Genomic DNA, 115343 nt, shown 5'->3' on the forward strand with positions numbered 1-115343 from the left:
GCCGCATCCACACCTCGGCCGCCGGTGTGCTCGTCACGCCCGAGGCCGAGGAGGTCGACGTGGAGATCCACGCGAACGACCTGCGCATCGACGTCTACCGCTCCTCGGGCCCCGGCGGCCAGTCCGTCAACACCACGGACTCCGCCGTGCGCATCACACACCTGCCGACCGGCGTCGTGGCCTCCTGCCAGAACGAGAAGAGCCAGCTCCAGAACAAGGAGCAGGCCATGCGCATCCTGCGGTCCCGGCTGCTGGCCGCCGCCCAGGAAGCGGCCGAGCAGGAAGCATCCGACGTACGCCGCAGCCAGGTGCGCACCGTGGACCGTTCCGAGAAGATCCGGACGTACAACTTCCCGGAAAACCGGATCTCGGACCACCGCGTCGGCTTCAAGGCGTACAACTTGGACCAGGTCCTCGACGGTGACCTCGACGCCGTCATCCAGGCGTGCGTCGACGCCGACTCCGCCGCCAAGCTCGCCGCCGCGTAAGGCGCTCAGGACCCGACCCGCCCCGCTCGTGAACCCGTACGGAGAACCGCGATGAACCTGCTGCTCGCCGAGGTGGCCCAGGCCACCCAGCGGCTGGCCGACGCCGGTGTCCCCTCGCCGCGATTCGACGCCGAGGAACTCGCCGCGTTCGTGCACGGCGTCAAGCGGGGCGAACTGCACAACGTGCCGGACGCCGACTTCGACGCACGCTACTGGGAGACGATCGCCCGCCGGGAGGCCCGCGAGCCGCTCCAGCACATCACCGGCCGCGCCTTCTTCCGCTATCTGGAGCTCCAGGTGGGCCCCGGTGTCTTCGTGCCACGGCCGGAGACCGAGTCGGTCGTCGGATGGGCGATAGACGCGGTCCGCGCGATGGACGTCGTGGAGCCGCTGATCGTCGACCTCTGCACCGGGTCGGGCGCGATCGCGCTCGCCATGGCGCAGGAGGTGCCGCGCTCGCGTGTGCACGCCGTCGAGCTGTCCGAGGACGCCCTGAGGTGGACACGGAAGAACGCCGAGGGGTCCAGGGTCACCGTCCACCGCGGCGACGCCCTGAGAGCCCTTCCCGAGCTCGACGGCCAGGTCGACCTGGTCATCTCCAACCCGCCCTACATCCCGCTCACCGAGTGGGAGTACGTGGCCCCGGAGGCCCGCGACCACGACCCGCAGATGGCGCTCTTCTCCGGCGAGGACGGCCTCGACACCATCCGCGGCATCGAGCGCACCGCGCACCGTCTGCTCCGCCCCGGCGGGCTCGTCGTCATCGAGCACGCCGACACGCAGGGTGGCCAGGTGCCGTGGATCTTCACCGAGGAGCGGGGCTGGGCCGACGCGGCCGACCACCCCGACCTGAACAACCGGCCCCGGTTCGCGACGGCCCGCAAGGCCATGCCGTGACCACCGGGACACCGGCACCGCACGATCCCTACCCGCCATACCCGTACATGTCCGAGGAGGCCGGCTGATGGCACGGCGATACGACTGCAACGACGCGACCGACCGTACGACCGGCCTGCGTGAAGCCGCGTCCGCCGTCCGCCGCGGCGAACTGGTCGTGCTGCCCACGGACACGGTGTACGGGATCGGTGCGGACGCCTTCAGCTCCGAGGGCGTCGCCGACCTGCTCGACGCCAAGGGCCGCGGCCGCAACATGCCGACCCCTGTCCTGATCGGCTCCCCGAACACCCTGCACGGCCTGGTCACCGACTTCTCCGAGCAGGCCTGGGAGCTCGTCGACGCGTTCTGGCCCGGTGCCCTCACCCTCGTCGCCCGGCACCAGCCTTCGCTGCAGTGGGACCTGGGTGACACCCGCGGCACCGTCGCCGTCCGCATGCCCCTCCACCCGGTCGCCATCGAGCTCCTCACGGAGGTCGGCCCGATGGCCGTCTCCAGCGCCAACCTCACCGGACACCCCTCGCCCGAGGACTGCGACGCCGCCCAGGAGATGCTCGGCGACAGCGTCTCCGTGTACCTCGACGGCGGCCCGACCCCCGGGATCGTCCCCTCCTCGATCGTCGACGTCACCGGCAAGATCCCGGTGCTGCTGCGGGCAGGCGCGCTCTCCGTCGAGGAACTCCGCAAGGTGGTACCCGACCTCGAGGTGGCCAATTGACCGCCCCTGAGGGGCGTGGCATAGCGGGGCGGCACGACACTTTCCGCATCCTCCACGTCAGCACCGGCAACGTCTGCCGCTCGCCCATCACCGAGCGGCTGACCCGCCATGCCCTCGTGGACCGCCTCGGAGACCCGCTCAGCGGTGGCCTCATCGTGGAGAGCGCGGGCACCTGGGGGCACGAGGGCGCGCCCATGGAGGCCAACGCCGAGGTCGTCCTCGCCGACTTCGGCGCCGACGCGACCGGCTTCGTGGGCCGCGAGCTCCTCGACGAGCACGTGATCCGCGCCGACCTGGTGCTCACCGCCACCCGCGACCACCGCGCCCAGGTCATCTCCATGGGCCACTCGGCGGGTCTGCGGACCTTCACGCTCAAGGAGTTCACCCGGCTGGTGCGCGCCATAGACCCCGCCACGCTGCCCGACGCCCGTGAGGAAGGGGTCGTCGAGCGTGCCCGCGCACTGGTGCGCGCGGCGGCGGCACTGCGCGGCTGGCTGCTGGCCCCCACCGCGGAGGCGGACGAGGTCTACGACCCGTACGGCGCACCGATCACGTTCTTCCGTTCGATCGGTGACGAGATCAGCCAGGCGCTCGATCCCGTCATGACGGCACTGACCGGAGTGCGCGCCCCCCACTGAGCCGCCGGCATCCCGTGCGTACGCACCGGGGTGCGCCGACCGGCGTAGAGGGGCGCCCGGCAGCGGGCAGGCGGCCCGGGGCGGGCCTACATTGGATCTGTCGCGTACCGCACCCCCTCCTCCAGGCCCGGAGCCGTCAGATGCCGGTCACCACTCCAGCCGCACGCGCGGCCGCGCCCCCGTCCCACACCGCCGTGCCGCAGGACTTCGGCGCCCTGGCGCGCCAGGACCCGGAGATCGGCGGCATCCTGCTGGCCGAGGCCGGGCGGCAGTCGAGCACCCTCCAGCTCATCGCCGCCGAGAACTTCACCTCGCCCGCGGTCCTCGCCGCACTGGGCTCCCCGCTCGCCAACAAGTACGCCGAGGGCTACCCCGGAGCCCGTCACCACGGTGGCTGTGAGCAGGCGGACGCCGCGGAGCGCGTCGCGGTCCGGCGCGCGATGTCGCTGTTCGGTGCCGAGCACGCCAACGTCCAGCCGCACTCCGGCTCCTCGGCCGTCCTCGCGGCCTACGCCGCACTGCTGCGCCCCGGCGACACGGTGCTGGCCATGGGGCTCCCGTACGGGGGGCACCTCACCCACGGCGCCCCGGGGAACTTCTCCGGGCGCTGGTTCGAGTTCGCCGGTTACGGCGTCGACCCCGACAGCGGGCTCATCGACTACACGCAGGTGCGCGCCCTGGCGAGGGCCCGGCGGCCCAAGGCGATCGTCTGCGGGTCGATCTCGTACCCCAGGCATCCCGACTACGAGCAGTTCCGGGACATCGCCGACGAGGTGGGCGCCTATCTGATCGCGGACGCCGCCCACCCGATGGGGCTGATCGCCGGGGGAGCGGCGCCCAGTCCGGTGCCCTACGCGGACGTGGTGTGCGCGACGACACACAAGGTGCTGCGCGGACCCCGCGGCGGGATGATCCTGTGCGGTGTCGAGCTCTCGGAGCGCATCGACCGCGCCGTGTTCCCCTTCACCCAGGGCGGCGCCCAGATGCACACGGTCGCCGCCAAGGCGGTCGCGTTCGGTGAGGCGGCGACCCCCGCGTACGCGGTCTACGCACACCGGGTCGTCGCCCATGCCCGCGTCCTCGCCGCCGCCCTGGAGGACGAGGGCTTCGAGGTCACCACCGGCGGTACGGACACCCACATCGTCGTCGCGGACCCCGGCCCGCTCGGCGTCGACGGCCGCACCGCCCGCGAGCGGCTCATGGCCGCGGGGATGGTCCTGGACACCTGCGCCCTGCCGTACGGGGACGCGCGGGGGATCAGGCTCGGCACCGCGGCGGTCACCACCCAGGGCATGGACGAGGACGACATGGCGCGGATCGCGGCGCTGTTCGGCGCGGCCGTGCGGGAGGAGGGCGACCCGGCCGTGCTGCGGGCCGAGGCGCGCGGACTGGCCGAGCGCAATCCGCCGTATCCGGGGTAGACGGTGCGGATCACGTATGTGCAACCAACACCCGTGGCTCGGTGTCCTTGCACATGAGACTAGGGTGTGGGGCTGAGATGGCCGGCGAATTCTGTGGGGCAGCCCGTGCGTGATTACCTGCTGACGCTCTGTGTCACGGCCGCAGTTACCTATCTGCTGACCGGACCGGTGCGGAAGTTCGCCATCGCGATCGGGGCGATGCCCGCGATCCGTGCGCGTGACGTACACCGGGAACCGACACCTCGGCTCGGTGGCATCGCCATGTTCGGCGGGCTGTGCGCGGGCCTGATCGTCGCCGACCACCTGCTCAACCTGAACGGCGTCTTCGAACTCTCCAACGAACCCAGAGCACTGCTCTCCGGAGCGGCTTTGATCTGGCTGATCGGTGTCCTGGACGACAAGTTCGAGATCGACGCGCTGATCAAGCTCGGCGGCCAGATGATCGCCGCCGCGGTCATGGTCATCCAGGGTCTGACCATCCTGTGGCTCCCCATCCCCGGCGTGGGCACCGTCGCGCTCACCCAGTGGCAGGGCACGCTGCTCACGGTCGCGCTGGTCGTGATCACCATCAACGCGGTCAACTTCGTCGACGGCCTGGACGGCCTGGCGGCCGGCATGGTCTGCATCGCGTCCGCGGCGTTCTTCCTCTACACCTACCGGCTCTGGTACGGGTACGGTATCGAGGCGGCCGCTCCCGCGACGCTCTTCGCCGCGATCCTGATGGGCATGTGCCTCGGCTTCCTGCCGCACAACATGCATCCCGCCCGGATCTTCATGGGCGACTCCGGGTCGATGCTGATCGGCCTGGTGCTGGCCGCGGGCGCGATCTCCGTCACGGGGCAGGTCGACCCGGACCTGATGAAGCTCTTCGAGGGCGGTGAGCGCGAGGCCACCCACGCGATGCTGCCGGTCTTCATCCCGCTGCTGCTGCCGCTCACGATCATCGCCATCCCGGCCGCCGACCTGGTGCTCGCGATCGTGCGGCGCACCTGGAACGGCCAGTCGCCGTTCGCGGCCGACCGCGGGCACCTGCACCACCGGCTGCTGGAGATCGGGCACTCGCACAGCAGGTCCGTGCTGATCATGTACTTCTGGTCCGCGCTGATCGCGTTCGGCGCCGTCGGCTACTCCGTGCACTCCGCGTCCCTCTGGATCGTGCTGGTCATCGTGGGGCTCAGCGCCGTGGGTCTCGTCCTGCTGCTCATGCCGCGCTTCACGCCCCGCGCCCCGCGCTGGGCCGAGTCCTTCGTGCCGCCGCGTTACCGGCGCCGTCGGCGCGTCGGCTCCGAGGGGGAGGCCGAGGACGGCCTGTACGGCCAACACGGGCCGGAGGGTTCGCAGATGGTCTCCCCTGAACCGGAACGGGCCCCGGTCTCCGTGGGCGTCTCCGGCGTCAACGGAGCGACAGCGATCGGCCCCCGTTCGCGGTTCACAGATCGGGACCGTGCGGACTCACCGCGTTAGCGGTGTCGATGCAGAAGCCCCGTTACCAGACAAAGTGTCGTGATGTTCTGCACACACGCGCGGGTTAACTCTCATGTGTGACAGCTGGCACACTTTCTGAGTAAAGACCTCATCAAATAGTTTGTGATACCGTTCACGAACCCGGTGACAGAGCCGAAGGACCTGAGTAGCACGGTCCCTCGGCCCGAAGCATCGACTCGGACCGGGCCTACGCTCGTCCCTGACGACCACTGACCACCCCCTGCAATGCGGAGTAACCGCCATGCCGTCCAACGACGTCCGGACTCTCCTCCACACCGCCGTGCCCACTGCTGCCGTCGGTGTCGTCACCGTCGCCGTCAGCGCTGCGCTCGCCGGCGGCAAGGGAGCGATCGGCGCAGCGGCAGGGACGCTGGTGGTGATCCTCTTCATGGGGATCGGACTCGGCGTTCTGCAGCGCACGGCCAAGTCTCTGCCGCACCTGTTCCAGTCCATGGGACTCCTGCTGTACACGACCGAACTGCTGCTGCTCTTCGTCTTCGTCGCCGCGTTCAAGGACACGACGCTGTTCAATCCCAGGGCCTTCGCGGCCGCGGTGATGGTCGCCACCCTCACCTGGGTCGCGGCGCAGATCCGTGTGCACATGAAGACCAAGATCCTCTACGTCGAGCCGGACTCGTCCGCGGGCAAGACGCCCCAGAACATGGGGTCTTCGACGTGAGGGGTAGGGCCGGGATAAGCGAGCGTTCGAGACCCTGCTATCGTCCGGTGCCAACTGCGGCACTGCGGGCGCGGGCATCAAAATCGGCGCCTGCTCCATCGCGAGGCGTAATGCCTGAGCCGCCCCCCATCCGTAACACCAGTCCAGTGCCGACCAGCGGCTGCTTGCCGCGCCGACACAACGAGGTTGCCGTACCTATGCGCCACGCTGAAGGAGCCCGCGGTGAGTGCTGACCCGACGACGGTGCTCGCCTTCGAGACCGACTGCCACATCTTCGACGGATGCGGCTTCCCGGCTCCTGGCCTGCACTCCTTTGTTTTCGAGCCGATGTTCACCCTCGGCGGCATCGAGATCAACAAGCCGATGCTGCTGGCGGTCCTGAGCACCGTTGTCGTTGTCGGCTTCTTCTGGGCGGCTTTCAACAAGCCGAAGCTGGTGCCCGGAAAGCTCCAGATGGTCGCCGAGGCCGGTTACGACTTCATCCGTACCGGTGTGGTGTACGAGACGCTCGGCAAGCGCGAGGGCAAGAAGTACGTACCCCTCATGGTCGCGCTGTTCTTCTTCATCTGGATCATGAACCTCTGGGCGATCATTCCCTTCGCCCAGTTCCCGGTGGTCTCGGTCATCGGATTCCCGGTGGCGCTGGCCGCGATCGTGTACGTCCTCTGGGTCAGCGTGACCTTCAAGCGGCACGGGTTCGTCGGCGGCTGGAAGAACATCTCCGGTTACGACCCCTCGATCGGCCCGGCCCTCCCGTTCGTCATGGTCATCGAGATCATGTCGAACCTGCTGATCCGGCCCTTCACCCACGCCGTGCGACTGTTCGCCAACATGTTCGCCGGTCACGTGCTGCTGCTGATCTTCACGATCGCCAGCTGGTACCTGCTGAACGGCATCGGCATCGCCTACGCCGGTGTCTCCTTCGTGATGGTCATCCTGATGACCGCCTTCGAACTGTTCATCCAGGCGCTGCAGGCCTACGTGTTCGTCCTTCTGGCCTGCAACTACCTCCAGGGCGCTCTCGCCGAGCACCACTGAGCACCCAGCCCCACCCCCGATAGTCGTCCGGTGGCCAACCCCCACCGGTTCTGAAAGAGAAGGAAGAAACGGCATGTCCGCTCTTGAGACCCTCGCCGCCGTCAACATCACGGGCAACCTCGGTTCCATCGGCTACGGCCTCGCCGCGATCGGCCCCGGCGTCGGCGTCGGCATCATCTTCGGTAACGGCACCCAGGCGCTGGCCCGTCAGCCCGAGGCCGCCGGCCTGATCCGCTCGAACCAGATCCTCGGCTTCGTGCTCTGTGAGGCGCTCGCCCTGATCGGTCTCGTCATGCCCTTCGTCTACCCGGTCGACTAAGTCGCGGCATTCCGACTGCCCGATGCGACGAAAGGCATTGATGTGAACGCCCTACAGCTGGCGGCCGAGGAGATCCAGAACCCGCTGCTCCCGGCGATCCCCGAGATCGTCATCGGCCTGATCGCCTTCGCCATCGTCTTCGGCTTCCTCGCCAAGAAGCTCCTCCCGAACATCGAAAAGGTTCTGGAAGAGCGCCGCGAGGCCATCGAAGGCGGAATCGAGAAGGCCGACGCGGCCCAGACCGAGGCCCAGAGCGTTCTTGAGCAGTACAAGGCTCAGCTCGCCGAGGCCCGCCACGAGGCCGCCCGTCTGCGCCAGGAGGCGCAGGAGCAGGGCGCCGTCATCATCCAGGAGATGAGGGCGGAAGGCCAGCGGCAGCGCGAGGAGATCATCGCGGCCGGCCACGCCCAGATCGAGGCCGACCGCAAGGCCGCGGCGTCCGCGCTGCGTCAGGACGTGGGCACTCTCGCCACCGCCCTGGCCGGCAAGCTCGTCGGCGAGTCCCTCGAGGACCACGCCCGGCAGAGCGGCACCGTCGACCGATTCCTCGACGAGCTCGAGGCGAAGGCCGAGGCCGTCCGATGAATGGAGCGAGCCGCGAGGCGCTGGCCGCCGCACGCGAGCGTCTCGACGCACTGACCGACTCCACGTCGGTCGACGCGGCGAAGCTCGCCGAGGAGCTGGCAGCCGTCACCGCGCTGCTCCACCGCGAGGTATCGCTGCGCCGGGTCCTCACCGACCCGTCGCAGGGCGGCGAGGCCAAGGCCGAGCTGGCCGGACGACTGCTGCGCGGTCAGGTGGGCGGCGAAGCCGTGGACCTGGTCTCCGGCATGGTCCGCTCCCGCTGGTCGCAGTCGCGTGACCTGGTGGACTCGGTCGAGGAACTGGCGAACACCGCAGACCTCACCGCGGCCCAGCGCGCCGGTGCGCTCGACGACGTCGAGGACGAGCTCTTCCGGTTCGGCCGGATCGTCGGCTCCGACGTCGCGCTGCGCTCGGCCCTGACCGACCGGAAGGCCACGGCCTCCGCCAAGAGCCAGCTGCTCCGCAGCCTGCTCGGCGGCAAGGCCCAGCCCGTCACCGAGCGCGTGGTCACGCGCCTCGTGACGCAGCCCCGAGGACGTAGCCTGGAAGCGGGACTCGACTCCCTGTCCAGGCTCGCCGCGGAGCGCCGGGACCGCATGGTCGCCGTCGTCACCTCGGCGGTGCCGCTGTCCGATCGCCAGAAGCAGCGCCTCGGCGCCGCCCTGGCGAAGATCTACGGCCGGCAGATGCACCTGAACCTGGACGTGGACCCCGAGGTCCTCGGCGGGATCTCGGTGCGCGTCGGTGACGAGGTCATCAACGGCACGATCGCGGAGCGCCTCGAAGAGGTCACCCGCAGGATGGCCGGCTGACAGCGCGCAGCGCCCACACCGCACCAACTGAACGAGCAAGAATTGCGGCCCGGTTGGGCCGTGCAGAAATTGCAGAAGATTCCTGGGGGTCGCCCCCAGACCCCATTGAGAAACTTCGGGCCCAACAAGGAGAGCAGGGAACCCCAGATGGCGGAGCTTACGATCCGGCCGGAGGAGATCCGGGACGCACTGGATAACTTTGTCCAGTCGTACCAGCCGGACGCGGCCTCGCGCGAGGAGGTCGGGACGGTCAGCGTTGCCGGCGACGGCATCGCGAAGGTGGAGGGTCTTCCCTCCGCCATGGCGAACGAGCTGCTGAAGTTCGAGGACGGCACCCTCGGTCTCGCCCTCAACCTCGAGGAGCGCGAGATCGGTGCGATCGTCCTCGGCGAGTTCAGCGGAATCGAGGAGGGCCAGCCGGTGCAGCGCACCGGTGAGGTGCTCTCCGTCGGCGTCGGCGAGGGCTACCTCGGCCGCGTCGTCGACCCGCTCGGCAACCCGATCGACGGTCTCGGCGAGATCGCGACCGAAGGACGTCGCGCCCTCGAGCTGCAGGCCCCTGGCGTCATGGTCCGTAAGTCGGTGCACGAGCCGATGCAGACCGGCTACAAGGCCGTCGACGCCATGGTGCCGATCGGCCGCGGCCAGCGTCAGCTGATCATCGGCGACCGTCAGACGGGTAAGACCGCTCTGGCCGTCGACACGATCATCAACCAGCGTGACAACTGGCGCTCGGGCGACGTGAACAAGCAGGTGCGCTGCATCTACGTCGCCATCGGTCAGAAGGGCTCCACCATCGCCTCCGTGCGCGGTGCCCTCGAAGAGGCCGGCGCGCTCGAGTACACGACCATCGTCGCCGCCCCGGCGTCCGACCCGGCCGGCTTCAAGTACCTGGCGCCGTACACCGGCTCGGCCATCGGCCAGCACTGGATGTACGACGGCAAGCACGTCCTCATCATCTTCGACGACCTCTCGAAGCAGGCCGACGCCTACCGCGCCGTGTCGCTTCTGCTGCGCCGTCCGCCGGGCCGTGAGGCCTACCCGGGCGACGTCTTCTACCTGCACTCGCGTCTGCTGGAGCGCTGCGCCAAGCTCTCCGACGACATGGGCGCCGGTTCGATGACGGGCCTCCCGATCGTCGAGACCAAGGCGAACGACGTGTCGGCGTTCATCCCGACCAACGTCATCTCCATCACCGACGGCCAGTGCTTCCTGGAGTCCGACCTGTTCAACGCGGGTCAGCGTCCGGCGCTCAACGTCGGTATCTCGGTCTCCCGAGTCGGTGGCTCCGCCCAGCACAAGGCCATGAAGCAGGTCTCCGGCCGTCTGCGTGTGGACCTCGCCCAGTTCCGTGAGCTGGAGGCGTTCGCCGCCTTCGGTTCCGACCTGGACGCGGCCTCCAAGGCGTCGCTGGAGCGCGGTAAGCGCATGGTCGAGCTGCTGAAGCAGCCGCAGTACGCCCCGTTCCCGATGGAGGAGCAGGTCGTCTCCGTCTGGGCCGGCACCACGGGCAAGATGGACGACGTCCCGGTCGAGGACATCCGCCGCTTCGAGAGCGAGCTGCTCGAGTTCCTGCGCCGCGAGCGCAAGGACCTCCTGACCAGCATCGCCGAGGGCGGCAAGATGTCCGACGACACGCTGCAGTCGATCGCCGACGCGATCGCCGCCTTCAAGCAGCAGTTCGAGACCTTGGACGGCAAGCTCCTGGGCGAGGGCTGATCGATGGGCGCTCAGCTTCGCGTTTACAAGCGCCGCATCCAAGCCGTCACCGCGACCAAGAAGATCACCAAGGCGATGGAGATGATCGCCGCCTCGCGCATCGTCAAGGCGCAGCGCAAGGTGGCGGCGTCGATGCCGTACGCGACCGAGCTCACCCGTGCGGTGACCGCGGTCGCGACCGGCTCGAACACCAACCATCCGCTCACCACCGAGGCCGAGGCCCCGGCCCGGGCCGCGGTCCTGCTCCTCACGAGCGACCGCGGTCTGGCCGGCGGCTACTCCTCCAACGCCATCAAGGCGGCGGAGCGGCTCCGGGAGCGGCTGGCGGCCGAGGGCAAGGAGGTCGACACCTACATCGTCGGCCGCAAGGGTGTCGCGTACTACGGCTTCCGTGAGCGCAAGGTCTCGGAGTCGTGGACCGGCTTCACCGACAGCCCCGAGTACTCGGATGCCAAGAAGATCGCCGAGCCCCTCATCGAGTCCATCCAGAAGGACACGGCCGAGGGCGGCGTCGACGAGCTGCACATCGTCTTCACGGAATTCGTGTCGATGATGACGCAGAACGCGGTCGACGGCCGGATGCTGCCGCTGTCGCTCGACCAGGTCGCGGAGGAGAACACCGGTAAGGGCGAGATCCTGCCGCTGTTCGACTTCGAGCCGTCGGCGGAGGACGTCCTCGACGCCCTGCTGCCGCGCTACGTCGAGAGCCGTATCTACAACGCACTGCTGCAGGCCGCCGCTTCCGAGCACGCCGCCCGCCGCCGTGCGATGAAGTCGGCGACCGACAACGCCGGGGATCTGATCAAGAGCCTCTCCCGGCTTGCCAACGCGGCCCGCCAGGCCGAAATCACCCAGGAAATCAGCGAGATCGTCGGCGGTGCAGGTGCGCTGGCCGACGCGTCCGCGGGGAGTGACAAGTAATGACGACGACAGTTGAGACGGCCGCTGCCACGGGCCGCGTCGCCCGGGTCATCGGCCCGGTCGTCGACGTGGAGTTCCCCGTCGACGCGATGCCGGAGATCTACAACGCCCTGCACATCGAGGTCGACGACCCGGCCGAGGCCGGCGCTCGTAAGACGCTGACCCTCGAGGTCGCCCAGCACCTGGGTGACGGCATGGTCCGCGCGATCTCGATGCAGCCCACCGACGGCGTGGTCCGTCAGGCCCCGGTGACCAACACGGGCGAGGGCATCACCGTCCCCGTCGGTGACATCACCAAGGGCAAGGTGTTCAACACCCTCGGTCAGATCCTGAACGAGCCGGAGGCCGAGGCGCAGATCACCGAGCGCTGGCCGATCCACCGCAAGGCCCCGGCCTTCGACCAGCTCGAGTCCAAGACCGAGATGTTCGAGACCGGCCTGAAGGTCGTCGACCTGCTGACCCCGTACGTCAAGGGCGGCAAGATCGGTCTGTTCGGTGGTGCGGGCGTCGGCAAGACGGTCCTCATCCAGGAAATGATCATGCGTGTGGCGAAGCTGCACGACGGTGTGTCGGTGTTCGCCGGTGTCGGCGAGCGCACCCGTGAGGGCAACGACCTCATCGACGAGATGACCGACTCGGGCGTCCTGGAGAAGACCGCGCTGGTCTTCGGCCAGATGGACGAGCCGCCGGGCACCCGTCTGCGGGTCGCGCTGTCCGCCCTGACCATGGCGGAGTACTTCCGCGATGTGCAGAAGCAGGACGTGCTGCTCTTCATCGACAACATCTTCCGCTTCACGCAGGCCGGCTCCGAGGTCTCCACGCTGCTCGGCCGCATGCCGTCCGCAGTGGGTTACCAGCCGACCCTGGCCGACGAGATGGGTGTGCTCCAGGAGCGCATCACCTCGACGCGTGGTCACTCGATCACCTCGATGCAGGCGATCTACGTCCCCGCGGACGACCTGACCGACCCGGCCCCGGCTACCACGTTCGCCCACCTCGACGCGACGACGGTTCTCTCCCGTCCGATCTCGGAGAAGGGCATCTACCCGGCCGTGGACCCGCTGGACTCCACGTCCCGCATCCTGGACCCGCGCTACATCGCGCAGGACCACTACGACACGGCCAGCCGCGTCAAGGGGATCCTGCAGAAGTACAAGGACCTCCAGGACATCATCGCGATCCTCGGTATCGACGAGCTGGGCGAGGAGGACAAGCTCGTTGTCCACCGTGCCCGTCGCGTCGAGCGCTTCCTGTCGCAGAACACCCACGCCGCCAAGCAGTTCACCGGCCTGGACGGTTCGGACGTTCCGCTCGACGAGTCGATCGCCGCGTTCAACGCGATCTGCGACGGTGAGTACGACCACTTCCCCGAGCAGGCGTTCTTCATGTGCGGTGGCATCGAGGACCTCAAGGCCAACGCCAAGGAGCTCGGCGTCTCCTGAGCCTCCGGCTCACCGAGGGGGGTGGGTGTGTCCCGCCCCCCTCACCACGCCCCGTAGAATTGACCCAACACCCGGCATGACCGCCGGGTGGTGACCCGAGGAGCCACCCTTGGCTGCTGAGCTGCATGTCGAGCTGGTCGCCGCGGACCGCAGTGTCTGGTCCGGCGAGGCCACCCTCGTTGTCGCGCGTACCACGTCCGGCGACATCGGCGTCATGCCCGGTCACCAGCCGCTTCTGGGTGTGCTGGAATCGGGCCCCGTGACGATCCGTACGAGCGACGGCGGGACCGTTGTCGCCGCTGTGCACGGCGGTTTCATCTCGTTCGCGGACAACAAGCTCTCGCTGCTGGCGGAGATCGCCGAGCTTGCGGACGAGATCGATGTCCAGCGCGCCGAGCGTGCGCTGGAGCGTGCGAAGTCGGACACGGACGCGGGCGCCGAGCGCCGCGCGGACGTGCGACTGCGTGCGGTGGCGGCGCACTGAGCGCCCCCACGAGGAGTTTTTGACTCAGCCGCGGCCCGAGCTGGAGAGATCCAGACCGTGTCGCGGCTGAGGCGATGCAGGTGCGGTCCGGTTCGGCCCGGTGTGGTATCCGTTACTCGATGATGCGAGGAGGTCGGTGGAGATGGTCCTCGCGTTGTGGGTGGGCGGCCTGGTCGTCGTACTGGTCGCGGTGGGTCTTTTCGTCTTCGGCCTCCGCAGGCGGCTGATCCAGCGTTCCGGCGGAACCTTCGACTGCAGTCTGCGCTGGGACGTGTCCGAGGAGCCGGATCCGTCCGGCAAGGGATGGGTGTACGGGGTCGCCCGCTACAGCGGTGACCGCGTGGACTGGTTCCGGGTCTTCTCCTACTCGCCCCGTCCGCGCCGCGGCCTGGAGCGCTCCGCCATCGAGGTGGTCGCGCGCCGGCTGCCCGAGGGCGAGGAGGAGCTGGCGCTCCTGTCCGACTCCGTCGTGCTCGGCTGTCTCCACCGGGGGACACGCCTGGAGCTGGCGATGAGCGAGGACGCCCTGACCGGCTTCCTCGCCTGGCTGGAGGCGGCACCGCCCGGCCAGCGAGTCAATGTGGCTTGAGTAAGGGTTCTCGCTGTTGGGGGTCCCCCCGGACGGAGTCTGGGGGAGAGTCAATGTGGCTTGAGTAAGGGTTCTCGCTGTTGGGGGTCCCCCCGGACGGAGTCTGGGGGAGAGCCAATGTGGCTTGAGCAAGGGTTCTCTCCCCCCGGACGACGTCCGGGGGAGGTTCGATGCGGCTCGGACAAGGGCCCTCTCCCTCGGACGGCAGCGTGGCCTGACGCAGCGCATGCGAAAGCCGGGGAGACAGGGGGCGGACCTGTCTCCCCGGCGCTTTCGGGGGGTGGCTGTCTCGTGGGGGTTAGTTGAGGCCGCTGTCCATCGCGCTCACGAGCTCACCGTTCGCGGTGTCGCCGCTGAACTCCCAGAAGAACGCCCCGCCCAGCCCCTGGCTGTTCGCCCAGGCCATCTTGGACGTGATCGTCGCCGGGGTGTCGTAGCTCCACCAGTTGGTGCCGCAGTGCGCGTAGGCCGTGCCGGCGATGGTGCCGGTGGCGGGGCAGGTGTTCTTGAGGACCTTGTAGTCCTCGTTGCCGGGCTCGTACGTTCCCGGGGCCGCGCCGGTCGCCGTGCCACCGGGAGCGGACTGGGTGACACCGGTCCAGCCGCGGCCGTAGAAGCCGATGCCGAGGAGCAGCTTCGAGGCGGGGACGCCCTGGGCCTTCAGCTTGGCGATGGCGGCGGCGGAGTTGAAGCCCTCCTGCGGGATCCCGGTGTACGAGGTCAGCGGCGAGTGCGGGGCCGTCGGTCCCTTCGGGGCGAAGGCGCCGAAGAAGTCGTACGTCATCACGTTGTACCAGTCCATGGACCGGGCGGCGCCGGCGTAGTCGGCCGCGTCGATCTTGCCGCCCGCCGATCCGTCCGCGGTGATCGCGGCGGTGACCAGGTTGCCGGTGCCGAACTTCGTCCTCAGGGCGGAGGCGACGTTCTTCAGCGCTGCCGGACCGCTGGTGTCGCAGGTGAGACCACAGGCGTTGGGGTACTCCCAGTCGATGTCGATGCCGTCGAAGACATCGGCCCAGCGGGGGTCCTCGACCAGGTCGTAGCAGGACTGGGCGAAGGCGGCCGGGTTCTGGGCGGCCTGCGGGAAGCCGCCGGACCAGGTCCAGCCACCGAACGACCAGAGGACCTTGATGTGGGGGTACTTGGCCTTCAGCTTGCGCAGCTGGTTGAAGTTGCCGCGCAACGGCTGGTCCCAGGTGTCGGCGACGCCGTCGACCGACTGGTCGGCGGTGTAGGCCTTGTCGTAGTCGGCGTAGGAGTCACCGATGGTGCACTTGCCGTTCTGGACGTTGCCGAACGCGTAGTTGATGTGCGTGATCTTCGAGGCGGAGCCGGAGGTCACGAGGTTCTTGACGTGGTAGTTGCGCCCGTAGACGCCCCACTCGGTGAAGTAGCCGAGGTTGATCTTGTCACCGGGGCCGGGGCCCGGGTCCGTGGTGCCCGTGGTGCGGACGGCGACCGAGGCGCTGACCGGACCGGTCTGGTCAGCGGTGTCCCGGGCCTGCACCGTGTAGGAGTAGTCGGTGCCCTTGGTGAGACCGCTGTCGGTGTACGTCGTCGTGGTGACCGTCGCGACCTTGGCGCCGTCGCGCAGGACGTCGTAGTTCTTGACGCCCTTGTCGTCGGTGGCGGCGCTCCAGCTGAGCTTCGCCGAGGTGTCCGTCACGGCACTGGCGACCGGGGTGCCGGGCTTGGACGGCGGGTTGTCGCCGGGGACGCTTCCGCCGTCGCAGGAGGCGCCGTTCAGCTTGCAGCCGGTGGGGGAGCCGGTGCCGGTGCCGTTGAAGCCGAAGCTGATGCTGGCGCCCGGGGCGACCGTGCCGTTCCAGCTGAGGTTCTTGGCGGTCCAGTGGGTTCCGGAGCTCGTGACGGAGGCGTCCCAGGCGGAGCCGACCGCGGTGCCGGAGGGGAAGTCCCACTCGATCGTCCAGGAGGAGAGGGCGGTCGTGCCGGTGTTCTTGACCGTCCACTGGCCCTCGAAGCCGCTGCCCCAGTCGGACTTCTTCACGTAGGTGGCGGTCGCCGAGGTGGCGGCCTCGGCGGGGGAGGCCAGGCCGACCATCGCGGCGAGGGGAAGCAGCAGTGCGGTGAGGCCCGCGACCGTCTTGGACCTGGTGGCTGTGGTGCCTCCGCGTCTCCATCTGAGTCGGGTGAGGCGTAGGGGGTTGTCAGTGCTCAACGGTGCTCCTCGGGTGAGGTCCGGCAAACGGGGATGGTCCGTAACCTGCAGACCCTGCGTCGCCCTGAGCCCGCTTTGTCATGGCGTACTCACCGCAGCGTGTTCGAGGAGATTAGGAAGGTCTGGACCAATCGTCAAGAGGTCCAGACCAAAGAATCAGTGCCGAGTCTCAGAGTCCCAACTCCTGAGCGAGCACCGCCGCTTGGACTCTGCTGCGCAGGTGGAGCTTTCCGAGCAGCCTGCTGACGTGCGTCTTCACCGTCGCCTCCGCCATCGAGAGCCGTCCCGCGATCTCCGCGTTGGACAGCCCCTCCCCGAGGCAGCTCAGCACCTCCCGCTCCCGGCGTGTCAGAGTGCCGAGCTCCTCCGGAGCGGGCCCGCCCGTCCTGCGCGCGGAGGAGGTCCCCGCGAACTCCTCGATCAGCCTCCGTGTCACGGCCGGGGCGATCAGGCCCTCACCGCGCGCCACCGTTCGTACGGCTTCGAGCAGATCCCGGGCGTCGGTGTTCTTCAGCAGGAAGCCGGACGCGCCCGCGCGCAGCGCGCCGAAGACGTATTCGTCCAGGTCGAAGGTGGTCAGGACCAGTACGTCCGCGAGGCCCTCCGAGACGACCTGCCGCGTCGCGGACACCCCGTCGAGCCGGGGCATCTGCACGTCCATCAGCACCAGGTCCGGGCGGAGGTCACGGGCCAGGCGCACCGCGGCCTCGCCGTCGGCCGCCTCGCCCACGACCTCGATGTCCGGCGCGCTGCCCAGGATGAGGACCAGTCCCGCCCGCACGGCCGACTGGTCCTCCGCGACCAGCACCCGGATGGTCATGCCCCGTACGTCCTTTCCTCGACGGGCAGTTGTGCCCGCACCAGCCAGATCCTCACGCCGTCGCCCCGGGGTTCAGGCCCCGCCCCGATCGTCCCGCCGAGCAGCGCCACCCGTTCCCGCATCCCCACCAGGCCCGCGCCCGAACCGGGTGCGCGCGGGCCCGGCCGGTCCCCGAACACGCTGCTCACCTCCACCCTGAGCAGAGTGCGGGAGCGGTCCAGACGGACCGTCACCGGTCCGGGAGCCGCATGCTTCAGCGCGTTCGTCAGCGACTCCTGGACGATGCGGTACGCCGCCAGCTCCACCGGAGCGGGGAGCGGGCCGGACCCCTCACGGCGGTCGTCCAGGGTGACGGTGAGCCCGCTCGACGCGGAGTTGGCGCGGGCCTGCTCCACAAGGGCGTCCAGCGAGGCGAGCGTCGGGGCCGCGCTCGGCGGCCCGTCCGCGCCGCTCTCCCGCAGCAGTCCGATGAGCCGCCGCATCTCGGCCAGCCCGTCGACACTGTTCTGCCGGATCACCCCCAGGGCGTCGCGGGAGGTGCCCGGATCGTCGATGGAGAGGGCGGCTGTGGAGTGGATGGCGATGGCGGAGAGATGGTTGGCGACCATGTCGTGCAGCTCGCGGGCCATCCGGGAGCGCTCGGCGGTCACCGCCTGGACCCGGTCCATCTCGGCCAGCAGCGCGGTCTGGTCGGCCCGCAGCCGGGCCGCCTCCGCGGCGTCCCGGTGGTTGCGCACACTGGCGCCGGTGAGCGCGGGGCCGAAGGAGACCATGCCGACGACGATCCCGATGAGCACGGCGTCCGCGGAGGGGGCCCAGGCGATGAAGCCGACCGTCGTGGCGACCGTGGCGAGCAACGTGATCACCGGGATGCGGCGGGAGGCCGAGGGGGAGCCGTACAGCACCGCCGCGTACACGAGGTCGGTGAACATGAGCAGGGTCGCCAGGCTGCCCACGGTGAACTGGTCGGCCACCAGCGCGAGCGTGCCGACCGCCAGCGCGGTCAGGGGTGCGCTGCGCCGGAGCAGCTCCAGGGCCGACATGACCGCGAGCGGAAGCAGGGACGCCCAGGGTGTGTCGAACAGCCGGCCGTTCTGGATGTGAATCCCGATCAGCCACAGGAGCACACCGCCGGACAGCCCGATGACCGCGAGGAGTACGTCGTCGCGGTGCGGACGTGCGAGGAAGGACACACTCCCATCCAACACGGCGGCGGGCCCGGGCACGTCCGCACGCGGGGTGAGGCGCGGATACATCGAAGGATGCAGTCACGTTTCGTCACTGCTGACGACGATCCGGCGTCCGGCGGGCGGGAGCCTGGAAGGGACCGGAAGGAGAAGTGCCGTGATCGTCACACTGATCGTGCTCTGCGAGGTCGGCTTCTGGGTCCTGCTGGCCGCCGGACTCGGACTCCGGTACATCGCGAAGAAGCCCCGGCTGGGGGCCGCCGTGCTGCTGTGCGAACCACTGCTGGAGGTCGTGCTGCTGGTGGTGACTGCCATGGACCTGAAGAACGGCGCCGAGCCGGGCCTGAGGCACGGCATCGCCGCCGTCTACATCGGCTTCACCGTGGGGCTCGGCCACTCCACCATCAAATGGGTCGACGCGAGGGTCGCCCACCGCTTCGCGGGCGGTCCGCCCCCGGTGAAGCCGCCGAAGTACGGGATGGCCCGGGCCGCCCACGAGTGGCGCACCGCCGCCCGCTGGATCGTGGCCGCACTGACCGCCATGGCCCTGCTCCAGGCGGCGGTCTGGTACGTCGGCGGGGACGGTGACACCGGCTCTCTGGAGATGTGGCAGCAGAAGATGCTCTGGGTGATCGGGATCAACCTGCTCATCGCCGGCGGCTACACGGTCTTCCCCAAGCAGGAGCCCAGGGACCGGGTCGGGGCGGGCCGCTGATCAGCGCTCGCCGCCCGGCACCCACAGCACGTCGCCGACCTCCTTGTTCGCCGTCCTGGCGAGGATGAACAGGAGGTCGGAGAGCCGGTTCAGATACGTCGCCGTCAACGCGTTCATCACGTCGCCGTGCACCTCCAGCGCCGCCCAGGTGGAACGCTCCGCCCGCCGGACGACCGTGCAGGCCTGGTGCAGCAGCGCCGCCCCCGGGGTGCCGCCGGGAAGGATGAAGCTGCGGAGCTTCTCCAGGTCCTCCAGGAAGGTGTCGCAGTCCGCCTCCAGCTTGTCGATGTAGGACTGCTCGACCCGCAGCGGCGGGTACTCCGGGTTCTCCACCACCGGTGTGGACAGGTCCGCACCCACGTCGAACAGATCGTTCTGCACACGGACGAGGACCTTCACGACGTCCTCGGAGAGGTTCCCGAGCGCGACGGCCGTACCGATGACGGCGTTGGCCTCGTTGGCGTCGGCGTAGGCCGAGATCCTCAGATCGGTCTTGGCGGTCCGGCTCATGTCGCCGAGGGCGGTGGTGCCCTTGTCGCCGGTGCGGGTGTAGATGCGCGTCAGATTGACCATGGGGCCAGCGTAGTTATGCCCCGGCCCTGCGGAAGACACGCGTGCCGGCCGTCACGGCCAGAAGTGCGAACGCGAGCGCCACCAGGACCCCGTACAGCATGTGCGCCGTGGCGTACCGCCCGGTGTACGCGTCCCGCACCGCGTCCACGAGGTAGCGGAACGGCGTGAAGTGCGACAGGACGTCCAGCCACACGGGGCCGAGTGTCATCGGGAGCATCAGGCCGGAGAGCAGCATGGACGGCATGGTGAGCGAGTTGACCACGGGCCCGAACTCCTGCGGCGTACGCACCTTCATCGCCAGCGCGTACGACAGCGAGGCGAGCGAGACCGTGAGCAGGCCCACGAACGCGAAGCCGATGAGCACCCCGGGCAGCGGTGCGCGCAGCCCCATGACCAGCGCGGCGAGCACCAGCAGGACGGCCTGGAACGTGAACAGCAGGGTGTCGCGCAGGACCCGCCCCAGCAGGAGTGCCAGACGGCTGACGGGGGTCACACGCATGCGCTCGACCACCCCCGTCGACTTCTCGATGATGATCGAGAAGCCGGCGAACGAGGCTCCGAAGAGGCTCAGTTGGAGGAGCAGTCCGGGCACCAGGACCTGCCAGGAGTCACCTGTGGAGCCGAGCGGGAGGCCTGTGAGGAGCGGGCCGAAGAAGAGCAGGTAGAGCAGCGGCATCAGGATCCCGAAGAGGATCTGGAACCGGGAGCGCAGGGTCTGCCGGACGTACCGGCCGAAGATGAGTGACGTGTCGTGGAGAAGCATCGGGGGTCCTAGACGGCGAGGGGGGCGGTATCGGCGGCAGCCGGGGCCCGCCCGGTGATCGCGAGGAAGGTGTCGTGCAGCGAGGCGTCGGGCGAGCCGGTGTGTTCCGTCTTGAGGGCGGCCGGGGCGCCCTCGGCGACGACCCTCCCGCCGTCGACGACGACGAGCCTGTCCGCGAGGGCGTCGGCCTCGTCGAGGTAGTGGGTGGTGAGCACGACCGTCGTGCCGAAGTCGTCCCGCAGCCCCCGGACGAGGGCCCACAGGTCCTCCCGGCTGCCCGGGTCGAGCCCGGTGGTCGGTTCGTCGAGGAAGAGCACGGCCGGGCGGTGGGTCAGACCCATCGCGATGTCGAGGCGGCGGCGCTGGCCGCCGGAGAGCGCGGCGGTCCTGCGGTCGAGCAGGCCGCCGAGGCCGAGCTGCCCCGCGAGCTCGGCCGTGCGCGCGATCGCGTCGGCCTTGCTCAGCCGGTACAGCCGCCCCTGGGTGACCAGCTCCTCCCGCACGGTGACCTGCGGGTCCACACCGCCGGACTGGGCGACGTAACCGCACTTCCCGCGGACCCCGGCCGGGTCCGCGGCCAGGTCACAGCCGGCGACGGTGGCCGCGCCGCCGGTGGGGGCGAGCAGCGTGGTGAGCATCCGCAGCGTGGTGGTCTTGCCCGCGCCGTTGGGGCCGAGGAGGCCGACGATCTCGCCCGGCATGACGGTCAGATCGACCGAACGCACGGCGTGCACCGGCCCGGTCCTGGCCGTGAAGGTCCGGGCGAGCCCGGACGCGCTGATGATTGGCATGGCGAACAGAAAAACAGAGTGACTTAAAAATTGCAATGCCTCCAAAGTTTCAGGGACACCATGGGATCCGTAGGATGGGTGCATGGCTGAGGGACTGAGGGAGCGGAAGAAGCGTCAGACGAGGCAGCACCTCTCGGACGTGGCCACCGGGCTCTTCGTGGAGCGGGGCTTCGACGCGGTCACGATCGCCGAGATCGCCCAGGCCGCCGACGTCTCGGTCAACACGGTGTACAACTACTTCCCGGCCAAGGAGGATCTCTTCCTCGACCGCAGCCGGGGCATCGTCGACAGGCTCTCGCGGTACGTCCGTGGCCGCGAGGAGCGGGAGTCCGCCGCCGACGCCGTCCTGCGAGAGCTGCGGATCCAGGTGGAGGGCGTCTCGCCGACCGTCGGCCTCATGGACGGCTACGCGCGCTTCATGCGGGTCATCGAGGGCGCCGACAGCCTCAAGGCCCGGCTCTGGCACATCGGCCAGGAGGCGCAGCTGCACCTGGAGGTGACCCTGCGGGAGGAGGCCGGAGCGGAACCCGGTGACCGCGCTCCGGTTCTGGTGGCCGGTCAGCTCTCGTGGGTGCACAGCACGCTCATGGCGTACATCGGTGGCGAGATGGTCGCCGGACGCGGGACGGACGAGGTCTCGCGTGACGCGCTCGTCCTGCTCGACGACATGGAGGACCTCCTCGGTGAGAAGGTGCTCAACTACGCGCGACGCGCCGCCACGTGACGCCGGCCGGTGTGATGTCCGTCATGTGAGACGTGACGCGCATCTCTTCGCGGCCTCATGACCCCTCACGGGTACTAATCTCCGCCGGAGAGCATGCGAACAACTGAGAAGCATTGGGGTGCGAACGTGGCCAGGAAGCTCGCCGTCATCGGCGCCGGACTCATGGGGTCCGGTATCGCGCAGGTCTCCGCCCAGGCGGGCTGGGACGTCGTGCTGCGTGACGTCACCGACGAGGCCCTGGCCCGCGGGCGAGGCGGCATCGAGGCCAGCTACGGCAAGTTCGTGGCCAAGGGCAAGCTGGAAGCGGCCGACGCCGAGGCCGCGCTGGCCCGGATCACCACGACCACCGACCTCGACGCCGTGGCCGACGCGGACGTCGTCGTCGAGGCCGTCTTCGAGAAGCTCGAGGTCAAGCACGAGATCTTCCGTACGCTCGACAAGGTCGTGCGGGAGGACGCCGTCCTCGCCTCCAACACCTCCGCCATCCCGATCACCAAGATCGCGGCCGTGACGGAGCGCCCCGAGCGGGTCGTCGGGGTGCACTTCTTCTCGCCGGTCCCGATGATGCAGCTCTGCGAGCTGGTGCGCGGTTACAAGACGAGCGACGAAACCCTCGCCACCGCACGGGAGTTCGCCGAGTCCGTGGGCAAGACCTGCATCGTCGTCAACCGCGACGTGGCGGGCTTCGTCACCACCCGGCTGATCTCGGCGCTGGTCGTCGAGGCGGCCAAGCTGTACGAGTCGGGCGTCGCCTCCGCCGAGGACATCGACACCGCCTGCAAGCTGGGCTTCGGTCATGCCATGGGCCCGCTCGCGACGGCCGACATGACCGGCGTCGACATCCTTCTGCACGCCACGGGCAACATCTACACCGAGTCCCAGGACGAGAAGTTCGCCGCTCCAGAACTGATGCGCCGGATGGTCGACGCAGGTGACATCGGGCGCAAGAGCGGGCAGGGCTTCTACACCTACTGATCACAACCGGGGCCCCGGCCGGTCTGATGCGCCGTCAGTCAGACCCGGGGTCCCGGTATCCGAGCGCCGTCCGGCGCACGGATCCAGCGGGCACCGCCGGAGCTGCTTCACCCCTCGGGGTGAATTCGGTATCGGTTCGCTCACAGACGGCAACTTCCCTGTCGCTGCGGCAGTCAGTTGTGGCAGAGGCAGAGAGAGATCGAGACAGACCGACCACGCGGAGTACTTCCGGGGAGCGCATATGCACATCAGGGGCGACCACGCCGAGATGGCCGTCGGGGGCCGCCTCGACGTCCGAAGCGCGGCGGACGCCCGTACGGTCCTGCACTCGGCCGTCGACGACGGAGCCGGTGACCTCGTGCTGAACCTGACCGAGCTGGACTCGTGGGACGCCACCGGACTCGGCGTCATCATGGGCGCGCACCGCAGAGCCGGCCGTGCCGGCCGGCGCCTGGTGCTGCGCGGGGTGCCGCCGCAGATGCAGCGCCTGCTGGTGGCGACGAGGCTGCACAGGATCCTGGCCATCGAGGGCGGGATCGCCGCGGACTCCCTGCCACGTGTCTGAGGGCGGCGGCGATACACGCACAATCCTCACAGGAACGTGATGTCAGGGGCGGCGCGGCCCCCCACCTGTTCGTGGATACTGTGCGAAGGTTTAGGGTTCGGCCGTCTGCCGATCGACTAGGACCCACTGGCGGACACCGGACCGGGAGCGACATCGGGCGTGCGAGGCCGGAGGGGGCAACCGCGCGCTGCGCGTCTGGGGGACTTTGACGATGGACCCGACCAATCGGGGACCGGAAGAGTACGGCGACGACCGTTCCGGTGACGACGGCGGGCGGCGACGGCAGTCCCGCGACCCTCTGACGCCCGACTTCGGGCACCAGACACCGCAGCAGTCGCGCACCGTGCAGCTGATATCGGGCGACCTCCTGCTCACCGTCAATCCGGTCGACGGCAGCGAGATCGAGCCCTGCCGGCCCGGGGAGCAGCCCGGCACGCCCGTACGGCACACCGCCGCCCAGCGCGTGGAGCGCGAGCGCGCCGCCGCGCCGCCCGTACCGCCGGGGCCGCCCGCGCCGCAGATGCCTCTCCTGGAACGCCAGGAGGAGCGCGAGCGGCTGGTGCGGCTGCTCGCGCGGGGGCGTTCGGTGTGCCTCACCGGGCCCGCCGGGTCCGGCCGCACGGCCCTCCTGGACGCCGTCGCCGCCGACTGCGCGGACCTGGCACCGGACGGGGTCGTACGGCTCTCCGGTTACAAGCGGACCGCCACCGAGCTGCTGTACGGCCTGTTCGAGGCCGTCTACCGTGCTCCGCTGCACCGGCCCGACCGCGAAGGGCTCCTCGCGCTCGTCCACGGCATCGGTGCCGTCGTCGTCGTCGACGACCTGGAGCTCGGCGGCGCCGCTCTCCAGGAACTGCTCGACGCCACCCCGGAGTGCGCGTTCCTCTTCGCCACGACCCCTGAGGTGTCCGCGCCCGCGGCCGAGGCGAACCTCGACGAGGTCCTGCTCACCGGTCTCGGCCGCAGCGCTTCCATCGAGCTCATGGAACACGTCGTGGAGCGCGCCCTCACCGACGAGGAGGCGAACTGGGCGGGAGACCTCTGGTTCGAGTCCGAGGGGCTGCCGCTGCGCTTCGTCCAGGCCGGTGCCCTGCTGCGCCAGCGCGACGACCTGCGGACCGGCCAGGACGCGTACGACGGCTACGACGACGACCCGGCCGACGCCCCCTTCGGCCGGGCCGAGCCGGCCGTGCTTCCGCTGCCCAGCCTCGGGGAGGGCGCGGCGCCCGCCGCCCTGCTCGCCTCGCGGCTGAGCGAGGCCGCGCGCGAGACGCTGCGCTTCGCCGTCGCGCTCGGCGGTGAGGTGCCGCACCAGGCGCACCTGCCGGCGCTCGTGGGGGACACCCACGCCGATGCCGCCCTGGGCGAGCTGGCTCTCGTCGGCATGCTCTCCCCGGCAGGTCCCCGCTACCGGCTGGCCGCCGGAGTCCTGGCCCAGCTGGAGGCGAGCGGATACGGCGAGAGCGCGGACGCGCACGCCCGCAGCGCCGCCCAGCACTACACCTGGTGGGCCGGACACCCGTCCGTCACCCCGGACCGCGCGGTCGCCGAGGCCGACGCCCTCCTCGCCTCGATGGCCCGGCTCGTCCCCGGGGAGGCGGCAGGGCAGGCCAGCGTGGCCGTCCTGCTGGCCCGCAGCGCTGCTCCCGCCTTCGCCGCGGGGATGCAGTGGGGAGCCTGGGAGAAGGTCCTCAGGGCCGGCCAGGAGGCCGCGCGGCTCGCCGGTGAGGTGGCCGAAGAGGCGTACTTCCACCACGAGTTGGGCGTCCTCGCGCTCTGTGCCGGTCATCTGGACCGGGCCCGGGCCGAACTGGAGACGTCCGTCGGCATGCGCGGGGCGCTCGCCGACAAGGCCGGTGCGGTGGCCGGGCGCAGGGCGCTCGCACTCGTCGCGGACCGCTCGGGCGAACCGCTGCACAGCACCCCGGCGGGCGAGGAGGCACCGGCCCCGCGTCACGACGGGCCGGCCTCACCCCCCGGAGGCATCCCGGCCACCAAGCCCCTCTTCCCCCTGCAGACCGAGACGTCCGCGACCCCGGCCGCCCGTCGGAGCCCACCGCCCGCCGTCGCTCCCGGCGGGCCGATGGGGGTGCTCCGGGGAGCCCGGCGCAACCTCGTCGCCGTGGGCGCGGGCGCCCTGCTGGCGGCCGTGCTCGGCACGGTGGTGACGCTGGGCGCCACATCGGGCAGCGAGGAGCCGGAGGGGCAGAACGTCACGACCGAACAGTCGGCGAACGAGGACGACAGCGAGAACGGCCTCTCCGCGGACGAGCCGACCGACGACCCGGGCACCGGCGACGGCACGGCCGGCGGCGGTTCCGAGTCCACCCGTCCGTCCGGTACCGCCACCCCGTCCCCGAGCGGCACCCCGTCCCCGGGCACCTCGGAGCCCGCGACGAGTCCGGGAGCGGACACCCCGTCGAGCGGCAGCCCCAGCGACTCGCCGACGCAGAACAGCCCGTCCCCGACGAAGACGCCGACGAAGACGCCGACCACGCCGCCGACCACGCCCACCGAACCGACGCCCACCGAGCCGACGCCCACCGAGCCGACGCCGACGGAGCCGACGCCGACGGAGACCGTGACGGAGCCGGAGACCTCCAACTCGGCGAGCGGCCCGGCCGAGACCGTCACCGCGTCGGCGACGGAGGACGGCCCCGGTTCGCCGACGACGGCCTGAGGACGCTAAACGCCGTACGGGCCCGGAGACCGGGCGCTAAACGCCGTACGGGCCCGGAGACCGGGCCCGTACGGCGTCACGGAGTCCCGGTCAGAACAGCCGCAGCTTGTCGTCCTCGATGCCGCGCATCGCGTCGTAGTCGAGGACCAGGCACCCGATCCCACGGTCCGTCGCCAGGACCCGGGCCTGCGGCTTGATCTCCTGCGCCGCGAACACCCCGCGGACCGGCGCCAGATGCGGGTCCCGGTTGAGCAGCTCCAGATAGCGGGTCAGCTGCTCCACGCCGTCGATGTCACCCCGCCGCTTGAGCTCCACGGCCACCGTCGCGCCGTCCGCGTCCCTGCACAGGATGTCGACCGGACCGATCGCGGTGGGGTACTCGCGGCGGATCAGGGTGTAGCCCTCGCCGATCGTCTCGATGCGGTCGGCGAGCAGCTCCTGGAGGTGCGCCTCCACGCCGTCCTTGATGAGGCCCGGGTCGACCCCCAGCTCGTGGGACGAGTCGTGGAGGACTTCCTCCATCGTGATGATCAGTTTCTCGCCCGCTTTGTTCACCACGGTCCAGACGCCCTCGTTGTCGTCGGCGCCCTCCTTGAGGGTGCACGGCGGGGACATCCAGTTGAGAGGTTTGTACGCCCGGTCGTCGGCGTGGATCGAGACGCTGCCGTCCGCCTTCACCAGGATCAGACGGGGGGCGGAGGGCAGGTGGGCAGTGAGCCGGCCCGCGTAGTCGACGGAGCAACGGGCGATGACGAGACGCATGGTCGGCAACGCTACTCGACGACCCGGGGTCCACGCGATTCCCGCACGCCTCCCGAGGACCCCTTGACGGGCACCGCGCTGGCTTGCCCCTCTTTGCGACCGTTCGTTATTGGCCGGTTGTGTTCCCAATCTCCTGGTGCGGCCCGGACTGCGCCCTTACCGTGGAAGCAGGAGGTCGCCGTCTGTTTACGCAGCGTCGCCACCCTGCCCTGCCCGTAAGGCCCCGGCCACCTGTCGGGGTCGCGAGAGGAGAACCCATGTCGCTCGACGTCTCACCGGCGCTGTTGGAACAGGCCGAGCGAGGCGAGGTCGACGAAGCCGACTTCGTCGACTGCGTCCGGACCTCCCTGCCCTACGCATGGGAGATGATCAGCTCCCTGGTGGCCCAGCTGAAGGTCGACGGCGGACAGTTCGCCGACAACCAGACGCCCCCGCCGGACGAGCAGGCACGTGGTCAGCTGCTGCGTGCGCTCGCGAGTGATGCGATACGCGGCGCGCTGCAGAGGCACTTCGGAGTGCGCCTGGCATTCCAGAACTGCCACCGCGTGGCGGTGTTCCCGCTGGACACCTCGGTCGACGAGCGGCTGGCCCGATTCACCTCGGTGAGGGGCCAGTTGCTCAACCAGTCGCCCGAACTTCGGGACTGCTGAAGTCTTCTGCTGCCGCTTCGGGCCGCGGGAGGTGCAACTGGCTCCGGGGCGGCAGCTCCCGTACCACCGCACCACCAGGACCACCGGCGTGAACGGGTCACTCCAGCAACGGCAGCACTTCTGTCCCCAGCCGCTGCACATTCGTCTCCGTCGCCGCGAGATCGCCCGACCCCTCGACCATGAGGGCGAAGCGGGTGATGCCCGTGCGCTCCGCCGTGGCCGCCAGCCGGTCCGCGGCGAGACGGGGCGTGCCCACCGGATGCAGACCGCAGAGGAACTCCGTGTACGCGACGGGGTCCCGCATCACCCGGTGGCGGCCGTCGACCGTCACATGGGCGTCGAGCCCCTGGCGCAGCCAGCCGGGCATGGCCTTCACGAGTGTCTCGACGGCGTCCGCCGGGCGGTCGGCGATCTGGGCCACCCCCGCGGACACATGTGCTACCCGCTCCACGACCTCCGCCGGCTGACCGGCCGCCCGGGCGGCCGATCGCCACAGAGCGACCATGCCGGCCTTCTCCTCGTCGCCGCAATGCATCCCGAGGAGCATCGGCAAACCCTTCTCAGCGGCGAGTTCCACGCTTTTCGGCGACGTACACGCGACGATCACCTCCGGCCCGGCCGGACCGTCACCGAGGAGCTCGTCGGCCCGGGGTACGACGGCCACCTCGCGGAAGCCGAAGCGCCCCCCGCTCCCCGCCACCCGGGGCTTGTCCAGCCAGTCGAGCAGCAGTGCCAACGCCTCGGGGAAGCCCTTCTCGTACGCCTCGAGGCCTCCTTGGAACACCTCCAGGTCGACCCAGGGGCCACCACGCCCCACCCCGAGGGAGAAGCGCCCGCCGCTCGTCAGATGCAGCAGCGCGGCCTGCTCGCCGAGCATGACCGGGTGCTGGTTCGGCAGCACGCTCACCGCCGTGCCCACGCGGATCCTGCGGGTGCGGCCGAGCAGCAGCGCGGCCAGTGTCGTGGCGGACGGGCACACCCCGTACGGCACGAAGTGGTGTTCCGCCAGCCAGACGCATTCGAGTCCCGACTCCTCCGCGACCTCCGCGGATCTGACGGCTCGGTGCAGGGCCTCGCCCTGCCCCTGTCCCGGGAACTGGGCTGCCAGTACGAACGTTCCTACGCGCATCGCCTTGTGCCTCCTTACGGCCGACGCGGCTGTCCCCCTCCACCGGCAACAACGTCTGACACGTGCCAAAGGCACGGTCCACGGCGAAGTTGTTGCGATTTTCCGGTAACCCACTCGCCCCGCCGCTGCTCACCGGCCTCAGGCGCCGCCGGCCCCCGGCCGATGCCTCTAGGCTGGACGGAACGATCTGCCCGAACCGCCGCCCCGTGAGGTGTCCCGTGTCCCCGCGCCGCAACCGCCCCCGAGGCGGCGAGAGCCCCATCGGCAACGCACGAGAGCAGGCCGGGCGGTACGGCGGGGGAGGGGCCACGGAGAGCTGGCAGGGCGAGGAGTGGTCGGTACGCCCGGTGAGCGGCGCGAGCGCGGCGGGCAAGCGCTACCGCTGCCCCGGCTGCGACCAGGAGATCCCGTCCGGGGTCCCGCACCTCGTCGCCTGGCCCGAGTTCGGGGGGATCGACGACCGCAGGCACTGGCACAAGGCCTGCTGGAACGCGAGGGACCGCCGCACCACACGGGTGCAGCGGTCCAGGAACGCCCCGCGTCACTGAGTCGTCAGACGTCCCGCCGATCCAGCGACGCGAAGGCGCCCGCCATGGCCACCGCGGTCACGCCGAGGATGATCCACAGCGGTTCCCAGCCGGTCGGCCCCGATACCGTCACCGACGTGTCGTACATCGCGCCGAGCTGGTTGGGGATCGAGTACTCGAAGAGCGCCTCCTGCACACCGGCCAGCGTCGGCGAGAACATGAACATCGCCAGCACGAGCGGGAGCAGCACCACCGCGATCATGATCGTGATGGCGCCAGCCGAGTGCCGGATGACGGTGCCGAGCGCGAGCGACAGCAGCCCGAGCGTGGCGACGTAGAGGCCGACCCCGACGGTGGAGCGCACCCAGAAGCCGGTGTCGGGGGTGGCGCCGTCGAGCATGGCCGTCTGCAGGACGCCGACGACTCCGGTGGTCACCGTGGTGATGGTGAAGGCGAGCAGGAAGAAGACGATCGACTTCGCGATCAGCATCCGCGCCCGGCTCGGGCACGCGGTCAGCGTCGTACGGATCATTCCGGTGCCGTACTCGGACGCGATGGTCAGCACTCCGAGAGTGATCACGCAGATCGAACCGAGCAGCACGCCGAAGAAGCCGAGACTCAGCACGGGGGTGTCGTCCATGGGGGCGTCCGACACGCTCACGGCGAATGCGGTGAGCAGTCCGATGCCGATCAGCAGCACGATCATCACGCCGAGCGTCCACATCGTGGAGCGCACGGACCGGATCTTCGTCCACTCGGAGGCGATCGCGTCACCCAGGCCGGGGGTGCGCACGGGGATCGGTGAGGCGTACTGCCCGACGGGGCCGTTCCAGCCCTGCTGCTGCGACTGCGGCTGCTGAGGCGCCTGGTGCGCCTGTGGGGGCGTCTGCGCCTGCGGCGGGGGCATCGTCATCGGGAGTCCTCGCTGGTCTTGCGCTCGGTCCGGTCGGGGGTGGCCGTGGGGGCGGGTGCCGGTGTGACGGCGTACGGGTTCTGTCCCGGGGGCGGCGGTGCGTACCAGCCCTGCTGCGGGACCTCCGGTGGAGGCTGGGGCGCGTGCCCGGGCTGCCCGTAGCCCTCGAAGCCGGGCTGCCCGTAGCCGGGTGGCGGCAGCTGGAGCCCTTCCTTGGCGTCCGTCGTCGAGCGGTAGTCCACGGCGCCCTGCGTCATCCGCATGTACGCCTCCTCGAGCGACGCCTGGTGCGGCGAGAGCTCCCACAGCCGGACGTCCGACGCGTGGGCCAGATCACTGATCCGGGAGAGCGGCAGCCCGGTGACGCGCAGGGCCCCGTCCGGCTCCGGCATGACCCCGCCACCCGCCTTCGTCAGCGAGGCGGTCAGCTTCTCCCGCTCCTCCGGACGGTCGGCGGGGGTCCGCACCCGCGCGAAGTCCGCGGAGTTGGCGGAGATGAAGTCCTTGATGCTCATGTCGGAGAGCAGCTGTCCGCGGCCGATCACGATCAGGTGATCGGCGGTGAGAGCCATCTCGCTCATCAGGTGGCTGGAGACGAAGACCGTGCGGCCCTCCGAGGCCAGCTGCTTCATCAGGTTGCGGACCCAGAGGATGCCCTCGGGGTCGAGCCCGTTGACCGGCTCGTCGAAGAGCAGCACCTGGGGGTCGCCGAGCAGCGCCGCCGCGATCCCGAGCCGCTGGCCCATGCCGAGGGAGAAGCCGTTGGACCGCTTCTTCGCGACGTCCTGGAGCCCGACGACGCCGAGGACCTCGTCCACCCGGGCCGCGGGGATGCCCGCCAGCTGGGCCAGGCACAGCAGGTGGTTACGGGCGCTGCGCCCGCCGTGCACGGCCTTGGCGTCGAGCAGCGCCCCTACCTGGCGCGGGGCGTTGGGAAGGCTGCGGAAGGCGTGGCCGCCGATCGTCACATGTCCGGACGTCGGCCGGTCCAGGCCGAGCATCATGCGCATGGTGGTGGACTTGCCCGACCCGTTGGGACCGAGGAACCCCGTCACGGCCCCGGGCCGCACCTGGAAGGAAAGGTTGTGCACGGCCGTCTTCGCGCCGTAGCGCTTGGTCAGGCCGACTGCCTCGATCATTCTCCAGCCCCATCGACTTATCTGTCGTCGGGGCCCAGGCCTCGGCCGCGCGCCCCCGTAAGAGTTAGGAGGATAACCAGCCGCAGGTGGTTCCGGCCAAGCCGTTCCGCGGAGCGTCGGTGTCCCGGGCGCCGCTCAGGCGTCCCGCTTCTTCAGTACGAGGTAGCCGCCGATCAGCGCCGCCACCACCCACAGCGCCATGATTCCGAGCCCGGCCCACGGCCCGTACGGCGCCGGGTCACTGTTCATGGCGTCCGGGACCACCTGCATGATCTTGGAGCCGGCCTGGTCGGGGAAGTAGCGGGCGACGCTCTTCGCGCCCGGGACCGCCGAGAGGATCTGCGAGACGAGGAAGAAGAACGGCATCAGGATGCCCAGCGACAGCATGGAGCTGCGCAGCATCGTGGCCACGCCCATCGAGAAGACCGCGATCAGGCCCATGTAGACGCCGCCGCCGAAGACCGCGCGCAGCACGTTCTCCGCGCCGAGGTCGGTGCCGCGGTCGCCGAGCAGGGCCTGGCTGAGGAAGAAGGTGACGAAGCTGGTGGCCAGCCCGACCACCAGGGCCAGGACGCCCGCAACCGCGATCTTGCTGAAGAGGAACGAACCGCGCTGCGGCACGGCCGCGAGCGAGGTGCGGATCATGCCCGAGCTGTACTCCGTACCCACCACCAGGACCCCGAAGACGACCATCGCCAGCTGACCCAGGACCATCCCGGAGAAGCTCACGAACGTCGGGTCGAAGGTGGCCCGCTCGGCGGCGGAGAGGTCGTCGAACTGGCTGTTCAGCAGGGCGCTCAGAGCCGCGCCCAGGGCGACGGTGACGACGAACGCGGAGATCAGCGTCCAGATGGTCGAGGAGACCGTACGGATCTTGGTCCACTCGGAATTCAGGACCGCGGGAGCCGATGCCATCGCTGTCACACCCCCTTCGTACGGACGTCGGCCGTGGCTTCGCCGGCCTGCTGCTGGTTCCACTGGTCGCCCCAGTGCGGGCCCACCGGCGGTGGGGGCTCGGCTCCCTCGCGTTCGGAGTGCGCGTGGTACTCGACGGAGCCCGCGGTCATCTGCATGAACGCCTCCTCCAGGGAGGCCCGCTGGGCACTGAGCTCGTGCAGCACGATCCCGTTCCGGCCGGCGAGTTCACCCAGCCGCTCAGGGCCCTCGCCGTCGATCTCCAGCGAGCCGTTGCCCGACTCGACCGCCACGACGCCCTCCGCGTGCAGCAGATCACGCAGGCGCTCCTGTTCCGGGGAGCGCATCCGCACGAAGCTGCGGGAGTTCTCACGGATGAAGTCGGCCATCGAGGTGTCCGCGAGCAGCTTGCCCTGCCCGATGACGATCAGATGATCCGCGGTGAGGGCCATTTCGCTCATCAGATGGGAGGAGACGAAGATCGTCCGGCCTTCCGCCGCGAGGGCCTTCATCAGATTTCTGATCCAGTGAATGCCCTCGGGGTCCAGACCGTTGACGGGCTCGTCGAACATCAGGATCTCGGGATCCCCGAGCAGCGCGGCCGCGATGCCCAGCCGCTGGCCCATGCCGAGGGAGAAGCCCTTGGACTTCTTCTTCGCCACCGCGCTCAGCCCGACCGTGTCCAGCACGTGGGAGACCCGGCTCGCCGGGATGCGGTTGCTCTGGGCGAGGCACAAAAGGTTGTTGTACGCGCTGCGCCCACCGTGCATCGACTTGGCGTCCAGGAGCGCCCCGATGTGCTTGAGCGGCTCCTGGAGGTCGCGGTAGTGGCGGCCGTCGATCCGCACCGTACCGCTGGTCGGGTTGTCGAGGTCGAGCATCATCCGCATGGTCGTGGACTTGCCCGCGCCGTTCGGGCCGAGGAATCCCGTCACCATGCCGGGGCTGACCCGGCATGACAGATGGTCGACGGCAACCTTGTTGCCGAAGCGTTTGGTGAGGCCGTCGAGCTCGATCATGCGCTCACGCTAGAACGGCCGCGCGCCCGGCGCCACACAGAGTGGAACCGGGCGCGCAAAGGGGGTACAGCTGATGTACGTGCCGTCGCTCAGCGGGTCTGCTGGGCGGGGACCCCGCGGGTGGACTCGTCCTCCGCGGGGGAGCCGGCGGCGGCGACCGCGGCACCCGTCAGCGTCGCCAGCATCTCGCGGACGTTGGTCAGCTGGGCGTTGATCGAGTCGCGGCGGTTGGTGAGCGCCGCGAGCTCGCGCTCCGATTCGCTGCGGATCCGGTCGGCCTTGGCGTTCGCGTCCGCCACGATGTCCTCGGCCTGACGCTGAGCCGTCTCCACCGTCTGGCGGGCCCGGCGCTCGGCGTCCGTGCGGAGCTTCTCGGCCTCCAGGCGGAGCTGCTCCGCGCGGTGCTCGATCTCCGCGAGACGCTTCTCGGCCTTCGCCTGACGGGACGCGAGATCGCGCTCCGACTGCTCGCGGCGCTTGGCGAGGTTCGTCTCGAAGTCCGCGGCGGCCTGGGCGGCCTTGGCGCGGGTCTCCTCGAAGAGGGCCTCCGCCTCCTCGCGCTTCTGCTGGGCGTCCTTCTGGGCGTCGGTGCGCAGCGTGCTCGCCTCGCCCTTGGCCTTCTCGACGATGCGAACGCCCTCGTCCTCGGCCTTCGACTTGCGCTCCGCGGCGAAGGTCTCCGCGTCGTTGCGCACCTGCTGGGCGGCCGACTCGGCCAGCTCGCGGTGCTGCTCGGCCGCGCGGCGGGCCTCCTCACGCAGGTCCTTCGCCTCCTCCTCGGCGAGGCGGAGGATCTTCTCGACGCGTGCGCCGAGCCCGGCGTACGACGGCTCGGCGTCGTTGACCTGGGCCTGGGCGTTCTGCGTCTCGAGGTGGAGCTCCTCGATGCGCTTTTCCAGAGAGGTGATACGGGCGAGAGCACTGTCACGGTCGGCGACGAGTTTGGTAATGCGGTCGTCCACCTGACCGCGGTCGTATCCACGTCGCACGAGCTCGAAGCCGAAGGGGGAGGAAGGGTCGCTCATGGGGTTCCTGTCGAATGAGACCGGTGAGGTGTTAGAGGGAATCCTAGGGGCCGAAGCGGCGTGTCAACGTGAAGATGCCGCTTTGATATGGAGAATGACACCCCTTTTGAGTGGCTGACCCCCGGAGTGCTTGCGACCCGAAGGGTTGAATGTTCATGGCGAAGTGCGTGAGCGGCTACCCGTCCGACGCCTTGCCGCCCGACCGGTTGCCCGCCGCCGCCCCCGCCTTGACGCCCCCCGCGCCGCCGCCCGAGGCCTTGCCCGTTCCGCCCGGAGCCTCGAAAGACTCCAACGCCTCCAGGACGTCCTGGACACGGGAGATCTCCGTGTTGATGTCCTCGCGTCTGCGGACCAGGAGGTCCAGCTCACGACGGCCTTCTTCGACGATCTGCGTCGCCTCGGCCTCGGCGTCCGCACGCAGCTTCTCGGCGACCCGGGTCAGCTCGGCCTTCTTGGTCTCGGCCTCCTTGAGGAGCGACTCGGCGCGCTTCACGGCGGCGATACGGACCTTGCTCGCCTCCGAATTCGCGTCCGACAACAGCTCCTTGGCCTTCGCCTCGGCCTCCGCCCGCTGTTCCGTCGCCGCCTTCATCAGCTTGTCGACGCGCTCGCCGGCGGTCTTCATCTGCTCGGAGGTCTCGCGCCGGGCGCGCTCGTGCAGCTCCTCGACCTCGCTCTCGACCCGGGCCCTGAGCTCCTCCGCCCGCTCCCGGGTGGCGGTGGCGTCCCGGCGGGCGCCGACGAGCAGTTCGTCCGCGTCCGTGCGGGCCCGCTCCACCAGGGTGTTGCCCTCGACCGTCGCCTCGGAGGTGATCCGGACGGCCTCGTTGCGGGCCGCTCCGACCATCCGGTCGGCCTGCTCCTCGGCCTCGGTGGCGGCGCGCAGCGCCTCCTCCTGGGCCTTGTTGACGAGCTGGTCGGCCTGTTCGGCGGCGTCGGCGCGGCGCTTCGCCGCGGCCTCGCGCGCCTCGTCCAGCAGCCGGTCCGCCTCCTGCCGGGCCTCAGCGCGAAGCTGCTCCGCCGCGGACTCGGCGTCGGCGCGCAGCCGCTCCGACTCCTCGCGGGTGCGGGCCGCGTGCTCCTGGGCCGAACCGACGGTCTGCGCCGCCTCCGCGCGCAACCGCTCCGCCTCGTCGGTCGCCTCGCCGACGAAGCGTTCCGACTGCTCGGTGGCCTCGGTGCGGATCCGCTCGCTCTCGCTCGTGGCCTCGGCCATGAGCCGGTCGGCCTGAGCCGCCGCTTCCGAACGGATCCGGTTGGCGTCCTCACGGGCCTCGGCGCGGGCGCGCGAGGCGTCATGCTCCGCCGACGCCAGGGCGTCGGACGCCTCCGTGCGGACCCGCTGGCTGTACTCCGATGTGTCCGAGCGCAGCTTCTCCGACTCGGCGATGGCCTCGGACACGGTCCGCTCGGCCAGGGTCTTGGCGGCCTCCGACTCCTCGTGCGCGACCCGACGGATGCGGTTGGCGTCCTCGGTGGCCCGCTCGCGCTCGGCGTAGGCGTCGGACCTGACCCGGTCCGCCTCCTCCTGCGCCTCGGTCCTCGTCCGCTCCGCCGAGTGCTCGGCCGCGGACCGCAGCCCGGTGATCTCCTCCTCGGCCTGCTCCTGCAGTCCGGCGACGGAGTCCCGCACCTGCTGGGCGGTCTGCTCGGCGGCCGTGACCAGCTCGGTGGCCCGGCTCTCCGCCTCCTCGACCAGCCGCTGGGCCTCGGCCTGGGCCTCCTCGACCCGCTTGCGGGCGGAGGCCAGGAGCTCTTCGCTCTGCTCGCGTGCGCGCTCCCGCTCCTGCTCCGCCTCGGCGCGGGCGGAGTCGAGTACCTCCTCGGCGGCACGGCGGCGTCGGTCGGCCTCCTCCTGGGCGGCGGCCAGGGCCTCGGCGGCCTCCGTGCCGACCCGCTCGGCGGCGGCCGCGGCCTCGGAGCGGATCCGGCCGGCGCTCTCCTGGGCCTCGTTCTTCAGCCGCTCCGCCTCGGCCGCTGCCTCGCTGCGCAGCCGCACCGCGACGGACTCACCCTCGGCGCGGGACCGCGCGGCGTCGCCGGCGGCCTCGGTACGCAGGCGCTCGGCCTCCGTCGTGGCCTGCTCCTGGAGCGTACGGACCCGTTCGGCCGCCTCCGCGCGCAGCCGCTCCGACTCCTCGCTCGTCTCGCGGCGGATCCGCTCCGCCTCCGTACGCGCCTCGCCGAGCGCCTCCTCCGCCGCGGCGACCCGGGACGCGGCCTCGGCGTGCAGCCGGGCCAGTTCCTCGGCCGCCTCGGCCTTGCGGGCCTCGATCCCGCGCTCGGTCTCCTCGCGCAGCGCCTCGGCCGCCGCCTCCGCGGCGGCGGTCAGGGCGGTGGCCTGCTCCTCGGCCTCCGCGCGGAGCTTCTCCGCCTCGGCGCGGCTGCGTTCCAGCGCTTCCTCGGCCTGCTTGCGCAGGGTGGCCGCGCGCTCGGCCGCCTCGGTCCTGACCCGCTCGCTCTCGGTGCCCGCGGAGGTCCGGAGCTCCTCGGCGTCGGCCTTGGCCTCGTTGAGCAGCTCCTCGGCGGTGCGGGCACCCTCCTCGAGCTGCTGGACGGCCTCGCGGCGGGCCTCACCACGGATCCGCTCGCCCTCGGCCACGGCCTCGGAGCGCAGCTGCTCGGCCTCGCCGCGGAGCCGGCGCGCCTCCTCCTGCAGCTCGACGGTCTTGGCCCGGTACTCCTTGGTGTCGTCCTTGGCGGCGCCCTTGAGCTGGTCGGCCTGCTCGGCGGCCTCACCGCGCAGGCGGTCCGCCTCGGCCTCGGCCTCGCGGCGGATCCGGTCGGCTTCCTCGCCGGCCGCCCTGGTGGTCGACCTGGCGTCCTCGGAGGCCTTGGTCAGGACCTCCTCGGCGCTCCGGGCCGCCTTCGCGAGCTGGGCCGCGGCATCCTCGGCGGCCAGTGTGCGGGCCTTCTCGGCGGCCTCGGCGACCACCCTCTCGGCCTCCGCGCGGGCGTCGGCGAGCGCCTGCTCGGCCTCTTCCTTGAGCGCCTCGGCCTGCTTCGTGGCCTCACCGACCAGCCGGGCGATCTCGGACTTGGCCGTGCGGGTGCGCTGCTCGTTCTGCGACTCGGCGCCGGCCAGCCGCTTGACCGCGGCCTCCTTCGCCTCGGCGAGGACCTTCTCGGCCTCCAGGCGGGCCTCGCGCAGCCGGGTCTCGGCCTCCTGCGTGCGCTGTTCCGCGGCGCGGTGCAGCTCCGTGGTCTGCTGCCGTGTCTGCTCGGTCTCGGTGGTGGCCGTCGAGCGCAGCCGCTCGGCGTGGCTGGTGGCCTCCTGGGCCTGCGTGGAGGCGGCGTCGAGGAGCCGCTCCGCATCCCTGCGGGCCCGCAGCAGCATGGCTTCGGCCTCGCCACGAGCCGACTCCGCCTCGGAGTTGAGGCGCCGGCGGGTCTCGTCGGCGAGCCGGGCCGCCTCGGCACGGGCGGCGGCCAGCGACTGCTCGGCCTCCGTGCGCGACTCGTCCAGGAGACGGCGGGCCTGGGCCTCGGTCCTGGCCCGCAACTGCTCGGCCCAGGCGACGTTCTCGTTGACGTGGGACTCGACGGTCTGCCGGCGTTCCGCCAGTTCCTGGTCGAGCCGCTGGCGCCGCTGCACGGCCTCGGCGTGCAACTCGGCCTGGAGCCGCGCCTGGTGCTCCGCGTGCTCCTGCAGGATCCGCTGCGTCTGCGCCCTGGCCTCACGCAGCTCGCGCTCGGCGTCCGTACGCATCTGGTCGGCCTGGATCTGGGCGTTACGGAGCATCTGTTCGGCCTGGTAGCCGATGTCCGCGCTGTCGTGTGCGGGACGCGTCGCCAGATTGCGCCGCGCCTCGTGCAGCTTGGCGCGCAAGACCTCGACCTGGTAACCGAGGTCCTCGGCGTGCTGGACGGCCTTCTCGCGGTCGGTCTTCAGCCGGTCCATCTTGGCTTCGAACCGCGAGAGATGGTCGTCGTCAGCTCGGTGGCTCTGCTGGCTCTCGTAGCCCCGCACTGCGCGGTCCCATCCTTCCCCGAGCTCTCAACTCTGTTCGAGCAGGGGAGACCCCAACCCTGGTCGCAATTCTCCATACGAGTACCGCTCGCCGGCGAGCGGTCCCCCGGGGAATGGTGACAGATCAAAGGCGGGGACGCGGCACGGCCCCGACCCGGCTCCGGCCCGGAACCGCCCACTCTACCGGGCCGGGTACCGGCCGGGTCAGTGCTCCGTCGCCGAGGTGACCAGTTCTGTCAGGACACCGTGGCAGTCCTTGGGGTGGAGGAAGGTGATCCGGGAGCCCATGGACCCGGTCCTGGGCTCGTCGTACAGCACCCGTACGCCCTTCCCGCGGATGTCCGCGGCGTCCCCGTCGACGTCCGCGGTGCCGAAGGCGATGTGGTGCACGCCCTCGCCGTTCTTCGCCAGCCACTTGCCGACGGCCGAGTCCTCGCGGGTCGGCTCGAGCAGCTGGAGGTAGGAAGCCCCGCCGTCCGAGGTGTCGTTGATCTTCAGCATGGCCTCCCGGACGCCCTGCTCCTCGTTGATCTCGGAGTGGTACACCTCGAAGCCGTAGGTCGCGCGGTAGAACTCCACCGTCTTGTCGAGGTCGAAACAAGCGATTCCGATGTGGTCGATTCGCGTCAGCATGGAACCAGTGCAGCGCCCCGGGGATGGTTACGCAACGTGCGCGCGATCACACCGACAGCCGGATGACGGGCGCCGTACCGCTCAGTACATTCAGGTAAACCCTCGTTCACAACCAATCCAAGGGGCTGCGCCTCATGTCTGGAACGACCGGAACCACCTCAGTGATCGTCGCGGGCGCGCGGACGCCCATGGGCCGGCTCCTCGGCTCGCTGAAGAGCTTCTCCGGAGCCGACCTCGGCGGCGTCGCCATCAAGGCGGCGCTGGACCGGGCCGGCATCGGCGGCGACCAGGTCGAGTACGTGATCATGGGCCAGGTGCTCCAGGCCGGGGCAGGGCAGATCCCGGCACGCCAGGCGGCGGTCAAGGCCGGAATCCCGCTGAACGTCCCCGCGCTCACCGTCAACAAGGTGTGTCTGTCGGGGCTCGACGCGATCGCCCTCGCGGACCAGCTGATCCGCGCCGGCGAGTTCGACGTCGTGGTGGCCGGCGGCCAGGAGTCGATGACCAACGCCCCCCACCTGCTGCCGAAGTCCCGTGAGGGATACAAGTACGGTGCGATCGAGATGCTCGACTCCATGGCGTACGACGGTCTGACCGACGCCTACGAGAACATCCCGATGGGCGAGTCCACCGAGAAGCACAACACCCGCCTGGGCCTGGCCCGCGCCGACCAGGACGAGATCGGCGCGCTGTCCCACCAGCGCGCCGCCGCCGCACAGAAGAACGGCGTCTTCGAGGCCGAGATCACCCCGGTCGAGATCCCGCAGCGCAAGGGCGACGCGGTCCTCTTCTCCAAGGACGAGGGCATCCGCCCCGAGACGACCGCCGAGTCCCTCGGGAAGCTGCGCCCCGCCTTCACCAAGGACGGCACGATCACGGCGGGCACCGCCTCCCAGATCTCCGACGGGGCCGCCGCAGTCGTCGTCATGAGCAAGGCCAAGGCCGAGGAGCTCGGCCTGGACTGGATCGCCGAGATCGGTGCCCACGGCAACGTGGCGGGCCCGGACAACTCGCTCCAGTCCCAGCCGTCCAACGCGATCCGGCACGCCCTGAAGAAGGAGGGCATCGGCGTCGAGGACCTCGACCTCATCGAGATCAACGAGGCCTTCGCGGCCGTAGCGGTCCAGTCGATGAGGGACCTCGGCGTCACCTCCGACAAGGTCAACGTCAACGGCGGCGCGATCGCGCTCGGCCACCCCATCGGCATGTCCGGCGCCCGTGTGGTGCTGCACCTCGCGCTGGAGCTGAAGCGGCGCGGCGGCGGCACCGGGGCGGCGGCTCTCTGCGGCGGCGGCGGTCAGGGCGACGCGTTGATCATCCGCGTACCGGGCAAGTAGTCGGTACGGGCGAGCGAGGAGGCCGAGCGTGAAGGTGGACGTCCCCACCCTGGTCGAACAGGCACGGGAGGGCAGGCCGCGTGCGGTGGCCCGGCTCATCTCCCTGGTGGAGGGTGCCTCGCCGCAGCTGCGCGAGGTGATGGCGGCCCTGGCACCGCTCGCGGGCCGCGCCTACGTCGTGGGCCTGACCGGATCGCCGGGTGTCGGCAAGTCCACCTCGACCTCGGCGCTGGTCTCCGCCTACCGGAAGGCCGGCAGACGGGTCGCGGTCCTGGCCGTCGACCCGTCGTCGCCGTTCTCCGGCGGCGCGCTCCTGGGGGACCGGGTCCGGATGTCCGAGCACGCCTCGGACCCGGGCGTCTACATCCGCTCGATGGCCACCCGCGGTCATCTGGGCGGCCTCGCGTGGTCGGCCCCGCAGGCGATCCGGGTGCTGGACGCGGCGGGCTGCGACGTGATCCTCGTGGAGACGGTGGGGGTCGGCCAGTCGGAGGTGGAGATCGCCTCCCAGGCCGACACCTCCGTCGTCCTCCTCGCCCCCGGCATGGGCGACGGCATCCAGGCGGCGAAGGCCGGAATCCTGGAGATCGGCGACGTCTACGTCGTCAACAAGGCCGACCGGGACGGCGCGGACGCCACCGCCCGCGAGCTCAACCACATGCTGGGCCTGGGGGAGTCCCGGGGGCCCGGCGACTGGCGGCCGCCGATCGTGAAGACGGTCGCCGCCCGGGGCGAGGGCATCGACGAGGTCGTCGAGGCCCTCGAGAAGCACCGGGCGTGGATGGAGGAGCACGGCGTCCTGGCCGAGCGGCGCACCGCGCGTGCGGCCCGTGAGGTGGAGACGATCGCCGTCACCGCGCTCCGTGAACGGATCGCCGATCTGCACGGCGACCGCCGGCTGGACGCCCTCGCACAACGGATCGTGGCCGGCGGCCTCGACCCGTACGCGGCGGCGGACGAGCTGGTCGCGGGACTCACCGGCGTCAACTGACGTTTCCCGGGCGGCGTGCGGGCCGCCCGGGAAACGCCGCCGGACCGCGGAGCGTCCGCGTCGCGAGAACGCCGGGGCCCGCCCCCGTGTGCGGGGTCCGGCTTCCCTCCCGCCCGTCGGCGGGGCGGTTCCTGCCCGGCACGCCTCCTCGGGCGGTACCGGACGGACCGCGCCCTGGTGCGGGGATCAGTCGTCGTCGTTGCTGTCGTCCCTGTCATCCGCGTCGTCGTCGTTGTCGTCGTCGTCCTGGTCCACGGTGACCTTGCCGCTCTTCGCGTCGACGTGCAGCTCGTGGGTCTTGCCGCCCTTGCCCTTGACATCGACGTCCCAGCGCAGCGCACCGCGCTTGCCGTTGTCGTCGTCATCGTCGTCGTCCAGGTCCACCGACGTCACCGTGCCGGGCTGCGTGGCGAGCGCCGCCTTCACCGCCGCGTCCAGGGACACGGCCGCGGAGCGGGGCGCGTGCCGGTCACGGTCGTCGTTGTCGTCGTCCTCGCGGTCGGACAGGACCTTGCCGTTCCGCGCGTCCACGTCCACGTCGTGCCAGACCTTGTCGCTGCCGTAGACGTCGAGCTCCCAGACGGTACGGGCGCTGTCGTCGTCGTCATCGTCCAGCTCGGCCCCGGTGACCGTACCGGGGACGGCCTTCACCGCGGCGGCGACCGCCTCGTCGAGGCCGGCACGCCCGGTCGTCCCCGTCCCCGCCTTCCCGGCCGTGCCGGTGTTCCCGGCGGTCGCGGCACTCCCGTCGGCGCGGTCGGCGGCGGCCGTCCGGTCGTCCTGCCTGTCGTTGCCGGAGTCCGCGAAGGCGGCGGTCGTGGCGAGCCCGCCGCCGACGAGCACGGCCGCGGTGACGGTGGCGATGGCGATGTTGCGCTTCATGGTGTTCCTCCCTGAGGGGATGTGCGGTGCGACGGGAACCACACTGGCCCGGCGATGCTGAACGCAGGCTGAAGCCACCTGAAGACGTCTTCAGGTTCGGTTTGGGAAGCTGTCCACATGCGCCTGTTGATCGTGGAGGACGAGAAGCGTCTCGCGACGTCCCTCGCGGGGGGACTCACCGCCGAGGGCTTCGCCGTCGACGTCGTGCACGACGGCCTGGAGGGCCTGCACCTGGCCGGCCAGGGCGTCCACGACCTCGTGATCCTCGACATCATGCTGCCCGGGATGAACGGCTACCGGGTCTGTGCCGCCCTGCGCGCCGCGGGGCACGAGATGCCGATCCTGATGCTGACCGCGAAGGACGGGGAGTACGACGAGGCGGAGGGCCTCGACACGGGCGCCGACGACTACCTCACCAAGCCGTTCTCGTACGTCGTGCTCGTGGCCCGGGTCAGGGCGCTGCTGCGCCGCCGCGGCGGCTCCGCCTCGCCCGTGCTGACCGCCGGCACGCTGCGGATGGACACCGCCGCCCGCCGGGTCCACCGGGGTGACGACGAAGTCACCCTGACGGCGAAGGAGTTCGCCGTCCTGGAACAGCTCGTGCGGCGGGCGGGCGAGGTGGTCAGCAAGGCGGACATCCTGGAGCACGTCTGGGACTTCGCCTACGACGGCGACCCGAACATCGTCGAGGTCTACATCAGCACCCTGCGCCGCAAACTCGGCGCCGCGTCGATCCGTACGGTCCGGGGCGCGGGCTACCGGCTGGAGGCGCTGTGAGGTCCGTACGGGCGAGGGCCGCCCTGGGCGCCACCCTGGTCGTCGCCGTCGCCCTGACGGTCGCGGGGCTGGCCGTCCTGACGGTGCTGCGCGGCAACCTGACCGACCGGGCGGGCCTGGAGGCCGAGGTGGCGGCGCGTGAGGTGGCCGGGGAGCTGGCCCTGGGCGTGGCGTACGGGGACCTGGAGCTCGGCGACGAGGACACCCACCCCGTCCAGGTGACCGACGAGGCGGGACGCGTCGTGGCCGTGTCGAAGGACCTGGAGGCCATCTCGGGGACGGGCACGGCGCAGGTCGTACCGGCTCCCCCGGCGCCGGCCCCGAGCCCGGACGACGACGATGACGACGACGACGGGAACGACCCGGCGCGCGGCGAGGTCTCCTCCGATCCGCCGGACTTCGCGAACGGCACGGCGACCGTCGGGGGAGAGGCGGCGGACTACCGCTTCGCCGCCGTCGAGGCGACCACGGACCAGGACGTCACCCTGACCGTCCACGCGGGCGCCCCGCTCGCCGCGGAGCAGGAGGCCGTGACCACCGTACGCAACTCCATGCTGACCGGGCTGCCTCTCATGCTGCTCGTCGTCGCCGGGGTGACCTGGCTGGTCACACGGCGGGCACTGCGCCCGGTCGAGGGCATCCGCCAGGAACTGGCCGCGATCACCGCGTCGGAGGACCTCGGCCGCCGTGTGCCCGAGCCGGACTCGCGGGACGAGATCGCGCGGCTCGCCCGCACGACCAACGAGACCCTGACCGTGCTGGAGGCCTCGGTCGACCGGCAGCGGCGTTTCGTCGCCGACGCCTCGCACGAGCTGCGCAGCCCGATCGCCTCGCTCCGCACCCAGCTGGAGGTGGGCGCGGCCCACCCGGAGCTCCTGGACGTGCCCGGCGCGGTCGCCGACACCGTACGGCTCCAGGTGCTGGCCGCCGACCTGCTGCTGCTCGCCCGGCTGGACGCGGGGGAGCGGCCGGGGCGCACGCCGGTCGACCTGGGCGCCCTGGTCCGCGAGGAGGTGTCCCAGCGCGCGGCCGACCGGATCCCGCCGGAGGTGTCCGTGGCGGCTGCCGGGCAGCTCGAAGTCAGCGGCTCGCGAGGGCAGTTGGCCCGGGTGGTCGGCAATCTCCTGGACAACGCCGAGCGTCACGCGGAGCGCATGGTCGCCGTCTCGGTGAGGGGGGACCGGGGTGACGTGCTCGTGGAGGTCACCGACGACGGGTCAGGCGTCCCCGAGGCCGAACGGGACCGGATCTTCGAGCGCTTCGTACGGCTCGACGACGCCCGCAGCCGCGACGACGGCGGGGCCGGGCTCGGCCTGGCCATCGCCCGAGACGTGGCATCCAGGCACGAAGGCACGCTCACGGTGGGTTCGGCGCCGGGCGGGGGCGCGCTCTTCACCCTGCGGCTGCCGGGCCGGACCGGGGCCGGGCAGGAGCCGGCGGCCGGCGAAGGCTGAGAGCGGTCAGCGCTACGGCTTGCCGCGCCGGCCGCGCAGATGCTCCGCGATCGGGGTCAGCGCCGCGTGCAGTCCGGCGAGCTCCTCCGGGGAGAGCAGGTCCATGAAGTGCCTGCGCACCGACTCGACGTGGTGCGGCGCGACCTTGCGCATCGTCTCGCCGCCCAGCTCCGTGAGGACCGCGAACAGCCCACGGCGGTCCGACTCGCAGTGCTCCCGCCGGACCAGTCCGGCGTTCTCCATGCGGGTGATCTGGTGCGAGAGCCTGCTCTTGGACTGCAGCGTGGCGGAGGCGAGATCGCTCATCCGCATGCGCTGGTCGTCCGACTCGGAGAGGTTGACCAGGATCTCGTAGTCGTTCATCGTCAGGCCGAACGGCTGGAGGTCCTTCTCCAGCTGATGCGTCAGCAGCCTGCTGACGTCAAGGTGGGTGCGCCAGGCGCACTGCTCCGCATCGGTCAGCCAGCGGGTGGCCGTCTCGGTCTCCATGTATGGATTCTACCTAAGATGTTGAAAGCCGGACGAAGTCTGGGAGTGTGACCCCGCGCACGCGCCTGCCGACGTCACACTCCGCAGACTACCGTTCACAGCCCGAAGCGACGCTGGAGGTCCCCCAGTTGTCCGGGCATGCGGGGTGTGGAGCCGTGTTGACCGCCGCCCCCGGGCCCGCCTCCCGGCACACCCGGCTCGTGCGGGACCGCGCCCGTCGCCTGCTCGGGCATCAGCAGCTCGGTCGACTGGAGGAGGACCGTACCCGCCCCGACGAACTCGAACTGGTGCTCCTCGCCCGAGGTGCCGCCGATCCCGGTCAGCGAGCGCAGCCCGCCCATCACGCCCTTCATGTAGCCGTGATCGTAGTGGTGACACGGTGAGGGGCAGTCCGCCCACCCCACCAGCGCCTGCGGGTCCACCCGCAGCGGCGGCTCCATGAAGACCACCGGCCCGTTGGACGCGGCCACGAACTTCCCCGTACCGATCAGGGTCAGGAAACCGGGCACGATCGACTGCTTCAGCGCCAGCGTCGGCTGGTAGGCCAGCAGGTTGCCGGCGCGGATCGTCAGGTTGCCGTCCTCCAGGTCGAAGGAGTTGACGTCGAAGGCCCGGTCGGCGAGCAGCATCTTGCCGCTGCCCTCGGCCACCACCCAGTCGCTCGCGTGCAGGGGCGAGTGGAAGCTCGTACGGATCAGCCGCTCGAAGCGCCCGTGCCCGATGCCGTTGAAGTCGATCTGCCCGTAGTAGGCGATCATCTTGCCCTTCTGCAGGAACCACTGGCTCCCCTTGAGCTCCACGCAGAAGGTGTACGCGTTGACGTTGTCGTCCGACGGCAGCGTCATCGGGTCGAATACCACCGGCGTGCTCACAGCTTCTCCTCCGACGCCTGGACGTACACCGCTCCGTTGCCGCTGAGCTCCAGCTGGAACGCCTCACCGGAACCGCGTCCCACCATGTCGCGCAGGCCGAGCGCGGTGGACAGCTTGTTGGTCACGTCCCCGTGGTGGGCGACGTACGCCTGCGGGTCCACGTGCACCGGCCTCCCGGGCGTGATCGGCAGCTCGACGACCCCGCCGTGGGCCATCACGGCGACCGCTCCGTGACCCTTGAGCGTCGTCGTGAAAAGGCCCTGCCCGGTCATCTGGCCGCGCACCATGCCCATCACCCCGCCCTGCGACCCCATGAAAAGGGTGCCCTGCTGGAGTGTTCCGTCGAAGGCGAGCAGCCGGTCGGCCTCCACGCAGAGGGTGTCGCCGGCCAGGTTGATCACCTGGATGTGGTGCCCCCCGTGGCCGAACATCACCAAGCCGTTTCCCTCGACGGTCATCAGCGGGGTCGCCTCGCCGGCCAGCCGCCGGCCGATCATCGACCCCAGGCCGCCCTGGCCGCCCTGGACGTTCGGGGTGAACGAGACGTCGCCCCGGTACGCGAGCATCGCGCCGCGCTGGCTGTACATCTTCTGGCCGGGCCCCACGACCGCCTCGACCATCTTCGCGTTGATCTCACGGAACGGCATCAGACATCGCCCCCGACGGTGTTCCGCTCGCTGGGCTGTACATAGACGAGGCCGTCGCCCTCGAAGCGGATCTGGAAGGACTCCCCGGAACCCTCGCCCATGATCGTGCGGAAGTTCACCCCGGACTGGAAGTGCTGCTGGAGTCTGCCCTGGTGGGCGATGTAGGCGCCGGGGTCGACGTTCAGCGGGTACTGGGGCGTCACCCGCAGCACCACGGCGGAGCCGTCCGACATGATCGCCGCCTGGCCGGTGCCCTCGACGGTCGTGGTGAACAGGCCGTTGCCGCTCGCGCCGCCGCGGAGACCCGTGAACGAGGTGCCGGTGCGCAGCCCGCCGTCGGTGGCCAGCAGATTGCTCGCCTCGACGTACAGCGTGTCGCTGTGCAGCGAGACGAGGTTGATCTCACTCGCCCGGTCGGCGAAATAGCAGGTGCCCTGCCCCTTCACCTCCATCATCACCATCTGTTCGCCGGTCAGCCGGCGGGTCACCATCCCGCGGAGGCCCTCACCGCCGCCCGACATCTTCTTGAAAGCCATCTGGCCGTCGTACGCGACCATCGAGCCGTTCTTCGCCTTGACGGCATCGCCGGTCAGGTCGACGGCGAGCGTCTTGCTGCCTTGGAGTCGGAACATCGCCACGGTGCGACGTTAGCCGCAGAGGGCCCCGCCGGACAGAGCCCGGGGGCCGATCCCGACCCCGACATGACCCTGATATGCACGGATACGTGCACCGGCGGCCGGACCCGGACCCCCCGCCCGGCGGGGCCGGGGGCGATGCCACAATGGCACTGCTTGTGCCTGCGTTCACAAGCCGACTCGCCCCTCCCACCGAAGGTGCCCTCGTGGACATCAAGACCGCTTCCGCCCTGCACCGGCTGCGCCTCATCTCGCTTCCCGAGGCGCTGTCCTTCCCGGCGCTGCTCATCTTCGGCTCGCTGCTCATGCGGGTCTCGGACATCGACTTCCTGATGCCGCCCCTCGGCGCGCTGCACGGCCTTCTCTTCACGATCTACGTGGTGTTCCTGCTGGACGTCTGGGTCAAGGCCAAGTGGCCGCTCAAGCGCGTCGCCCTGTTCTTCCTCCTCGCGGTCGTGCCCTTCGGCGGCCTCTACGGCGAGAAGCTGCTCAAGAAGTACGAGGCCGACGGCGTCATCGCCGCCCGTGCCCGCGCCGAGGGGACGGTCGACGCGTGATCGTCGCCTTCTCCGTCAGTCCGGTGGGCGTCGGCGAGGACGTCGGCGAGTACGTCGCGGACGCCGTGCGTGTCGTCCGCGAGTCCGGGCTGCCCAACCGCACGGACGCGATGTTCACCTCGGTCGAGGGCGAGTGGGACGAGGTCATGGACGTCGTCAAGCGCGCCGTCGCCGCCGTCGAGGCCCGTGCGGGCCGCGTCTCCCTGGTGCTGAAGGCCGACATCCGGCCGGGTGTCACCGACGGTCTGACCTCCAAGGTCGAGACGGTGGAGCGGCACCTGGCGGAATGACCCCGCCCCGTCCCGCCCACGCGCACACGAGAGAGCCCCCGGTACCGGGGGCTCTTCCCGTTCGGGCGAACGGATCCCCTCACTCGGACCTTCCCCGGTCGACACGTCGTCGTATCTGCCCTTCTGTGGGGATACACATTTCCGACCATGGGAGGCGTGATGCCGTCGGAGGGCTACGACCACGACAGTCGCGGCTGTCTCGCGGGCGTGCTCGCGGAACCGCCCGCGACGACGGGGTACCGGGTGCGGTACCGCGTCCTCCCGCGGGCCGCGAGGTACCGAATAGGAACAGTCCTGCTGATGGCGCTCGCCCCCGCGCTCGCCGGAGCGCTGCTGCTCCACGTGCTGTGGCCCACGCACTGGGCCGATCACGGGAGCGGCCAGGGACGGCTGATGCCTCCCGCCGACTCCGTGACCCTGGTGTCCGTCGCACTGCTCGAGCTGTTTTTGCTGGTCAACGTCATCGCTGTCGCGCACGCCGTGTGGGTGGCCCGGGATCCGGTCCCGGTGCTCCCGGAGCGCGGCGCCGGGCTCGCCTTCCTCGTCACGTACGTGCCGGGCAAGGAGCGCCTCTCCACCGTGAGGGCCACCCTGGAGGGCGCCGTACGGATGCGGCACCCCGGACCGCTGGACGTCTGGCTGCTCGACGAGAGCGACGACCCGGAGGCCAGGATGCTCTGCGCGGAGCTGGGCGTGCACCACTTCACCCGCCTCGGGGTGCCCGAGTGGAACCGGACGGCGGGCCCGCACGAGGCGGGCACGAGGCACGGCAACTACAACGCCTGGCTCGCCAAGCACGGTGACGCCTACGACTTCTTCGCCTCCGTGGACACGGGCCACGTCCCGCTGCCGGGGTTCCTGGAGCGGATGACGGGCTACTTCCGTGACCCCGACATCGCCTTCGTCGTCGGCCCGCCGGAACCCGGACCGGACTCACCGGCCGGCACCGGGGCCGACGGGTCCGCCCGGTTCCCCTTCCACGCGCTGCTCCAGCGGGCCGGCAACCGCTACGGCGCGCCCGTGTTCGCCGGCACCGGCCGCGTCATGCGTGTCGCGGCGCTGCGCCGGGCGGGCGGCTTCCACGATTCGGCCGCCGGGGACCTGGCCAGCGGGTTCGAGATCCACCGCCGGCGCAACCCGCTGACCGGACGCCACTGGCGCTCGGTGCACACCCCGGACGTCCCGGTGGCCGGAAAGGGCCCGTCCGTCCCGGCGTACGTCCTCACCCAGCGGCTGCGCCGCTCTCGGGGGGCGTACGGGGCGCTGTCGCGGCAGTACGGGAGGGCCCTGTTCCGGGTTCCGCCCGGACGGCTCATCGGCTACACGCTGACGCTGCTCCGCCGCCCCGTGGCGGTCGTCACCTGTCTGTTCGGCGCGCTGAGCTGTCTGCTGGCCGTCGCCCATGCGCAGATGCGCGTCTGGGCCGTGTGCGCCCTGGTGGCCACCGCGCTCCCGCCGGCCCTGGAGTGGTGCCGCACGCGGCTTCGGGAGCGGGGGAGGAGCACGGCCCGGGAACGGTCCCGCACGGTGCGGCCCGTCCAGGAGGCGGAGCCCGCGCTGGCCGCCGCCACCACCGCGAGCAGCCCGGTCGCGGGGAACTGATCCGCGCCCCGCACCGGTCTCCGGACCGTCACCGGGGCGCGTGCTCAGGACGCCGGGCGCCGCTCGGGGCACCCGGGCCCGTGCTCAGGGCGCCGGGGCGCGCGCTCAGGGCTCCTGCGCCGCGAGCGCGATACCCAGCGGGGTGCGTTCGTACAGCACCTGATGCCCGTACCGTCGCGACGTGAGCAGCCCCGCCGCGCGCAGCGCCGACAGATGGGCGGACACGGAGGACGGGGCGAGCGAGAGCCGGTGGGCCAGCGTGCTCGTTCCCGCCGGTTCGCCGAGGGCGCACAGCACGTCGGCGCGGGCCCTTCCCAGGAGCCGGGCGAGCGCGTCCGGTGTCCGCCGGGCCGACTCCGTCCACAGCCCGCCGATCCCGCGCGCGGGATAGATGACGGCGGGCTGCCAGGGCGGTTCGTAGCCACCGACCACCTCCGGCCACACGAAGACGCTGGGCATCAGGACGAGCCCCTGCCCGCCCAGGACCCGGCTGTGGTCGCCGCGGGTGCCGGACACCGTCAGGGTCGAGTGCGCCCAGCGCAGCTGCGGGCTGATCTCGCCGAGCAGCCGCTCGAAGCCGACCTCGGCGAGGCGGCGGGAGTGGAAGGCGACATCCGCCTCCAGCAGGGCCCGCAGCCGGGGCCAGTGCGGCTCGACCATCACGTGCCACGCCCGCTCCAGCAGATCCGCCAGTTCCTGGACCGCCCGTGCCGGGTCGGCCAGCAACCGCCGCCCGGCGGGAGAACGCAGCCCGCCAGGTCTGTCGGCGAGCGCGAGGGCCATGTCACCGCGGGCGGCTTCGGGATCCGTCGCGCGGACGGCCGCGATCTCCTCGGGGAAGGTGGCGAGAGGTCCGAGCGGTGGAGGGCAGATGAAGTCGGGGTTGTGGCCGCCGTCCGGCATCAGCAGCCACAGCGGCGCGAGGTCCAGTCCGGAGGCCGCCGCGGCGGTCTGCCGCAGCCAGGGCAGGTGGTACCCGTGCCGGGCGGGCCGCCGGAGGGTGCGCACGGCCTCCTGCGTCTCCCAGAGCGGCGAGAGCGCGAAGCGGCAGCGGAGCAGATCGCTCTCGTCGAAGTACAGGTGGAACGGCATGGACCCACTCAACTTTCGGCGTGATCCGAAAGTCTACGGACGTCGGGAACCGTCCGCCAGGCTGCGTCCATGCCGAGTGACACCACCTCCCCGGCGGGTACACCCCGCGAAGAGCCCGCCGCCGAGGAGCTGTCCCCGGCCCTGCCCCCGGAGCGCGCATCCTCCTCCGGCCCGGGCGCCGCTCCGGGGGCGGACCCCGGGGGCGGGGGATACCGGGCCGTCTTCGCCGTACGGGAGTTCCGGCCGGTCTTCGCCGCGCACCTGCTCTCCCTCCTCGGCGTGGTCGTCAGCGAGCTGGCGCTCACCGTGCTCGTCTACGACCTCACCGGCTCACCCCTGCTGTCCGCCCTCACCCTCGCGCTCGGCTTCCTTCCCTACGCCGTGGGCGGCACGCTCTTCGCCGGGGTCGCCGACCGGTACCCCGCCCGACGGGTCCTCGTCACCTGCGACCTGATCTGCGCAGGCTGCGTCGCCTTGATGGTGCTCCCCGGCACCCCCGTCGCAGGGCTCCTCGCGCTGCGGTGCCTCGTGGCAGCGGTGGCGCCCGTCTTCACCGGGACACGGACGGCGGCCCTCACCGACATCCTCGGCGAGGGCGAGCTCTACGTCCTCGGGCGTTCACTGCTGCGCCTGGTGTCGCAGAGCGCCCTCTTCGCCGGTTTCGGCGCCGGCGGGCTGCTGCTCACGGCCATGTCCCCGCGCGGGGCGATCACGGTCACCGTGGCGACGTTCCTCGGCTCGGCGGCGATCCTGCGCCTCGGCACCCGGGACCGGCCCGCCCGCGCGGGAGGCGGCGGCGGGGGCGCGCTGCTGGCGGAGTCGCTCGCCGGGGCACGAGCCGTCCTGGGCGACCGCCGAATCGGTGGACTGCTCCTGCTCTTCTGGGTGCCGGCCTTCTTCGTGGTGGTCCCGGAGGCCCTGGCCGCGCCGTACGTGGACGCCATCGGCGCGGGCCCCGCCGCCCTCGGAGTGCTGATGTGCTCGACGGCGGCCGGTCACATCGGTGCGGAGCTGTACGTGGGTACCGTCCTCGGCCCCCGCGCCCGGAGCCGGATCGTGCTGCCGGCCGCCGCCCTCGGCCTGCTGCCCCTCGTGCTGTACGCGTTCCGCCCGGGCATGGTCCTGGCCGTCACGGCTCTCGTGTTCGCCGGGGCCGGGGCGGCGTACGTCATCGGGCTCGACCAGTGGTTCGTCCAGGCGGTCCCCGAGCACCTGCGGGGGCGGGCCATGACCGTTCTCACGGCCGGCCTGATGACGGTCCAGGGCCTCGGTATGGCCCTCGCGGGAGTGGCCGCGGAGTTCTTCCCCGTGCACCAGGTGGTCGCGTACTCGGGAGTGGCGGGCACCGCCTGCACGCTTCTGGTGGTCGCGGAGGTGCGTAGAACGCGTGTCCGGTACCGAAGTGCGAGACGGGGCTGACCGCGGGGTGGGCAGTGGATAAGGTCGTGGCGTGCCGAAGCCGCTCAGCCTCCCCTTCGATCCCATCGCCCGCGCCGAGGAACTCTGGCACCGGCGCTGGGGGCCGGTGCCCTCCATGGGGGCGATCACGTCGATCATGCGTGCGCAGCAGATCCTGCTCGCGGAGGTGGACGCGGTGGTCAAGCCGTACGGGCTGACCTTCGCCCGGTACGAGGCGCTGGTCCTGCTCACCTTCTCGCAGGCCGGTGAGCTGCCGATGTCCAAGATCGGCGAACGCCTGATGGTGCACCCCACCTCGGTGACGAACACCGTGGACCGGCTGGTGCGCTCGGGACTGGTCGACAAGCGTCCCAACCCGAACGACGGGCGCGGGACCCTGGCCTCCATCACGGACAAGGGGCGTGAGGTCGTCGAGGCGGCCAGCCAGGACCTCATGGCGATGGACTTCGGGCTGGGGGCGTACGACGAGGAGGAGTGCGCCGAGATCTTCGCGATGCTCCGGCCCCTGCGGGTGGCCGCGCAGGACTTCGAGGACAAGTAGCCGCGAGGACGGGGTGCTGCAAGATCGCCCCGGCCGCCCGGTTACGCTCGATGCCATGAAACGCAGCGTGCTGACCCGCTATCGGGTGATGGCCTACGTCACCGCCGTCATGTTGATGATCCTGTGCGTGTGCATGGTCTTCAAGTACGGATTCGACACCGGCGAGAGCCTGACCTTCGCGGTCTCGCAGCTCCACGGCGTCCTGTTCATCATCTACCTGATCTTCGCCTTCGACCTCGGTTCCAAGGCGAAGTGGCCGATCGGCAAGCTGCTCTGGGTGCTGGTCTCCGGCACGATCCCGACGGCCGCGTTCTTCGTCGAGCGCAAGGTCGTCCGGGAGGTCGAGCCGCTGATCACCGACGGCTCCGCCCAGGCCGTCAAGGTCTGACCGGAAGGACCCGAACCGCCCCGCGCGAAGCGCAGGGCGGTTTGCCGTCGACATTTACTAGGACGTCCTAGTAAATTTGTTCCATGGACGCTCACGCGATCGAGGAAGGCCGCCGCCGCTGGCAGGCCCGTTACGACAAGGCCCGCAAGCGCGACGCGGACTTCACCACGCTCTCCGGGGACCCGGTGGATCCCGTGTACGGGCCCCGCCCCGGCGACACGTACGAGGGGTTCGAACGGATCGGCTGGCCCGGCGAGTACCCCTTCACCCGCGGCCTCCACCCCACCGGCTACCGGGGCCGCACCTGGACCATCCGCCAGTTCGCCGGCTTCGGCAACGCCCAGCAGACCAACGAGCGGTACAAGTCCATCCTGGCCAACGGCGGCGGCGGACTCAGCGTCGCCTTCGACATGCCGACCCTGATGGGCCGGGACTCCGACGACCCCCGCGCGCTCGGCGAGGTCGGCCACTGCGGCGTCGCCATCGACTCCGCCGCCGACATGGAGGTCCTGTTCCAGGGCATCCCGCTGGGCGACGTCACCACCTCGATGACGATCAGCGGGCCCGCGGTCCCCGTCTTCTGCATGTACCTGGTCGCCGCGGAGCGCCAGGGCGTCGACCCGGCCGTGCTCAACGGCACGCTTCAGACCGACATCTTCAAGGAGTACATCGCGCAGAAGGAGTGGCTCTTCCAGCCCGAACCCCATCTGCGCCTCATCGGCGACCTGATGGAGCACTGCGCCCGCGACATCCCCGCCTACAAGCCGCTCTCGGTCTCCGGCTACCACATCCGCGAGGCCGGAGCCACGGCCGCGCAGGAGCTCGCGTACACCCTCGCCGACGGTTTCGGGTACGTGGAGCTCGGCCTCTCCCGCGGTATGGACGTCGACACCTTCGCTCCCGGACTCTCCTTCTTCTTCGACGCGCACCTCGACTTCTTCGAGGAGATCGCCAAGTTCCGTGCCGCCCGCCGGATCTGGGCCCGCTGGATGAAGGAGACGTACGGCGCGAGGACCGACAAGGCGCAGTGGCTCCGGTTCCACACCCAGACCGCAGGCGTCTCGCTCACCGCCCAGCAGCCGTACAACAACGTCGTACGCACCGCGGTGGAGGCGCTGTCCGCCGTCCTCGGCGGTACCAACTCCCTGCACACCAACGCCCTGGACGAGACGCTCGCCCTCCCCTCCGAGCAGGCCGCCGAGATCGCGCTGCGCACCCAGCAGGTGCTGATGGAGGAGACCGGTGTCGCCAACGTCGCCGACCCGCTGGGCGGTTCCTGGTACGTCGAGCAGCTGACCGACCGCATCGAGGCCGACGCCGAGAAGATCTTCGAACAGATCAGGGAGCGCGGCACCCGTGCGCACCCGGACGGCAAGCACCCCATCGGGCCGATGACCTCGGGAATCCTGCGGGGCATCGAGGACGGCTGGTTCACCGGTGAGACCGCCGAATCCGCCTTCCGGTACCAGCAGTCGCTGGAGAAGGGCGAGAAACGGGTCGTCGGCGTCAACGTCCACCACGGGTCCGTCACCGGCGACCTGGAGATCCTGCGGGTCAGCCACGAGGTCGAGCGTGACCAGGTGCGTGAGCTCGCGGGGCGCAAGGAGGGCCGCGAGGACGGGAAGGTCCGCGGCGCGCTGGACGCGATGCTGGCCGCCGCACGCGACGGCTCGAACATGATCGGACCGATGATGGAGGCCGTGCGGGCGGAGGCGACCCTCGGCGAGATCTGCGGGGTGCTGCGCGACGAGTGGGGCGTCTACACGGAGCCGCCCGGTTTCTGACCGGCGGGCGGGGACGCCGACACGGAGCCGCCCGGTCGCCGCCCGGGGCGTGAGCACGGAGCCGCCGGGCTCCGGCCCGCGGTCCGGTCACGCGACCGTGTCCACCGGCTTCCGGCCGGCGGGACCTCCGCTCAGGGGTCCCCTCAGGTCCCGGTACGCCGCCCCGCCGCCGCGGCACCCAGCCCGCAGAGCAGCAGCACCGTGAAGCGCCGGGCCCAGTCGGTGTCGACGGTCTCGGCGCTCACCAGCGTCCGGTGCACCACGGCCCCGGCGATCACGTCGAAGATCAGGTCGGCGGTGCGTGCCGCCACCACCGCGTCCGGCTCGGTGGGCAGTTCGCCGCGCCGCTGCGCCCGCTCCCGCCCCTGGAGGACGAGGTGCTTCTGCCGGGCCACGATGGAGTCGCGTATGCGGTCCCGCAGAGCCTCGTCCCGCGTCGACTCGGCGACCACGGCCATCAGTGCCGTCTTGGTCTCCGGCCGTTCCAGCAGGGCGGCGAACTGGAGGACCACGGCCTCCACATCGGCCGCGAGGCTGCCGAGGTCGGGCAGCTCCAGTTCGTCGAAGAGGACGGCCACGGCATCGACCACCAGCTCGTTCTTGCCGGCCCAGCGGCGGTAGAGAGTCGTCTTGGCGACCCCCGCCCGCGTCGCCACATCGCCCATCGTCAGCTTCGACCATCCGAGGTCGACCAGCGACGCACGGGTCGCCTCCAGGATCGCGGCATCGGCCTCGGCACTGCGGGGACGTCCGGACCGGGCGGGTTCCATGGGGCTGCGGCTCAGCATGCGGCGACCATACCGGCCGGTAAGTAGTGCTGACCGGCCCCGGAGCCCGTGAGACAGATCACCGCGCGCTCTTGCCCCGGAGGGGGGCCGGACAGTTACGCTACGACCCGTAGCGTAAGAAGCGACGGCTCGTCCGTCGTGGCGCGACGACCGATCGACAGCCACAGGTGCCGGATGGGGATCCGGCTCCGAACACGGGGTTTTCAGGGCCTCGGAACCGTTTCCGTCCGCGCGCCGCGCACACCGGCGTGGCTGTGGACGGAGGCGGTTCGCGGATCGCTTTCCGGAACAGTGCGCGCAGGGGGGAGGATGTACGTATGCAGCCTAGGAACATGTCCATGAGCGGTGTCGTCGACCTCGCCGCTGTGAAGGCGGCCGGCGACGCCAAGGCGAAGGCGGAGCAGGCCCGCGCGGAGTCCGCCCGGCAGGGGGGCGCCGGTGCCGTGTCACCCGCCTCCCTGGTGATCGACGTCGATGAGGCGGGCTTCGAGACCGACGTCCTCCAGCGCTCCACCGAAGTCCCCGTCGTCATCGACTTCTGGGCGGAGTGGTGCGAGCCGTGCAAGCAGCTCGGCCCTCTCCTGGAGCGACTCGCCGCCGAGTACAACGGCCGCTTCGTGCTGGCCAAGGTCGATGTCGACGCCAATCAGATGCTGATGCAGCAGTTCGGGATCCAGGGCATCCCCGCGGTCTTCGCGGTGGTGGCCGGACAGGCCCTCCCGCTCTTCCAGGGCGCGGCCCCCGAAAGCCAGATCCGCCAGACGCTGGACCAGCTGATCCAGGTCGGCGAGGAGCGTTTCGGTCTCACCGGGATCACCGTCGACCCGGACGCCGGAGCCGGGGACGCGGAGACCGCCCCGGCCGAGGTGCCCGCCGGACCGTACGACGCGCAGCTGGAAGCGGCCGCGCTGGCGCTGGACGCCAACGACTTCGCCGGCGCGGTCCAGGCGTACAGGAGCGTCCTGGCCGACGACCCGGCCAACACCGAGGCGAAGCTGGGGCTGGCCCAGGCCGAACTGCTGGGCCGCGTGGCGGGGATGGACCCGCAGCAGGTCCGCAAGGAGGCCGCGGAGAACCCGGCCGAGCCGGTGGCGCAGATGGCCGCCGCCGACCTGGACCTCGTGGGCGGCCATGTCGAGGACGCCTTCGGGCGGCTCGTCGAGACGGTCCGCCGCAATTTCGGCGACGACCGCGATTCCGTACGGGTGCGGCTCCTGGAACTCTTCGAGGTGATCGGCCCCGACGACCCCCGGGTCGTCGCCGCCCGTACCGCCCTGGCGCGAGTCTTGTTCTGATGTGACAACACGGCCGTGGAGCCCCTCGGGCGCCACGGCCGTTTTCGCGGACGAACGACAATCCACGCATCCGCTTTACCAAAACTTGATAAAAGTACGTAGTGTTACTCGCAGTAAATCGCCTCCGGGTTTCTGTCCGGTTTCGGACTGTAATCCCGGCATTCGCACGCCCCTGGGGCGCCACCCTGTGTGGCCGGGCGGTATCCCCCTGTCGCGTCCCGGTTATCGGGTCGTTACTAGTCAGTAACGACCCCCCTTGTGTCACGGCCGCGAATGCACCACGATCGGCCACGCTCGGTCCAATACCCGCCGGTCCGACGGCCAGTCGGCGCAGGTGGGTCTGTTGGTCCCCACCGGGTGGTCGGCGGCAGTGGCGCCGATCGCGGACAGGGGGGTTCCTGCCCCTGGGCAGGGCCTGTCCGAACCGGCAGCGCAGACGCGCTGCCAGTGGTTGTCGCTCGGGGGTGATCGCCGGTGATTCGGATGCGGTACGCGCCTCCGGTCCGGGCGCTCTCCTTCCCGAGGACGTAGCACTTCTCCCATCCCAGGGCGGGCACGATGCCCGTACCGGAGATGTACGTCCGAGAAGGAGGAAATATATGAGTTCGCAGGTTCGCGGTGGTACCAGATGGAAGCGTTTCGCTCTGGTCATGGTGCCGAGCGTCGTCGCGACCGCAGCAGTCGGCGTGGGCCTGGCACAGGGTGCGCTCGCCGCGTCGTTCAGCGTCTCCGGTCAGAGCTTCAAGGTCAGCACCGACAAGCTCGTCGGTGAGAACTTCGTCCAGTACGGCAGCGTCGCTGTCGGCAAGGACCTGAAGGGTAACGACGCGGCGCACCCGGTGGCCGTGTCGGGCTTCAGCAAGGCCACGATCACCAACATGTGCCAGTCGGTGGTCACGCCGAACCTGCCGCTGGGTCTGGGCAGTGTCAGCCTCCAGCTGAGCGCCGGCACGGACCCGAAGAAGCCGGTCCGGGCGACCAACCTCTACCTGGACGTCGCACAGCTCGACGCCGACGCGTCGTTCGAGAACATCGACATCGGTGTCGCGGCGGGCTCCCTCAAGAAGCCCGGCAAGCCGGGCAGCATAGGCATCCAGCCCGGTACGGCGGCCAACGAGAACGGCTTCTCCCAGAGGGCCGACAGGGCCGTCCTGCGGGACGTGAAGCAGACGGCCTGGGCGACCACGGCCGGCACCTTCAAGCTCAGCAACCTGAGCCTGAAGCTGCACAAGGGCGTCAAGGAGTGCTTCTAGCACTCGCCCCGGGTGGCCGGAGCCCCGTGAGGGCCTCCGGCTGCCCACCCCTTCTCTTCTCACAGCAGTACCGGTTCCAGGGAGCTGTTTTCCATGAGCCCCGAGTCCACAGGGCAGAACGAGCACTACCTCACCGTCTACCGGCGGGGATTCCGCACCTGGCGGGGTAACCGGCCGTTCTGGGCGGGCCTGTTCACCATATTGGGTGGTCTACCCATCGCGTACTTCCCGTACGCGGACATGCACCTCGGCAACATGACGATCGCGATGTCCACCACCGCGGGTGCGGGGTCGCTGATCATCGGGGTCCTGCTCATCACGCTCGGCTTCACGATGTGGTTCCACCACATCGTCAAGGTGTTCGCCGGTGTCGCCGCGATCCTGCTCGCGCTCATCTCCATCCCCGTCGCCAACATAGGCGGCTTCATCATCGGCTTCCTGTTCTCGCTTCTCGGCGGAGCCCTCTCCATCGCCTGGGCCCCGGGTGAGGCGACGGGCGCCCCGGCGTCCGGCGACCCGGCCGCACCGAGGTCCCGGGGCGACGCCTTCGAGGCGCCCGCGTACGGACAGGAACCCCACGACACGGCAGAGGCTCCGCAGAGGCCGATGCTGCACAAGGCGGCGGCGGAGGCCGACGATGGGAGGCATCGTGCGGGGTGACGACGGGCAGACGAACGGCTTCGGGCCGGAGAACCCTCCGGAGCGAAGGGGGCCCCGCCACGCGGCGCCCAGGAAGTCGCTCCTGACGAAGCTGCACATGCCCACGGGCAAGAAGGCGTTCGCGCTCGCCGCGATGCCGACGGCCGTCTTCGTGGGCATGGGGCTCACCCCCAAGCTCGCCATGGCCGACGACAGCTCGGACATACCCTTCGCGCCGGGACCCTGCGTGACGCGCTCCGACGAGCCGTCGGAGTCACAGGAACCCGAGGCCGAGCCGACGCCCAGCGCCACGCCGTCCGACGACGCCGGCAAGGACGACGCCGGCAAGGACGACACCGGCAAGGACGACGACGCGAGCGACGGGTCCACGGCGCCGAAGCCCTCCGCGAGTGCGAGCGCATCCGAGGAGGACACGTCCACGGAGACCGCCGGGGACAAGGCCGCCACCTCGGCCGCTCCCTCGCCCACCGAGTCGAAGAACCCCCTCGACCCGCTGGGTGTCGGTGACGCGCTCAAGGACCTCTTCGACGGACCGGACAAGGAGACGGCCGAGCCGTCCCCCGACGCCACCACGGAGACCCCGGAGCCGTCCGTGAGCCCCGATGCCACCAAGCCGGTGGAGAAGGCCACGGAGGCGGCGGAGGACACGGTCGACAAGACCACCGACGCCATCCGTGAGGCTGCCGAGAAGGCGGGCAAGGACGTCGAGGAGCTGGACGACGACGTCAAGGGCCTCGACCCCGTGAAGGACGAGGACATCCCGGACGGCGCCAAGGAGCGCTTCCCCTGCCCGACCGCCGACCCCGAGGCGCTCGCCGCGGCCGAGCTGGAGCAGGGCATCCCGCTGCTCCCGGACGACCCGTGGACGCTGGAGACCTCGAAGCTCACGCTCAACGGGCTCGACTACGCGGGCATCGTCGAGGTGAAGACGTACAGCGGCAGCGTCAAGAAGGTCCTGAAGTTCACGGCCAGCTCGATCGATATCAAGGATCTGCACCAGCTGACGAAGGGCCCGGCCGGAGCGACCGGTCACGTCAAGGCGCGCGGCGGATCCACGTCGACGATCCGCGACGGCGAGGTGACGATGTACACGGAGAAGCTCGAGGGCAACCTCTTCGGGCTCATCCCGATCACCTTCAGCCCGGAGACCCCTCCGCCGCTGAACGTCCCGTTCGCCTTCTTCACCGACGCGACGGTGACCCAGGCCGGCCAGTTCGGCGGCACGCTCACGGTCCCCGGCCTGTCGAACTACTTCACCGGCGGCAACGGCTGACCGGTGGTCCGGACCCCTCCGGGAGCCGCACGACGACCGTGGCCCGCATCCCCGTACACCGGGAGTGCGGGCCACAGTCGTGCGGCCGTCCCGGAGGAGCAGGGCGGTGCCGCACGGCGGCCCGGCGGAGGGAGATCCATGGGTGACCCGCTGGATCTCGTCCGGACGCCGCACTCTGCGGTGTTCATCGCAGGAGGCCGGCGGGACGGGCGGCACGACAGCTGAACGAAGGGCGTCCCCCCGCACAACTGCGCGGGGGGACGCCCTTCGTGGGTCCGTGAGGGTGTCGCGTCAGGCGCGCTCGCCGCTCAGGTGGTGGACCCGGACCATGTTGGTGGTGCCGGGGACGCCGGGAGGCGAGCCGGCCGTGATGACCATCGTGTCGCCGTCGCTGTAGCGGTTCAGCTTCAGCAGTTCCGCGTCGACCAGGTCGACCATGGCGTCGGTGTTGTCCACGTGCGGCACCACGTAGGACTCGACGCCCCAGCTCAGCGCGAGCTGGTTGCGGGTGGACTCCTCCGTCGTGAAGGCCAGGATCGGCTGCGCCACGCGGTAGCGGGAGAGGCGGCGGGCGGTGTCACCGGACTTGGTGAACGCCACCAGTGCCTTGCCGTCCAGGAAGTCCGCGATCTCGCAGGCCGCGCGTGCCACCGAACCACCCTGGGTGCGGGGCTTCTTGCCCGGTACCAGCGGCTGGAGGCCCTTGGACAGGAGCTCCTCCTCGGCGGCGACGACGATCTTCGACATCGTCTTGACCGTCTCGATCGGGTACGCGCCGACGGAGGACTCCGCCGACAGCATGACCGCGTCCGCACCGTCCAGGATCGCGTTGGCGACGTCGGACGCCTCGGCGCGGGTCGGCCGCGAGTTGGTGATCATCGACTCCATCATCTGGGTCGCCACGATCACCGGCTTCGCGTTGCGGCGGCACAGCTCGATGAGGCGCTTCTGCACCATCGGGACCTTCTCGAGCGGATACTCGACGGCGAGGTCACCGCGGGCGACCATCACGCCGTCGAAGGCGGCGACGACGCCCTCCATGTGCTCGACGGCCTGCGGCTTCTCGACCTTGGCGATGACGGGGACCCGGCGGCCCACCTCGTCCATCACCTTGTGCACGTCCTTGACGTCCTCGGCGTCCCGCACGAAGGAGAGCGCGACCAGGTCGCAGCCCATCCGCAGGGCGAACCGCAGGTCCTCGACGTCCTTCTCGGACAGCGCGGGGACGTTGACCGCCGCACCGGGGAGGTTGATCCCCTTGTGGTCGGAGATGACACCGCCCTCGATGACGATGGAGGTGACCCGGGGGCCGTCGACCGAGACGACCTTCAGCTCGACGTTGCCGTCGTTGATCAGGATCGGGTCGCCCTTGGTGACGTCACCGGGCAGCCCCTTGTAGGTGGTGCCGCAGATCGACTTGTCACCGGGCACGTCCTCGGACGTGATGACGAACTCGTCCCCGCGGATCAGCTCGACAGGGCCCTCGGCGAACTTCCCGAGGCGGATCTTGGGGCCCTGGAGGTCGGCGAGCACGCCGACCGCGCGGCCGGTCTCGGCGGCGGCCTTGCGGACCCGGTCGTAACGGCCTTGGTGCTCCTCGTGGGTACCGTGACTGAAGTTGAAACGGGCCACGCTCATGCCGGCCTCGATCAGAGCGACGAGCTGCTCATGGGAGTCGACGGCGGGACCGAGGGTGCAGACGATTTTGGAACGGCGCATGAGGCGGATCCTATCGGTTTGTTTCACTGCGGAATATTCCGTCTGGTGGAAGATACAAAGGGGCGCGGGCCCGCTCAGTTGTGGACCAGGTCGAAGGTCTGGCCGGCGATCTCCAGCTCCTCGTCCGTAGGTACGACGGCGACCGCCACCCGCGCGTCGTCGGGCGAGATCAGCCGCGGTTCGCCGGACCGCACGGCGTTGCGGCCCGCGTCCACGGCCAGACCGAAACCTTCCAGGCCGGCGAGCGCAGCCTCCCGCACCGGGGCCGAGTTCTCGCCGACCCCCGCCGTGAACGCCACGGCGTCCACCCGGCCGAGGACCGCCGAATAGGCGCCGATGTACTTCTTCAGCCGGTGGATGTAGATGTCGAACGCGAGCGTGGCCCGCTCGTCGCCCTCGTCCACCCGGCGCCGGATCTCCCGCATGTCGTTGTCGCCGCAGAGGCCGACCAGGCCGCTCCTCTTGTTGAGCAGGACGTCGATCTCGTCCGTCGACATCCCGGCCACCCGCTTCAGGTGGAAGGTGACGGCCGGGTCGATGTCTCCCGAACGTGTACCCATGACCAGCCCTTCCAAGGGGGTCAGGCCCATGGACGTCTCCACGCACCGGCCGCCCGCCACCGCGGAGGCCGAGGCGCCGTTGCCCAGGTGCAGCACGATCACGTTCACGTCGGCCACCGGGCGGCCCAGCAGCTCGGCCGTCCTGCGCGACACGTACGCGTGCGAGGTGCCGTGGAAGCCGTAGCGGCGGATGCGGTGCGCGTCGGCGGTCTCGACGTCGATCGCGTACCGCGCCGCGTACTCCGGCATCGTCGTGTGGAACGCCGTGTCGAAGACCGCGACCTGCGGCAGGTCCGGGCGCAGTGCCTGCGCCGTACGGATCCCGGTGATGTTCGCCGGGTTGTGCAGCGGGGCCACCGGGACGAGCCGCTCGATCTCCTTCAGCACCTCGTCGGTGATCACGGTGGGCTCGCTGAACTTCAGCCCGCCGTGCACCACCCGGTGCCCGATCGCCGCCAGCTCGGGGGAGTCCAGCCCGAGCCCGTCGGCCGCCAGCTCGTCGGCCGCGGCCTTCAGCGCCTCCTCGTGACCGGCGATCCTGCCCGTGCGCTCGCGGGGTTCCCCGCCCTTCAGCGGTGTGTGCACCAGCCGGGAGGACGACTCGCCGATCCGCTCGACCAGACCGGTGGCCAGCCGTGACCGGTCACGCATGTCCAGCAGCTGGTACTTCACCGACGAGGAGCCGGAATTGAGCACGAGTACGCGGTGGGGGTCATTCATGGAGCGGGAACCTCCGCTGGTCGGGTCGGTGGTCATCGCGGTCATTCCTCGCCCTGCGCCTGGATCGCCGTGATCGCCACCGTGTTGACGATGTCCTGGACCAGCGCGCCGCGCGACAGGTCGTTGACCGGCTTCCGCAGCCCCTGCAGGACCGGGCCGACCGCGACCGCGCCCGCCGAACGCTGGACCGCCTTGTAGGTGTTGTTGCCGGTGTTGAGGTCCGGGAAGATCAGCACGGTCGCCCGGCCCGCCACCTCCGACGCCGGCAGCTTGGTCGCGGCGACGGACGGCTCGACCGCCGCGTCGTACTGGATCGGGCCCTCGATCCTCAGGTCCGGCCGAGAGGCGCGTACCCGCTCCGTCGCCTCCCGCACCTTGTCGACGTCGGCGCCCGTGCCCGAGGTGCCCGTCGAGTACGAGAGCATCGCGATCCGGGGGTCCACACCGAAGCGGGCCGCGGTGACCGCCGACTGCACCGCGATGTCCGCGAGCTGCTCGGCGTCCGGGTCCGGGTTGACCGCGCAGTCGCCGTAGACCAGGACCTTGTCGGCGAGGCACATGAAGAACACCGAGGAGACGATCGAGGCCTCGGGCTTCGTCTTGATGATCTCGAAAGCCGGCCGGATGGTGGCGGCCGTGGAGTGCACCGAGCCGGAGACCATGCCGTCGGCCAGCCCCTCCTGGACCATCAGGGTGCCGAAGTAGTTCACGTCCGAGACGACGTCGTACGCCAGCTCCACCGTCACCCCGCGGTGCGCGCGCAGCACGGCGTACCGCTCGGCGAAGCTCTGGCGCAGCTCGGAGGTCTGCGGGTCCACGATCTGGGTCTCCGCGAGGTCGATACCCAGGTCGGCGGCCTTCTTGCGGATGACGTCGGTGTCGCCGAGGAGGGTCAGGTCGCAGACGTCGCGGCGCAGGAGTACGTCGGCGGCGCGCAGCACGCGCTCCTCGGTGCCCTCGGGCAGGACGACCCGGCGCCGGTTCGAGCGGGCCTGTTCCAGCAGCTCGTGCTCGAACATCATCGGGGTGACCCGGCCACTGCGGGCCACCGAGATCCGTTCCAGCAGGGCGCCGGTGTCCACGTGGCGCTCGAAGAGGCCGAGCGCGGTCTCCGCCTTGCGGGGTGTCGCCGCGTTCAGCTTCCCTTCCAGGGCGAAGAGTTCACCTGCCGTCGGGAAGGATCCGCCGGCGACCGCGATGACCGGGGTGCCCGGCGCGAGGCGGGCCGCCAGCCGGAGTATCTCCTCGCCGGGGCGCTCGTTCAGCGTCAGCAGGAGGCCCGCGATGGGCGGTGTGCCGGCGCTGTGCGCGGCGAGCGAACCGATGACGAGGTCGGCGCGGTCGCCGGGGGTGACGACCATGCAGCCCGGGGTCAGTGCCTTCAGGAGGTTCGGCAGCATGGCGCCGCCGAAGACGAAGTCCAGCGCGTCCCTGGCCAGGCCCGAGTCGTCGCCCAGAAGAACCGTTCCGCCCAGTGCGGTGGTGATCTGGGCGACGGTGGGGGCGGAGAGCGCGGGGTCGTCCGGCAGTACCGAGCAGGGGACCGGAAGCTGCGCCTTCAGCCGCTCCGCGATGTCCGAGCGTTCCTCGGAGGCCACCCGGTTCACGATCATCGCCAGGACGTCGCAGCCGAGACCGGCGTAGGCCCGGTAGGCGTTGCGGGTCTCGGCCCGTACGGACTCGGCGTCCTGGTCCTTGCCCCCGACCACCGCGATCACCGAGGCGCCGAACTCGTTGGCGAGCCGCGCGTTCAGTGCCAGCTCGTCGGGGAGCTGGGTGGCGGCGTAGTCGCTGCCGAGGACCAGTACCACCTCGTAGTCGCGGGCCACCCGGTGGAAGCGCTCGACGAGCAGGGAGACCAGTTCGTCGGTGCCCTTCTCCGCCTGGACCGCGGAGGCCTCCTGGTAGTCCAGGCCGAAGACCGTCTCCGGACTCTGCGAGAGCCGGTAGCGGGCCCGCAGCAACTCGAACAGCCTGTCGGGCCCGTCGTGGACCAGTGGCCGGAAGACGCCGACCCGGTCCACCTGACGCGTCAGTAGCTCCATGACTCCCAGATCGACGACCTGACGGCCGTCTCCCCGGTCGATCCCGGTCACGTACACGCTGCGCGCCACGCGTGGTCTCCCGTCCTGTATGGCTGGCATTGTCCCTTTGACGATACCTACCGGGGCAGGTGAGCCGCCCGCCGGGCACCGTGCCCGGGGCGGGCCCTCCCGGGCCCCGAAGGGTCCTGGCCGGTGAAGCCGGAAGCGCGGGGGCCCGGCTCGGCGTGGGACAATCGTCGTGGCTCACGGTACGGGGGTTTCTCCACGGGTCCCCGGAACGCATGGCACTAGCGAGCAGGAGACAGAGTCAGGATGCGCATCGGAATTCTCACCGCAGGCGGCGACTGCCCAGGCCTGAACGCTGTGATCCGTTCGGTCGTGCACCGCGCCGTGGTGGGTCACGGTGATGAGGTCATCGGCTTCGAGGACGGCTTCAAGGGGCTGCTCGACGGCCACTTCCGGCCCCTCGACCTGAACGCGGTCAGCGGCATCCTGGCTCGCGGCGGCACGATCCTCGGTTCGGCGCGGCTCGAGCGCGACCGGCTGCGCGAGGCCGCCGAGAACTGCGCCGAACTCTCCCTCCGCTACGGCATCGACGCGCTCATCCCGATCGGCGGCGAGGGCACGCTCACCGCGGCCCGCATGCTGTCCGACGCGGGCATGCCCGTCGTCGGCGTCCCGAAGACCATCGACAACGACATCTCCGCCACCGACCGGACCTTCGGCTTCGACACCGCCGTGGGTGTCGCGACCGAGGCCATAGACCGGCTCAAGACCACCGCCGAGTCGCACCAGCGGGTCATGGTCGTCGAGGTCATGGGCCGCCACGCGGGCTGGATCGCACTGGAGTCCGGCATGGCCGGCGGCGCCCACGGCATCTGCCTGCCGGAGCGGCCCTTCCAGGTCGACGACCTGGTCAAGATGGTCGAGGAACGCTTCGCACGCGGCAAGAAGTTCGCCGTCATCTGCGTGGCCGAGGGGGCGCACCCGGCCGAGGGCTCCATGACGTACGCCAAGGGCGAGATCGACCAGTTCGGCCACGAGCGCTTCCAGGGCATCGGCAACCGCCTCGCGGCCGAGCTGGAGCGGCGCCTCGGCAAGGAGGCCCGGCCGGTCATTCTCGGCCATGTGCAGCGCGGCGGCACGCCGACCGCGTACGACCGGGTGCTCGCGACCCGCTTCGGGTGGAACGCCGTGGAGGCCGTGCACCGCGGCGACTTCGGGAGGATGACGGCGCTGCGCGGTACCGACATAGTGATGGCCCCGCTCGCGGATGCCGTGACCCGTCTGAAGACGGTCCCGGGCGACCGGATGTACGAGGCCGAGTCCGTCTTCTAGGCCCCGCCCGGCCCCGGCCGCCCCACGGGTGGACGGCGGGGGGCCGCCGCCGTCCACCCGGCGGCGTACGCGCACCGGCTCAGATGCCCGCGGTCCGCCAGAACTCCTCGACGACGCGGTCGGTGAACTCCCTGCCCGCGTCGCCGGCGGTGCCGGCCCGGTCCCGGTTGGTCGTGTTCCAGCTCAGCGTCGGCACCATCAAGGCCTGGTAGTCGGTGTGCAGTTGCTCCAGCACGTTCTGGACCAGGATCCGGTCCAGCGGTACGAGCTTGTCCACCGGGCGTACGTATGCCTGCCAGCGGGTGGTGACCGCCCTGGTCAGCAGATCCGCGAGCTCCTCGTTCCGGCCGGTCGCCGTCAGGAACTGCGCCGCCGACATGTCCAGCGCGTCGCAGAGTGCCACGGCCTGGCGCTCGTTGCCTCGCCAGCGGCCCGAGCCCTCGATCCGCTGGTACGCGGCGGCGGTCATGCCGAGGGTCCGCGCCAGGTCGTCCACCGCGATGTCCCGGGCCAGCCGGTGCTCGCGCAAGGTGCTCGCGGCGGCAAGCAGTTCGCCGGGGGCGCACCACAGCACCCCGGCCAGCGCCTTCAGTTCGCGCTCGCCGGGCAGCGCGGTGCCGCGTTCCCAGGCCATCACGGTCTCGGCGGTGACGCGAAGTCCGTACTGGGCGCCGAGCCCGTACGCAACATGTCCGGGAGCCATTCCCAGCGCCTCGCGGAGGCGGCGCGCGGCGGGGGCGTTGAAGGGCGGGGAGGGGTGCACGGCCCCACCGTAGAAGCCCGGGAACGGCCTGGCTACAGGCTGTTCCTCCCAGTTCACCCTTCGTATGATCCTCCTAGGCTGTCCCTCCGGTGGGGCTCCGGGACATCAGCGGGTTTCGGCCACCCAGTGATAGTGCAGCTCGGGGCGGCCGACCTGACCGTAGCTCGGCCGCCGCACGGCCCGGCCCGCCGTCACCAGGTGCTCCAGATAGCGGCGGGCGGTGATCCTGGAAATGCCCAGCTCCTCCCCGGCGGCCGCCGCGGTCACCCCGGCGCCCGCCTCCCGCAGGGCCCGGGTCACCGCCTCCAGCGTCGGGCCGCTCAGGCCTTTGGGCAGTGCCGCGGGGTCCGCGACCCGCAGCGCGCCCAGTGCCCGGTCCACCTCGTCCTGGCCGCTCGCCTCACCGGCCGCCGCCCGGAACTCGGCGTACCGCACGAGCCGGTCCCGCAGCGTGGGATACGTGAACGGCTTCAGCACGTACTGCACGACGCCGAGCGACACGCCTTCCCGCACCACCGCCAGATCGCGCGCCGACGTCACCGCGATGACGTCGGCGCCGTGCCCCGCCGCCCGCAGCGATCGCAGCAGCTGCAGACCGTGCCCGTCGGGCAGGTAGAGGTCGAGCAGCAGCAGGTCCACCTCCGTCCGGTCCAGCGCCCGCACGGCCTCCGCCCGGGAGTGCGCGACGGCGGCGACCTCGAAACCCGGCACCCGGCCCACGTACAGCTGATGGGCGTCCGCGGCCACCGGATCGTCCTCCACGACCAGCACCCGGATCACGGTGCGGCCACCTCCGTCCCTGCCGTGCGGCCGGCGAGCGGCAGCCGCACCGTGAACTCCGCGCCACCGCCCGGAGCCCGGCCCAGCGTCACCGTCCCGCCGTTGCGGTGGGCCGCCTGCCGCACGAGCGCGAGGCCGAGGCCGCGGCCCGTGCCGTGGGTGGTCCAGCCGCGCCGGAACACCTCGTCGGCGTCGTCCGGACCGATCCCGGCGCCGGTGTCCGCCACCCGCAGCAGGAGCTCGCCGGACTCCGTCCGCGCGGTCACGGTGACCAGGGCCCGCGTCGCGGTCCGCTGCGCGGGCACGGGCACGCCGGCCGTCGTCGTCTCCGACGCGGCGTCCACCGCGTTGTCGATGAGATTGCCGAGGATCGTCACCAGGTCCCGCGGCGCCAGTGAGCTCGGCAGGGCCCCGTCGTCGATCAGGCTGTCCTCGGCGAGCACCAGCTCCACGCCGCGCTCGTTGGCCTGCGCGGCCTTGCCGAGCAGCAGAGCGGCGAGGACGGGCTCGGCCACCGCGCCCACGACCCGGTCGGTGAGGACCTGGGCGAGCTCCAGCTCCGCTGTCGCGAACTCCACCGCCTCCTCGACCCGGCCAAGCTCGATCAGCGACACGACGGTGTGCAGGCGGTTCGCCGCCTCGTGAGCCTGGGAGCGCAGCGCCTGGGTGAAGCCGCGTTCCGAGTCGAGCTCGCCCGACAGCGCCTGCAGCTCGGTGTGGTCCCGCAGCGTCACCACCGTGCCGCGCCGCTCCCCGCCCACCACCGGGCTGGTGTTGACCACGATCACCCGCTCCGCCGTCAGGTGGACCTCGTCCACCCGCGGCTCGGACGCCAGGAGCGCTCCGGTCAGCGGAGCGGGCAGCGCGAGCTCGTCGATCCTGCGGCCTACGGACCCCGGTGCCAGGCCCAGGAGCTCCCTGCCCGCGTCGTTGATCAGGGCGACCCTGCGCTGCCCGTCCAGCATGATCAGCCCCTCGCGGACGGCGTGCAGCGTGGCCTCGTGGTAGGTGTGCATCCGGCTCAGCTCCCCGGCGTTCATCCCGTGCGTGTGCCGCCGCAGCCGGGCGTTGATCACGTAGGTGCCGAGCGCGCCGAGCGCCAGCGCGGCACCCGCCGCCGTCCCCAGGGCGCCGAGCTGCTCACGTACCTGGGTGGACACCCGCTCGACGGTGATGCCGGCGCTGACCAGACCGATGATCCTGTCGCCGTCGTGGACCGGCGTGACGACCCGTATCGAGGGGCCGAGCGTGCCCGTGTAGGTCTCCTCGAACGTCTCGCCGAGCAGGGCGCGCTCGGTGTGGCCGATGAAGCTCCTGCCGATCTGGGAGGTGTCGGGGTGGGTCCAGCGGACCCCCTCCGGATCCATGATCGTGACGAACGCGATCCCGGTGTCCTCACGGACCTTCTCCGCGTACGGCTGGAGTACCGCGGACGGGTCCGGGGTACGGATCGCCTCCCGCACGGACGGCGATCCGGCCATGGCGAGGGCTGCCGCCCGCACCTGGCGGGCCGCTGTCTCCTCCGCCTGCGACCTGCCGGAGGCGTACGCGAAGAAGGCGCACCCGGCAACGACCGCCGCCACGAGCAGGGCCTGCATCGCGAAGAGCTGGCCGGCCAGGCTGCGGGGGAGGGTTCGGGGCAGGCGCATACATCACAGTCTGCACGGCGGGGACCAGCGGCCCAAGGTGGCCGATAAGCGTCCGTGAACGATATGAACGCAAGGGTGACGGCCGTCACAGGGGAGTGAATAGTCACCGGGGCCCCCAGGGACGGGGAGCAGCCGCATACCCGAGGAGACCCCCGTGGCAGAGAAAGCCGTACGACGGGACCGCACCCACTACCTCTACATCGCCGTGATCGCCGCCGTGGTGCTGGGCGTCACGGTGGGCCTGGTGGTTCCGGACTTCGCCGTCGAGCTCAAGCCGATCGGCACAGGCTTCGTCGACCTCATCAAGATGATGATCTCGCCGATCATCTTCTGCACGATCGTGCTGGGGGTCGGCTCCGTACGGAAGGCCGCCAAGGTCGGAGCCGTCGGCGGCCTGGCCCTCGGCTACTTCCTGGTGATGTCGACCGTCGCCCTGGCCATCGGCCTGGTCGTCGGCAACCTCCTGGAGCCCGGCTCCAGCCTCCACATCACCGACGCGGCCCGCGCCGCGGGTGAGAAGCAGGCCTCGGGGGCCAGTGAGTCCACCGTGGACTTCCTGCTCGGCATCATCCCCACCACCATGGTCTCGGCCTTCACCGAGGGTGAGGTCCTGCAGACCTTGCTCATCGCCCTGCTCGCGGGCTTCGCGCTCCAGGCCATGGGCTCGGCCGGAGAGCCCGTCCTGCGCGGCATCGGCCACATCCAGCGCCTCGTCTTCCGCATCCTCGCCATGATCATGTGGGCGGCTCCGGTCGGCGCGTTCGGCGCGATGGCGGCGGTGGTCGGCGAGACCGGCGTGGACGCGCTGAAGTCCCTCGCGGTCATCATGATCGGCTTCTACGTCACCTGTGCGCTCTTCGTGTTCCTGATCCTGGGCGCGATCCTGCGCCTGGTGGCCGGGGTCAACATCTTCACCCTGCTGAAGTACCTGGGCCGCGAGTTCCTGCTGATCCTCTCCACCTCCTCGTCCGAGTCGGCCCTGCCGCGGCTGATCGCGAAGATGGAGCACATGGGCGTCAGCAAGCCCGTCGTCGGCATCACCGTGCCGACCGGGTACTCCTTCAACCTCGACGGCACCGCGATCTACCTCACGATGGCCTCGCTCTTCATCGCCAACGCGACGGGCGACCCGCTGACCATCGGCGAGCAGATCTCGCTGCTGATCTTCATGGTCATCGCCTCGAAGGGCGCCGCGGGCGTCACCGGTGCCGGTCTCGCCACCCTCGCAGGCGGCCTCCAGTCCCACCGCCCCGAACTGGTCGAAGGGGTCGGGCTGATCGTCGGCATCGACCGCTTCATGAGTGAGGCCCGCGCCCTGACGAACTTCGCGGGCAACGCGGTGGCCACGGTGCTGGTCGGCACCTGGACCAAGGAGATCGACAGGGAGCGGGTGGACCAGGTCCTCTCCGGCGCCCTCCCGTTCGACGAGAAGACGATGACGGACGACGTCCACAGCGGCGAGCCGCACGTCCCGGAGTCGCGGGACGGCGCCGTGGACGTCGACGAGAAGCCGTCGTTGGCGAAGGCGTAAGAAGGCTGACAAGGCGTAAGAAGACGTAAGAAGGCGTCAGACGCGGGCAGGCGGGTGCGGCCGGTACGGGAACTCCCGTACCGGCCGCACCCGTCGTGGCAGACTGCGACTCCGCCGGGCCGGACGGATGCCGGTACCTGTCCCGTGCGCGTGGTGGCGGAGGAGCGGTATGCACAGGAATCTGGCGGAGGCCGCGCGGGCCGCTCTGGCGGTCGCGTGCGTGCCGGGGACCGACGGGCGTGCGGCCGTACCGGCGCCCCGCCGGTGGAGGAGCACCACGACCACCGTCGTCGCCGACACGTGCGTACGGGGCGACCTCGGCTTCGTCCTGCTCCTCCACCGGCGGAAGGACGGTCTCGTCGCCGAGGAGCTCTTCTTCTCGACCCGCGAGGGCACCGGTGCCTGGGGGGCCGCGGAGCACCTCTCGGGCAGTGGGGGGATCCCCGACCTGACCAGCCCCGAGGAAGCGGCGGCCGTTCTGCGTGGCTGGTCCATGACGGTGCTCGGTGACTCCTGGACGCTTCTTCACACCGGACGCCCCCAGGCCGACGACGGCTATGAACCGATGCGGTTCCATGTGCTGCTGGTGGACGAGAACGTCGGCCACCTCGACATCGAGGACAGCACTGCCGGAGCGTCCCCGGCCTCCCACCGCCTCCGTAAGCCGCTCACGTCCCGGGTCGCTCTCCTCGCCCTCTTTCCCGGGGAGTGCGTCACCGTGCGCACGCGGGCGGAGGCGGGGGCCGGTGTCCGGTCCGTGGGTGAGCCGGTGGAACTGACCGGCAGTGAGGCCGTGGCGGGGGCCCCTGGGCGTAGTACCAGGAGCGGGTGGGGCCGTACAGGATCCACGTGCCGGCCGGTCGCGCATGTCCCGCCTCGCCGTTGTGCTTACAGCGTGATCATTCCGTGCTGGTGCCATGCGGCGGATCCGAGCAGCATCACTGTCCTGATCAGGCGCAGGAGGTGTCCTGACCAGGTACAAGGGGTGGGGACGCTGAAGACCGCACGACACTGGAGAGCCGCAGCCGTACTGCTGCTGCCGGTTCTCACCGGCACTGCCGGATGCGCCGCCGGGGACCGGCCCGACGCGGGGGAGGCGGTCTACGGGCAGCCGCTCGCTGAGCAGTTCCAGGCGGCGACGGACGCCACCCGCGACGCGGGCACCGCCGCCTTCCTGTCGACGCTGACCTACGGGGCGGCGGGTGGGGACGCCGTGCACCGGGCGAAGGGGAGCCAGGACTACGAGCGTGGGACGTCACTCGCCAAGCTCGGCTTCAGCGCCCACCGGCACTTCCCGCGGGAGACCCTGGAATTCCTCCAGGTATCGGCTCCGGAGGGCGGCCAGGCCGTGGCCACCGCCGAGGACGACGTCTACGTCCGCCACGGCGCATCCGCCTGGCTGAGATACACGCCCGAGGCCGTCAACGAACTCGGCGAGACCACCGGTGTGATCGCGGCGCACGCCGCCGGGGACGTGGCGCCCTACAGCGGGACGCTCGCGGACATCGTGCCGCGGGCGATCCCCCGGGAGAAGCCCGAGCGCCGGGCGGACGGCAGCCGGGTCTACCGGGTCACCGTGCTTCCCGAGGTCGCGGCGGAAGTGCTCCCCCGTGACCTCCAGAGCCTGCAGGGCGACTGGGGTGCGGTCCCCGTCCAGCTGACGGTGCGTCTGGACGCCGAGGGCAGGCTGGCCTCGGCCGCTGCCGACCTCGGTCCCGTCCTGGCCCGTCTGCACGAGCAGAAGGTCCTCGTCGATGTGAAGCGGCTGCGCGCGGCGTACGAGCTCAGTGACTTCGGCAAGCCGGTCAAGGCCAAGGGCCCGGACAGCAGCGGCGAGCCGGTCGTGGACGCCCGCACGACGCTGGTCCCGATAGCCACGCTCAAGAAGGGCCGGTGTGCCACCACCGGCGCCACGGGGCTCGCCACCACGGCGGTCGTACGGCCCGTCGACTGCACGGCCCGGCACGACCTCCGGGTGCTGGCCCAGGTGAAGGTGGACCGGACCTTCCCGGGCGAGCGGGACATCGCCGACGGCGACGGCTATGCCCGGACGCAGTGTGAGCGCGCCTCGTTCACCGCGCCGGACGACTGGCGGCGCGGCGGCCGTTACGCGGAGGGCTTCGGTTTCGTGGGGGCCTCGGGCGTGAGCATCGGGTTCCACGGGGGCGAGACCGAGACGACGGTGACCGGGGACTACACCTGTTATCTCCGGACCGCCTGACCCGGTGAGCCGGCCGGTGCCTTCGGCGGCTCTCCTTTCCGAAGGCACCGGACGCCTTGCCTTGACGTGGGCGTCAAGGATTACGGTCGCGGTATGCGAATCGGGGAACTGGCCGAACGCGCCGGGACGACCACACGGACGCTGCGGTACTACGAGTCACGAGGCCTGCTGCAGGCGGGCCGCGCGGAGAACGGCTACCGCACGTACGAGGAGAGCGACCTGCGGCTGATCCAGCAGATCCGGACCCTTCAGGACTTCGGGTTCGACCTGGAGGAGACGCGCCCCTTCGTCGACTGCCTGCGTGCCGGCCACCCGGCGGGTGACGCCTGCCCGGCCTCGCTGGCCGTCTACCGGCGCAAGCTCGGTGAGCTGGACGCGCTCATCGGCCAGCTGCAGTCGGTCCGTACGGAGGTGGGTGCCCAGTTGGCCCGCGCCGAGCTGGAGGCGTCCGCCGAGCTGCCGGGCGGCCCCGAACCACGATGCGAACTCAACTGGGAGGATGACGAATGATCCACGCAGAAGGTGTCGCGGAGGTCACCGACACGACGTTCGACGCGGAGGTACTGGGAGGCGGCCTGCCGGTCCTGGTGGAATTCACCGCGGACTGGTGCGGCCCCTGCCGCCAGCTCGCCCCCGTGCTCGGCGCGATCGCCAGGGAGGAGGCCGGCCGCGTCAAGGTGGTGGCGCTCGACGTGGACCACAACCCGGGCATCGCGAGCCGCTACGCGGTGCTGTCGACGCCGACCCTGATGGTCTTCCAGGACGGCGAACCGGTGAAGTCGATGGTGGGCGCCCGGCCCAAGAGGCGACTGCTCCAGGAACTGGAGGAGGTCCTCCCGGCAGCGGTCTGACGGCCGGGCGCGCTCACGGGTCCCGGCCAGGTGCGTCCGTCCCCCTGGCCGGGAGAGCCGCCGGCTGACGCGTCCGGCGCCCGGGCGCGGGATCAGTCGTCGCGTCCCGTGGCGGCGACGGTGACACCGAGGCCGATCATCGTGAGACCGCCGACTCCTCCGACCAGGGAGAGTCGCTGGGGTGAGCGGGCGAACCAGTCCCGCCCGGTTGCCGCGACCAGTCCCCACAGGCTGTCGGAGGCCACCGCGATGAAGCTGAAGACCAGCCCGAGCAGGAGCATCTGAACCACGACGTGGCCCTGGCCGCGGTCGACGAACTGCGGCAGTACCGCCGCGAAGAACACGAGGGTCTTGGGGTTGGCCACACCGACGGCGAACCCCTCCCCCAACGTGCGCAGGCCACTCTGTGCGCCCTTGTCGGCGGTGAACGAGGCCTGCAGCGAACCCCGTTGACGCCACGCCTTGACACCCAGATACACCAAGTAGGCGGCGCCGGTCAGTTTCAGTGCCGTGAAGACGAGGACGGAGCGTTCCACGACCGTCCCTACCCCGAGAGCAACGGCCACGATGAGCGCAAAGGCGCCCAACGTGTTCCCCAGGACCGTCGTCAGGGCGGCGCGCCGCCCCTGCGCCAGAGCTCGCCCGATCACGAACAGCACACTGGGCCCCGGGATCACGATCAGCAGGAACGACATAGCCGCGAAGGCGAGCAAGCGCTCAGCAGACACCATGACTCCGATGTAAGCACGGCAGGGGTCCGGCCCTCAGCCCCTTTTCGCATCCGCGGATTGTCGGAGCGACTTCGGCGGAGCTGAGAGCCGAACTGGCCCACCACCGCGAGCTCCGGGGGAGGCGTGCCGGACGAACCGCCGGCACGCGCGGCGAACCCACGCAGGGCTCACCCGCCGGCGTCCAGTTCGACTCCTGCGGGGACACAGGCACCATCGAGGTCGGCTACCGCCACTCGGGGCCGGCGGCATCGGCGTTGACCGGCTTGACGCGCACGAGCGTGACGTCACAGGTCACCGGGCGTGTCTCCTTCCCCGCCTCAGCCCTCAGCCGGCCGTCCATCCGCCGTCGACGGCCAGTGCCGACCCCGTGGCGAAGGAGGCGCGGTCGCTGCACAGCCACAGGGCCGCCTGGGCGATCTCGACGGGATCCGCCATGCGCTTCTGCATCTGGCGGTCCACGAAAGCGCGCTCCAACTCCGGGTAGGCGTCGACGGCTTGCTCGATCATCTCCGTGCGGGTGGTGCCGACGACCAGTGTGTTGATGCGAATGCCGTGTGGTGCGTACTCGGCCGCCGCCGCCCTGGTCATGCCGAGCACCGCGTGTTTCGCGGCCACGTAGGGCACGGGGGCTCCGGTCGCACCCATCGCCGCAGTGCTCGAGGTGTTGACGATCGCGCCCTTCCCCGCTGCGAGCATCACCGGGATCTGGGACCGCAGGCAGTTCCAGGTGCCGTTGACGTTGACCGCCATCGAGCGGTCGAAGACCGCCTGGTCGAGCTCATGCATCGGGCCCATGTCGTCTCCGGCGAAGCCCGCGTTGTTGAAGGCCGCATCCAGGGAGCCGAAGTGCTCGCAGGCGGCGTCCACGGCACGCTGTACGTCCAGGGCGACCGAGACATCGCCCGTACTGACCGCCGCCCGGCCACCCGAGTCGCGTATCTCCAGGGCCAGTTGCCTCAAGGCGTCCTCGCGCCGCGCCATCAGGAGAACCGCCGCCCCCTCGGCGGCGAAGAGACGAGCGGCGGCTTCTCCGATACCGCTCGATGCGCCCGTGATCATCACGGTCCTGCCGGCCAGCATTCCATTCGTGTCACTCATGCGGCGAGTAAACAGCCCCGCCCCGGCTGCGGGCCACACCCGGAGGCCTGCGTGAACTGCCGCACGAAGACGTTCCGCGGCGGCCTCGAGGTCTGCGACCTCCTGGGGCCCGAACGTCAGCTGATCATGGTCAAGAAGGCCGACTCCGGAAGCCTCACCGACGAACTCCCGCCCCGGCTGCCTGACGCTCCTGCCCCGGAGTCGCCCGCGGCCCGCCCGCTCCTGGTCGAGTGCGCGGAATGCGGCCGCCCCGGCCCGGCCGACGCGCTCCCGGACGGCCTGTGCCGCCCCTGCCGTTGCACTGTCCAGGCGAGGGCTGGAGCCGCCGATGCCCCAGCGGCCGAACTGCCCGGCGGGCGCGACGTCAAGGCGCTGGTGGGCAGTATGCGCAACTTGATGCGGGCGCCGTGAGGTTTGCGGGCGGTGGCCTTCCAGCTGTCGGTCGAGGCCGTCGCAGGGGCTGTCGGCGCGGCTGACTAGGCTCTTCCGGGACCCGGAGCGTGCCGAGCGCGCCGGAGGACACCGATCATGGGGGAATCATGCGCAAGGCACTCACCGCGACGGCCTTCGTTCTGGCGGCCGCTCTGCTGACGGGCTGCGGGGGTGACGCGGAGAAGCCCGCCGACGCGGGCAAGGGGAGCAGTCCCGCCGCTCAGAAGCCGGCGAAGTCAGAGGAGAGCGGCGGAGGTGCCGTGGAGGAAGGCGCCTCGCACGAGGTGACGATCAAGGTCGAGGGGACGGGCAAGAGCAACGTCATGTACACCCTCGACGACTCGGACTTCGCGGAGGTGGACCTGCCGTGGACGAAGACGGCCACCATCGCCCCGCGGGGCGCGGAGCGCGAGGTCGGCCGACTGGTGCTCGTGACGCCGGGCAACACGACCGCGGCCGACGGCACGCTCGTTGCGGCGGGGTGTTCGATCACGGTCGACGGCAAGACGGTTGTCGAGAACGAGGGCGGCAAGACGGGAAAGCCCTGCTCGTACACGCTCAAGTAGGGTGCTGCGAACGGTACTTCACGATGTGTTCGGCTCGACTGCGCTCAGTTGATCGCTGGCCGGTGGCCGACGGATCAGGGGCGGTGCACCTGAAGACCCAGGTACACCGCCCCTGCCCCACCCGTCAGGCCGGCCGCAGCCAGACCGTCGCCAGCGGCGGGAGCGTCAGCGTGAGGCTGGTGTCCCTGCCGTGCGCCGGTACGGCTTCCGGCTTCAGCGGCCCCTCGTTGCGTACGTCGCTGCCGCCGTACCGTGCCGCATCCGTGTTCAGGACCTCCACCCATGCCTCCGGGCCGTCCGGCACACCGATGCGGTAGTCGTGCCGCACCACGGGGGAGAAGTGGGAGACGGCGATCAGGGGCGATCCGTCCGCGTCGTACCGCACGAACGCGAACGCGTTGTCCTCCGCGGCGCCGCCGTCGATCCAGCTGAAGCCCTCGGGAGCCGTGTCGCGCTGCCAGAGCGCGGGCAGCGCCGTGTACACCGCGTTCAGGTCGGTGACCAGGCTGCGCACCCCCCGGTGGTCGCCGGAGGCCTCGTACGTCTCGTCGAGCAGCCACCAGTCCGGGCCGTGCCCCTCGGACCATTCGGCGCCCTGAGCGAACTCCTGTCCCATGAAAAGGAGTTGCTTGCCCGGATGGGCCCACATGTAGCCGAGGTAGGCGCGGTGGTTGGCGCGACGCTGCCACCAGTCCCCGGGCATCTTGCTGACGAGGGCCTGCTTGCCGTGCACCACCTCGTCATGGGAGATCGGCAGCACGTAGTTCTCGCTGTACGCGTACACCATCGAGAACGTCATCTCGTTGTGGTGGTACTTGCGGTGGATCGGCTCCTTGGACATGTAGACCAGGGAGTCGTGCATCCAGCCCATGTTCCACTTCAGGCCGAAGCCCAGGCCGCCGTGGTCCGTGGCACGGGTGACGCCGTCCCAGGCGGTGGACTCCTCCGCCATCGTGACGACGCCGGGGTTACGGCGGTAGACCGTGGCGTTCATCTCCTGGAGGAAGGCGACCGCGTCCAGGTTCTCCCGGCCACCGAACTCGTTCGGCGACCACTGGCCGTCCTCGCGGGAGTAGTCGAGGTAGAGCATCGAGGCGACGGCGTCGACCCTCAGCCCGTCGATGTGGAACTCCTCGCACCAGTAAGTGGCGTTGGAAACAAGGAAGTTACGGACCTCCTTACGGCCGTAGTCGAACTCCAGGGTGCCCCAGTCCGGGTGCGCGGCCCGGTTCGGGTCCGAATGCTCGTACAGCGGGCGGCCGTCGAACTCCGCGAGCGCCCAGTCGTCGCGGGGGAAGTGCGCCGGCACCCAGTCCATGAGGACGCCGATGCCCGCCGCGTGCAGCGAGTCGACCAGAAACCTGAAGTCGTCGGGGGTGCCCATGCGGGACGTCGGGGCGAAGAAGCCGGTGACCTGGTAGCCCCAGGAGCCACCGAACGGGTGCTCCGAGACCGGCATCAACTCGACGTGCGTGAAGCCGAGTTCGCGCACGTAGGAAGGGAGCTGGGACGCCAGCTGCCGGTAGCTGAGGCCCGGCCGCCAGGAGGGCAGGTGGATCTCGTAGACGGAGAAGGGGGACTCGTGGACCGGCCGGTCGCCCCGGTGTGCCATCCAGTCCGCGTCCTGCCACTCGTGGTGCGAGGCGGTCACCACCGAGGCGGTGGCGGGCGGCACCTCCGTGTGACGGGCCATCGGGTCGGCCCGCTGGGTGTGGGACCCGTCCGGCCGGCAGATGTCGTACTTGTAGACGGCACCCTCGCCGATGCCGGGGAGGAACAGTTCCCAGATCCCGGTCGAGCCGAGTGAGCGCATGGGGAAGGCCGTGCCGTCCCAGTAGTTGAAGTCGCCCGTGACACGGACCCCGCGCGCGTTCGGCGCCCAGACCGTGAACCGGGTGCCGGACACCCCTTGGTGCTCCATCGGCTGTGCGCCGAGTGCCTTCCAGAGCTCCTCGTGCCGGCCCTCGCCGATCAGGTGCAGATCGAGCTCGCCGATGGCGGGCAGGAAGCGGTACGGGTCGTCCACCTCAATCGTGCTGTCGTCGTAGGCGACCTGCAGGCGGTAGCCGTCAGGAACGGCGGGCAACGGCAGGACGGCCGAGAAGAAGCCGTCACCGTCGCTCTGCAGTTCCGCCTGCTTGCCCCCGGCCAGTACGGTCACCGAGCGCGCGAAGGGGCGCAGCGCACGGAAGAGCACTCCGCCCGGTGTCGGGTGGGCGCCGAGGACGTCGTGCGGGGCGTGGTGCTCACCGGCGAGCAGCCGGCCCCGGTCCGCGTCGTCCAGAGCGGTGGCGGGCAGCACGTTCCTGCTGCCACCGCCCCGCCGCGGGCGAGGCGGTGTCCCGGTGGCCGCGGCCGTCGTCTTCCTGGCCCGGGCGCGCTTCGCCGGGGGCGGCGGGGGCGCGTCCGCGGGTGCTTCGACGGGGGCGGGAGCCGCGGCGGGTGCCGCCGCGGGGGTGGTGACCTCGGTGGTCACCGGCTTGGCCGTGGGAGGGACCTCGATGGGATCGGACGACTTGCGGGACGGCTTGCGGGCGGTCACAGAGACTGCCTCCTCGGAAGGCTCGGGGTGAGTGGTGGGAGGGGGAGATCACGCGGTCGTGCCGGCCAGACGCTGGATGGCGGCCATCGGGACGGGCAGCCAGTCGGGACGGTGGCGGGCCTCGTACAGCACCTCGTACACCGCCTTGTCGGTCTCATGGGCGCGCAGCAGCTCCGGTTCGGCGCGTGGGTCGGAGCCCGCCGCCCGGGCGTAGCCCTCGCAGTACGCGGCGCGGCAGCGGGCCGCCCATTCCGGGTTCCACGGGTGGTGCGAGCGCGCCGCGTAGTCGAAGGAGCGGAGCATCCCGGCGACGTCGCGCACCGTCGGCTGGGGGCTGCGCCGCTCGGGCAACGGCCTGGCCGGCTCGCCCTCGAAGTCGATCAGTGACCAGAAGCCGTCGTCACCACGCAGCGTCTGTCCGAGGTGCAGGTCCCCGTGGACCCGCTGCGCGGCCCAGCCCCGCTCCGATTCGCCGAGCGCGGCGACGGCGTCGAAGGCGGTGCGCAGCCCCGGTACGTACGGGACGAGTGCCGGGACCGCCTGGGCGGCGGCCTCCAGGCGCTCCACCATCCCGGCCACCAGGCGCCTGGTCCGGTCGTGGGCCAGGGGCGGTGTCGGCAGTGCGGCGGCGAGAGCCGTGTGCACCTCGGCGGTGGCCCGCCCGAGCGCGTGCGCCTCGGGTACGAAGTCCCGCCCGGCGGCCAGGGCTGCGAGCGCGAGCTGCCAGCCGTCCTGCGCACCGCGCAGGAAGGGCTGCAGCACGCCCAGCGTGAGCGGCTCCGTGCTCGTCGTCGCCTCGAACCAGGCAACGGGGGCGGGTACCCGGCCGCAGCCCTCCCGGCCGAGTGCGAGCGGCAGTTCCAGATCCGGGTTGGTCCCCGGGAAGACTCGGCGGAAGATCTTCAGGATGAAGGCGTCCCCGTAGACGAGCGAGGAGTTGGACTGCTCGGTGTCCAGGAAGCGCGGGGTGAGACCCGGGGGGATGGGCTCCGCCCGGTCGAAGCGGAGCGGGCCCAGGGATCCGGGGTTACGGAATCGTTCCAGCAGGAGATCGGCGACGCGCGGATCGTGCAGCCCCTCGTACAGGGTGCGGCCGGCCAGCGGACCGTCCGTGACCGTGCCGATGCGTGCGTCGGCGAGGCGAGGGGGCAGTGTGGTGCGCACGCCGAGCAGGAGCTGGTAGCAGTCCCCCTGGGAGTGCGCGGGGTGGCCGCTCGGCTGATGGACCCGTACGAGCAGATGCAGCAGCCCGGGGCCCGTGCCCGCGGTGTCCAGAGGCAGTATCTCGGTGGCGGCGACGAGGGAGAAGCCGGTGACGGGCTGCCCCTTCCCGGCGAACCACCGCTGACGTGGCACCCACTCGTGGAGCAGAGGGGTGAGCGACGGCAGCAGGGCCGTGGTGCCCGTGGCGCTCGTCGAATGTCGTCTTGTCGTCTTTCTCGATGTTGTGCTCTTCGCCAGGGCGACTCGAGTGGATGCAGCCTCCGACATGGCATCGCGTCCTTTCCCCGGGCACACCACAGGATGCGAAGAGTGTCCCGGATTGCGGCAATGGCTGTCCGGCTGTGCGGGACGTGTCGGGTGAGGAAAAGTCCGTACGGACTCGATCAATGGGCCACGAAGTGCCCGAAGGAGCCCGAAGAGCTCGATATGGGGGAGAGTGCCCCGTGCGGGGCGGCGGAAACCGCCCCGCGGGTGGCGCCCCGGAGGTGAGGCGCCGTCAGCAGGCCGCCACCGGCGGTCAGCCGACCGGAGCATCCTTCCGCAGCCGGAACCAGTAGAAACCGTGCCCCGCGAGTGTCAGCAGGTAGGGCCACTGACCGACGGCGGGGAAGCGCACCCCGCCGATCAGCTCCACCGGATGACGCCCGCTGAAGGCGCGCAGATCGAGCTCCGTCGGCTGTGCGAACCGGGAGAAGTTGTGGACGCACAGCACCAGGTCGTCCTTGTACTCACGGGTGAAGGCGATGACCGCGGGGTTCGACGAGGGCAGTTCGCTGTAGGAGCCGAGGCCGAACGCCGGATTCTGCTTGCGGATCTCGATCATCCGCCGGGTCCAGTGCAGGAGCGACGACGGCGAGGCCATGGACGCCTCGACGTTGGTGACCTGGTAACCGTAGACCGGGTCCATGATCGTGGGGAGGTAGAGCCGCCCCGGATCGCTGGAGGAGAAGCCGGCGTTGCGGTCGGGCGTCCACTGCATCGGGGTGCGCACGGCGTCGCGGTCGCCCAGCCAGATGTTGTCGCCCATCCCGATCTCGTCCCCGTAGTACAGGATCGGGGAGCCGGGCAGGGACAGCAGCAGCGCCGTGAAAAGCTCGATCTGGTTGCGGTCGTTGTCCAGCAGCGGCGCGAGACGCCGGCGGATGCCGATGTTGGCCCGCATCCGTGGATCCTTGGCGTACTCCGCGTACATGTAGTCGCGCTCTTCGTCCGTGACCATCTCGAGCGTGAGCTCGTCGTGGTTGCGCAGGAAGATGCCCCACTGGCAGCCCGACGGGATCTCCGGGGTCTTCGCCAGGATTTCCGAGACCGGGTAGCGGCTCTCGCGGCGTACGGCCATGAAGATCCGTGGCATCACCGGGAAGTGGAACGCCATGTGGCACTCGTCGCCGCCGGCCGTGAAGTCGCCGAAGTAGTCGACGACGTCCTCCGGCCACTGGTTGGCCTCGGCCAGCAGCACGGTGTCGGGGTAGTTGGCGTCGATCTCCTTGCGGACCCGCTTGAGGAAGCCGTGGGTCTCGGGGAGGTTCTCGCAGTTCGTGCCCTCGCGCTGGTAGAGGTAGGGCACGGCGTCGACCCGGAAGCCGTCGATGCCGAGGTCCAGCCAGAAGCGCAGGGCCGAGATGATCTCCTCCTGCACGGCCGGGTTCTCGTAGTTGAGATCCGGCTGGTGCGAGAAGAACCGGTGCCAGTAGTACTGCTTGCGGACCGGGTCGAAGGTCCAGTTGGAGGTCTCCGTGTCGACGAAGATGATGCGCGCGTCCGGGAACTGCTTGTCGTCGTCGGCCCAGACGTAGTAGTCGCCGTACGGACCGTCCGGGTCCGTGCGGGACTGCTGGAACCAGTCGTGCTGATCGCTCGTGTGGTTCATGACGAAGTCGATGATCACGCGCATGCCGCGCTGGTGCGCGGCGTCGACGAACTCCACGAAGTCGGCGAGGTCGCCGAATTCGGGCAGCACGGCGGTGTAATCGGATACGTCGTAACCACCGTCGCGCAAAGGTGACTTGAAGAACGGCGGCAGCCACAGGCAGTCGACGCCCAGCCACTGCAGGTAGTCCAGCTTGGCGGTGAGGCCTCTGAGGTCACCTACGCCGTCCCCGTTCGAGTCCTGGAAGGACCGGACGAGTACCTCGTAGAAGACGGCGCGCTTGAACCAGTCGGGATCGCGGTCCTTGGCGGGAGTGTCCTCGAACAGGTCGTGGACAGGCTCATTGACGATCATGGTGTGGGTGACCCTCCGGTCGGCGGGGACGGTCGCAGGACCGCGATGTGCGCGGGTGTCACACCCGGCTTGAGACGCACATAGAAGGTCCTGCCCCAGTGATAGGTGTCGCCGGTGAGCTCGTCGCGCACCGGCACGCTCTCGTGCCAGTCGAGGCCGAGACGCGGCATGTCCAACGAGACCGTGGCCTCCTGGGTGTGGTGAGGGTCGAGGTTGACGACCACCAGAACGATGTCCGAACCGGAGCGCTTGCTGTATGCGATCAGCGCCTCGTTGTCGACCGAGTGGAAGTGGACGTCGCGCAGTTGCTGGAGCGCCGGATGGCGACGTCGGATCCGGTTGAGGGAGGTGATCAGGGGAGCGAGCGAGCGGCCCTCACGTTCCGCCGACTCCCAGTCCCTGGGCCTGAGTTGGTACTTCTCGGAGTCCTGGTACTCCTCGCTCCCGGGACGCACCGGGGTGTTCTCGTACAGCTCGAAGCCCGCGTACACGCCCCAGGAGGGGGACAGGGTCGCGGCCAGTACGGCCCGCGCCTCGAAGGCGGGACGGCCGCCCTCCTGGAGGTAACCGGGAAGAATGTCGGGCGTGTTCACGAAGAAGTTGGGCCGCATGTACGAGGAACTCTCGCCCGAGAGCTCGGTGACGTACTCGGTGAGTTCCTGCTTCGTGTTACGCCAGGTGAAGTAGGTGTACGACTGCTGGAAGCCGACCGAGGCCAGCGTGCGCATCATCGCGGGGCGGGTGAAGGCCTCCGCCAGGAAGATGACGTCGGGGTCGGTGCGGTTGATGTCGGCGATCACCTTCTCCCAGAAGACCACCGGCTTGGTGTGCGGATTGTCGACACGGAAGATCCGTACGCCGTGCTCCATCCAGAACCGCAGGATGCGCACGGTCTCCGTGACGATCCCGGGCATGTCCGAGTCGAACGCGATCGGATAGATGTCCTGGTACTTCTTGGGCGGGTTCTCGGCGTAGGCGATGGTCCCGTCGGGACGGTGGTGGAACCACTCCGGGTGCTCCGTCACCCAGGGGTGGTCCGGGGAGCACTGGAGGGCGAAGTCGAGCGCGATCTCCATCCGCAGCGTGCGGGCCGTCGCGACGAAGTGGTCGAAGTCCTCGAGCGTCCCGAGATCCGGGTGGACGGCGTCGTGGCCGCCCTCGGCCGAACCGATCGCCCAGGGCACGCCCGGGTCGTCCGCCCCGGGGGTGAGGCTGTTGTTGGGGCCCTTGCGATGGGTGGTGCCGATGGGGTGGACCGGCGGGAGGTAGACGACGTCGAACCCCATCGCGGCGACGGCGGGAAGCCGCTCGGCGGCGGTCCGGAAGGTGCCGCTGATCATCCTGGGAGCGGGCAGGGGGAGCTCCGCGGTGACCGCCGGTGCCTTCTTCCGTGCGGCGGCCGCGGTCTTCGCGGTCTTGGCGGCCTTCGTCGCGCGCGGCTTCCGGGCCGGCTTCGGGAGCTCCGGCGGCGCCGGCCGCGCGCCCTCGGAGCGCGGGAACAGCTCGTACCAGGAGCCGTACAGAGCGCGTCGGCGTTCCACGGTCAGCGGCAGCGGCCGGGACGCGGTGACCAGCTCGCGCAGGGGGTGGCGGCCGAGCGCCTCCGCCACCTCGGAGGCGAGCGCGGCCGCGAGCCGGGAGGCCGGCGGACGGTTCGTGTCGCGCAGCGCGTCGACGGCGGAGAGCACCGCCTCCCGCCCGTCCTTCTTGGGTACGCCCTCGGCGGCGCGGGCGTACAGCCCGGCGCCCTCCTCGAAGACCAGTTCGGTGTCGATGCCCGCCGGGATCTTGATCTGCGCGTGTGCGCGCCAGGTGCTGACCGGATCGCTCCACGCCTCGACGGTGTACGTCCAGCGCCCCTCCGACTCCGGGGTGACGTCGGCGCCCCACCGGTCCGTGCCCGGAGCGAGCTCGCGCATCGGCGTCCAGGGGCCGGGCCGTCCGTTCGGGTCGCACAGGACGACGTTGGCGGCCACCGCGTCGTGACCCTCGCGGAACACCGTGGCGCTGACCTCGAAGGTCTCGCCCTCGACGGCTTTGGCGGGCCGTCTGCCGCAGTCGACGAGCGGACGGACGTCCAGGACGGGAATGCGACCGATCATGGAATCACCTGGGGGTCGGAGCTCGGCATGCACGGCGTGCGACGTGGGCGTGAGGGGCTGACCGCGCGCGCCGCGATGGTGGGGTTGCGTCCTTTGTAGCTGCTCGGTCGTCCGCTGGCGGGCTGTGGGCATGGCCGCTCCTGTCCGCGTTCACTCGAATGGCACTCGAATGGCAGGTGCGCGGGCGGTTCGTGCTCGGACCGGGGCACCTGGGATGTGCAGCGCGGGGTGTTACCGGGGGAGCCTTCCCACCGTTCTCGGGCGGCCAACCCGGCGGTGTGTTAACTCCTGGGTGCAACCGGTGCACGCGCTGTGGGCCGCGCGCCGGTCCCCCGGCCGCCACGCGGGCACCTCCGAAGCCTTCCCTGTGGTGCGGGGTGCCACAAGTCCGCGTGAGGAGGGGAAATAAGCCATATCGCCCGTGACAGACGGGTACGTAACTGGCGCATCTGGCCCATGGGGCGGAAGGGTCTGGAGGTACGGACGGGGCCCCGGCGACAAGGGTTGCCCAGGTGCCGGCAGAGGGAGGGCGCGCACGGTGCGGTGACGAGGGCGGGGGCGGGCCGGCCGCGCCGCGCCGGTCGCACTGAGCCGGTCGCGCGCCGTGGTCGCGTACGGCGGCACACCACTACCGTCGAGGGTGACGGAGAGGGCGCCCACCGTCGTGCGTCCCCTCGGATCGGTACGTCCCCTGTAAAGGTGGGATACGTGAAGGCCATTCGTCGATTCACCGTGCGTCCCGTCCTCCCCGAACCCCTGCGACCGCTCAGCGACCTCGCCCGCAACCTGCGGTGGTCCTGGCACTCCGAGACCCAACACCTCTTCCAGGCCGTCGACCCGGAGGGCCGGCGGCCCGCGGACGCCGACCCCGTGCGCCTGCTCGGCGCCGTCTCCGCCGCGCGCCTCGCCGAGCTGGCCGGTGACCAGCACTTCCTGGGCCGGCTCACCGAGGTGTCCGAGGACCTCCGGGAGTACCTCGGCGGCCCGAGGTGGTATCAGAACCAGCTCTCCCAGGGCGCGGAGCTCCCCGCGGCCATCGCCTACTTCTCACCCGAATTCGGGGTCACCGCCGCTCTGCCCCAGTACTCGGGCGGGCTGGGCATCCTGGCCGGTGACCACCTGAAGGCCGCCAGCGATCTCGGCGTGCCGCTCATCGGGGTCGGTCTGCTCTACCGGCACGGCTACTTCCGCCAGAGCCTGTCCCGGGACGGCTGGCAGCAGGAGCACTACCCCGTCCTGGACCCCAACGAGCTGCCGCTCACGCTCCTGCGGGAGGCCGACGGCACCCCCAGCAGGGTGGTGCTCGCCCTGCCGGGGGGCCGCTCGCTGTACGCCTCCGTCTGGCAGGCCCAGGTCGGGCGGGTTCCCCTGCTGCTCCTCGACTCCGACGTGGAGGAGAACGCTCCGGGCGAGCGCGACGTCACCGACCGGCTCTACGGCGGCGGCAGTGACCACCGGCTGCTGCAGGAGATGCTGCTCGGCATCGGCGGTGTGCGCGCCGTGCGCACCTACTGCCGGCTGACCGGGCACGCGGCCCCCGAGGTCTTCCACACCAACGAGGGGCACGCCGGATTCCTCGGCCTGGAGCGGATCCGGGAGCTCTGCGACGAGGGGCTGGACTTCGACGCCGCCCTGGAGGTCGTACGGGCCGGCGCGGTGTTCACCACGCACACCCCGGTACCCGCCGGGATAGACCGATTCGAACGCCAGCTCGTGGCCCGCCACTTCGGTGACGACGGCGAGCTGCCCGGGGTCGGCGTGGACCGGATCCTGCGCCTCGGGATGGAGACCTACCCCGGCGGCGAGCCGGACCTCTTCAACATGGCGGTCATGGGGCTGCGGCTCGCCCAGCGGGCCAACGGGGTCTCCACCCTGCACGGAGCCGTCAGCCGGGAGATGTTCTCCGGGCTGTGGCCGGGATTCGACCCTTCCGAGGTGCCGATCACCTCGGTGACCAACGGGGTGCACGCCCCGACCTGGGTCGCTCCCGAGGTTTCCCGGCTCGGCGCACGCGCCTTCGGCTCCGAACGCGCCGGGAACGGCGCCGCCGGAGCGGAGACCGGCCGGGAGGACGGCACCGGAGCCGAGGGGGCAGACGCGTCCGGACGGTGGGACGCCGTGACCGCCGTCCCCGACCGGGAGATCTGGGACCTGCGCCGGGGGCTGCGCGAACAACTCGTCACCGAGGTGCGCAAGCGGCTGTACGCCTCCTGGCGCACGCGCGGCGCGGGCACCGCCGAACTGGGCTGGATCGACGGTGTGCTCGATCCGGACGTCCTGACCATCGGCTTCGCCCGCCGGGTGCCCTCGTACAAGCGGCTCACGCTCATGCTGCACGACCGCCGACGGCTGCGGGAGCTGCTGCTCCACCCGACGCACCCGATCCAGATCGTCGTCGCCGGAAAGGCCCACCCCGCCGACGACGGCGGCAAACGGCTGGTCCAGGAGCTGGTGCGGTTCTCCGACGACCCGCGGGTGCGTCACCGCATCGTCTTCCTGCCGGACTACGGCATGGGGATGGCGCAGAAGCTCTACCCGGGCTGCGACGTCTGGCTCAACAACCCGCTGCGGCCCCTGGAGGCCTGCGGCACCAGCGGCATGAAGGCGGCGCTCAACGGCTGCCTCAACCTCTCCGTGCGCGACGGCTGGTGGGACGAGTGGTTCGGCTCCGACTTCGGCTGGGCGATCCCCACCGCCGACGGCTCCGCCACCGACGAGGAGCGGCGTGACGAGCTGGAGGCCAACGCCCTCTACGCGCTCATCGAGGACCGGGTCGCGCCCCGCTTCTACGACCGCAACGCCGAGGACCTGCCCGAGCGTTGGATCGAGATGGTGCGCAGCACCCTGGTCACCCTGGGCCCCAAGGTCCTCGCGGGCCGCATGGTGCGTGAGTACGTCGAGAGGCTCTACGCCCCCGCCGCGCTGTCCCGCCGGGCACTGGAGCCCGCGGCCGCCCGCGAACTCGCCCTCTGGAAGGCCCGGATCCGTGCGGCCTGGCCGCAGGTGGCGGTCGACCATGTGGAGACCTCCGCCGACACGGGCGTCGGCGGCTCCGCCGAGCTGGGGTCCACCCTCGCGGTCCGGGTCCGGATCGCCCTGGGCGGTCTCGACCCGGAGGACGTGGAGGTGCAGGTGGTCGCCGGGCGGGTCGACTCCGGGGACGGGATCGCGGAGGCGCGGACGTTCCCCCTGAAGCCGGCCGGCGGGCACGACCTGGAGGACCGCTGGCTGTACGAGGGCCCGCTGGCCCTCGACCGTACGGGCCCCTACGGCTACACCGTGCGCGTCCTGCCCTCGCATCCGCTGCTCGCCTCGGGTGCGGAACTCGGCCTGGTCGCGGTGCCGAACGAGTCGACGGGCGACGGAGGCGGGGTGCTGCTGCGCTGACGCCCCGCGCTCAGGGTGGGCCCGGCGCGCCTCCGCGCCGGGCCCACCTCCGTGCGTACCGGCCCACCGAGAACCGGCAGGGGTGTTTTCGCCGTGATCTCGCTAACATGACAGCCCTGCCGAAGTGGCCCAGCAGCCACCGATGCGCCAGCGAGGCGTCCCACAGGGCGCGAGTGGAGGTCAGCACGGTGAACGGCGGAGGCCGAGCGAGACGCCTGACCCGTCGGCTGGCCGCGCAGAACGGTACCTCCCGGCAGCTGCGCATCCGCCGTCCGCGGCCCGCCGGACCGCCGCGGAGCGACCGCTTCACCACGGCGGCCCGGATGCGCTGGCTCAACGAGGCGAGCACCCGGATCGGCACGACGCTCGACCTGGAACGGACGGCCAAGGAGCTGGCCGAGTTCAGCGTGCCGCGGCTGGCCGACGCCGCCGCCGTCGACCTGCTGGAGTCCGTGCTGCGCGGCGAGGAGGGTGAGCGCGTCACCGGCGCGGCGGTGCCCGTCACCCGTGCCATGGCCGTGCGGGCCATCGACGCGCTGGACGGACTCGAACCCGCACCGGTGGGCGAGGTGGTCGACCGCCGGGAGCGCCGCGAGACGCTGCTGACCACCGAGTGCCTGCGCAACGGCCGGCCCGTGCTGGTCAGCCGGATGACCCCGGAGGACTACGAGCGTGTCGCGCCGACGCCGAGCGCGGCGGAGGCGATGCGCCGTCAGGGCGTCCACAGCTACATGGCCGTGCCGCTGACCGCCCGCGGTGTCCTGTTGGGCTCCGCGGACTTCGTGCGAGCCGGTGACAGCCCGCCCTTCAACCGCGCCGACCTCGACCTCGCGAGCCAACTCGCTTCCATGGCCGCAGTGTTCATGGACAACGCCCGGCTCTACGGCCGCGAGCGCGAGCACGTCGTCTCGCTGCAGCGCTCCCTGCTCCCGCGCGCCACACCGCACACCCCCGGCCTGCTGGTGAACGCCCACTACGCTCCGGCCGTCGACGCGCACGGGGTGGGCGGCGACTGGTACGACGTGGTGGCGCTCCCCAGCGGGCGCACGGCGCTGGTCGTCGGCGACGTCACCGGCCACGGCCTGCCCGCCGCCGCCACCATGGGCCGGCTGCGGGCCGTCGCGCGTACGCTCATGATGCTGGACATCGCCCCCGACCGGCTGCTCGCCCGGCTCGACATGGCCACCCGCGACCTGGAGGACGACCAGGTCGCCACGTGTCTCTGCGCGGTCTACGACCCGGCGGACTCCAGTTACACGATCGCGAGCGCGGGCCATCCGCCACCGCTCCTCGTGGACGCGGGCGGGACCGCCCGCTATCTGGACGTGCCGGTCGGCGCGCCGCTGGGCGCCGGGGTCATCCCCTACGACCCGCTGCGGATGCGCGGCCCCGTGGGCGGGCGGATCGTGCTCTACACGGACGGCCTGATCAAGACACGCACCGACGACGTGGACGTCCAGCTGGAAGGGCTGCGCGCGGCCGTGGCCGGGATGGCGCCCGAACGGCTCGACGCGGGAGGGCCGCTCACCTCGCCGCGGCAGGACGACGGCCGGTTCGACGAGGCGGTGCTGCTGGTCGCCGGGGGCCACGAGCTCTCCCCCGAGGTGCGGTTGAGGGAGTGGGACCTGCCCACGGACGGCAACCCCGCCTCCGTCGCACGCAAGCTGGTCACCGAACAGCTCGCGCGATGGGACCTGGCCGAACTCGCGGACGTGACGGAGCTGGTGGTCAGCGAGCTGGTGGGCAACGCCCTGCGCTACGGCGGCGGTCCGGGCCGGCTCAGGCTGCTGTGCGACGAGCGGCTCCAGGTGGAGCTGGCCGACACCGGGCCGGACCTGCCGCAGATCCAGCACGCCGGCCTCAGCGACGAGGGCGGCCGGGGCCTCCAGCTCATCAACCTGCTCTGCCGCAGGTGGGGTTCGTGCCGCACGGCGACCGGCAAGATCGTCTGGGCCGAGCAGGACATCCCCGGCCGGAGCGTGAACTCCCCCCTCTGACAAGCGGAACGGCTCCGGGGAGGGTGCTCCCCGGAGCCATTCCCGCTCTACCGCGGAGGACGCCTGCTCAGCGTCCCCGTACGGTGCTCAGAAGGTGAGCTTCACGCTGTTGAAGGTGCCGGTGTCGCCCGAGTATGCGTCCTGGACCTTGAGGTTCCACGTGCCGTTGGCCACCTCGGAGGAGGCGTTGACCGTGTAGGTCGCCACCACGTTGTCCGCGGAGTCGCTCGACGAGGAGTTCTTCAGGCGGTACGCCGTCCCGTCCGGGGCGACCAGGTCGAGGACGAGGTCACCGCGGTAGGTGTGGGTGATGTTGACCGCCACCGAGAGGTCGCTGGGCGCGTTGCCGGTGACGCCGCTGACGACGACCGGGATGTTGGTGGTGCTGCGGTCGGCGAGCGCCTTCGCGGTCGTGTTCTGGAAGACGGTGCCACCCGGGTCGGGGTCGCCGCCGCCGGGCCGGGAGCCCACGGCGATTCCGGCCCACGCGTGGGCGACCGCGGCGTACTCGGTGCTCGTGGTGCCGTACAGCTCACCGGCCACGGCGAGGGTGCCGGTGCGGGCCGCCGCGTAGTTCGTGGTGGAGGTGAACTTCGTGGTGAGCGCCTTGAACCAGATCTGCAGCGCCTTGTCCCGGCCGATGCCGGTCACCGGGAGGCCGTCGGACGTCGGGGAGTTGTAGGAGACCCCGTTGACGGTCTTGGCGCCGCTGCCCTCGGAGAGCAGGTAGAAGAAGTGGTTCGCCGGGCCCGAGGAGTAGTGGACGTCGACCGAGCCGATGCCCGAGTACCAGTAGTCCTTGGACGCGCCGTCCTGGCTCGGCTTGTCCATGTAGCGCAGCGGGGTGCCGTCGCCGTTGATGTCGATCTTCTCGCCGACCAGGTAGTCGCCCGGGTCCTGGGCGGTGTTCGAGTAGAACTCCACGCCTGCCGCGAAGATGTCCGAGGTCGCCTCGTTGAGGCCGCCCGACTCACCGCTGTAGACGAGCCCCGCGGTGTTGGAGGTGACGCCGTGTGTCATCTCGTGGGCCGCCACGTCCAGCGAGGTCAGCGGCTTGAGGTTGCCGCTGCCGTCTCCGTAGGTCATGCAGAAGCAGCTGTCGGACCAGAAGGCGTTGACGTAGTTGTTGCCGTAGTGGACACGCGAGTACGCGCCGACTCCGTCGCCCCTGATGCCGCTGCGGCCCATCACGTTCTTGAAGAAGTCCCAGGTCTCCGCGGCGCCGTAGTGGGCGTCGGCGGCGGCGGTCTCGAGGTTCGAGGCGCTGCCGTTGCCCCAGACGTCGTCCGCTCCGGAGAACAGCGTGCCGGTGCCGGACGTGCCGCGGTTGAGGTTGTACGTCCTGTGGTTGCCGCGCGCGGTGTCCGTCAGGTTGTACGAGCCCGAGGAGCCGGAGGTCCCGAGCGTCACCTGGCCGTTGTACTGGGTGTTGCCGGTGCCGTTCTCGATGGCCTGCCACTCGTAGAGCTTGGCGCCGGAGGAGGCGTCCGTGATGACGTGCAGCTCGTTCGGCGTGCCGTCGTGCTGGAGGCCGCCGACCACGGTCTCGTACGCGAGCTGCGGGGTGCCGCTCGCCGCCCAGACGACCTTGCGCGGGGCCTTGCTCGCCTCGGTGCTCTTCGAGCCTTCGGCCCGGGCCGCGGTGAGCGCCTGCTTCTCGGCGGTGGCCGGGGCGACGTCCGCGGTGGTGCCGACCGCCTTCAGCTGCGCGCCGGTCGCCTTGGACGCCTTGGTGACGCCCTCGGTCGTCCCGGACTTCGACTCGGCCACGACCAGGTCGCCACCGAGGACGGGGAGACCGTCGAGGGTGCGCTCGTAGCGGGTGTGTGTCGTGCCGTCGACGTCCTTGACGACGTCGCGGACCACGAGCTTCTCCGTGGCGCCGAGCCCGAGCTCCTCGGCGGTGGCCGCCTTGGTCGAGTTGGCCACCCGGAGCAGTTCGGCACGCTGGGCGGGGGAGAGCTTCGCGGGGAGCGCGCCGGGGTCGGCGCCCTTCACCGCGGCTGCGGGGGCCGCTGTCGTGCCTTCGGGGGCGGCCGTTGCGGCACCGCCCTGCATTCCGACGGCGAGGAGGGCGGCTGCGGCTATCAGAGCGCCGGTCGCGGTGGCACGACGGCTGGGCGTGGGTCTCACGCGGACTCCTTCTGCGAGGGGGGCGCCGGCCGACTGGCCGGGCAGAGCAGGCGGTGCGTGGAACGGGGGAAGAGTGCCAGCCGGAGCGCGTGCGTGTCAGGACCGCGTCAACACATTGGCCGGAAGTCGTCCGTTGCCAGAAGTGCAGTGTTCGTTAACCGGACGTTTCGCCATGTGTCACCCGAGTGACTCAGGGGGCGTGCCGGGAGGTCGTGAGGCCTTACGTCGCAGGGAGGGTTGAGATTCCGTTCGAATACGCATTGTTCGAACGGCGGAGCCCGGAGCGGGCGGTGACCACGTGGTGAGACGGCGCGGAACGTGGCCAGTTCCGCGCCGTCCCGCGGAGCCCGAACCGGCCGGGTCCGGCTCCCGGCGTCGCGGGCACCGCGGAGCCCGGCGAACGAGCCGGCCGGGGGCCGGTCCGGCCGCACGGTCACCGACGGCGGTGCCGCCCGCAACCTGTCGCCGGCGGCCCCCGGGCAGCGCCGCCGCCTCCGGCCAGGTCACCACGGTCACGGGCTCCGGCTGCAACGGTCAGGGCATCTACGCCGGCCTCCGGGCCGTCGACGGCGCCCAGGGCGCGAACAAGCCCACCCCCTGCCTCGGCGGCCAGGACGAGACCGGGGCGGCCGGCGGGCCGCACCGGGTCGGCAACACCTTCGGCGGCCTGTTCGCCAACGGCGCCGAGTCCGGTACGGGCGGCACCTTCGGCGTGCAGATCTTCGTCAAGGCCACCCTCCACGACGGCCGTGTCCGCGGAGAGGGACGTCGACCGCGCCCTGGTGACCCGCGCCGGCCACGGCCACCGTGCTCCTCATGGTGGCCGGATGGTTCGCGTCCCGCAGGGCGGGCGACGGCCCACCGCGGGTCCGGCTGCCCGGACCGCGCCCTGGGCGAAGACGGCGAGGGCTCCCCCACAGCAGGCGGGGAGCCCTCGTCGTGCGGCGGGCGGCGCCGTCGGGCGCCCTCAGGCCAGGCTCTCCCGCCACGCGCGGTGCAGGCCCGCGAACCGGCCGGTGCCGCCGATGAGTTCGGCCGGGGTGCCGTCCTCCACGATCCGGCCGTGCTCCATCACCAGGACCCGGTCCGCGATCTCCACCGTCGACAGACGGTGTGCGATCACCACCGCGGTGCGCCCGTGCAGCACGGTGTCCATCGCACGCTGCACCGCCCGCTCGCCCGGGACGTCCAGCGAGCTCGTCGCCTCGTCGAGGATCAGCACGGCGGGATCCGCGAGCAGGGCCCGGGCGAACGCCACGAGCTGTCGCTGGCCCGCGGAGATCCGGCCGCCCCGCTTCCGGACATCGGTGTCGTACCCGTCGGGCAGGGCGCTGATGAAATCGTGCGCCCCGATGGCCTTGGCCGCGTGCTCGATCTCCTCGGGCGTGGCCTCCGGCCGGCCGATCGCGATGTTCTCGGCGATCGTCCCGGAGAAGAGGAACGCCTCCTGGGTCACCATCACCACGCCCCGGCGCAGCTCGGCCGTCGCCAGGTCGCGCAGATCGGTGCCGTCCAGCAGGACCCGCCCCTCCGTCGGGTCGTAGAACCGAGCCAGCAGCTTCGCCAGCGTCGACTTGCCCGCACCCGTGGACCCGACCACGGCCACGGTCTGGCCCGCCGGGACGGTCAGACCGAAGCGCGGCAGGACCTCGCCGCCCGTGCGGTAGGCGAACCGCACCCCGTCGAACGTGACCTCACGGCCCGGATGGTCACCGGCGAGCGCGGGCAGCGCCTTGGGCGCCACGGGCTCCGGGACCGTGGGCGTCTGCGCGAGCAGGCCCGCGATCTTCTCGAGCGAGGCGGCCGCCGACTGGTAGGAGTTCAGGAACATCGCCAGCCGGTCGATCGGGTCGTACAGCCGCCGCAGGTACAGCACCGCCGCGGCCAGCACGCCGAGCGCCAGGGTGCCCGAGGCCACCCGGTGGGCACCCCACAGCACCATCGCGGCGACCGCCGTGTTGGCGACGAGCCGGGAGCCGACGACGTAGCGGGCCATCTCCAGCAGCGCGTCGCCGTTCGTCCGCTCGTGCCGGCGGTTGAACACCGCGAAGTCCTTGTCGTTGGCACGCTCCCTGCGGAAGGCCTGCACGGGACGGATCCCGTTCATCGTCTCGGCGAACTTCACGATGACCGAGGCGATCGCCGTGGAGCGCGCCGAGTACGCCTTCGCCGCCCGCCGGCGGTAGGTGCGCACCAGCAGGTACAGGGGAGCGAAGGAGGCCACGGCGATGGCGCCGATGCCGAGGTCGAGCCAGAGCAGCATCACGGAGATGGCCACGAACGACAGGACCACGCCGATGAGTTCCTGGAGTCCTTCGCTCAGCAGCTCGCGCAGGGACTCCACGTCCGTGGTCGAGCGGGAGATCAGCCGGCCCGAGGTGTAGCGCTCGTGGAAGTCCACACTCAGCGCCTGGGCGTGACGGAAGATCCGCCCGCGCAGGTCGAGCAGCACGTCCTGGTTGATCCGGGCGGCCGCCCGGATGAAGGCGTACTGGAGGAGGCCCGCGCCGGCCGAGCACACCGCGTATCCGATGCCCACGGCGATCAGCGGGCCGTAGTCGTGGTCCCGGAACGCGGGCACGCCGCTGTCGATGGCGTACGCGACCAGCAGCGGCCCCGCCTGCACGGCGGCCTGCTGGACGACCAGCAGGAGGGAGACCACCGCCACCCTGGCCCGCATCGGGGCGAGGAGGGAGATCAGCAGCGCCCGGGTGGCACCCCGGGGAGTGGGCAGGGCGTCGGCGTCGAAGAGGTCCCCTTCGCCCGGCGCACCGCCGGGCCTGTTCCCGGGCAGGTCCTCGTCCGCGAGGGCGGGACCGTCGGCAGTCGTGCTGGTCATCGGGTGCTGCCCTCCTCGGAGACAAGAACACCGGCGTCCCCGGCACCGGACATCAGCCAGGCGTATTCGGCGTTGGTGCGCAGAAGTTCCTGATGGGTGCCCACGGCGCTGATCCGGCCCCCGGACAGCAGGGCGACCCGGTCCGCCAGCATCACCGTGGACGGCCGGTGGGCGACGACCAGGGCCGTCGTCTCCTCCAGCACACGGCGCAGTGCCGCCTCCACCAGCGCCTCCGTGTGCACGTCGAGGGCGGAGAGCGGGTCGTCGAGCACCAGGAAGCGCGGCCCGCCGACCACGGCGCGGGCCAGTGCCAGACGCTGACGCTGACCACCGGAGAGGCTGAGCCCCTGTTCGCCGACCTGGGTGCCGATGCCCTGCGGAAGCTCGTGCACGAAGTCGGCCTGCGCGACCGACAGTGCCCGGCGCAGCTCCTGTTCGCCCGCGCCCTCCGCGCCCATCGACACGTTCTCCCCGACGGTCGCCGAGAAGAGTGTGGGTTCCTCGAAGGCCACCGACACCAGCTCGCGCAGCCGGGGCCGCTCCATGGTGGCGATGTCCTCGCCGTCCAGCAGGATCCGGCCCCCGGTGACCTCGTGCAGCCGGGGGACGAGCGTCGTCAGCGTAGTCTTCCCGGAGCCCGTGGCACCCACCAGGGCCATCGTCTCACCGGGGCGGATCCGCAGGTCGATCCGGTCCAGGACGGGAGGTGATCCGGGCTCGGCGTCGGGGTAGCGGAACTCCACCCCTTCGAAGACGAGCCCCTGGGATCCTCTCCCGGCCGCCTCTCCCGGCGTCCCCGCCTCCGGCTCCTCCGCGACGTCCATGACCTCGAAGAAGCGGTCGGCGGCCGTCGCCGACTCCTGGCTCATCGCCAGCAGGAAGCCGATCGACTCGACCGGCCAGCGCAGTGCCAGGGCAGTCGAGAGGAACGCGACGAGCGTCCCTGCCGACAGGTCGCCGTCGGCGACCTGGATCGTGCCGAGCACCAGCGCGGCACCGATCGCCAGCTCGGGAATGACGGTGATGAGCGCCCAGATCCCCGCGAGCAGCCGGGCCTTGCCCAGTTCGGTGGTCCGCAGCCGCTGCGCGAGCGCACGGAAGGCCAGCGCCTGGCTGCGGTTGCGGCCGAACCCCTTGACGATACGGATGCCCAGCACGCTCTCCTCGACGACCGTCGTCAGATCCCCGACCTGGTCCTGGGCCTTGCGCGCCACCAGTGAGTACTTCGTCTCGAAGAGCGAGCACAGGACCATCAGAGGGAGGGCGGGTGCGAGCAGCACCAGCCCCAGGGACCACTCCTGGGCGAACAGGATGACGAACCCCACCAGAATGGTCGTGGCGTTGACCAGCAGGAACGTCAGCGGGAAGGCCAGGAACATGCGCAGCAGCATCAGATCCGTGGTCCCACGCGAGAGCAGCTGGCCGGAGGGCCAGCGGTCGTGGAACGCCACCGGAAGCCGCTGCAGATGGCGGTAGAGATCGGCGCGCATCGACGCCTCGACACCGGCCAGCGGCCGGGCCACGAGCCACCGCCGGAGCCCGAACAGCCCTGCCTCTGCGATGCCCAGCAGCAGCAGGTAGAGCGCCCCCAGCCAGACCCCGCCCGGATCACGGTCCGCGACGGGGCCGTCCACCATCCACTTGAGGACCAGCGGGATCACCAGGGCGAGACAGGACGCGAGGACCGCCACGAGCGCCGCGCTGATCCAGCGCGCGCGCACCGGTCTGACATAGGGCCACAGTCGCAGGAGGGAGCGCACGGCGGACCGGTCCGTGGGCTCTGCAGGTTTTTCGGGCATCAGGACCGAGCCTAAGGTTCACGACTGACATCGCTCACATGGTTTTCCGGTCACACGCCGTGGGTCGCAGTGCTCTGTCAACCGATCGGCTGATGCCGGTCCGAGCGGGACGGCGGATACCGGCGCCGCCCGCCCGCCGGAATCCTTGCGGCATGGCAATCATCGAAGTGGACGGGGTCCACAAGGCCTACGGAGGCCGACCCGCTGTCGACGGGGTGAGCTTCACCGTCGACGAGGGGGAGATCTTCGGGATCCTCGGCCCCAACGGGGCCGGAAAGACCACCACGGTCGAATGCGTCGAGGGACTGCGGGTCCCGGACACGGGCACGGTCCGGGTCGCCGGCATGGACCCCGCCGTCGACCGCCACGCGGTCACCCAACTGCTGGGCGCGCAGCTCCAGGAGAGTGAACTGCAGCCCAAGCTGACCGTGCGGGAGGCACTGGAGCTCTACAGCGCCTTCTATCCCAGGCCCGCCGAGTGGCGTGCGCTGGCCGAACGGCTCGGGCTCGACGGCCACCTCGACCGCCGCTTCGCCAAGCTCTCCGGTGGCCAGAAGCAGCGCCTGTTCATCGCGCTCGCCCTCATCGGCAACCCCCGTGTGGTCGTGCTGGACGAACTGACCACCGGCCTCGACCCACGGGCCCGCAGGGACACCTGGCGGCTGATCGAGGAGATCCGGGACAGCGGTGTGACCGTCCTGCTGGTCACCCACTTCATGGAGGAGGCCCAACGGCTCTGCGACCGGGTCGCGGTGATCGACAAGGGCCGCGTCGTGGCGCTCGATACCCCCGGCGGGCTGATCGGCGGGGCGGCGGGATCGACCGCCATCTCCTTCACCCCGTCGGAGCCGATCGCGTACGCCGAACTCGAGACGCTGCCTGGCGCCGTATCCGTCGACGTGACCGGCTCCGACGGCCGGGTGGTCATCCACGGTACGGACGACACCGCCAACGCCGTGATCACCCTTCTGGCCCGCCGCCACATCACCGCCCGTCAGCTGCGCGTCGCCGAGGCCGGCCTGGACGACGTCTTCCTCGACCTCACGGAACAGGCCTCATGACCATGACCACGGCCCCCACCACGAACAGGGCCCGCCCGGCCCCGCTCGCCGCCGTCCTCAGGACGGAGACCCGGCTCTTCCTGCGTGAACCCGGCAGCCTGTTCTGGATCCTCGTCTTCCCGACCGCCCTGATGACGATCCTCGGTCTGATCCCGTCCTTCCGGGAGCCCGACGACGCCCTGGGAGGCCGCAGCGTCATCGACCTGTACGTACCGGTGGCCGTCCTGCTGGCCATGATCATGGCCGGTCTCCAGGCCATGCCGCCGGTGCTCACCGGATACCGCGAACGGGGCATCCTGCGGCGGATGTCGGCCACACCGGTACGCCCTTCCGCCCTGCTCACCGCGCAGATCGTCCTGCACGGCGCGGCTTCGCTGGGCTCGTCGGCGCTCGTCATCACCGTCGGCCGGGTCGCGTTCGGCGTTCCCCTGCCCGGACAGGCCGCCGGCTACCTGCTGGCCCTGCTCCTCGCGGTGGCCTGCGTCCTCGCCCTCGGCGCGACCATCTGCGCACTGTCCCGGACGTCCAAGGTCGCCACCGCCGTCGGTTCGGTGGCCTACCTCCTGATGATGTTCACCGCCGGTGTCTGGGTGCCCGTCCAGACCATGCCGGACCTGCTGCGCACGATCGTCGAGTTCACCCCGTTCGGTGCCGCCGCCCAGGCCCTGGACCAGGCGGCCTCGGGGAGCTGGCCGGGCTTCGCGCACCTCGGGGTCATGCTGGTGTGGACGGCCGCGCTGGGCACCGTCTCGACCCGGCTCTTCCGCTGGGAGTGACCCGGGACGTGACGCGGGGGAGACTGGGGCCCGGACCAGGGGGGGGCGGAGACACCGATGAACGGCGACGGGGCGGCGGCGGAGCGGTTCTACCGGTACGGCCCGTACACCCTTCTGGGCGTCGCCGTCCTGATGGCCGCCCTGTCCTCCGGGCTCATCGGAATGTCCGGAACGGACGTGTACGCGGCGGCGGCCCTGGTCTCCGCCGCCGTCGCCCTCCAGGTGTGGTGGGGCAGGGCCCGGCAACTGCCCCCGCACGACCGGGCTGCCCCGGTCTACTACGTGCTGCGGACCGTTCTGGGCTTCGCGCTCTGCTGGTGCAACCCCTTCTTCTCCATCTACGCCATCGTCGGCTACTTCGACGCCGCCGCACTGCTGCCGCCGCGCTTCGTACGCATCGGGCTGATGTGCACCGCCGTCACGATGGCCGGGGCGCAGTCCGGCAGCGGTCTGCCGCCGGCCTCCCTCACCAACTGGGTGGCCTTCGGCGCCCTCTTCGCGCTGCACTCCTCCCTCGCCATCCTCTTCGGCCACATCGGTGCCCGCGAGGAGGAGAAGGCCCGGCGCCAGAGGGAGACCATCTCCGAGCTGGAACTCGCCAACACCCGGTTGGAACAGGCCCTCGCCGAGAACGCGACCCTGCACGCCCAACTGCTGCTCCAGGCGCGGGAGGCAGGGGTCGACGACGAGCGGCGCCGGCTCGCCGCCGAGATCCACGACACCCTCGCGCAGGGCCTGGCCGGGATCATCGCCCAGCTCCAGGCCGTCACCTCCACCGGCGACCCCGTCCTGGCCCGGGAGCACCTCGACCGCGCCGCGGGGCTCGCCAGGCACAGTCTCGGCGAGGCACGGCGCTCGGTGCGCAACCTGGTGCCCGCCGCGCTGGAGGAGGACGACCTGCCCGGTGCGCTGAAGAAGACCGTCACGGGCTGGGGGGAACGCTCCGGCGTACGGGCGCGGTTCACCGTCACCGGAACCGTCGAACCGCTCCACGACGAGGTCGGCGCCACCCTGCTGCGCATCGCCGAGGAGGCCCTCGCCAACGCCGCCCGGCACGCCGGGGCGGAACGGGCGGGGGTCACCCTCTCCTACATGGGTGACGAGGTCACCCTGGACGTACGCGACGACGGCTGCGGCTTCGACCCGGCCGCCCTGCCCCCGCGCAGCGGCACGGGCGGCTTCGGCCTCGGCGGGATGAGGGCCCGCGCCGAACGGATCGCGGGCACGGTGGAGATCGAGTCGGAACCCGGACAGGGCACGGCCGTCTCCGCACGGGTGCCCCTGGTCCGGCGTGTCCGACGGGAAGTAGCCTGACGAGATATGACTGAGGCCGAGGGAACCGCGCGCGTCATCACTCTCCTGGTCGTCGACGACCACCCCGTCGTACGGGACGGTCTGCGCGGCATGTTCGCCGCCGCGCCCGGCTTCGAGGTGCTCGGTGAGGCGGCGGACGGCGTGGCCGCCGTGGAGCTCGTCGGCAGTCTCGACCCCGACGTCGTCCTGATGGACCTGCGGATGCCGGGCGGCGGGGGCGTGGCGGCCATCGCCGAACTGACCCGGCTCGGCGCCCGGTCCAGGGTGCTCGTCCTCACCACGTACGACACCGATTCCGACACCCTGCCGGCCATCGAGGCGGGTGCGACCGGCTATCTGCTCAAGGACGCACCCCGGGACGAGCTCTTCACCGCCGTACGCGCCGCCGCCGACGGCCGCACCGTGCTGTCACCCGCGGTCGCCTCCCGCCTCGTCTCGCGGGTGCGCACCCCGGCGGCGCCAGGCAACGAGTCGCTGTCCGCGCGTGAGCGCGAGGTTCTCGCGCTCGTCGCGCGGGGCACGTCGAACCGGGAGATCGCCGCAGAACTGTTCATCAGTGAGGCGACCGTGAAGACCCATCTCACCCATGTCTTCGCCAAGCTGGGCGCGAAGGACCGCGCGGCGGCCGTCGCCGTCGCCTACGAGCGCGGCATCCTCGGCTGAGCGCCCTCACCCCGCCACCCGCAGCAGCAGCACCGATCTCCCCGGCACCGTGAGCGTCGTGCCGCCCCGGTGGAGCGTGCCGGGGGTGGTGGACTGGTCCTCGACCGAGGTGTCCAGCACCAGTTCGTACTCCTGTGCCCAGGGCGGGCCCGGGAGCAGGAAGTCGCAGGGCCGGTGGTCCGCGTGCAGGACCGCCAGGAAGCTGTCGTCGGTGATCTGTCCCCCCCGGGCGTCCCGGCCCGGGATGTCGCGCCCGGAGAGGTAGAGCCCGAGCGTCGCGGCCGGCGCGTACCAGTCGCCCTCCGTCATCTCCGCGCCCTGCGGGGTGAACCACGCCAGGTCCCGCAGGCCGTCGGGTGCCTGGGGTGTCCCCGCGAAGAAGGCACGGCGGCGCAGCACCGGATGACGGTGGCGCAGGGCCAGCACCCGGGCGGTCAGCTCGGTCAGCTCCCGCCACCGGGGCTCCTCCAGGAGCGACCAGTCCAGCCAGCTGACCTCGTTGTCCTGGCAGTAGGCGTTGTTGTTGCCGCCCTGCGTACGGCCCATCTCGTCGCCGGCCACCAGCATCGGCACGCCGGTCGACAGGAGCAGCGTGGTCAGGAGGTTGCGCAGCTGCCGGCGGCGCAGGGCGTTGATGCCGGGGTCGTCGGTCTCGCCCTCGGTGCCGCCGTTCCAGGCCCGGTTGTCGTTCGTGCCGTCGCGGTTGCCCTCGCCGTTGGCCTCGTTGTGCTTGTGCTCGTAGCTGACCAGGTCGCGCAGGGTGAATCCGTCGTGCGCGGTGACGAAGTTGACCGAGGCGTACGGACGTCTGCCGCCCCATGCGTACAGGTCGCTCGATCCGGTGAGCCGGTAGCCGATGTCGCGCACGTCGGGCAGCGCGCCGCGCCAGAAGTCGCGTACGGCGTCACGGTAGCGGTCGTTCCACTCGGTCCACAGAGGTGGGAACGCACCTACCTGATAGCCCCCGTTGCCCACGTCCCAGGGTTCGGCGATGAGCTTGACCCGGCGCAGGACGGGGTCCTGGGCGATCACCGCGAGGAACGGGGAGAGCATGTCCACGTCGTGCATCGAGCGGGCGAGTGCCGCCGCCAGGTCGAAGCGGAAGCCGTCGACGCCCATCTCCGTCACCCAGTAGCGGAGCGAGTCGGTGATCAGCCTGAGGACCTGCGGCTGCACCACGTGCAGGGTGTTGCCGCAGCCGGTGTAGTCCGCGTACCGGCGGGCGTCCGGCTGGAGGCGGTAGTAGCCGCGGTTGTCGATGCCGCGCAGGGACAGCATCGGACCGAGCTCGCCTGCCTCCGCCGTGTGGTTGTAGACCACGTCGAGGATCACCTCGATCCCGGCGTCGTGCAGGGCGCGGACCATCTGCTTGAACTCGCCGACCTGCTGGCCCGCCGTGCCGCTCGCCGCGTAGCCCGCGTGCGGGGCGAAGTAGCCGATCGAGTTGTAGCCCCAGTAGTTGTGCAGTCCCCGACGCAGCAGATGGTCCTCGTGGGCGAACTGGTGGACCGGGAGCAGCTCGACGGCCGTCACACCGAGGCGGCGGAGGTGGCCGACGGCGGCGGGGTGGGCGAGACCGGCGTAGGTGCCGCGCAGCTCGGGCGGGATGTCCGGGTGGAGCTTGGTGAAGCCCCGTACGTGCAGCTCGTAGATCACCGAGTCCGCCCACGGGGTCTTGGGCCTGCGGTCGTCCGCCCAGTCGTCGTCGTCATGGACGACGACGGCTTTGGGGACGTACGGCGCCGAGTCCCGGTCGTCGCGCACGGTGTCGGCGACATGCTGCTCGGGCCAGTCCCTCACATGGCCGTACACCTCCGGCGGAAGGGTGAAGGAGCCGTCCACCGCGCGGGCGTACGGGTCGAGCAGCAGCTTCGCCGCGTTCCAGCGGGCGCCGGTCCAGGGGTCCCAGCGGCCGTGGACCCGGTAGCCGTAACGCTGCCCCGCGCGTACGCCGGGGACGAAGCCGTGCCAGATCTCGTGGGTCAGCTCGGCCAGCGGCAGCCGGGTCTCGGTACCCCGGCCGTCGAAGAGACAGAGCTCGACGGCCTCGGCCCCGCCGGCCCAGAGGGCGAAGTTGGTGCCCGCCACACCGTCCGGTCCGACCCGGAAGCGGGCTCCCAGGGGCATCGGAGCACCCGGCCATACGGGTGGTTCGTCCGCTCCGTCCGCCAGGGTCGGTCCGGTCGCCACCACCCGCCCCGTCGTGCGCGGCGTTTCCTCCTGCTCGGCTGTGCTCGACACCTCTCAGCCTCCTGCGGCTCGTAGGAGCGGCCACCCGCAGAAGGAGTGCACGGCGTCCCGGCCGCGGCCTTCCTGGCGGTGTCCTTCCCTCTGTTCTGCCCACCGGGGGGCCCGCACTCACGTTTCCCCGGGGCGGCCGCGTCGTTGGGGGAGCGTGAACCACGTAGCGAAGAGAGCACGGCCGGGTTCCGCCGCCGTGCTGACATGGGCAGGACTGTTCACCGTGTTGGCCGTACTGACGGGCTGCACCGGGGCGACGTCGTTCTTCGACAACCGCTCACCCGGGGACGCCATCCGCATCGTCCCCGAGGACGGCGCCGAGAACGTCGGTGCGGACAGCCGGCTGGAGGTGACCGTCCCCGACGGACGGCTCGAGCGGGTCAAGGTGACCCGGATGGAGGACGCGGAACACCGGGAGGTGCCGGGCCGGATCGCGGAGAACGGCCGTTCATGGGCACCCGAGGACGGCGGGTACCGGCTCGGCCTCGCCGGGAAGTACAGCGTGGAGGCCGTCGCGGTCGACGGCGACGGCCGTCGCTCGGCCCGCAGCACCTCGTTCACCACGCTGGTGCCCAAGGACCGCTTCATCGGCTACTTCAAGCCGGAGAACCGGTCCACCGTGGGCACCGGCATGATCGTCTCGTTCGCCTTCAACCGGGCCGTCACCCGTCGTGCCGCGGTGGAGAAGGCCATCAGGATCACCACGAGACCCGAGGTCGAGGTCGTCGGGCACTGGTTCGGGAAGGACCGGCTCGACTTCCGCCCGGCGGCGTACTGGAAGCCGGGCACCGAGGTCACCGTCGACGTGGGCCTGCGTGATGTGGAGGGTGCGCCGGGGGTGTACGGCAGCCAGCGGAAGAAGATCAGCTTCCGGGTCGGCCGCTCGCAGACGTCCGTGGTGGACGCCCGCGCCCACACCATGGAGGTGCGCCGCGACGGCGAGGTCGTCAGCACGGTCCCGATCACCGCGGGCGCCGCGAGGACGACCACGTACAACGGGAAGATGGTGGTGTCCGAGCTGCACGACGTGACCCGCATGGACGGCAGCACCGTCGGCTTCGGCGGCGAGTACGACATCAAGGACGTGCCGCACGCGATCCGGCTGACGAAGTCGGGCACCTTCCTGCACGGCAACTACTGGGAGTCCCCCGACGTCTTCGGGTCCGAGAACACCAGCCACGGCTGCATCGGGCTGCGTGACGTGAAGGGCGGCGGTTCGGACACCCCGGCAGGCTGGTTCTTCGAGCGGACGCTCGTGGGCGACGTGGTCGAGGTCGTCAACTCCGCCGACAGGACCGTCGCTCCGGACAACGGCCTCGGCGGCTGGAACCTCGGCTGGGCCCGGTGGAAGGCCGGTTCCGCCCTGCGCTGACCCCGGTCCGGTCCTGGTGGCCCCGGAGGCACGCTCTCCGGGGCCACCAGTCGGTGTTTCGGAACGACTTGGGACGGAACGGTGACATTCCGGGGAAGTTCTCCCCACGCGCGGTGTGATTATCTTGCGCCGAGCGTGCATGTACAGCGCGCGGGGGTGCGGGCCAGGCGGGGGCCAGGCCGTGCGAGGGGAGAAGACCACATTGAACGGGCAGCCGATATCGGGGGCATGGGCCGGCGGGGCCGGAGGGCGGCGCGGACGCGGAGCCCGCGGACTCCCCGCACTGGCACTGGGAGCGCTGCTGTTGCTGGTGACCGCGTGCGGCGGCAGCGGGTCCGCCGCGGAGAAGGACGGCAAGGGAGCGGGAGCGAAGGTCGACGACACCAGCGCCTCGCAGGCGGTCGTGACCATCGCGCCCAAGGACGGCGCCGCCGACGTGGCGACCAGCGGTGCGCTCAAGGTCTCGGCGGCCGAGGGCAAGCTGAGCACGGTGAAGGTGGCCGACCCCAAGGGCAAAGAGGTCGGGGGCAAGATCGCTGAGGACGGCCTGAGCTGGGTGCCCGACCGCCACCTGGCCGCCGCGACCAAGTACACGGTGCACGCGGTCGCCAAGGACGACAAGGGCCGCCAGTCGGCGAAGGACACCAGCTTCACGACGCTGGTCCCGCAGAACACCTTCATCGGCCAGTACACGCCCGAGGACGGCTCGACCGTCGGTGTGGGCATGCCGGTGTCGATCCACTTCACCCGCGGCATCACCGAACCGGAGGCCGTGGAGAAGGCGATCAGCGTGACGGCGGAGCCCGCCGTGCGGATCGAGCCCCACTGGTTCGGCAACGACCGCCTCGACTTCCGTCCCGAGAAGTACTGGGCGGCGGGCACGAAGGTGACCCTGCGCCTCGACCTCGACGGTGTCGAGGGGCGGCCGGGCGTCTACGGCAAGCAGGCCAAGACGGTGAAGTTCACGGTCGGCCGCAGCCAGGTCTCCACGGTCGACGCGAGCTCCCACCGGATGAAGGTGGTGCGTGACGGCAAGCAGATCAAGGACATCCCGATCTCCGCGGGTGCCCCGGCCACGACCACGTACAACGGGCAGATGGTCATCAGCGAGAAGCTCAAGGTGACCCGGATGAACGGTGACACCGTCGGGTTCGGCGGGGAGTACGACATCAAGGACGTGCCGCACGCGATGCGCCTGTCGACCTCCGGCACCTTCATCCACGGCAACTACTGGGGTGCGTCGAACATCTTCGGCTCGACGAACACCAGCCACGGCTGTGTCGGTCTGCGGGACGTGCGAGGCGCCTGGGACAGCAAGACTCCCGCCGCCTGGCTCTTCGACAACTCCCTGATCGGCGACGTCGTCGTCGTCAAGAACTCCAAGGACAAGGTGATCCAGCCGGACAACGGCCTCAACGGCTGGAACATGGACTGGTCGGAGTGGATCAAGTAGTTCCGCACCGCTGAAGCGAGCGGGGCCCGGTGCTGTGACCAACGGCACCGGGCCCTTCGGCGTTAGTCCTGGTTAACCTGCTCCCCATGACCGTAACCCTCGAAGTAAGCGACAGCGTCGGCACGATCAGGCTGGACCGCCCGCCGATGAACGCCCTGGACGTCGCCGTCCAGGACCGGCTGCGGGAACTCGCCGAGGAGGCGGGCCGGCGGGACGACGTGCGGGCGGTGATCCTCTACGGCGGCGAGAAGGTGTTCGCGGCGGGTGCGGACATCAAGGAGATGCAGGCGATGGACCATACGGCGATGGTCGTACGCTCCAGGGCGCTGCAGGAAGCCTTCACCGCGGTGGCCCGCATCCCCAAGCCCGTGGTCGCGGCCGTCACCGGCTACGCCCTGGGCGGTGGCTGCGAACTGGCTCTCTGCGCCGACTTCAGAATCGCCGCGGACAACGCGAAGCTCGGCCAGCCGGAGATCCTGCTGGGGCTGATTCCCGGGGCCGGCGGCACCCAGCGCCTGGCTCGGCTGGTGGGCCCGTCCAAGGCCAAGGACCTCATCTTCACGGGCCGTCAGGTGAGGGCCGAGGAGGCCCTGTCGCTGGGCCTGGTGGACCGTGTGGTCCCCGCCGCCGAGGTGTACGAGCAGGCGCACGCCTGGGCCGCCCGGCTGGCCAAGGGGCCCGCCCTGGCGCTGCGGGCGGCCAAGGAGTCCGTGGACGCCGGACTGGAGACGGACATCGACACCGGGCTGACGATCGAGCGGAACTGGTTCGCGGGCCTGTTCGCCACCGAGGACCGGGAGCGGGGGATGCGCAGCTTCGTGGAGGAGGGTCCGGGCAAGGCCGAGTTCGTCTGACCGGATGTGAGTCGCGTACACAGGCGCGCACGTTCATCCGTGCGGGCGGTTCAGCTGGACCTTAAGAGAACCTTAAGGTCCAGCGTCCGGTCCGTTTGTGCAATTACCCGGCCGCACTCCGTCGCCGCAGGTGGGCACGGCTGCGCGGACCTCCGTTCTGCCCCTGGCATATGCCGGGGAACCGGCCCGGAAGGACTGGTTCCGGGAGAGGGATTCTGACGGAACGGTCACGGAGTGCGTTCTCTCCGGCCATGATGGTGAGCATGGCGGGCCTGGAGGGTGTGGAACAGCCGCGACCGCGCAGCAGCGCGACAGCGGCGCGCTGGACGTCTGCCGTCGAAGACGAACAGGCGTTCAAGGCGCTGGAGTTGTTCGGAAATCCGACGGAGGGGGAAGTCCGGCTGCCCTCCCGCCCGGAGTCCGCCGCCACCGCCCGCCGGATCACCTCGTGCGTGATGCTGCGTCAGTGGCAGCTGCCCCCGCAGACCGCCGAGTACGGTGTGTTACTGGTCTCCGAGCTCGTGGGCAACGCCGTCCGGCACACCGGTGCGAGGGTCTTCGGTCTGCGCATGCTGCGCCGTCGCGGCTGGGTGCGGATCGAGGTGCGTGATCCCTCGCGCGGGCTGCCGTGTCTGATGCCGGTCGGGGAGATGGACGTCAGCGGGCGAGGTCTCTTCCTGGTCGACAAGCTCTCCGACCGGTGGGGCGTAGACCTCCTGCCCCGCGGCAAGACCACCTGGTTCGAGATGCGCACCGGGGACCGCTGACACGCAGAAGCCCCCGGTCGGCCTGGGTGAGGCGCGGCGGGGGCTTCTGAGGGGGCCGTGGCATGGGGGGTGTGTCCACGGCCGCACGTGGGACCTGGCTCGGGTCGGAGGAGGTCGTGCCTCCGACTATGGCAGACGGGCGACCCCGGAGACAAAGCCGCTTAACGGGCAATTCGGCATGGATCATTATATTAGGGTGGTGAATCGCAGGTGTGATGGGTCACGCGCCTGGCATTCTTCGACCTTTTATCGACTTCGCTCGGTAATTCATTGATCACCTCCTGGAGTGATCAAGTTCGGACACTCACGGATTCCCGTGCGATTCGTCCTAGTCTGTCTCGCGTCTCGGGAGGACGGCACCCGAACCGACCCGCGAGGTGGACGGCCATGGACAGTCGCTGGACACCGGTGTCCCGCCGCAGCGCCCTGCGAGCGGCGACCGGAGCGCTCCTCGCGGGCACCTCCGCCGTGGGCTGCGCGCCCGGCGGGACCCCGCGGCCCCCGGCCCCGGGGGCGCGGAGCGGTGACGGCGCCCCGAGCGCCCATGGCGCGGTGCGGCCGGCGGCCGTCCCACGCCGCTTCCCAGGGCGGCCGGTCCAGATCGAGCACGGTCCCCGCGACCGCCCCCGCGTCGCCCTCACCTTCCACGGCCAGGGTGATCCCGTCCTGGCTCACGCCGCCCTCGCCGAAGCCGAGAGGGCCGGCGCCCGCCTCACCGTCCTGGCCGTGGGCACCTGGCTCGACCGGCACCCCGGCATGGCCCGCCGGATCCTGGACGGCGGCCACGAGCTCGGCAACCACACCCGGGCCCACCTCGACGTGAACGCGATGGACGAGGCGCGGGCGTACGAGGAGATCACCGGCTGCGCCCGGAGCCTGTACCGGCTCACCGGTTCGATCGGTACCTGGTTCAGGCCCTCTCGTGCCCGGTACGCCACCCCGCTCGTCCAGGGACTCGCGCGGCGGGCCGGATATCCGCACGTCCTCTCCTACGACGTCGAATCCCTCGACTTCACCTCGCCGGGGGTCGCGGCCGTGACGCGCAAGGTCGCCGGCGAACTCCGCAACGGTTCGGTGGTGAGCCTGCACTTCGGCTACCGGGACACCGTCGCCGCGCTGCCCCTCCTCCTCGCCGAGATGGGACGGCGTCAACTGCGCGCGGTGACCGCGACGGAGTTGCTGACCTGATGTCCGCCTCGGCCGCCGGAGCCGCCGACATGGGCGCCGGATAATCTGACCTCCGTCAACGACGCTTAACGAAGGGGCGGAACAGTGGCGGACATCGAGTCGGCACGCAAGGCATTCGAGCGCTTCGACCAGAACAGCGACGGCAGCATAACGGCCGCGGAGTACAAGAGCGCGATGGCGCAGCTCGGTGACCCCTATGTCACCGAGACGGTCGCCCAGGCCGTCATCAACGCCCACGACGGCAACGGCGACGGCGAGCTCACCTTCGACGAGTTCTGGGCCTCGCAGAACAAGGCCTGACCCGCACGGGTCCGGCGGACGGCGGTCCGGCCCTTCGACTCCGCGGAGGGTCTCGGACCCACCGCCGTCGCCGTGCCCCGGGAGGGCCGGGCGCTCAGCTCTCCGGGCCGGACGGATAGACGGCCTCGAAGGAGGCCCGGAACAGGGCCTGGACCTCCTCGCCGCCGAGGCCCTCGTCGCGTGCCTGGTGCAGCCACTCGCTCAGCGCCGTGCGCAGTGGCCACTCGGGGCCCGAGCCCGGCTCGGTGAGGGTGCGGGTGATGAACGTCCCCGCCCCCTGGCGCACTTCCGCGAGCCCGGCACGCTCCAGCTCCCGGTAGGCCTTGAGCGTCGTGTTCGGGTTGACCTTGGTGGTGGCGGCGACCTGCGCGGCGGTGGGCAGCCGGTCACCCTCCTCCAGCGCGCCCATGCGCAGCGCCTGTTCGACCTGCCGGACGATCTGGAGGTACGTCGCCACCCCGCTGCGCCGGTCGATGCGGAACACGACCACGGACATCACCTTCCGCTCGATCATTGACACTTTACGTAGACGACGGCGGCGGTCCTACAGGGGGCGCCGGGAGGCCCACCACAGGGAGAACGCGGTCAGCGCGACGGCGCCGGCCAGCAGGATGCCGGCACCGGTCCACTGCATGGCGGCCATCTGGCCGTGATCCAGGTACTCGAAGACGTTGTTGACGATGCCCTTCTCCTCGATGCAGGCGTTCGTGGCCTTCTCGGTCGCCTCGGCGCACGAACCCCACCCGTGGAGCTGCCCGTCGGCGCTGCCGACCCAGCGGTCCACTTCGTACGCGTCGGCGAGGTGCGCGGGGAAGTCGGCGTTCAGCGGATACGTGACCGTGCGCGGCGTTCCCAGGTGGTCCCGGAACATGCCCCAGGCCGCCTGCGCGGCCACGCAGAACACGAAGGTGACCACCATCGAGGCGAGGACCCGGCGCACCAGGACGCCGATCGTGATGCCGGCCGCGGTGAGGAACAGGGCCAGTGCGGGGAGCACGGGGCCCGTGGTGTCGAAGACCGACGTGTCCATCCATATGTCGGGAAGGACCGAACGGTAGGGCCGCCACCACCAGGTGAAGACCGCGGAGAGCACCGAGCAGGCCACCAGGGTGATCAGCAGGCACCAGCCGAGCTTCGCGACGAGCCAGCGGCGGCGCGTCACGGACTGCGTGGTGACGAGCTGCGCGGTGCCCTGCTCCTGGTCGGCGGCGATCAGCGGGGCCCCGAGGAAAACGGCGAGGATCCCGGGCAGCAGGCCCAGCAGGGAGGTGAGATTGCGGTAGCCCTCGCCCACGACGGGCTGCGGCACCGTCTTCCCCGGCCAGCCCGCCGCGGCGAGCAGGTCGATCAGCTGGCCGCGCTGGTACACGATCCAGAGGGAACCGAGCACCACCAGGGCGGCGATGCAGCCCAGCGCGGTCCGGTGCTGGCGCAGGACCAGCCAGGTCAGCCCGCGCAGCACCCTGGGACGGGCGGTGCGCGCGGCGGGTGCGCCGGTCGGCGTGGTGCTCATGCGGTCATGCTCCCGTGGGTCTCGATCTGCGCGCCTGGCGTGTACAGCGCGGGTGCGTCCGGCGAGCGCAGATGCGCGAGCAGCACTTCCTCCAGGCTGGGCTCGGACAGCTGCCAGTCGCCGGACAGCGGACCGTCGAGCCGCACCATGGCCTGGAACTGCCGTCCCTGCACGCGCTTCTCGATGACCGTGTGGCGGGCGAGAGCGGGGGGCAGGTCCCCGTCCCTGGTCAGCCCGGTCACCAGGGCGTGAGCGGGGACCAGCGCGTCGGCGTCGCCCGCCATCCGGATCCGCCCGTCGGCGACGACCAGTAAGTAGTCACACATGTCCTCCAGTTCGGCCAGGATGTGTGAGGACATCAGCACCGTGGTGCCGTGCTCGACGGCCTCGGCCATCAGCAGGGTGCTCATCTCGTCGCGGGCCAGCGGGTCGAGATCCGCCATCGGTTCGTCGAGGAGCAGCAGGTCCGGGCGCTTGCCGAAGGCCAGCGCGAGGGCGACCCGGGTGCGCTGCCCGCCGGAGAGGGTCCCGACCGCGGCGTCCATCGGCACTCTGCCCGAACGTACGATCCGCTCCGCCGCCGCCGCGTCCCAGCCCGGGTTGAGCTCGCTGCCCATCCGCAGGGTCTCCGCCACGGTGAACCGCTTGAACATCGGCTTGCTCTGTCCGAGGAAGGCGAAGCGCGGCATCACCTCGGGGTCGCCCACCGGCTTCCCGAACACACGCAGATCGCCCTCCGTCGGCTTGATCTGACGGGACGCCAGTCCCAGCAGGGTGCTCTTCCCGGCGCCGTTGGGCCCGACCAGGCCGCAGATCCGTCCGGCCGGCAGCCGGAAGGAGCAGTCGCGCAGCGCCCAGCCACGCCGGTAGCGCTTCCCCAGCCCGTAGGCCTCCAGCGCCCATGTGCCCGGGCTGCCGCCCGGATTGCTCGTCTCGGCCACGCGCCTCGCCTCAATTCCATTAGTCAACTAATGGAATCATGGTCATTCCCGGCTGGGACTGTCAAGCGCGGGCTCCCGGGCCCCGAGTGCACCCCCTGTCTTCTCCGGTCCCGGCATGTTCTGCCCGACTGCGGGTAATCGAGGGCCTGTTCGGTCGGATGTGTGAGTGAGGGGTGGGGAACATGAGGCTTCTGCGGTTCAGAATCCGCCGCGTTCTGCGCGGGATGACGGCCTTCAGCGTGGTGGTGGGGGCGGTCGGCGCCTGCGTGATGTGGGCGGCACCGACGGTGCAGGCGGCGGCCGGCCAGCCGGTTCCGGTCACCGCCTACACGCAGCGCAGTGAGCCGGGTGACTGGGTGGGTCAGGGAGCCACGTCGGCGTACCGTGCCCCGGCCGCGGACATCCGGGTGGAAGGCGACGCGACGTACGCGACCATGGTCGTCGAGACGCCCGACGTCTCCTGGCGCGTCGAGATGCAGGCACCCGCCGGGGACACGCTCACGCCCGGTGTCTTCCGGAACGCCGAAAGGGCGCCGGGCCCGTCGGGACGTGCCCCGGGACTCGCCGTCAGCGGTGACGGACGAGCCTGCAACATCGTCCACGGGCAGTACACCATCAACCAGATCGACACCGACCGAACCGGCGCCATCACGCTGCTGGACGCCTCGTACGTCCAGCGGTGCGAGGACCCGGATGCCCCTGCGCTGCGCGGCACGGTGAAGTACCGCGCTCTCCCGCTGTCGTTCTCCTACGCCAGTGAGCCCGGGGAGTACGTGGGGCAGGGCCGCAGCCAGACGTTCACCGGCGGCACCGCCGTGTTCCACCTCGACGGCACTCCCGACGGGATCATCGACTACCGGGTGAGCGGTCTGCGGCAGAACTGGGGTGCCCTCGTCGCCGCTCCCGCTGGGGAGTCGCTGGAGCCGGGCCGCACGTACCAGGCGGACCGTATGGGCGAGGACGGTGCGGCGACCCTCGATGTGAGCGGTCTCGGCGGGTGCAACCACAGCAACGGCGAGTTCACCGTGCAGAAGCTCGCCACCGACGGCTCCGGACAGATCACGGGGCTCGCGCTCACCTTCGTGCAGCACTGCGAAGGCGCTGAGCCGGCGCTGCGGGGAACCATCCACCACTACGCCTGACCCGCCGGACTCGCACCGGCCCCGCGGCCATGTCGTGCGTACGCGGGGCCGGCCGTCCCGCCGGTGAACGGGGGCGTGCGGGCGACCGCGGGCCGGCCCGTGTGCACGGGTGGCACGGGGGCGCCGCGGAAAGGGGGGTCACGGCCACACGGGCCGGGCTCCCTCTTCTCTCAGCACTCGATGATGTTCACCGCGAGCCCGCCGCGCGCCGTCTCCTTGTACTTCACGCTCATGTCCGCCCCGGTTTCCTTCATCGTCTTGATGACCTTGTCCAGGGAGACCTTGTGGCTGCCGTCGCCGCGCAGTGCCATCCTGGCCGCCGTGACGGCCTTGACCGCCGCCATGCCGTTGCGCTCGATGCACGGGATCTGGACCAGACCGCCGACCGGGTCACAGGTCAGGCCCAGGTTGTGCTCCATGCCGATCTCGGCGGCGTTCTCCACCTGCTCGGGAGAGCCTCCGAGGACCTCGGCGAGGGCGCCCGCGGCCATGGAGCAGGCGGAGCCGACCTCGCCCTGGCAGCCGACCTCGGCGCCGGAGATGGAGGCGTTCTCCTTGAAGAGCATGCCGATGGCGCCGGCGGCCAGCAGGAAGCGGACCACGCTGTCGTTCTTCTCGGCCTCGGTGCAGCCGCCCGCGGCGAAGTTCATCCAGTAGTGCAGGACGGCGGGGATGATGCCCGCCGCGCCGTTGGTGGGGGCGGTGACGACTCGGCCCCCGGCGGCGTTCTCCTCGTTGACGGCCATCGCGTAGAGGGTGATCCACTCCATCGCGAGCGTCTGGGGGTCGCCCTCCGCGCGCAGCTGCCTGGCCGAGTTGGCGGCCCGGCGGCGTACCTTCAGCCCGCCGGGCAGGATGCCCTCCCGGGACATGCCGCGTGCGATGCAGGCCTGCATGACACGCCAGATCTCCAGCAGACCGGCCCGGATCTCGTCCTCGGTCCGCCATGCCTTCTCGTTCTCCAGCATGAGCGAGGAGATCGACAGCCCGGTCTCCCGGGCGAGCCTCAGCAGCTCGTCGCCGGTGCGGAAGGGGTGCTTGAGGACGGTGTCGTCCGGGACGATCGGATTCTCGCCGGCCACCGCGTCCTCGTCGACGACGAAGCCGCCGCCCACCGAGTAGTACGTCTTCTCCAGGAGCGGGGCGCCGTCCCTGTCGTACGCGAGGACCGTCATCCCGTTGGCGTGGTACGGGAGAGCCTTGCGCCGGTGCAGGACCAGCTGCTCGTCGGCGTCGAAGGGGATGTCGTGCATGCCGAGCAGATTGATGCGCCCCGAGGCCCGGATCTCCTCGACGCGGGCGTCGGCGCCCTCGACGTCGACCGTGCGGGGCGACTCGCCCTCCAGGCCCAGCAGGACGGCCTTGGGGGTGCCGTGTCCGTGGCCGGTCGCGCCGAGCGAGCCGTACAGCTCGGCCCGTATCGAGGCGGTGTGGGCCAGCAGGCCCTCGTTCTTGAGGCGGCGGGCGAACATGCGGGCCGCGCGCATCGGGCCGACCGTGTGGGAGCTGGACGGGCCGATGCCGACCGAGAAGAGGTCGAAGACCGAGAGGGCCACGGGAGTACTCCTAAGGCGTTGGTGGACGTCGTTGTCCGCCGGGTGGTGCGGGGACGGGCCGGTGGGCCCGGGAGCGCGGGGCAAAGGGGTGGGGGCACCGGGCTCACTGTGTTCAGTGTGCGCGGTGCCCCCACCCTGCGTGCAAATTGCGGGTGACTACTTGACGCCGGGGTACAGCGGGAACTTCTCGGCCAGCGCGATCACGCGGGCCTTGAGGTCGTCCGCGTCGTACGTGGGCTTCAGCGCGGCCGCGATGATCTCGGCGACCTCGGTGAAGTCCTCGGCCTGGAAGCCACGGGTGGCCAGCGCCGGCGTACCGATGCGCAGACCCGAGGTGACCATCGGGGGCCGCGGGTCGTTCGGGATGGCGTTCCGGTTGACGGTGATGCCCAGCTCGTGGAGCCGGTCCTCGGCCTGCTGGCCGTCCAGCTCGGAGTTGCGCAGGTCGACCAGGACCAGGTGGACGTCCGTGCCGCCGGAGAGGACGGACACGCCCACCTCGGTGACGTCCGGCTGCACCAGACGCTCGGCGAGGATGCGGGCACCGTCCAGGGTGCGCTGCTGGCGCTCCTTGAACTCCTCGGTCGCCGCGACCTTGAAGGAGACGGCCTTGGCCGCGATCACGTGCTCCAGCGGGCCACCCTGCTGACCGGGGAAGACCGCCGAGTTGATCTTCTTGGCGAGTTCCTGCGTCGACAGGATCACGCCACCGCGCGGACCGCCGAGGGTCTTGTGCGTGGTGGTCGTGACGACGTGGGCGTGCGGCACCGGGTTGGGGTGCAGGCCCGCGGCGACCAGGCCCGCGAAGTGCGCCATGTCGACCATCAGGTACGCGCCGACCTCGTCCGCGATGCGGCGGAAGGCGGCGAAGTCCAGCTGGCGGGGGTAGGCGGACCAGCCGGCCACGATGAGCTTCGGCTTCGACTCCTTGGCCAGGCGCTCGACCTCGGCCATGTCCACGACACCGGTGTCGTCGACGTGGTACGGGACCACGTTGTAGAGCTTGCCGGAGAAGTTGATCTTCATGCCGTGGGTCAGG

Annotated in this window: 101 protein-coding genes (2 of these 101 cut by a window edge); 58 read left to right on the plus strand and 43 right to left on the minus strand. The window is 70.9% G+C overall.

Going from position 1 to position 115343, the window contains the following annotated elements:
* The 16 genes from prfA to OO67_RS08235 form a co-directional block, all read left to right on the plus strand.
* Positions 1–488 carry the final stretch of a peptide chain release factor 1 gene (prfA, locus tag OO67_RS08160; protein ID WP_033298363.1) on the plus strand. Its footprint begins 589 nt before the window's first position, so the window shows 488 of its 1077 coding nt (coding positions 590–1077); its start codon lies off the left edge, out of view; it ends in the stop codon at positions 486–488.
* 51 nt (positions 489–539) lie between these two features.
* The gene (gene prmC, locus OO67_RS08165) at positions 540–1385 is read left to right on the plus strand and encodes a peptide chain release factor N(5)-glutamine methyltransferase (RefSeq protein WP_033298364.1); all 846 of its coding nucleotides are present in this window, start codon (positions 540–542) and stop codon (positions 1383–1385) included.
* 67 nt (positions 1386–1452) lie between these two features.
* Positions 1453–2100, plus strand: a complete 648-nt coding sequence (locus tag OO67_RS08170) for an L-threonylcarbamoyladenylate synthase (protein WP_033298365.1) — start codon at positions 1453–1455, stop codon at positions 2098–2100.
* Positions 2097–2738 carry an arsenate reductase/protein-tyrosine-phosphatase family protein gene (locus OO67_RS08175; RefSeq protein WP_033298366.1) on the plus strand — a complete coding sequence of 214 codons (642 nt, stop codon included), beginning with the start codon at positions 2097–2099 and terminating at the stop codon, positions 2736–2738. Before OO67_RS08170 ends, OO67_RS08175 begins: the two co-directional genes overlap by 4 nt.
* A gap of 140 nt (positions 2739–2878) precedes the next feature.
* The gene (locus tag OO67_RS08180; RefSeq protein ID WP_033298367.1) at positions 2879–4159 is read left to right on the plus strand and encodes a serine hydroxymethyltransferase; all 1281 of its coding nucleotides are present in this window, start codon (positions 2879–2881) and stop codon (positions 4157–4159) included.
* Positions 4160–4252: 93 nt separating this feature from the next.
* Entirely contained in the window at positions 4253–5623 is a 1371-nt protein-coding gene (locus OO67_RS08185; RefSeq protein ID WP_208860979.1) for an MraY family glycosyltransferase, read from the plus strand.
* Between the two features lie 262 nt (positions 5624–5885).
* A complete protein-coding gene (locus OO67_RS08190; protein ID WP_033298369.1) occupies positions 5886–6323 on the plus strand; it encodes a Cg1360 family ATP-synthase-associated protein in 438 nt (145 codons plus the stop codon).
* Positions 6324–6545: 222 nt separating this feature from the next.
* Positions 6546–7361, plus strand: a complete 816-nt coding sequence (gene atpB / locus OO67_RS08195) for a F0F1 ATP synthase subunit A (RefSeq protein WP_033298371.1) — start codon at positions 6546–6548, stop codon at positions 7359–7361.
* A gap of 73 nt (positions 7362–7434) precedes the next feature.
* The gene (gene atpE, locus OO67_RS08200; RefSeq protein WP_014048348.1) at positions 7435–7680 is read left to right on the plus strand and encodes an ATP synthase F0 subunit C; all 246 of its coding nucleotides are present in this window, start codon (positions 7435–7437) and stop codon (positions 7678–7680) included.
* A 42-nt stretch (positions 7681–7722) separates the two neighbouring features.
* Positions 7723–8265 carry a F0F1 ATP synthase subunit B gene (locus OO67_RS08205; protein WP_033298373.1) on the plus strand — a complete coding sequence of 181 codons (543 nt, stop codon included), beginning with the start codon at positions 7723–7725 and terminating at the stop codon, positions 8263–8265.
* Positions 8262–9077 carry a F0F1 ATP synthase subunit delta gene (locus tag OO67_RS08210; protein ID WP_033298375.1) on the plus strand — a complete coding sequence of 272 codons (816 nt, stop codon included), beginning with the start codon at positions 8262–8264 and terminating at the stop codon, positions 9075–9077. Before OO67_RS08205 ends, OO67_RS08210 begins: the two co-directional genes overlap by 4 nt.
* A gap of 147 nt (positions 9078–9224) precedes the next feature.
* On the plus strand, positions 9225–10796 hold the full coding sequence (gene atpA / locus OO67_RS08215) for a F0F1 ATP synthase subunit alpha (RefSeq protein ID WP_033298377.1): 1572 nt from the start codon (positions 9225–9227) through the stop codon (positions 10794–10796).
* 3 nt (positions 10797–10799) lie between these two features.
* Entirely contained in the window at positions 10800–11717 is a 918-nt protein-coding gene (locus OO67_RS08220; RefSeq protein ID WP_033298379.1) for a F0F1 ATP synthase subunit gamma, read from the plus strand.
* Entirely contained in the window at positions 11717–13159 is a 1443-nt protein-coding gene (gene atpD, locus OO67_RS08225; RefSeq protein WP_033298380.1) for a F0F1 ATP synthase subunit beta, read from the plus strand. Before OO67_RS08220 ends, atpD begins: the two co-directional genes overlap by 1 nt.
* Before the next feature lie 109 nt (positions 13160–13268).
* Positions 13269–13643: a F0F1 ATP synthase subunit epsilon gene (locus tag OO67_RS08230; protein ID WP_014154046.1), complete on the plus strand. Its 375-nt coding sequence runs from the start codon at positions 13269–13271 to the stop codon at positions 13641–13643.
* A gap of 142 nt (positions 13644–13785) precedes the next feature.
* A complete protein-coding gene (locus OO67_RS08235; protein WP_014154045.1) occupies positions 13786–14232 on the plus strand; it encodes a DUF2550 domain-containing protein in 447 nt (148 codons plus the stop codon).
* A 298-nt stretch (positions 14233–14530) separates the two neighbouring features.
* Here the strand turns inward: OO67_RS08235 and OO67_RS08240 are convergent, their stop codons facing one another.
* The 3 genes from OO67_RS08240 to OO67_RS08250 form a co-directional block, all read right to left on the minus strand.
* Entirely contained in the window at positions 14531–16411 is a 1881-nt protein-coding gene (locus OO67_RS08240) for a glycoside hydrolase family 18 chitinase (protein ID WP_033298381.1), read from the minus strand.
* A 169-nt stretch (positions 16412–16580) separates the two neighbouring features.
* Positions 16581–17231, minus strand: a complete 651-nt coding sequence (locus OO67_RS08245; RefSeq protein ID WP_033298382.1) for a response regulator — start codon at positions 17229–17231, stop codon at positions 16581–16583.
* Complete coding sequence (locus tag OO67_RS08250) at positions 17228–18424, minus strand: sensor histidine kinase (RefSeq protein ID WP_033298383.1); 1197 nt, start codon at positions 18422–18424, stop codon at positions 17228–17230. The genes OO67_RS08245 and OO67_RS08250 overlap by 4 nt, the downstream gene beginning before the upstream one ends.
* A 151-nt stretch (positions 18425–18575) precedes the next feature.
* Here OO67_RS08250 and OO67_RS08255 point away from each other — a divergent pair, with 151 nt between their 5' ends.
* Positions 18576–19133, plus strand: a complete 558-nt coding sequence (locus OO67_RS08255) for a hypothetical protein (protein WP_033298384.1) — start codon at positions 18576–18578, stop codon at positions 19131–19133.
* Here the strand turns inward: OO67_RS08255 and OO67_RS08260 are convergent, their stop codons facing one another.
* The 3 genes from OO67_RS08260 to OO67_RS08270 are packed head-to-tail and all read right to left on the minus strand — an operon-like array spanning position 19134 to position 21260.
* Complete coding sequence (locus OO67_RS08260; RefSeq protein ID WP_033298385.1) at positions 19134–19706, minus strand: cob(I)yrinic acid a,c-diamide adenosyltransferase; 573 nt, start codon at positions 19704–19706, stop codon at positions 19134–19136.
* Positions 19707–19719: 13 nt separating this feature from the next.
* Positions 19720–20469, minus strand: coding sequence for an ABC transporter permease (locus OO67_RS08265; RefSeq protein WP_033298386.1), 750 nt, complete (start codon positions 20467–20469; stop codon positions 19720–19722).
* Positions 20470–20477: 8 nt separating this feature from the next.
* Positions 20478–21260: an ABC transporter ATP-binding protein gene (locus OO67_RS08270; RefSeq protein ID WP_033298388.1), complete on the minus strand. Its 783-nt coding sequence runs from the start codon at positions 21258–21260 to the stop codon at positions 20478–20480.
* Between the two features lie 82 nt (positions 21261–21342).
* Here OO67_RS08270 and OO67_RS08275 point away from each other — a divergent pair, with 82 nt between their 5' ends.
* The 4 genes from OO67_RS08275 (at position 21343) to OO67_RS08290 (ending at position 26204) form a co-directional block, all read left to right on the plus strand.
* A complete protein-coding gene (locus OO67_RS08275) occupies positions 21343–21984 on the plus strand; it encodes a TetR/AcrR family transcriptional regulator (protein WP_033298390.1) in 642 nt (213 codons plus the stop codon).
* Positions 21985–22110: 126 nt separating this feature from the next.
* Positions 22111–22959, plus strand: a complete 849-nt coding sequence (locus OO67_RS08280; protein WP_031091501.1) for a 3-hydroxyacyl-CoA dehydrogenase family protein — start codon at positions 22111–22113, stop codon at positions 22957–22959.
* A gap of 241 nt (positions 22960–23200) precedes the next feature.
* A complete protein-coding gene (locus tag OO67_RS08285; protein ID WP_033298393.1) occupies positions 23201–23524 on the plus strand; it encodes an STAS domain-containing protein in 324 nt (107 codons plus the stop codon).
* Between the two features lie 211 nt (positions 23525–23735).
* Positions 23736–26204 carry an ATP-binding protein gene (locus OO67_RS08290; protein ID WP_033298806.1) on the plus strand — a complete coding sequence of 823 codons (2469 nt, stop codon included), beginning with the start codon at positions 23736–23738 and terminating at the stop codon, positions 26202–26204.
* Between the two features lie 90 nt (positions 26205–26294).
* On the opposite strand, the gene nucS is transcribed toward OO67_RS08290, so the two are convergent.
* On the minus strand, positions 26295–26966 hold the full coding sequence (nucS, locus tag OO67_RS08295) for an endonuclease NucS (RefSeq protein ID WP_033298394.1): 672 nt from the start codon (positions 26964–26966) through the stop codon (positions 26295–26297).
* Between the two features lie 257 nt (positions 26967–27223).
* Here nucS and OO67_RS08300 point away from each other — a divergent pair, with 257 nt between their 5' ends.
* Positions 27224–27616 carry an SCO5389 family protein gene (locus OO67_RS08300; protein ID WP_033298396.1) on the plus strand — a complete coding sequence of 131 codons (393 nt, stop codon included), beginning with the start codon at positions 27224–27226 and terminating at the stop codon, positions 27614–27616.
* Positions 27617–27713: 97 nt separating this feature from the next.
* Here the strand turns inward: OO67_RS08300 and OO67_RS08305 are convergent, their stop codons facing one another.
* Positions 27714–28745 carry an LLM class flavin-dependent oxidoreductase gene (locus OO67_RS08305; protein ID WP_033298397.1) on the minus strand — a complete coding sequence of 344 codons (1032 nt, stop codon included), beginning with the start codon at positions 28743–28745 and terminating at the stop codon, positions 27714–27716.
* A 218-nt stretch (positions 28746–28963) separates the two neighbouring features.
* Here OO67_RS08305 and OO67_RS08310 point away from each other — a divergent pair, with 218 nt between their 5' ends.
* Entirely contained in the window at positions 28964–29293 is a 330-nt protein-coding gene (locus OO67_RS08310) for a hypothetical protein (RefSeq protein WP_033298398.1), read from the plus strand.
* Between the two features lie 4 nt (positions 29294–29297).
* Here OO67_RS08310 and OO67_RS08315 read toward each other — a convergent pair whose 3' ends face one another.
* From OO67_RS08315 to mce, 7 genes are all read right to left on the minus strand, one after another.
* Positions 29298–30185, minus strand: a complete 888-nt coding sequence (locus tag OO67_RS08315; RefSeq protein ID WP_033298399.1) for an ABC transporter permease — start codon at positions 30183–30185, stop codon at positions 29298–29300.
* A complete protein-coding gene (locus OO67_RS08320; protein WP_033298401.1) occupies positions 30182–31324 on the minus strand; it encodes an ABC transporter ATP-binding protein in 1143 nt (380 codons plus the stop codon). Before OO67_RS08320 ends, OO67_RS08315 begins: the two co-directional genes overlap by 4 nt.
* A gap of 135 nt (positions 31325–31459) precedes the next feature.
* Positions 31460–32239 (minus strand): ABC transporter permease, encoded by a 780-nt coding sequence (locus OO67_RS08325; RefSeq protein WP_033298402.1) that lies wholly within the window; start codon positions 32237–32239, stop codon positions 31460–31462.
* A 5-nt stretch (positions 32240–32244) separates the two neighbouring features.
* On the minus strand, positions 32245–33258 hold the full coding sequence (locus tag OO67_RS08330) for an ATP-binding cassette domain-containing protein (RefSeq protein ID WP_033298403.1): 1014 nt from the start codon (positions 33256–33258) through the stop codon (positions 32245–32247).
* Between the two features lie 89 nt (positions 33259–33347).
* On the minus strand, positions 33348–34283 hold the full coding sequence (locus OO67_RS08335) for a coiled-coil domain-containing protein (RefSeq protein WP_033298404.1): 936 nt from the start codon (positions 34281–34283) through the stop codon (positions 33348–33350).
* A gap of 175 nt (positions 34284–34458) precedes the next feature.
* Complete coding sequence (scy, locus tag OO67_RS08340; RefSeq protein WP_033298405.1) at positions 34459–38253, minus strand: polarized growth protein Scy; 3795 nt, start codon at positions 38251–38253, stop codon at positions 34459–34461.
* 204 nt (positions 38254–38457) lie between these two features.
* Positions 38458–38886, minus strand: a complete 429-nt coding sequence (gene mce / locus OO67_RS08345) for a methylmalonyl-CoA epimerase (RefSeq protein WP_033298407.1) — start codon at positions 38884–38886, stop codon at positions 38458–38460.
* A 134-nt stretch (positions 38887–39020) separates the two neighbouring features.
* Between mce and OO67_RS08350 the strand changes: the two genes are divergently transcribed.
* Complete coding sequence (locus tag OO67_RS08350; RefSeq protein ID WP_078597713.1) at positions 39021–40223, plus strand: acetyl-CoA C-acetyltransferase; 1203 nt, start codon at positions 39021–39023, stop codon at positions 40221–40223.
* 28 nt (positions 40224–40251) lie between these two features.
* A complete protein-coding gene (gene meaB, locus OO67_RS08355; RefSeq protein WP_033298411.1) occupies positions 40252–41214 on the plus strand; it encodes a methylmalonyl Co-A mutase-associated GTPase MeaB in 963 nt (320 codons plus the stop codon).
* A gap of 186 nt (positions 41215–41400) precedes the next feature.
* On the opposite strand, the gene OO67_RS08360 is transcribed toward meaB, so the two are convergent.
* The gene (locus OO67_RS08360) at positions 41401–42096 is read right to left on the minus strand and encodes a PepSY domain-containing protein (protein WP_033298413.1); all 696 of its coding nucleotides are present in this window, start codon (positions 42094–42096) and stop codon (positions 41401–41403) included.
* 117 nt (positions 42097–42213) lie between these two features.
* Between OO67_RS08360 and OO67_RS08365 the strand changes: the two genes are divergently transcribed.
* Positions 42214–42873: a response regulator transcription factor gene (locus tag OO67_RS08365; protein WP_033298414.1), complete on the plus strand. Its 660-nt coding sequence runs from the start codon at positions 42214–42216 to the stop codon at positions 42871–42873.
* Complete coding sequence (locus OO67_RS08370; RefSeq protein ID WP_033298415.1) at positions 42870–44327, plus strand: sensor histidine kinase; 1458 nt, start codon at positions 42870–42872, stop codon at positions 44325–44327. The genes OO67_RS08365 and OO67_RS08370 overlap by 4 nt, the downstream gene beginning before the upstream one ends.
* Positions 44328–44339: 12 nt before the next feature.
* On the opposite strand, the gene OO67_RS08375 is transcribed toward OO67_RS08370, so the two are convergent.
* The 4 genes from OO67_RS08375 to OO67_RS08390 form a co-directional block, all read right to left on the minus strand.
* A complete protein-coding gene (locus OO67_RS08375; protein WP_033298416.1) occupies positions 44340–44816 on the minus strand; it encodes a MarR family winged helix-turn-helix transcriptional regulator in 477 nt (158 codons plus the stop codon).
* Positions 44817–44911: 95 nt separating this feature from the next.
* Positions 44912–45688, minus strand: a complete 777-nt coding sequence (locus OO67_RS08380; protein ID WP_033298417.1) for an AIM24 family protein — start codon at positions 45686–45688, stop codon at positions 44912–44914.
* On the minus strand, positions 45685–46335 hold the full coding sequence (locus OO67_RS08385) for an AIM24 family protein (protein WP_033298419.1): 651 nt from the start codon (positions 46333–46335) through the stop codon (positions 45685–45687). The genes OO67_RS08380 and OO67_RS08385 overlap by 4 nt, the downstream gene beginning before the upstream one ends.
* Positions 46335–46967: an AIM24 family protein gene (locus OO67_RS08390; protein WP_033298807.1), complete on the minus strand. Its 633-nt coding sequence runs from the start codon at positions 46965–46967 to the stop codon at positions 46335–46337. The genes OO67_RS08385 and OO67_RS08390 overlap by 1 nt, the downstream gene beginning before the upstream one ends.
* A gap of 209 nt (positions 46968–47176) precedes the next feature.
* Between OO67_RS08390 and OO67_RS08395 the strand changes: the two genes are divergently transcribed.
* The 3 genes from OO67_RS08395 (at position 47177) to OO67_RS08405 (ending at position 49419) form a co-directional block, all read left to right on the plus strand.
* Positions 47177–47527: a DUF3817 domain-containing protein gene (locus OO67_RS08395; protein WP_033298421.1), complete on the plus strand. Its 351-nt coding sequence runs from the start codon at positions 47177–47179 to the stop codon at positions 47525–47527.
* Positions 47524–47817 carry an MTH1187 family thiamine-binding protein gene (locus tag OO67_RS08400; RefSeq protein ID WP_033298423.1) on the plus strand — a complete coding sequence of 98 codons (294 nt, stop codon included), beginning with the start codon at positions 47524–47526 and terminating at the stop codon, positions 47815–47817. The genes OO67_RS08395 and OO67_RS08400 overlap by 4 nt, the downstream gene beginning before the upstream one ends.
* Positions 47818–47964: 147 nt before the next feature.
* On the plus strand, positions 47965–49419 hold the full coding sequence (locus OO67_RS08405) for a glycosyltransferase family protein (RefSeq protein WP_341864636.1): 1455 nt from the start codon (positions 47965–47967) through the stop codon (positions 49417–49419).
* A gap of 105 nt (positions 49420–49524) precedes the next feature.
* Here OO67_RS08405 and OO67_RS08410 read toward each other — a convergent pair whose 3' ends face one another.
* Positions 49525–50511: an ArsR/SmtB family transcription factor gene (locus tag OO67_RS08410; protein WP_033298427.1), complete on the minus strand. Its 987-nt coding sequence runs from the start codon at positions 50509–50511 to the stop codon at positions 49525–49527.
* Between the two features lie 69 nt (positions 50512–50580).
* Here OO67_RS08410 and OO67_RS08415 point away from each other — a divergent pair, with 69 nt between their 5' ends.
* The 4 genes from OO67_RS08415 (at position 50581) to icmA (ending at position 54643) form a co-directional block, all read left to right on the plus strand.
* Positions 50581–51930, plus strand: a complete 1350-nt coding sequence (locus OO67_RS08415) for an MFS transporter (protein WP_033298429.1) — start codon at positions 50581–50583, stop codon at positions 51928–51930.
* Between the two features lie 31 nt (positions 51931–51961).
* Positions 51962–52471 (plus strand): MarR family winged helix-turn-helix transcriptional regulator, encoded by a 510-nt coding sequence (locus OO67_RS08420; RefSeq protein WP_033298431.1) that lies wholly within the window; start codon positions 51962–51964, stop codon positions 52469–52471.
* A gap of 55 nt (positions 52472–52526) precedes the next feature.
* The gene (locus OO67_RS08425) at positions 52527–52859 is read left to right on the plus strand and encodes a DUF3817 domain-containing protein (RefSeq protein ID WP_033298433.1); all 333 of its coding nucleotides are present in this window, start codon (positions 52527–52529) and stop codon (positions 52857–52859) included.
* Between the two features lie 83 nt (positions 52860–52942).
* The gene (gene icmA, locus OO67_RS08430; protein ID WP_033298435.1) at positions 52943–54643 is read left to right on the plus strand and encodes a coenzyme B12-dependent isobutyryl-CoA mutase large subunit; all 1701 of its coding nucleotides are present in this window, start codon (positions 52943–52945) and stop codon (positions 54641–54643) included.
* A 143-nt stretch (positions 54644–54786) separates the two neighbouring features.
* On the opposite strand, the gene OO67_RS08435 is transcribed toward icmA, so the two are convergent.
* A complete protein-coding gene (locus OO67_RS08435; RefSeq protein ID WP_033298436.1) occupies positions 54787–55431 on the minus strand; it encodes a TetR/AcrR family transcriptional regulator in 645 nt (214 codons plus the stop codon).
* Positions 55432–55748: 317 nt separating this feature from the next.
* On the opposite strand from OO67_RS08435, the gene OO67_RS08440 reads away from it, so the two are divergent.
* The 4 genes from OO67_RS08440 to OO67_RS08455 all read left to right on the plus strand — a co-directional run bounded on the left by OO67_RS08440 (position 55749) and on the right by OO67_RS08455 (position 59912).
* The gene (locus tag OO67_RS08440; protein WP_033298437.1) at positions 55749–56726 is read left to right on the plus strand and encodes a tetratricopeptide repeat protein; all 978 of its coding nucleotides are present in this window, start codon (positions 55749–55751) and stop codon (positions 56724–56726) included.
* A gap of 599 nt (positions 56727–57325) precedes the next feature.
* The gene (locus OO67_RS08445) at positions 57326–57979 is read left to right on the plus strand and encodes a DUF6230 family protein (RefSeq protein ID WP_033298438.1); all 654 of its coding nucleotides are present in this window, start codon (positions 57326–57328) and stop codon (positions 57977–57979) included.
* Between the two features lie 93 nt (positions 57980–58072).
* Positions 58073–58639, plus strand: a complete 567-nt coding sequence (locus tag OO67_RS08450; RefSeq protein ID WP_033298439.1) for a DUF6114 domain-containing protein — start codon at positions 58073–58075, stop codon at positions 58637–58639.
* Positions 58629–59912: a hypothetical protein gene (locus OO67_RS08455; protein WP_033298808.1), complete on the plus strand. Its 1284-nt coding sequence runs from the start codon at positions 58629–58631 to the stop codon at positions 59910–59912. Before OO67_RS08450 ends, OO67_RS08455 begins: the two co-directional genes overlap by 11 nt.
* Before the next feature lie 291 nt (positions 59913–60203).
* Here OO67_RS08455 and pyk read toward each other — a convergent pair whose 3' ends face one another.
* The 3 genes from pyk to pta all read right to left on the minus strand — a co-directional run bounded on the left by pyk (position 60204) and on the right by pta (position 65025).
* Entirely contained in the window at positions 60204–61631 is a 1428-nt protein-coding gene (gene pyk / locus OO67_RS08460; RefSeq protein ID WP_033298440.1) for a pyruvate kinase, read from the minus strand.
* Positions 61632–61705: 74 nt separating this feature from the next.
* Positions 61706–62911, minus strand: a complete 1206-nt coding sequence (locus OO67_RS08465) for an acetate kinase (RefSeq protein WP_382055525.1) — start codon at positions 62909–62911, stop codon at positions 61706–61708.
* Positions 62912–62952: 41 nt separating this feature from the next.
* Positions 62953–65025: a phosphate acetyltransferase gene (gene pta / locus OO67_RS08470; RefSeq protein ID WP_033298441.1), complete on the minus strand. Its 2073-nt coding sequence runs from the start codon at positions 65023–65025 to the stop codon at positions 62953–62955.
* A gap of 243 nt (positions 65026–65268) precedes the next feature.
* Here pta and OO67_RS08475 point away from each other — a divergent pair, with 243 nt between their 5' ends.
* Positions 65269–66294 (plus strand): ATP-dependent 6-phosphofructokinase, encoded by a 1026-nt coding sequence (locus OO67_RS08475; protein WP_033298442.1) that lies wholly within the window; start codon positions 65269–65271, stop codon positions 66292–66294.
* A gap of 79 nt (positions 66295–66373) precedes the next feature.
* Here OO67_RS08475 and OO67_RS08480 read toward each other — a convergent pair whose 3' ends face one another.
* The 3 genes from OO67_RS08480 to OO67_RS08490 all read right to left on the minus strand — a co-directional run bounded on the left by OO67_RS08480 (position 66374) and on the right by OO67_RS08490 (position 69486).
* A complete protein-coding gene (locus OO67_RS08480) occupies positions 66374–66997 on the minus strand; it encodes a helix-turn-helix domain-containing protein (protein ID WP_244300097.1) in 624 nt (207 codons plus the stop codon).
* Between the two features lie 165 nt (positions 66998–67162).
* The gene (locus tag OO67_RS08485) at positions 67163–67837 is read right to left on the minus strand and encodes a response regulator (RefSeq protein WP_033298443.1); all 675 of its coding nucleotides are present in this window, start codon (positions 67835–67837) and stop codon (positions 67163–67165) included.
* Positions 67834–69486, minus strand: a complete 1653-nt coding sequence (locus OO67_RS08490; RefSeq protein WP_033298445.1) for a sensor histidine kinase — start codon at positions 69484–69486, stop codon at positions 67834–67836. Before OO67_RS08490 ends, OO67_RS08485 begins: the two co-directional genes overlap by 4 nt.
* 154 nt (positions 69487–69640) lie before the next feature.
* Here OO67_RS08490 and OO67_RS08495 point away from each other — a divergent pair, with 154 nt between their 5' ends.
* From OO67_RS08495 to trxA, 4 genes are all read left to right on the plus strand, one after another.
* Positions 69641–71017 (plus strand): cation:dicarboxylate symporter family transporter, encoded by a 1377-nt coding sequence (locus OO67_RS08495; protein WP_033298447.1) that lies wholly within the window; start codon positions 69641–69643, stop codon positions 71015–71017.
* Positions 71018–71186: 169 nt separating this feature from the next.
* Positions 71187–73238 carry a hypothetical protein gene (locus OO67_RS39595; protein WP_244300063.1) on the plus strand — a complete coding sequence of 684 codons (2052 nt, stop codon included), beginning with the start codon at positions 71187–71189 and terminating at the stop codon, positions 73236–73238.
* A 93-nt stretch (positions 73239–73331) separates the two neighbouring features.
* A complete protein-coding gene (locus OO67_RS08510; RefSeq protein WP_033298449.1) occupies positions 73332–73748 on the plus strand; it encodes a MerR family transcriptional regulator in 417 nt (138 codons plus the stop codon).
* Entirely contained in the window at positions 73745–74089 is a 345-nt protein-coding gene (gene trxA, locus OO67_RS08515; protein WP_033298451.1) for a thioredoxin, read from the plus strand. The genes OO67_RS08510 and trxA overlap by 4 nt, the downstream gene beginning before the upstream one ends.
* A gap of 92 nt (positions 74090–74181) precedes the next feature.
* Here trxA and OO67_RS08520 read toward each other — a convergent pair whose 3' ends face one another.
* On the minus strand, positions 74182–74820 hold the full coding sequence (locus OO67_RS08520; protein WP_033298453.1) for a LysE family translocator: 639 nt from the start codon (positions 74818–74820) through the stop codon (positions 74182–74184).
* 324 nt (positions 74821–75144) lie between these two features.
* Complete coding sequence (locus OO67_RS08525) at positions 75145–75918, minus strand: SDR family NAD(P)-dependent oxidoreductase (RefSeq protein WP_244300064.1); 774 nt, start codon at positions 75916–75918, stop codon at positions 75145–75147.
* A gap of 51 nt (positions 75919–75969) precedes the next feature.
* Here OO67_RS08525 and OO67_RS39260 point away from each other — a divergent pair, with 51 nt between their 5' ends.
* Both OO67_RS39260 and OO67_RS08535 read left to right on the plus strand, forming a co-directional pair.
* Positions 75970–76329, plus strand: a complete 360-nt coding sequence (locus tag OO67_RS39260) for a hypothetical protein (RefSeq protein WP_033298456.1) — start codon at positions 75970–75972, stop codon at positions 76327–76329.
* Between the two features lie 128 nt (positions 76330–76457).
* Complete coding sequence (locus tag OO67_RS08535) at positions 76458–76916, plus strand: hypothetical protein (protein ID WP_033298458.1); 459 nt, start codon at positions 76458–76460, stop codon at positions 76914–76916.
* Positions 76917–77040: 124 nt separating this feature from the next.
* Here the strand turns inward: OO67_RS08535 and glgB are convergent, their stop codons facing one another.
* From glgB to OO67_RS08555, 4 genes are all read right to left on the minus strand, one after another.
* Positions 77041–79458, minus strand: coding sequence for a 1,4-alpha-glucan branching enzyme (gene glgB / locus OO67_RS08540; protein WP_078597715.1), 2418 nt, complete (start codon positions 79456–79458; stop codon positions 77041–77043).
* Positions 79459–79506: 48 nt separating this feature from the next.
* Positions 79507–80949, minus strand: coding sequence for a maltokinase N-terminal cap-like domain-containing protein (locus tag OO67_RS08545; RefSeq protein WP_033298459.1), 1443 nt, complete (start codon positions 80947–80949; stop codon positions 79507–79509).
* A gap of 250 nt (positions 80950–81199) precedes the next feature.
* Positions 81200–82906 carry a maltose alpha-D-glucosyltransferase gene (gene treS, locus OO67_RS08550; protein ID WP_033298460.1) on the minus strand — a complete coding sequence of 569 codons (1707 nt, stop codon included), beginning with the start codon at positions 82904–82906 and terminating at the stop codon, positions 81200–81202.
* Entirely contained in the window at positions 82903–85008 is a 2106-nt protein-coding gene (locus tag OO67_RS08555; RefSeq protein WP_033298461.1) for an alpha-1,4-glucan--maltose-1-phosphate maltosyltransferase, read from the minus strand. Before OO67_RS08555 ends, treS begins: the two co-directional genes overlap by 4 nt.
* A gap of 708 nt (positions 85009–85716) precedes the next feature.
* On the opposite strand from OO67_RS08555, the gene glgP reads away from it, so the two are divergent.
* On the plus strand, positions 85717–88395 hold the full coding sequence (gene glgP / locus OO67_RS08560; RefSeq protein WP_033298462.1) for an alpha-glucan family phosphorylase: 2679 nt from the start codon (positions 85717–85719) through the stop codon (positions 88393–88395).
* Between the two features lie 188 nt (positions 88396–88583).
* The gene (locus tag OO67_RS08565) at positions 88584–90392 is read left to right on the plus strand and encodes a SpoIIE family protein phosphatase (protein WP_244300066.1); all 1809 of its coding nucleotides are present in this window, start codon (positions 88584–88586) and stop codon (positions 90390–90392) included.
* Between the two features lie 87 nt (positions 90393–90479).
* Here OO67_RS08565 and OO67_RS08570 read toward each other — a convergent pair whose 3' ends face one another.
* From OO67_RS08570 to OO67_RS08580, 3 genes are all read right to left on the minus strand, one after another.
* Positions 90480–92525 carry a M4 family metallopeptidase gene (locus OO67_RS08570; protein ID WP_033298464.1) on the minus strand — a complete coding sequence of 682 codons (2046 nt, stop codon included), beginning with the start codon at positions 92523–92525 and terminating at the stop codon, positions 90480–90482.
* A 967-nt stretch (positions 92526–93492) separates the two neighbouring features.
* Complete coding sequence (locus tag OO67_RS08575) at positions 93493–95364, minus strand: ABC transporter ATP-binding protein (protein WP_033298465.1); 1872 nt, start codon at positions 95362–95364, stop codon at positions 93493–93495.
* Positions 95361–97163: an ABC transporter ATP-binding protein gene (locus OO67_RS08580; protein ID WP_051709209.1), complete on the minus strand. Its 1803-nt coding sequence runs from the start codon at positions 97161–97163 to the stop codon at positions 95361–95363. Before OO67_RS08580 ends, OO67_RS08575 begins: the two co-directional genes overlap by 4 nt.
* 152 nt (positions 97164–97315) lie before the next feature.
* Here OO67_RS08580 and OO67_RS08585 point away from each other — a divergent pair, with 152 nt between their 5' ends.
* From OO67_RS08585 to OO67_RS08600, 4 genes are read left to right on the plus strand one after another with little or no spacing between them, the layout of a single operon-like run.
* Positions 97316–98224 (plus strand): ABC transporter ATP-binding protein, encoded by a 909-nt coding sequence (locus OO67_RS08585; protein ID WP_033298469.1) that lies wholly within the window; start codon positions 97316–97318, stop codon positions 98222–98224.
* A gap of 2 nt (positions 98225–98226) precedes the next feature.
* A complete protein-coding gene (locus OO67_RS08590) occupies positions 98227–99000 on the plus strand; it encodes an ABC transporter permease (RefSeq protein ID WP_382055663.1) in 774 nt (257 codons plus the stop codon).
* A gap of 57 nt (positions 99001–99057) precedes the next feature.
* The gene (locus OO67_RS08595; RefSeq protein ID WP_033298472.1) at positions 99058–100314 is read left to right on the plus strand and encodes a sensor histidine kinase; all 1257 of its coding nucleotides are present in this window, start codon (positions 99058–99060) and stop codon (positions 100312–100314) included.
* Between the two features lie 6 nt (positions 100315–100320).
* Entirely contained in the window at positions 100321–100977 is a 657-nt protein-coding gene (locus OO67_RS08600; RefSeq protein ID WP_033298473.1) for a response regulator, read from the plus strand.
* Positions 100978–100983: 6 nt separating this feature from the next.
* On the opposite strand, the gene glgX is transcribed toward OO67_RS08600, so the two are convergent.
* On the minus strand, positions 100984–103218 hold the full coding sequence (glgX, locus tag OO67_RS08605) for a glycogen debranching protein GlgX (protein WP_208860980.1): 2235 nt from the start codon (positions 103216–103218) through the stop codon (positions 100984–100986).
* 154 nt (positions 103219–103372) lie between these two features.
* On the opposite strand from glgX, the gene OO67_RS08610 reads away from it, so the two are divergent.
* The 6 genes from OO67_RS08610 to OO67_RS08635 all read left to right on the plus strand — a co-directional run bounded on the left by OO67_RS08610 (position 103373) and on the right by OO67_RS08635 (position 109152).
* Positions 103373–104590, plus strand: a complete 1218-nt coding sequence (locus OO67_RS08610; protein WP_033298474.1) for a L,D-transpeptidase — start codon at positions 103373–103375, stop codon at positions 104588–104590.
* 202 nt (positions 104591–104792) lie between these two features.
* The gene (locus tag OO67_RS08615) at positions 104793–106043 is read left to right on the plus strand and encodes a L,D-transpeptidase (protein WP_033298476.1); all 1251 of its coding nucleotides are present in this window, start codon (positions 104793–104795) and stop codon (positions 106041–106043) included.
* A gap of 86 nt (positions 106044–106129) precedes the next feature.
* A complete protein-coding gene (locus OO67_RS08620) occupies positions 106130–106897 on the plus strand; it encodes an enoyl-CoA hydratase/isomerase family protein (protein WP_033298477.1) in 768 nt (255 codons plus the stop codon).
* 251 nt (positions 106898–107148) lie between these two features.
* Positions 107149–107664: an ATP-binding protein gene (locus tag OO67_RS08625; protein ID WP_033298478.1), complete on the plus strand. Its 516-nt coding sequence runs from the start codon at positions 107149–107151 to the stop codon at positions 107662–107664.
* Between the two features lie 387 nt (positions 107665–108051).
* Complete coding sequence (locus OO67_RS08630; RefSeq protein ID WP_033298479.1) at positions 108052–108852, plus strand: polysaccharide deacetylase family protein; 801 nt, start codon at positions 108052–108054, stop codon at positions 108850–108852.
* An 84-nt stretch (positions 108853–108936) separates the two neighbouring features.
* Positions 108937–109152, plus strand: a complete 216-nt coding sequence (locus tag OO67_RS08635; protein ID WP_033298481.1) for an EF-hand domain-containing protein — start codon at positions 108937–108939, stop codon at positions 109150–109152.
* Positions 109153–109246: 94 nt separating this feature from the next.
* Here OO67_RS08635 and OO67_RS08640 read toward each other — a convergent pair whose 3' ends face one another.
* From OO67_RS08640 to OO67_RS08650, 3 genes are read right to left on the minus strand one after another with little or no spacing between them, the layout of a single operon-like run.
* On the minus strand, positions 109247–109666 hold the full coding sequence (locus OO67_RS08640) for a GntR family transcriptional regulator (protein ID WP_244300068.1): 420 nt from the start codon (positions 109664–109666) through the stop codon (positions 109247–109249).
* A 30-nt stretch (positions 109667–109696) separates the two neighbouring features.
* A complete protein-coding gene (locus tag OO67_RS08645) occupies positions 109697–110665 on the minus strand; it encodes an ABC transporter permease (RefSeq protein WP_033298482.1) in 969 nt (322 codons plus the stop codon).
* On the minus strand, positions 110662–111606 hold the full coding sequence (locus OO67_RS08650) for an ABC transporter ATP-binding protein (RefSeq protein ID WP_033298484.1): 945 nt from the start codon (positions 111604–111606) through the stop codon (positions 110662–110664). Before OO67_RS08650 ends, OO67_RS08645 begins: the two co-directional genes overlap by 4 nt.
* Positions 111607–111830: 224 nt before the next feature.
* Here OO67_RS08650 and OO67_RS08655 point away from each other — a divergent pair, with 224 nt between their 5' ends.
* Positions 111831–112748 carry a hypothetical protein gene (locus OO67_RS08655; RefSeq protein ID WP_157841656.1) on the plus strand — a complete coding sequence of 306 codons (918 nt, stop codon included), beginning with the start codon at positions 111831–111833 and terminating at the stop codon, positions 112746–112748.
* Positions 112749–112918: 170 nt separating this feature from the next.
* Here OO67_RS08655 and OO67_RS08660 read toward each other — a convergent pair whose 3' ends face one another.
* Both OO67_RS08660 and glyA read right to left on the minus strand, forming a co-directional pair.
* Positions 112919–114304 (minus strand): L-serine ammonia-lyase, encoded by a 1386-nt coding sequence (locus OO67_RS08660; RefSeq protein WP_033298487.1) that lies wholly within the window; start codon positions 114302–114304, stop codon positions 112919–112921.
* A gap of 156 nt (positions 114305–114460) precedes the next feature.
* Positions 114461–115343 carry the 3' portion of a serine hydroxymethyltransferase gene (glyA, locus tag OO67_RS08665; protein ID WP_033298488.1) on the minus strand. Its footprint extends 377 nt past the window's final position, so 883 of the gene's 1260 nt are visible here — the last part of the coding sequence; the start codon falls outside the window, past its right edge — the gene reads right to left on this strand; its stop codon occupies positions 114461–114463.

The sequence above is a fragment of the Streptomyces atroolivaceus genome, from assembly GCF_000717025.1.
Taxonomy (GTDB): domain Bacteria; phylum Actinomycetota; class Actinomycetes; order Streptomycetales; family Streptomycetaceae; genus Streptomyces; species Streptomyces atroolivaceus.

Excerpts from the sequence above, each read along its gene's own strand:
- OO67_RS08525 (WP_244300064.1), bottom strand. The coding sequence starts at position 75,918 with ATGAGTGACACGAATGGAATGCTGGCCGGCAGGACCGTGATGATCACG.
- OO67_RS08190 (WP_033298369.1), top strand. The coding sequence starts at position 5,886 with ATGCCGTCCAACGACGTCCGGACTCTCCTCCACACCGCCGTGCCCACT.
- OO67_RS08305 (WP_033298397.1), bottom strand. The coding sequence starts at position 28,745 with ATGCGCGTAGGAACGTTCGTACTGGCAGCCCAGTTCCCGGGACAGGGG.
- OO67_RS08220 (WP_033298379.1), top strand. The coding sequence starts at position 10,800 with ATGGGCGCTCAGCTTCGCGTTTACAAGCGCCGCATCCAAGCCGTCACC.
- OO67_RS08480 (WP_244300097.1), bottom strand. The coding sequence starts at position 66,997 with ATGGCTCCCGGACATGTTGCGTACGGGCTCGGCGCCCAGTACGGACTT.
- OO67_RS08585 (WP_033298469.1), top strand. The coding sequence starts at position 97,316 with ATGGCAATCATCGAAGTGGACGGGGTCCACAAGGCCTACGGAGGCCGA.
- OO67_RS08465 (WP_382055525.1), bottom strand. The coding sequence starts at position 62,911 with ATGAATGACCCCCACCGCGTACTCGTGCTCAATTCCGGCTCCTCGTCG.
- OO67_RS08620 (WP_033298477.1), top strand. The coding sequence starts at position 106,130 with ATGACCGTAACCCTCGAAGTAAGCGACAGCGTCGGCACGATCAGGCTG.
- OO67_RS08365 (WP_033298414.1), top strand. The coding sequence starts at position 42,214 with ATGCGCCTGTTGATCGTGGAGGACGAGAAGCGTCTCGCGACGTCCCTC.
- OO67_RS08300 (WP_033298396.1), top strand. The coding sequence starts at position 27,224 with ATGTCGCTCGACGTCTCACCGGCGCTGTTGGAACAGGCCGAGCGAGGC.
- icmA (WP_033298435.1), top strand. The coding sequence starts at position 52,943 with ATGGACGCTCACGCGATCGAGGAAGGCCGCCGCCGCTGGCAGGCCCGT.
- OO67_RS08265 (WP_033298386.1), bottom strand. The coding sequence starts at position 20,469 with ATGCTTCTCCACGACACGTCACTCATCTTCGGCCGGTACGTCCGGCAG.
- OO67_RS08600 (WP_033298473.1), top strand. The coding sequence starts at position 100,321 with ATGACTGAGGCCGAGGGAACCGCGCGCGTCATCACTCTCCTGGTCGTC.
- OO67_RS08285 (WP_033298393.1), top strand. The coding sequence starts at position 23,201 with ATGCACATCAGGGGCGACCACGCCGAGATGGCCGTCGGGGGCCGCCTC.
- OO67_RS08575 (WP_033298465.1), bottom strand. The coding sequence starts at position 95,364 with ATGACCAGCACGACTGCCGACGGTCCCGCCCTCGCGGACGAGGACCTG.
- OO67_RS39595 (WP_244300063.1), top strand. The coding sequence starts at position 71,187 with ATGCACAGGAATCTGGCGGAGGCCGCGCGGGCCGCTCTGGCGGTCGCG.
- OO67_RS08475 (WP_033298442.1), top strand. The coding sequence starts at position 65,269 with ATGCGCATCGGAATTCTCACCGCAGGCGGCGACTGCCCAGGCCTGAAC.
- OO67_RS08595 (WP_033298472.1), top strand. The coding sequence starts at position 99,058 with ATGAACGGCGACGGGGCGGCGGCGGAGCGGTTCTACCGGTACGGCCCG.
- OO67_RS08235 (WP_014154045.1), top strand. The coding sequence starts at position 13,786 with ATGGTCCTCGCGTTGTGGGTGGGCGGCCTGGTCGTCGTACTGGTCGCG.
- OO67_RS08545 (WP_033298459.1), bottom strand. The coding sequence starts at position 80,949 with ATGTCGGAGGCTGCATCCACTCGAGTCGCCCTGGCGAAGAGCACAACA.
- OO67_RS08510 (WP_033298449.1), top strand. The coding sequence starts at position 73,332 with ATGCGAATCGGGGAACTGGCCGAACGCGCCGGGACGACCACACGGACG.
- OO67_RS08580 (WP_051709209.1), bottom strand. The coding sequence starts at position 97,163 with ATGCCCGAAAAACCTGCAGAGCCCACGGACCGGTCCGCCGTGCGCTCC.
- OO67_RS08425 (WP_033298433.1), top strand. The coding sequence starts at position 52,527 with ATGAAACGCAGCGTGCTGACCCGCTATCGGGTGATGGCCTACGTCACC.
- prmC (WP_033298364.1), top strand. The coding sequence starts at position 540 with ATGAACCTGCTGCTCGCCGAGGTGGCCCAGGCCACCCAGCGGCTGGCC.
- OO67_RS08275 (WP_033298390.1), top strand. The coding sequence starts at position 21,343 with ATGGCTGAGGGACTGAGGGAGCGGAAGAAGCGTCAGACGAGGCAGCAC.
- OO67_RS08245 (WP_033298382.1), bottom strand. The coding sequence starts at position 17,231 with ATGACCATCCGGGTGCTGGTCGCGGAGGACCAGTCGGCCGTGCGGGCG.
- OO67_RS08625 (WP_033298478.1), top strand. The coding sequence starts at position 107,149 with ATGATGGTGAGCATGGCGGGCCTGGAGGGTGTGGAACAGCCGCGACCG.
- OO67_RS08655 (WP_157841656.1), top strand. The coding sequence starts at position 111,831 with ATGACGGCCTTCAGCGTGGTGGTGGGGGCGGTCGGCGCCTGCGTGATG.
- pyk (WP_033298440.1), bottom strand. The coding sequence starts at position 61,631 with ATGCGCCGTTCCAAAATCGTCTGCACCCTCGGTCCCGCCGTCGACTCC.
- OO67_RS08330 (WP_033298403.1), bottom strand. The coding sequence starts at position 33,258 with ATGATCGAGCTCGACGGCCTCACCAAACGCTTCGGCAACAAGGTTGCC.
- OO67_RS08170 (WP_033298365.1), top strand. The coding sequence starts at position 1,453 with ATGGCACGGCGATACGACTGCAACGACGCGACCGACCGTACGACCGGC.
- OO67_RS08335 (WP_033298404.1), bottom strand. The coding sequence starts at position 34,283 with ATGAGCGACCCTTCCTCCCCCTTCGGCTTCGAGCTCGTGCGACGTGGA.
- OO67_RS08290 (WP_033298806.1), top strand. The coding sequence starts at position 23,736 with ATGGACCCGACCAATCGGGGACCGGAAGAGTACGGCGACGACCGTTCC.
- OO67_RS08415 (WP_033298429.1), top strand. The coding sequence starts at position 50,581 with ATGCCGAGTGACACCACCTCCCCGGCGGGTACACCCCGCGAAGAGCCC.
- OO67_RS08640 (WP_244300068.1), bottom strand. The coding sequence starts at position 109,666 with ATGATCGAGCGGAAGGTGATGTCCGTGGTCGTGTTCCGCATCGACCGG.
- OO67_RS08645 (WP_033298482.1), bottom strand. The coding sequence starts at position 110,665 with ATGAGCACCACGCCGACCGGCGCACCCGCCGCGCGCACCGCCCGTCCC.
- nucS (WP_033298394.1), bottom strand. The coding sequence starts at position 26,966 with ATGCGTCTCGTCATCGCCCGTTGCTCCGTCGACTACGCGGGCCGGCTC.
- OO67_RS08375 (WP_033298416.1), bottom strand. The coding sequence starts at position 44,816 with ATGGAGACCGAGACGGCCACCCGCTGGCTGACCGATGCGGAGCAGTGC.
- atpD (WP_033298380.1), top strand. The coding sequence starts at position 11,717 with ATGACGACGACAGTTGAGACGGCCGCTGCCACGGGCCGCGTCGCCCGG.
- OO67_RS08270 (WP_033298388.1), bottom strand. The coding sequence starts at position 21,260 with ATGCCAATCATCAGCGCGTCCGGGCTCGCCCGGACCTTCACGGCCAGG.
- OO67_RS08490 (WP_033298445.1), bottom strand. The coding sequence starts at position 69,486 with ATGCGCCTGCCCCGAACCCTCCCCCGCAGCCTGGCCGGCCAGCTCTTC.
- OO67_RS08210 (WP_033298375.1), top strand. The coding sequence starts at position 8,262 with ATGAATGGAGCGAGCCGCGAGGCGCTGGCCGCCGCACGCGAGCGTCTC.
- atpA (WP_033298377.1), top strand. The coding sequence starts at position 9,225 with ATGGCGGAGCTTACGATCCGGCCGGAGGAGATCCGGGACGCACTGGAT.
- mce (WP_033298407.1), bottom strand. The coding sequence starts at position 38,886 with ATGCTGACGCGAATCGACCACATCGGAATCGCTTGTTTCGACCTCGAC.
- treS (WP_033298460.1), bottom strand. The coding sequence starts at position 82,906 with ATGATCGTCAATGAGCCTGTCCACGACCTGTTCGAGGACACTCCCGCC.
- OO67_RS08350 (WP_078597713.1), top strand. The coding sequence starts at position 39,021 with ATGTCTGGAACGACCGGAACCACCTCAGTGATCGTCGCGGGCGCGCGG.
- OO67_RS08360 (WP_033298413.1), bottom strand. The coding sequence starts at position 42,096 with ATGAAGCGCAACATCGCCATCGCCACCGTCACCGCGGCCGTGCTCGTC.
- OO67_RS08590 (WP_382055663.1), top strand. The coding sequence starts at position 98,227 with ATGACCACGGCCCCCACCACGAACAGGGCCCGCCCGGCCCCGCTCGCC.
- OO67_RS08445 (WP_033298438.1), top strand. The coding sequence starts at position 57,326 with ATGAGTTCGCAGGTTCGCGGTGGTACCAGATGGAAGCGTTTCGCTCTG.
- OO67_RS08440 (WP_033298437.1), top strand. The coding sequence starts at position 55,749 with ATGCAGCCTAGGAACATGTCCATGAGCGGTGTCGTCGACCTCGCCGCT.
- OO67_RS08450 (WP_033298439.1), top strand. The coding sequence starts at position 58,073 with ATGAGCCCCGAGTCCACAGGGCAGAACGAGCACTACCTCACCGTCTAC.
- OO67_RS08390 (WP_033298807.1), bottom strand. The coding sequence starts at position 46,967 with ATGTTCCGACTCCAAGGCAGCAAGACGCTCGCCGTCGACCTGACCGGC.
- atpE (WP_014048348.1), top strand. The coding sequence starts at position 7,435 with ATGTCCGCTCTTGAGACCCTCGCCGCCGTCAACATCACGGGCAACCTC.
- trxA (WP_033298451.1), top strand. The coding sequence starts at position 73,745 with ATGATCCACGCAGAAGGTGTCGCGGAGGTCACCGACACGACGTTCGAC.
- OO67_RS08555 (WP_033298461.1), bottom strand. The coding sequence starts at position 85,008 with ATGATCGGTCGCATTCCCGTCCTGGACGTCCGTCCGCTCGTCGACTGC.
- OO67_RS08260 (WP_033298385.1), bottom strand. The coding sequence starts at position 19,706 with ATGGTCAATCTGACGCGCATCTACACCCGCACCGGCGACAAGGGCACC.
- OO67_RS08325 (WP_033298402.1), bottom strand. The coding sequence starts at position 32,239 with ATGGCATCGGCTCCCGCGGTCCTGAATTCCGAGTGGACCAAGATCCGT.
- OO67_RS08630 (WP_033298479.1), top strand. The coding sequence starts at position 108,052 with ATGGACAGTCGCTGGACACCGGTGTCCCGCCGCAGCGCCCTGCGAGCG.
- OO67_RS08180 (WP_033298367.1), top strand. The coding sequence starts at position 2,879 with ATGCCGGTCACCACTCCAGCCGCACGCGCGGCCGCGCCCCCGTCCCAC.
- OO67_RS08320 (WP_033298401.1), bottom strand. The coding sequence starts at position 31,324 with ATGATCGAGGCAGTCGGCCTGACCAAGCGCTACGGCGCGAAGACGGCC.
- OO67_RS08520 (WP_033298453.1), bottom strand. The coding sequence starts at position 74,820 with ATGGTGTCTGCTGAGCGCTTGCTCGCCTTCGCGGCTATGTCGTTCCTG.
- OO67_RS08405 (WP_341864636.1), top strand. The coding sequence starts at position 47,965 with ATGGGAGGCGTGATGCCGTCGGAGGGCTACGACCACGACAGTCGCGGC.
- OO67_RS08385 (WP_033298419.1), bottom strand. The coding sequence starts at position 46,335 with ATGCCGTTCCGTGAGATCAACGCGAAGATGGTCGAGGCGGTCGTGGGG.
- OO67_RS08535 (WP_033298458.1), top strand. The coding sequence starts at position 76,458 with ATGCGCAAGGCACTCACCGCGACGGCCTTCGTTCTGGCGGCCGCTCTG.
- OO67_RS08315 (WP_033298399.1), bottom strand. The coding sequence starts at position 30,185 with ATGACGATGCCCCCGCCGCAGGCGCAGACGCCCCCACAGGCGCACCAG.
- OO67_RS08410 (WP_033298427.1), bottom strand. The coding sequence starts at position 50,511 with ATGCCGTTCCACCTGTACTTCGACGAGAGCGATCTGCTCCGCTGCCGC.
- OO67_RS08435 (WP_033298436.1), bottom strand. The coding sequence starts at position 55,431 with ATGCTGAGCCGCAGCCCCATGGAACCCGCCCGGTCCGGACGTCCCCGC.